The 104,811-nt window shown below is 50.5% G+C and carries 91 protein-coding genes and 3 pseudogenes (1 of these 94 running past the window's edge); 38 read left to right on the top strand and 56 right to left on the bottom strand.

Going from position 1 to position 104,811, the window contains the following annotated elements; genetic code table 11:
- A partial coding sequence (locus AACR41_RS09535; protein WP_045441861.1) for a putative bifunctional diguanylate cyclase/phosphodiesterase occupies positions 1–2,038 on the top strand: 2,038 nt, incomplete at its 5' end.
- Between the two features lie 80 nt (positions 2,039–2,118).
- Positions 2,119–3,594 carry a leucyl aminopeptidase gene (locus tag AACR41_RS09530; protein ID WP_030006934.1) on the top strand — a complete coding sequence of 492 codons (1,476 nt, stop codon included), beginning with the start codon at positions 2,119–2,121 and terminating at the stop codon, positions 3,592–3,594.
- A 72-nt stretch (positions 3,595–3,666) separates the two neighbouring features.
- On the opposite strand, the gene AACR41_RS09525 is transcribed toward AACR41_RS09530, so the two are convergent.
- The 4 genes from AACR41_RS09525 to glyS all read right to left on the bottom strand — a co-directional run bounded on the left by AACR41_RS09525 (position 3,667) and on the right by glyS (position 8,979).
- The gene (locus tag AACR41_RS09525; protein WP_012308055.1) at positions 3,667–4,131 is read right to left on the bottom strand and encodes a DUF4870 domain-containing protein; all 465 of its coding nucleotides are present in this window, start codon (positions 4,129–4,131) and stop codon (positions 3,667–3,669) included.
- A gap of 455 nt (positions 4,132–4,586) precedes the next feature.
- Positions 4,587–6,212, bottom strand: a complete 1,626-nt coding sequence (gene groL, locus AACR41_RS09520; RefSeq protein ID WP_030006933.1) for a chaperonin GroEL — start codon at positions 6,210–6,212, stop codon at positions 4,587–4,589.
- A gap of 83 nt (positions 6,213–6,295) precedes the next feature.
- Positions 6,296–6,607 (bottom strand): co-chaperone GroES, encoded by a 312-nt coding sequence (groES, locus tag AACR41_RS09515; protein WP_012308053.1) that lies wholly within the window; start codon positions 6,605–6,607, stop codon positions 6,296–6,298.
- Between the two features lie 230 nt (positions 6,608–6,837).
- Positions 6,838–8,979, bottom strand: coding sequence for a glycine--tRNA ligase subunit beta (glyS, locus tag AACR41_RS09510; RefSeq protein ID WP_030006932.1), 2,142 nt, complete (start codon positions 8,977–8,979; stop codon positions 6,838–6,840).
- Positions 8,980–9,048: 69 nt separating this feature from the next.
- On the opposite strand from glyS, the gene nth reads away from it, so the two are divergent.
- Positions 9,049–9,711: an endonuclease III gene (gene nth / locus AACR41_RS09505; protein WP_030006931.1), complete on the top strand. Its 663-nt coding sequence runs from the start codon at positions 9,049–9,051 to the stop codon at positions 9,709–9,711.
- A 14-nt stretch (positions 9,712–9,725) separates the two neighbouring features.
- Here the strand turns inward: nth and AACR41_RS09500 are convergent, their stop codons facing one another.
- Positions 9,726–9,914 (bottom strand): hypothetical protein, encoded by a 189-nt coding sequence (locus AACR41_RS09500; RefSeq protein WP_198158658.1) that lies wholly within the window; start codon positions 9,912–9,914, stop codon positions 9,726–9,728.
- A 416-nt stretch (positions 9,915–10,330) separates the two neighbouring features.
- Between AACR41_RS09500 and AACR41_RS09495 the strand changes: the two genes are divergently transcribed.
- From AACR41_RS09495 to AACR41_RS09485, 3 genes are all read left to right on the top strand, one after another.
- On the top strand, positions 10,331–10,723 hold the full coding sequence (locus AACR41_RS09495) for an STAS domain-containing protein (protein ID WP_161768737.1): 393 nt from the start codon (positions 10,331–10,333) through the stop codon (positions 10,721–10,723).
- 71 nt (positions 10,724–10,794) lie between these two features.
- The gene (locus AACR41_RS09490; RefSeq protein WP_045441857.1) at positions 10,795–13,392 is read left to right on the top strand and encodes a TIGR03960 family B12-binding radical SAM protein; all 2,598 of its coding nucleotides are present in this window, start codon (positions 10,795–10,797) and stop codon (positions 13,390–13,392) included.
- 159 nt (positions 13,393–13,551) lie between these two features.
- Positions 13,552–14,196: a hypothetical protein gene (locus tag AACR41_RS09485; RefSeq protein WP_030006928.1), complete on the top strand. Its 645-nt coding sequence runs from the start codon at positions 13,552–13,554 to the stop codon at positions 14,194–14,196.
- 616 nt (positions 14,197–14,812) lie between these two features.
- On the opposite strand, the gene AACR41_RS09480 is transcribed toward AACR41_RS09485, so the two are convergent.
- Together AACR41_RS09480 and AACR41_RS09475 are read right to left on the bottom strand one after the other, a co-directional pair.
- Complete coding sequence (locus AACR41_RS09480) at positions 14,813–15,214, bottom strand: hypothetical protein (RefSeq protein ID WP_030006926.1); 402 nt, start codon at positions 15,212–15,214, stop codon at positions 14,813–14,815.
- Positions 15,215–15,339: 125 nt separating this feature from the next.
- A complete protein-coding gene (locus AACR41_RS09475) occupies positions 15,340–15,747 on the bottom strand; it encodes a CAAD domain-containing protein (protein WP_012308044.1) in 408 nt (135 codons plus the stop codon).
- 371 nt (positions 15,748–16,118) lie between these two features.
- Here AACR41_RS09475 and AACR41_RS09470 point away from each other — a divergent pair, with 371 nt between their 5' ends.
- From AACR41_RS09470 to AACR41_RS09460, 3 genes are all read left to right on the top strand, one after another.
- Positions 16,119–18,125, top strand: a complete 2,007-nt coding sequence (locus tag AACR41_RS09470; protein WP_223209907.1) for a hypothetical protein — start codon at positions 16,119–16,121, stop codon at positions 18,123–18,125.
- Between the two features lie 21 nt (positions 18,126–18,146).
- Positions 18,147–19,814, top strand: coding sequence for a helicase HerA domain-containing protein (locus tag AACR41_RS09465; protein ID WP_030006924.1), 1,668 nt, complete (start codon positions 18,147–18,149; stop codon positions 19,812–19,814).
- 63 nt (positions 19,815–19,877) lie between these two features.
- Complete coding sequence (locus AACR41_RS09460) at positions 19,878–20,987, top strand: alkene reductase (protein WP_315862023.1); 1,110 nt, start codon at positions 19,878–19,880, stop codon at positions 20,985–20,987.
- Between the two features lie 110 nt (positions 20,988–21,097).
- Here AACR41_RS09460 and folE read toward each other — a convergent pair whose 3' ends face one another.
- The 3 genes from folE to accA form a co-directional block, all read right to left on the bottom strand.
- On the bottom strand, positions 21,098–21,817 hold the full coding sequence (folE, locus tag AACR41_RS09455; protein WP_012308040.1) for a GTP cyclohydrolase I FolE: 720 nt from the start codon (positions 21,815–21,817) through the stop codon (positions 21,098–21,100).
- A 57-nt stretch (positions 21,818–21,874) separates the two neighbouring features.
- Positions 21,875–22,249 (bottom strand): hypothetical protein, encoded by a 375-nt coding sequence (locus AACR41_RS09450; RefSeq protein WP_152550992.1) that lies wholly within the window; start codon positions 22,247–22,249, stop codon positions 21,875–21,877.
- A 285-nt stretch (positions 22,250–22,534) separates the two neighbouring features.
- Positions 22,535–23,512, bottom strand: coding sequence for an acetyl-CoA carboxylase carboxyl transferase subunit alpha (accA, locus tag AACR41_RS09445; RefSeq protein WP_030006921.1), 978 nt, complete (start codon positions 23,510–23,512; stop codon positions 22,535–22,537).
- A gap of 156 nt (positions 23,513–23,668) precedes the next feature.
- Between accA and AACR41_RS09440 the strand changes: the two genes are divergently transcribed.
- Positions 23,669–24,397: a Bax inhibitor-1/YccA family protein gene (locus AACR41_RS09440; RefSeq protein WP_030006920.1), complete on the top strand. Its 729-nt coding sequence runs from the start codon at positions 23,669–23,671 to the stop codon at positions 24,395–24,397.
- Positions 24,398–24,523: 126 nt separating this feature from the next.
- On the opposite strand, the gene AACR41_RS09435 is transcribed toward AACR41_RS09440, so the two are convergent.
- The 4 genes from AACR41_RS09435 to AACR41_RS09420 all read right to left on the bottom strand — a co-directional run bounded on the left by AACR41_RS09435 (position 24,524) and on the right by AACR41_RS09420 (position 27,464).
- Entirely contained in the window at positions 24,524–25,111 is a 588-nt protein-coding gene (locus AACR41_RS09435; RefSeq protein WP_030006919.1) for a TetR/AcrR family transcriptional regulator, read from the bottom strand.
- 78 nt (positions 25,112–25,189) lie between these two features.
- Positions 25,190–26,068 carry a hypothetical protein gene (locus AACR41_RS09430; protein ID WP_072007983.1) on the bottom strand — a complete coding sequence of 293 codons (879 nt, stop codon included), beginning with the start codon at positions 26,066–26,068 and terminating at the stop codon, positions 25,190–25,192.
- 187 nt (positions 26,069–26,255) lie between these two features.
- Entirely contained in the window at positions 26,256–27,155 is a 900-nt protein-coding gene (locus AACR41_RS09425) for an ROK family protein (protein ID WP_030006917.1), read from the bottom strand.
- Positions 27,156–27,464, bottom strand: a complete 309-nt coding sequence (locus AACR41_RS09420) for an urease subunit beta (RefSeq protein ID WP_030006916.1) — start codon at positions 27,462–27,464, stop codon at positions 27,156–27,158.
- A 118-nt stretch (positions 27,465–27,582) separates the two neighbouring features.
- Between AACR41_RS09420 and AACR41_RS09415 the strand changes: the two genes are divergently transcribed.
- On the top strand, positions 27,583–28,431 hold the full coding sequence (locus AACR41_RS09415) for a GNAT family N-acetyltransferase (RefSeq protein WP_030006915.1): 849 nt from the start codon (positions 27,583–27,585) through the stop codon (positions 28,429–28,431).
- Between the two features lie 77 nt (positions 28,432–28,508).
- Here AACR41_RS09415 and AACR41_RS09410 read toward each other — a convergent pair whose 3' ends face one another.
- Positions 28,509–28,655: a hypothetical protein gene (locus AACR41_RS09410; RefSeq protein ID WP_156785474.1), complete on the bottom strand. Its 147-nt coding sequence runs from the start codon at positions 28,653–28,655 to the stop codon at positions 28,509–28,511.
- A gap of 202 nt (positions 28,656–28,857) precedes the next feature.
- Entirely contained in the window at positions 28,858–29,643 is a 786-nt protein-coding gene (locus tag AACR41_RS09405; protein ID WP_012308031.1) for a CsgG/HfaB family protein, read from the bottom strand.
- Positions 29,644–29,903: 260 nt separating this feature from the next.
- On the opposite strand from AACR41_RS09405, the gene AACR41_RS09400 reads away from it, so the two are divergent.
- Positions 29,904–31,061, top strand: a complete 1,158-nt coding sequence (locus tag AACR41_RS09400; protein ID WP_030006914.1) for a glycosyltransferase — start codon at positions 29,904–29,906, stop codon at positions 31,059–31,061.
- A 49-nt stretch (positions 31,062–31,110) separates the two neighbouring features.
- Positions 31,111–31,845 carry a sugar transferase gene (locus AACR41_RS09395; protein WP_030006913.1) on the top strand — a complete coding sequence of 245 codons (735 nt, stop codon included), beginning with the start codon at positions 31,111–31,113 and terminating at the stop codon, positions 31,843–31,845.
- Here AACR41_RS09395 and AACR41_RS09390 read toward each other — a convergent pair.
- The 3 genes from AACR41_RS09390 to glyA form a co-directional block, all read right to left on the bottom strand.
- Complete coding sequence (locus AACR41_RS09390; protein ID WP_030006912.1) at positions 31,842–32,603, bottom strand: 5-formyltetrahydrofolate cyclo-ligase; 762 nt, start codon at positions 32,601–32,603, stop codon at positions 31,842–31,844. The two genes, AACR41_RS09395 and AACR41_RS09390, sit on opposite strands and share 4 nt — an antisense overlap.
- 5 nt (positions 32,604–32,608) lie before the next feature.
- Positions 32,609–33,670 (bottom strand): glycosyltransferase family 4 protein, encoded by a 1,062-nt coding sequence (locus tag AACR41_RS09385; RefSeq protein ID WP_012308027.1) that lies wholly within the window; start codon positions 33,668–33,670, stop codon positions 32,609–32,611.
- Between the two features lie 113 nt (positions 33,671–33,783).
- Positions 33,784–35,067, bottom strand: a complete 1,284-nt coding sequence (glyA, locus tag AACR41_RS09380; protein WP_030006911.1) for a serine hydroxymethyltransferase — start codon at positions 35,065–35,067, stop codon at positions 33,784–33,786.
- A gap of 240 nt (positions 35,068–35,307) precedes the next feature.
- Here glyA and AACR41_RS09375 point away from each other — a divergent pair, with 240 nt between their 5' ends.
- The gene (locus tag AACR41_RS09375; protein WP_012308025.1) at positions 35,308–35,508 is read left to right on the top strand and encodes a hypothetical protein; all 201 of its coding nucleotides are present in this window, start codon (positions 35,308–35,310) and stop codon (positions 35,506–35,508) included.
- 113 nt (positions 35,509–35,621) lie between these two features.
- On the opposite strand, the gene aqpZ is transcribed toward AACR41_RS09375, so the two are convergent.
- The 3 genes from aqpZ to AACR41_RS09360 all read right to left on the bottom strand — a co-directional run bounded on the left by aqpZ (position 35,622) and on the right by AACR41_RS09360 (position 38,771).
- A complete protein-coding gene (aqpZ, locus tag AACR41_RS09370; protein ID WP_045441853.1) occupies positions 35,622–36,377 on the bottom strand; it encodes an aquaporin Z in 756 nt (251 codons plus the stop codon).
- Between the two features lie 145 nt (positions 36,378–36,522).
- Entirely contained in the window at positions 36,523–37,644 is a 1,122-nt protein-coding gene (locus AACR41_RS09365; protein ID WP_030006909.1) for an LptF/LptG family permease, read from the bottom strand.
- Positions 37,641–38,771 (bottom strand): tetratricopeptide repeat protein, encoded by a 1,131-nt coding sequence (locus AACR41_RS09360; protein ID WP_030006908.1) that lies wholly within the window; start codon positions 38,769–38,771, stop codon positions 37,641–37,643. The genes AACR41_RS09365 and AACR41_RS09360 overlap by 4 nt, the downstream gene beginning before the upstream one ends.
- Before the next feature lie 70 nt (positions 38,772–38,841).
- Between AACR41_RS09360 and ppk1 the strand changes: the two genes are divergently transcribed.
- The 5 genes from ppk1 to katG all read left to right on the top strand — a co-directional run bounded on the left by ppk1 (position 38,842) and on the right by katG (position 45,832).
- A complete protein-coding gene (gene ppk1 / locus AACR41_RS09355; protein ID WP_030006907.1) occupies positions 38,842–40,998 on the top strand; it encodes a polyphosphate kinase 1 in 2,157 nt (718 codons plus the stop codon).
- Between the two features lie 77 nt (positions 40,999–41,075).
- Entirely contained in the window at positions 41,076–42,332 is a 1,257-nt protein-coding gene (locus AACR41_RS09350) for a SulP family inorganic anion transporter (RefSeq protein ID WP_315862022.1), read from the top strand.
- Positions 42,307–42,570, top strand: a complete 264-nt coding sequence (locus tag AACR41_RS09345) for an STAS domain-containing protein (RefSeq protein WP_315862021.1) — start codon at positions 42,307–42,309, stop codon at positions 42,568–42,570. Before AACR41_RS09350 ends, AACR41_RS09345 begins: the two co-directional genes overlap by 26 nt.
- Before the next feature lie 15 nt (positions 42,571–42,585).
- A complete protein-coding gene (locus AACR41_RS09340) occupies positions 42,586–43,449 on the top strand; it encodes a universal stress protein (protein WP_030006906.1) in 864 nt (287 codons plus the stop codon).
- A 160-nt stretch (positions 43,450–43,609) separates the two neighbouring features.
- Positions 43,610–45,832, top strand: coding sequence for a catalase/peroxidase HPI (gene katG, locus AACR41_RS09335; RefSeq protein WP_315862020.1), 2,223 nt, complete (start codon positions 43,610–43,612; stop codon positions 45,830–45,832).
- 66 nt (positions 45,833–45,898) lie between these two features.
- Here katG and lepA read toward each other — a convergent pair whose 3' ends face one another.
- Positions 45,899–47,707 (bottom strand): translation elongation factor 4, encoded by a 1,809-nt coding sequence (gene lepA, locus AACR41_RS09330; protein WP_012308017.1) that lies wholly within the window; start codon positions 47,705–47,707, stop codon positions 45,899–45,901.
- 133 nt (positions 47,708–47,840) lie between these two features.
- On the bottom strand, positions 47,841–48,293 hold the full coding sequence (locus AACR41_RS09325; protein WP_159457019.1) for a helix-turn-helix domain-containing protein: 453 nt from the start codon (positions 48,291–48,293) through the stop codon (positions 47,841–47,843).
- A gap of 104 nt (positions 48,294–48,397) precedes the next feature.
- Here AACR41_RS09325 and AACR41_RS09320 point away from each other — a divergent pair, with 104 nt between their 5' ends.
- Positions 48,398–49,975: a hypothetical protein gene (locus tag AACR41_RS09320; protein ID WP_030006904.1), complete on the top strand. Its 1,578-nt coding sequence runs from the start codon at positions 48,398–48,400 to the stop codon at positions 49,973–49,975.
- Positions 49,976–50,062: 87 nt separating this feature from the next.
- Here the strand turns inward: AACR41_RS09320 and dnaK are convergent, their stop codons facing one another.
- The 3 genes from dnaK to ispE all read right to left on the bottom strand — a co-directional run bounded on the left by dnaK (position 50,063) and on the right by ispE (position 54,236).
- Complete coding sequence (dnaK, locus tag AACR41_RS09315) at positions 50,063–51,991, bottom strand: molecular chaperone DnaK (protein WP_012308014.1); 1,929 nt, start codon at positions 51,989–51,991, stop codon at positions 50,063–50,065.
- A gap of 182 nt (positions 51,992–52,173) precedes the next feature.
- Entirely contained in the window at positions 52,174–53,175 is a 1,002-nt protein-coding gene (gene ahr / locus AACR41_RS09310) for an NADPH-dependent aldehyde reductase Ahr (protein ID WP_030006903.1), read from the bottom strand.
- 110 nt (positions 53,176–53,285) lie between these two features.
- Positions 53,286–54,236: a 4-(cytidine 5'-diphospho)-2-C-methyl-D-erythritol kinase gene (gene ispE, locus AACR41_RS09305; RefSeq protein ID WP_030006902.1), complete on the bottom strand. Its 951-nt coding sequence runs from the start codon at positions 54,234–54,236 to the stop codon at positions 53,286–53,288.
- A gap of 195 nt (positions 54,237–54,431) precedes the next feature.
- Between ispE and AACR41_RS09300 the strand changes: the two genes are divergently transcribed.
- Genes AACR41_RS09300 through AACR41_RS09290 form a run of 3 tightly spaced genes read left to right on the top strand, consistent with a single transcriptional unit; the run spans position 54,432 to position 57,916 of the window.
- Positions 54,432–55,841, top strand: a complete 1,410-nt coding sequence (locus AACR41_RS09300; RefSeq protein WP_030006901.1) for a slr1306 family protein — start codon at positions 54,432–54,434, stop codon at positions 55,839–55,841.
- 52 nt (positions 55,842–55,893) lie between these two features.
- Positions 55,894–56,916 (top strand): DUF2325 domain-containing protein, encoded by a 1,023-nt coding sequence (locus AACR41_RS09295; RefSeq protein ID WP_012308010.1) that lies wholly within the window; start codon positions 55,894–55,896, stop codon positions 56,914–56,916.
- A gap of 7 nt (positions 56,917–56,923) precedes the next feature.
- Positions 56,924–57,916, top strand: coding sequence for a glutathione S-transferase family protein (locus AACR41_RS09290; protein WP_030006900.1), 993 nt, complete (start codon positions 56,924–56,926; stop codon positions 57,914–57,916).
- Positions 57,917–57,919: 3 nt separating this feature from the next.
- Here AACR41_RS09290 and AACR41_RS09285 read toward each other — a convergent pair whose 3' ends face one another.
- The 6 genes from AACR41_RS09285 to trmD all read right to left on the bottom strand — a co-directional run bounded on the left by AACR41_RS09285 (position 57,920) and on the right by trmD (position 64,177).
- Positions 57,920–59,002 carry a hypothetical protein gene (locus AACR41_RS09285; RefSeq protein ID WP_152550991.1) on the bottom strand — a complete coding sequence of 361 codons (1,083 nt, stop codon included), beginning with the start codon at positions 59,000–59,002 and terminating at the stop codon, positions 57,920–57,922.
- Between the two features lie 116 nt (positions 59,003–59,118).
- Positions 59,119–59,349, bottom strand: coding sequence for a DUF3134 domain-containing protein (locus AACR41_RS09280; protein ID WP_030006898.1), 231 nt, complete (start codon positions 59,347–59,349; stop codon positions 59,119–59,121).
- A gap of 91 nt (positions 59,350–59,440) precedes the next feature.
- Positions 59,441–60,196 (bottom strand): MBL fold metallo-hydrolase, encoded by a 756-nt coding sequence (locus AACR41_RS09275; RefSeq protein WP_030006897.1) that lies wholly within the window; start codon positions 60,194–60,196, stop codon positions 59,441–59,443.
- Between the two features lie 51 nt (positions 60,197–60,247).
- Complete coding sequence (locus AACR41_RS09270; RefSeq protein ID WP_030006896.1) at positions 60,248–62,599, bottom strand: HD family phosphohydrolase; 2,352 nt, start codon at positions 62,597–62,599, stop codon at positions 60,248–60,250.
- Positions 62,600–62,672: 73 nt separating this feature from the next.
- The gene (locus AACR41_RS09265; protein ID WP_339367633.1) at positions 62,673–63,464 is read right to left on the bottom strand and encodes a hypothetical protein; all 792 of its coding nucleotides are present in this window, start codon (positions 63,462–63,464) and stop codon (positions 62,673–62,675) included.
- Between the two features lie 2 nt (positions 63,465–63,466).
- Positions 63,467–64,177 (bottom strand): tRNA (guanosine(37)-N1)-methyltransferase TrmD, encoded by a 711-nt coding sequence (gene trmD, locus AACR41_RS09260; protein WP_030006894.1) that lies wholly within the window; start codon positions 64,175–64,177, stop codon positions 63,467–63,469.
- A gap of 232 nt (positions 64,178–64,409) precedes the next feature.
- Here trmD and AACR41_RS09255 point away from each other — a divergent pair, with 232 nt between their 5' ends.
- Together AACR41_RS09255 and cphA are read left to right on the top strand one after the other, a co-directional pair.
- Positions 64,410–65,249, top strand: a complete 840-nt coding sequence (locus AACR41_RS09255) for a cyanophycinase (RefSeq protein WP_012308002.1) — start codon at positions 64,410–64,412, stop codon at positions 65,247–65,249.
- Positions 65,250–65,454: 205 nt separating this feature from the next.
- Positions 65,455–68,148, top strand: coding sequence for a cyanophycin synthetase (gene cphA, locus AACR41_RS09250; protein ID WP_030006893.1), 2,694 nt, complete (start codon positions 65,455–65,457; stop codon positions 68,146–68,148).
- A gap of 50 nt (positions 68,149–68,198) precedes the next feature.
- Here cphA and pheA read toward each other — a convergent pair whose 3' ends face one another.
- From pheA to AACR41_RS09205, 9 genes and pseudogenes are all read right to left on the bottom strand, one after another.
- Complete coding sequence (gene pheA, locus AACR41_RS09245) at positions 68,199–69,077, bottom strand: prephenate dehydratase (RefSeq protein ID WP_030006892.1); 879 nt, start codon at positions 69,075–69,077, stop codon at positions 68,199–68,201.
- A gap of 42 nt (positions 69,078–69,119) precedes the next feature.
- A complete protein-coding gene (locus AACR41_RS09240) occupies positions 69,120–69,407 on the bottom strand; it encodes a hypothetical protein (RefSeq protein WP_030006891.1) in 288 nt (95 codons plus the stop codon).
- Positions 69,408–69,437: 30 nt separating this feature from the next.
- Positions 69,438–70,658, bottom strand: coding sequence for a M20 family metallopeptidase (locus tag AACR41_RS09235; protein ID WP_030006890.1), 1,221 nt, complete (start codon positions 70,656–70,658; stop codon positions 69,438–69,440).
- Positions 70,659–70,907: 249 nt separating this feature from the next.
- Positions 70,908–71,171 carry a photosystem I reaction center subunit PsaK gene (gene psaK, locus AACR41_RS09230; RefSeq protein WP_012307997.1) on the bottom strand — a complete coding sequence of 88 codons (264 nt, stop codon included), beginning with the start codon at positions 71,169–71,171 and terminating at the stop codon, positions 70,908–70,910.
- Between the two features lie 148 nt (positions 71,172–71,319).
- The gene (locus AACR41_RS09225) at positions 71,320–71,865 is read right to left on the bottom strand and encodes a DUF2854 domain-containing protein (protein WP_030006889.1); all 546 of its coding nucleotides are present in this window, start codon (positions 71,863–71,865) and stop codon (positions 71,320–71,322) included.
- 58 nt (positions 71,866–71,923) lie between these two features.
- Positions 71,924–72,867: pseudogene (locus AACR41_RS09220) on the bottom strand (AAA family ATPase).
- Positions 72,848–73,843 (bottom strand): bifunctional riboflavin kinase/FAD synthetase, encoded by a 996-nt coding sequence (locus AACR41_RS09215; RefSeq protein ID WP_012307994.1) that lies wholly within the window; start codon positions 73,841–73,843, stop codon positions 72,848–72,850. Before AACR41_RS09215 ends, AACR41_RS09220 begins: the two are co-directional and overlap by 20 nt.
- A gap of 41 nt (positions 73,844–73,884) precedes the next feature.
- Positions 73,885–74,796: an MBL fold metallo-hydrolase gene (locus tag AACR41_RS09210; protein ID WP_030006888.1), complete on the bottom strand. Its 912-nt coding sequence runs from the start codon at positions 74,794–74,796 to the stop codon at positions 73,885–73,887.
- A gap of 227 nt (positions 74,797–75,023) precedes the next feature.
- Positions 75,024–75,676: pseudogene (locus AACR41_RS09205) on the bottom strand (lysophospholipid acyltransferase family protein).
- A gap of 465 nt (positions 75,677–76,141) precedes the next feature.
- Here AACR41_RS09205 and AACR41_RS09200 point away from each other — a divergent pair.
- Together AACR41_RS09200 and trmFO are read left to right on the top strand one after the other, a co-directional pair.
- Positions 76,142–76,480, top strand: a complete 339-nt coding sequence (locus AACR41_RS09200; protein WP_030006887.1) for a DUF1830 domain-containing protein — start codon at positions 76,142–76,144, stop codon at positions 76,478–76,480.
- 130 nt (positions 76,481–76,610) lie between these two features.
- Positions 76,611–77,981, top strand: a complete 1,371-nt coding sequence (trmFO, locus tag AACR41_RS09195) for an FADH(2)-oxidizing methylenetetrahydrofolate--tRNA-(uracil(54)-C(5))-methyltransferase TrmFO (protein ID WP_030006886.1) — start codon at positions 76,611–76,613, stop codon at positions 77,979–77,981.
- 170 nt (positions 77,982–78,151) lie between these two features.
- Here trmFO and gltB read toward each other — a convergent pair whose 3' ends face one another.
- Entirely contained in the window at positions 78,152–82,786 is a 4,635-nt protein-coding gene (gene gltB, locus AACR41_RS09190) for a glutamate synthase large subunit (RefSeq protein WP_045441848.1), read from the bottom strand.
- A 439-nt stretch (positions 82,787–83,225) separates the two neighbouring features.
- On the opposite strand from gltB, the gene AACR41_RS09185 reads away from it, so the two are divergent.
- The 3 genes from AACR41_RS09185 to AACR41_RS09175 are packed head-to-tail and all read left to right on the top strand — an operon-like array spanning position 83,226 to position 85,394.
- Complete coding sequence (locus AACR41_RS09185) at positions 83,226–83,939, top strand: hypothetical protein (RefSeq protein ID WP_052349654.1); 714 nt, start codon at positions 83,226–83,228, stop codon at positions 83,937–83,939.
- Between the two features lie 41 nt (positions 83,940–83,980).
- The gene (locus AACR41_RS09180; protein WP_152550990.1) at positions 83,981–85,012 is read left to right on the top strand and encodes a phosphodiester glycosidase family protein; all 1,032 of its coding nucleotides are present in this window, start codon (positions 83,981–83,983) and stop codon (positions 85,010–85,012) included.
- A 34-nt stretch (positions 85,013–85,046) separates the two neighbouring features.
- A complete protein-coding gene (locus AACR41_RS09175; protein ID WP_030006884.1) occupies positions 85,047–85,394 on the top strand; it encodes a c-type cytochrome in 348 nt (115 codons plus the stop codon).
- Here the strand turns inward: AACR41_RS09175 and AACR41_RS09170 are convergent.
- Together AACR41_RS09170 and AACR41_RS09165 are read right to left on the bottom strand one after the other, a co-directional pair.
- Entirely contained in the window at positions 85,391–86,893 is a 1,503-nt protein-coding gene (locus AACR41_RS09170) for an MBOAT family O-acyltransferase (protein ID WP_030006883.1), read from the bottom strand. The genes AACR41_RS09175 and AACR41_RS09170 overlap by 4 nt on opposite strands.
- Positions 86,894–86,942: 49 nt before the next feature.
- Positions 86,943–87,773 (bottom strand): BMC domain-containing protein, encoded by an 831-nt coding sequence (locus AACR41_RS09165; RefSeq protein ID WP_012307985.1) that lies wholly within the window; start codon positions 87,771–87,773, stop codon positions 86,943–86,945.
- A 110-nt stretch (positions 87,774–87,883) separates the two neighbouring features.
- Here AACR41_RS09165 and AACR41_RS09160 point away from each other — a divergent pair, with 110 nt between their 5' ends.
- On the top strand, positions 87,884–88,963 hold the full coding sequence (locus AACR41_RS09160) for a RuBisCO accumulation factor 1 (RefSeq protein WP_030006882.1): 1,080 nt from the start codon (positions 87,884–87,886) through the stop codon (positions 88,961–88,963).
- 152 nt (positions 88,964–89,115) lie between these two features.
- A complete protein-coding gene (locus AACR41_RS09155; RefSeq protein ID WP_012307983.1) occupies positions 89,116–89,316 on the top strand; it encodes a hypothetical protein in 201 nt (66 codons plus the stop codon).
- Between the two features lie 90 nt (positions 89,317–89,406).
- Here AACR41_RS09155 and AACR41_RS09150 read toward each other — a convergent pair whose 3' ends face one another.
- On the bottom strand, positions 89,407–90,078 hold the full coding sequence (locus AACR41_RS09150) for a pseudouridine synthase (RefSeq protein ID WP_030006881.1): 672 nt from the start codon (positions 90,076–90,078) through the stop codon (positions 89,407–89,409).
- Between AACR41_RS09150 and AACR41_RS09145 the strand changes: the two genes are divergently transcribed.
- The 5 genes and pseudogenes from AACR41_RS09145 to AACR41_RS09125 all read left to right on the top strand — a co-directional run bounded on the left by AACR41_RS09145 (position 90,066) and on the right by AACR41_RS09125 (position 95,206).
- A complete protein-coding gene (locus AACR41_RS09145; protein WP_030006880.1) occupies positions 90,066–90,380 on the top strand; it encodes a hypothetical protein in 315 nt (104 codons plus the stop codon). The genes AACR41_RS09150 and AACR41_RS09145 overlap by 13 nt on opposite strands.
- A gap of 350 nt (positions 90,381–90,730) precedes the next feature.
- Positions 90,731–92,070: pseudogene (locus AACR41_RS09140) on the top strand (helix-hairpin-helix domain-containing protein).
- 47 nt (positions 92,071–92,117) lie between these two features.
- Entirely contained in the window at positions 92,118–92,810 is a 693-nt protein-coding gene (locus AACR41_RS09135; protein WP_030006879.1) for an NUDIX hydrolase, read from the top strand.
- A gap of 65 nt (positions 92,811–92,875) precedes the next feature.
- Positions 92,876–93,655 (top strand): MlaE family ABC transporter permease, encoded by a 780-nt coding sequence (locus AACR41_RS09130; protein WP_012307978.1) that lies wholly within the window; start codon positions 92,876–92,878, stop codon positions 93,653–93,655.
- 81 nt (positions 93,656–93,736) lie between these two features.
- Positions 93,737–95,206 carry a TM0106 family RecB-like putative nuclease gene (locus tag AACR41_RS09125; protein WP_030006878.1) on the top strand — a complete coding sequence of 490 codons (1,470 nt, stop codon included), beginning with the start codon at positions 93,737–93,739 and terminating at the stop codon, positions 95,204–95,206.
- Positions 95,207–95,215: 9 nt separating this feature from the next.
- Here the strand turns inward: AACR41_RS09125 and AACR41_RS09120 are convergent, their stop codons facing one another.
- From AACR41_RS09120 to bicA, 10 genes are all read right to left on the bottom strand, one after another.
- Complete coding sequence (locus tag AACR41_RS09120) at positions 95,216–95,878, bottom strand: Na(+)/H(+) antiporter subunit B (protein WP_030006877.1); 663 nt, start codon at positions 95,876–95,878, stop codon at positions 95,216–95,218.
- Positions 95,875–96,471 carry a DUF4040 domain-containing protein gene (locus tag AACR41_RS09115; RefSeq protein ID WP_030006876.1) on the bottom strand — a complete coding sequence of 199 codons (597 nt, stop codon included), beginning with the start codon at positions 96,469–96,471 and terminating at the stop codon, positions 95,875–95,877. The genes AACR41_RS09120 and AACR41_RS09115 overlap by 4 nt, the downstream gene beginning before the upstream one ends.
- Complete coding sequence (locus AACR41_RS09110; protein ID WP_041443973.1) at positions 96,458–96,742, bottom strand: monovalent cation/H(+) antiporter subunit G; 285 nt, start codon at positions 96,740–96,742, stop codon at positions 96,458–96,460. The genes AACR41_RS09115 and AACR41_RS09110 overlap by 14 nt, the downstream gene beginning before the upstream one ends.
- Before the next feature lie 5 nt (positions 96,743–96,747).
- Entirely contained in the window at positions 96,748–96,999 is a 252-nt protein-coding gene (locus AACR41_RS09105) for a hypothetical protein (RefSeq protein WP_012307973.1), read from the bottom strand.
- On the bottom strand, positions 96,996–97,385 hold the full coding sequence (locus tag AACR41_RS09100; protein ID WP_030006875.1) for a cation:proton antiporter: 390 nt from the start codon (positions 97,383–97,385) through the stop codon (positions 96,996–96,998). Before AACR41_RS09100 ends, AACR41_RS09105 begins: the two co-directional genes overlap by 4 nt.
- Positions 97,382–98,818 carry a cation:proton antiporter gene (locus AACR41_RS09095; RefSeq protein WP_030006874.1) on the bottom strand — a complete coding sequence of 479 codons (1,437 nt, stop codon included), beginning with the start codon at positions 98,816–98,818 and terminating at the stop codon, positions 97,382–97,384. The genes AACR41_RS09100 and AACR41_RS09095 overlap by 4 nt, the downstream gene beginning before the upstream one ends.
- A gap of 41 nt (positions 98,819–98,859) precedes the next feature.
- On the bottom strand, positions 98,860–100,293 hold the full coding sequence (locus tag AACR41_RS09090; protein ID WP_045441879.1) for a cation:proton antiporter: 1,434 nt from the start codon (positions 100,291–100,293) through the stop codon (positions 98,860–98,862).
- Positions 100,293–100,643: a cation:proton antiporter subunit C gene (locus AACR41_RS09085; protein WP_315862019.1), complete on the bottom strand. Its 351-nt coding sequence runs from the start codon at positions 100,641–100,643 to the stop codon at positions 100,293–100,295. The genes AACR41_RS09090 and AACR41_RS09085 overlap by 1 nt, the downstream gene beginning before the upstream one ends.
- Before the next feature lie 62 nt (positions 100,644–100,705).
- Positions 100,706–102,124, bottom strand: coding sequence for a cation:proton antiporter (locus tag AACR41_RS09080; RefSeq protein ID WP_012307968.1), 1,419 nt, complete (start codon positions 102,122–102,124; stop codon positions 100,706–100,708).
- Positions 102,125–102,289: 165 nt separating this feature from the next.
- Positions 102,290–103,990, bottom strand: coding sequence for a bicarbonate transporter BicA (gene bicA / locus AACR41_RS09075; RefSeq protein WP_030006870.1), 1,701 nt, complete (start codon positions 103,988–103,990; stop codon positions 102,290–102,292).
- A gap of 330 nt (positions 103,991–104,320) precedes the next feature.
- Here bicA and mltA point away from each other — a divergent pair, with 330 nt between their 5' ends.
- On the top strand, positions 104,321–104,811 hold the beginning of the coding sequence (mltA, locus tag AACR41_RS09070; RefSeq protein ID WP_030006869.1) for a murein transglycosylase A. Its footprint extends 658 nt past the window's final position; the window shows 491 of its 1,149 coding nt (coding positions 1–491); its start codon is at positions 104,321–104,323; the stop codon falls past the right edge of the window.

The following is a 104,811-nucleotide window of genomic DNA, read 5'->3' as shown; positions in this document are numbered from 1 at the left end:
CAATAAATTTAGCCCTGACTATCAAGTCAATAAAACCAATATTCTGTTTAATCCAGCCCGGTTACATTACGTCGTTCCCGAAGGCGATCCCAAGCAGCTCCTGCCTGGCATTGATCGGCAAATGAGTCGCCTCTTACAAGATCGTGATTCTGTCTATTATCAGGCGATCGCCCAATGGTTAGAGCCGCCCGAAAAATTTAATTGGATCAGCTTACAAAATTTTTTCTTTAGCCTGATTGTCTATCTACCATTCCTCTTTTTAGGATGGTTTATTCTCCGTAACTATAGCCTGAAAAAGGAAATTAAACGACGCAATCAAATTGAGACCAATCTCCTTGAAAGTCAACAGCGATATGCCAACCTCGCTAATACTGTTCCCATTGGGATTTTTCGCACTAATTTGCGCCATGAATGTATTTATGTCAACGATTACTATTGTAAACTGCTGGCAATTCAACCCGAAGAGGCTCTCCATAAAGGCTGGTTAGAAAAAGTCTATCCCGACGACATTGACTACGTTCGAGAACAATGGCTAAAATCCATCACTAATCAAGAACTATTTACCCTAGAATATCGATTTCAGCGTTCTGACGGTTCGATACTTTGGGTATATGGCCAGGGCACCGCTGAGCTTGATAGTAAGGGTGAACCCCAAGGCTATGTTGCGACCATTACCGACATCAGTACCCGGATCAAAATGGAGCAACAACTCAAACATGACGCCCTCCATGATCGTCTTACTGGCCTCGCCAATCGTAATCTACTAATTGAACGGCTCAATCTAGCCCTAAAACGTTATAAGCGATATCCCATCCATGAATTTGCAGCCCTGTTTTTAGACCTAGATAATTTCAAAGTAGTCAATGATAGTCTGGGCCATGTTGTTGGGGACGAATTACTTATTGAAGTCGCCCATTTACTCAAATCTTTTATTCGCGATACAGATTTAGCCGCCCGCCTAGGGGGAGATGAATTTGTCATTCTCCTAGAGGAAATTCACGGGGTAGAAGATGCTGTGCATATTGCCGATCGCATCCTCAATACATTGAATATGCCTTTCCAGATTTCTAACTACGGCGTTTTTATCACGACGAGTATTGGGATTATCATCGGTGACTCTCGCCATGAATCAGCCCAGGATCTGCTCCGGGATGCCGATATTGCCATGTACCGGGCCAAACAAAATGGTAAGTCACAGTACGCAATTTTTGATCCCCAGATGCACCTACAGGCGATGAAGCGTCTCCAATTAGAAGGGGAAATCAGATCTGCCATTGAAGAAAAGCAATTTGTTTTGTACTATCAGCCGATTATTAATTTAGAACAAGGCAACATTGAAGGGTTTGAAGCGTTAATTCGGTGGCAGCATCCCCAACGGGGTTTGTTATCCCCCTATGAATTTATTGATGTTGCCGAAGAAACAGGGCTCATTATTCCCCTTGGTGAATGGATTTTAGATGCGGCCTGTCGTCAATTATTTGAGTGGCAGCAGGCGTTTAAAACGCCCCTGAAAGTCCATGTCAATTTATCGGTTAAACAACTCCAAGATTCGCTGTTATTTTCACTGGATCGATTATTAGAACGCTATCCGGTTTTTCCTAATACCTTAGGGTTAGAGATTACTGAGAGTATGCTAATTCAAAATATCGACATCACTTGTCGTTTGTTAAACCAAATTCGCCTCAAGGGAGTTTTTATTAGCGTTGATGATTTTGGCACGGGGTATTCTTGTTTAAGCTATTTACACCAGCTCCCCATTGATGCACTAAAAATTGACCGGAGCTTTGTAAATATTTCTGAGTTGAATGACCGCAACCGGGTAATTGCAGAATCAATTCTCGCCCTTTCTAAATCCATTGGGATTAAAACTGTGGCAGAAGGTATTGAAACGAAACAGCAATACCAGTGGTTAAAGAGCCAGGATTGCCAGTTTGGTCAGGGTTATTTATTTTCTCGGCCTGTTTCTTTGGATCAAGCAACAGATTTGCTACAGGGTCACTCCTTCGAGGTGCTAGAGAAGTTGCGCTCTTCCTCGTAATGTTGCTCTAGACAATTTCTTGGACAGGGTTTGCCGGAAATGTCAGACTAAAGGACAGTAACAAGTTTTGAGGTTTAGTTATGGAAATTCGCGGTAGTTCGCAAACGGCAGCGGCTTGGGCTGGTGAGGCGATCGCCTTGGGTTTTTTTGAAAGTGAAACGGTGCTCACGGTACCCGAAAGTTTGACGGCCCTGGACGAACGCTTATCGGGGGTGATCTCGGAAGTAATCGTTGAAACGGAATTTAAAGGTAAATCCGGCGAGCTATCGGTGACCCGTCTTGGGAGTGGTGCGCCGATCAAAAAGTTGATCTTGGTGGGTCTGGGCAATGCCGAAAAATGGAGTAGTGCCGCCTTACGGAGTACTGCAGCGGCGATCGCCCGGGCCGCGAAAGGGGACAAAGCCATCACAACTCTGGGTTTGCAGTTACCTGTGGCCGAGACTGAGGCGATCACAGCGCAAATGGTTACAGAAGGGATGTATCTGGGCTTTTATGAAGATAATCGCTTCAAATCAGAACAAAAAGACCCCCCAGCCCTCGAAACTGTTGAGATTCTTGGCATTGGCGACCAACCAGCGGCGATCGCCTTGGGCACAAGCCTCTGTGAAGGGGTGATCTATGCGCGGGAATTGGTTAACGCTCCAGCCAACATTATCAATCCTGTGACCTTGGCCGCTTCCGTGGAAAGCCTCGCCAGCACCTATGGCCTGGAACTGAATATCCTCGAAGAAGCAGACTGCGAAGCAGCAGGAATGGGATCTTTTCTTGGGGTGGCGGCGGCCTCGGATTTACCGCCGAAATTTATCCACCTCGTTTATAAACCCCCAGGCACACCCCGGAAGAAGGTGGCGATTGTCGGTAAAGGGTTAACCTTTGATTCTGGTGGTTATAACATTAAACCCTCCGGCCCCAGCATCGCGATGATGAAAATGGACATGGGGGGCGCAGCGGCAACTTTTGGGGCAGCAAAGGCGATCGCCGAACTAAAACCCGATGTGGAAGTGCATTTCATTAGTGCGGCTACTGAAAATATGATCAGTGGTCGGGGGATGCGTCCGGGGGATATTCTCACGGCCTCCAACGGTAAAACCATCGAAGTGAACAACACCGATGCCGAAGGTCGCCTCACCCTCGCCGATGCCCTCGTTTATGCCGAAAAGCTGGGGGTTGAGGCGATTGTGGACATTGCCACCTTGACCGGAGCCTGCGTCATTGCCCTAGGTGACGATATTTGTGGTCTGTGGAGTGACAATGATGATCTCGCCCAGGCGATTGCCACCGCATCAGAGAAAGCGGGCGAAAAATTCTGGCAGATGCCCCTCGAAGAAAAATACTTTGAAGGCTTAAAATCTCCCATCGCCGACATGAAAAACACCGGGCCACGGGAAGGCGGTTCGATTACGGCGGCGTTGTTCCTCAAGGAATTTGTCGAAAAAACCCCCTGGGCACACCTTGATATTGCCGGGCCAGCCTGGTCAGAAAAAGACGCCGACATTTACAGCAAAGGCGGTACAGGATTCCCGGTGCGTACCCTTGTGCATTGGGTACTGAGCTAATTTTTGCATCTAAAGTTTAATTAAAAACCCCCTTGGTCAATCATTCCAGGGGGGCTGTTTTATGAAAGTTATTTATTTCAGTAGTCTGAGATTAAAGGGATAACGATACATTTGCCCTTCTTGAACCTTGGTCGCCGCCAAGATCACCACCGCGATCTGAAAAATGGCGATCGCCACAATCAGCGCCAAAAAGATAAAGAAACCAATCCCCGTCACAATTGCCACCAGGGCCGCAAAGGGATTATTGCTGCCACCAATGCCCAACAGGATCATCAAAACAACTCCGGCGATGATCAAAATACTAAGAATAATTCCCGCCGCCAAACCATAAATGGTCATCGAAATCTGGAAATTAACCGATTCCTTTCCGTGGGCATCGATCAGCTCGGACTCCTCTTTTTTGAGATACCAGACCACCGCCGGCGCAATCACATTGACAAAGGGAATCGCCCCAATGCCGACAAAGGCTAAGACAATCCAAGCCAAACTCGACAGATGGCAGGCGATCGCCCAATTTCTTTCCTGTTCTGCATCCATAAATTTATAGTCCCTCCATATCTACCCCAAATATATAGCAGACCCCAGCTTAACTGACATCAAAAGCAACATTAAGCAATTTTATGGATTCAGCAGTAAAAGCAAAGACTCCACGAATTGATTCTGATGTGAGGGATGGATAATTTTCTAATATTTCAGCTTCAGATCATCCATTTGCAAAAAGACTTAAAAGGAATTCAACAGAAATTCTGGTTCCTTTAATTAATTACAGGCTTGCCGACTAAAACATTAGAATCTGAATAAATATAACTTTGCCAATTCATAGTAGCTAGAGTCCAACATTTTTCAATAAAAAACAATTGCTTTTCTTTGCTTTTTATCTATCAATTTAGTGCTCAAATCTAATTGTATCTATAAAAATCCCCCTGAAATGAATCAGAGGGATTAAGTTAACTTAAATTAGCTTTGCAGATTTTGGAGTTGAAACTTCAGCCTTAGTAGTCGAAGTCACCAGCACCAGGAGCCGCACCAGCCTTATCTTTTTCAGGCTTGTCAACAACAATGCACTCAGTGGTGAGAACCATGCCAGCGATGGAAGCCGCGTTCTGGGTTGCAGAACGGGTTACCTTAGCAGGGTCAACGATACCAGCAGCGAGCATATCAACGAATTCGTTAGTTGCTGCGTTAAAGCCAGTATTGAAGTCTTTTTCCTTCACACGCTCAGCAATTACCGCACCGTTTTGGCCCGCGTTTTCAGCAATGCGCTTCAGGGGGGCAGTCAGGGCACGGGCCACGATCAAAGCACCAGTGAGTTGCTCCGCAGTGAGGTTATCATTCGCCCAAGCTTCCAATTCGGGAGCGAGGTGCGCCAGAGTTGTACCACCACCGGGAACAATCCCTTCTTCAACGGCTGCTTTGGTCGCGTTGATCGCATCTTCGAGACGAAGTTTGCGGTCTTTCATCTCAGTTTCGGTTGCTGCACCGACTTTGATCACAGCGACACCACCGGAGAGTTTCGCCAGACGTTCTTGGAGTTTTTCTTTGTCGTAGGAAGAATCAGATTCTTCGATTTGACGGCGGATTTGCTCACAACGGGTCTTAACTGCCTGCTCGTTACCATCGGCCACAATGGTGGTGTTGTCCTTGGTGATGGTGATGCGGCGGGCTTTACCGAGCATATCAACGCTGGTGTTGTCGAGCTTGAGGCCTGCATCTTCGGTGATCAGTTGGCCACCGGTGAGTACAGCGATATCTTCGAGCATTTGCTTACGGCGATCGCCAAAACCAGGCGCTTTAACCGCAGCAACGTTGAGGACACCCCGGAGACGGTTGACTACGAGGGTAGCAAGGGCTTCTTTCTCGATATCTTCAGCGATAATTACGAGGGGCTTACCTTGGCGAGCAACCTGTTCGAGGATCGGGACGAGGTCTTGTACCAGGGTGATTTTCTTGTCAGTGATGAGGATGAAGGGATCTTCAAGAACCGCTTCCATTCGCTCGGTGTCGGTGACGAAGTAGGGGGAAGTGTAACCCTTGTCGAAACGCATCCCTTCGGTGATTTCGAGTTCGGTTTCCATGGATTTCCCTTCTTCGAGGGAGATCACACCTTCTTTACCGACTTTGTCCATGGCCTTGGCAATCATGTCACCAACTTCCTTGTCGTTCCCCGCAGAGATGGCACCGACTTGGGCGATCGCCGTCGAATCTTCTACCGGACGGGCTTGATCTTTGATGCGGCCAACGAGGAATTCAGTCGCTTTATCAATACCGCGCTTGAGGGCGATGGGGTTGGCACCAGCCGCAACGTTGCGGAGACCTTCTTTGACCATGGCATGGGCAAGAACCGTTGCTGTGGTGGTTCCGTCACCGGCCACGTCATTGGTTTTAGAAGCCGCTTGGCGAATCAAAGAAACACCGGTGTTTTCGATGTGGTCTTCGAGTTCGATTTCCTTGGCAATGGTCACACCATCATTCACGATCTGGGGTGCGCCAAATTTCTTTTCGAGCACAACGTTCCGACCTTTGGGGCCGAGGGTTACCGCAACAGCTTCAGCGAGGAGGTCGATCCCTTTTTCGAGGGCGCGGCGAGCATCTTCGTTGTAAATAATAGATTTAGCCATAATGATTGAATTTCTAGGTTGAGCGTTTTACGAGAAAAAATAGAAAAATCTGAAACGATTGCTTAGGTCAAACCTAAAAATAATTACGCAACGGTTGCGAGGATATCTTTCTCAGAAAGAAGCACGTAGTCATCACCACTGAGTTTGATATCAGTACCAGCGTACTTGGAGTAGAGAACTTTATCGCCAACTTTGACATCAACGGCGGAACGGCTACCGTCATCATTGCGCTTCCCTTCACCAACAGCCACAACTTCACCGATTTGGGGCTTTTCTTTGGCACTATCGGGGAGGAGGATCCCACCAGCAGTTTTCTCTTCAGATTCGCTGACCTTTACGAAAACGCGATCGCCGAGGGGCTTGAGGGTAGAAACATTGATGCTAATTGCTGCCATGGATAATTTCTCCAGATCAATAAACGACTAAATTTAGCTAGATTGAAGTTTAGCACTCTCAATCTCTGAGTGCTAATTTAGCGGAGAAAATTAAATCCAGACAACTCCTGATAATGTACGGGTTCCCGAACTTTAGATCGCTCCAAAAATTGAACTGTATTGCTTCTCAGGGGAAACCCTGACAGAGACAGCTTTATGTCCCTGCCATGACTCTAAAAATAAACAAGGATCTACTGTTTAACGATCGCCCCGAAATCTGCCAGAACCCGCGCGTGGTTCCGCAACAGCCCAAGGAGATTGAGGCGATTTTCCCGCACAGCAGGATCTTCTGCCATCACCAAAACACTATCCTCCCCATCAAAGAACCGCTCAACTGTGGGGGCCAGGGCCGCTAACCCATCGATCAGTTTTTGGTAATCCCGTTCGGTGCGGGCCGCTTCGGTGGTGGGCACGAGTTCCACTAAGCCGGCATAGAGATCGCGCTCGGAATTTTGCGCAAATTTCTCCGGGTTAATTACCCCTGTCGGATCGAGACTATCCGTGCTGAGGTTCCCCTTGGCGGCCAACTTTGCAGAACGGTTCACGGTGGCGTAGATTTTTGCGAGTTGACCATCGTCACGAATGCTCTGTAAAAAGGCAGCGCGATCGCCGACATCCAGTAAATCCGTTAAGGCCCGTTCAGTGTATTCTGCATCATCACCGAGCACCGCATTCACCAGGTCATAATCAATACCTTTTTCGTCCTGGAGCAGAGTCTGAATCCGCTGAATAAAGAAGCTTTGCAGGGCTTCGAGGGGAGAGGTTTTATCGGGGTGAGCCGTAACAAAATCCTTCGCACCCTGGGCTAACAGTTCTCCAAGGTCAATTTCAAGACCCGCGTCCCAAGCGACGGTAATAATTGCATTGGCCGCCCGTCGCAGTGCAAAAGGATCCGAGGAACCAGAAGGGATCATCCCCAGGCCAAAAATACTAAGCAACGTATCGAGGCGATCGCCCATGCCCACCACTTGACCCGCAAGGGTTTGGGGCAAAATATCATCGGCATTGCGGGGTAGATAATGCTCAAAAATTCCCTCGGCCACGGCGGGCGCTTCCCCACTGACCAGGGCATACTTTTGACCCATGATGCCTTGGAGTTCTGGGAATTCATAGACCATCTGGGTCACCAAATCCGCCTTACAGAGCATGGCGGTGCTGGCAATAATTTCTTTGTCCGCCTCAGACAGGCCAAGCTGTTCCGCGATCTGCTGGGAAATTTCCATAATGCGGTCTACCTTGTCCCGCATCGTCCCTAATTCTTCCTGGAAGGTGACAGCTTCTAGTTGGGGCAAATAGGTTTCTAAATGTTCATCGCAATCGGCCCGATAGAAAAATTGACCATCGGCTAACCGCGCCCGGATCACCCGACCATTCCCCGCAGCGATGATCTCTGATTTCTTGGGATCACCATTGGAAATCGTAATAAATTTCGGGAGAAGCTTCGTTTTATCTTGGCGATCGCGCACCGCAAAATACCGCTGATGGGTGACCATCACCGTCGTAATTACCTCTGTGGGTAGCTCTAAAAATTCCGCTTCAATGTCGCCGACTACCGCCGTGGGATATTCCACCAAATTCACCACTTCAGCGAGGAGATCAGCGGGCATTTCTGCTTCGCCACCAATCTCTGCTGCCGCCGCTTTGACACCAGCAACAATTTTTTCTTCCCGCACCTGGGGATCAACTTCCACGAAGGCTTGTTGCAAGGTCACCACATAATCAGCCGCACTACTCAGGGTCACATCCCCTTGATGTAAAATCCGGTGCCCACGAGAAATACGACCCGCTTCTAACTTACCGGAGCCATTCACCAATTCCAGGGGTAAAACAGCATCATTCCAAAGGGAAACCAACCAGCGAATCGGCCGTGGAAAGCGCAGATCACCATCGGCCCACCGCATAAAGCGCCGCCCTTCGAGGGCCGTAAACCAACCTAAAACCAGTTCCTGCAAAATTTCTGGGGTGGGGCGACCGAGGGTTTTCTTTTGGACAAAGACAAAGTCTCCTTTTTCCGTGGGGCGTACTTCCAGGGCGGAGAGTTCAACCCCCTGTTTGCGGGCAAAGCCTTCAGCGGCCTTGGTGGGTTGACCTTCTTTGAATGCGGCGGCAGCGGGGGGGCCTTTAATTTCTTCTTCCCGATCAGCCTGCTGGTCTGGCAACCCTTGGATTAACACAGCCAGGCGTCGGGGGGTTCCGTAGACTTCGATTCCGTCTGGGGTGAGAAAATACTCCGTGAGGCTATGGGAAACGCGGTCTTTTAATTGGGCGATCGCCGCCGCGACAAAATCAGCAGGGAGTTCTTCTGTACCAACTTCAATGAGGTAGGTTGCCATGGGAAACGAAATCAGGTCAATAATGAATCTTGATTAGTTTACCGTGAAGCCACAGGAAAAATAGTGCCCATGGCAATTCATTACCCGCGTAGTAAGAAAAAACGGGCGATCGCCGTTCTCGAAAAACTCCACGAACTCTATCCCGATGCCACCTGTAGTTTGGACTATGAAACCCCCGTGCAACTCATGGTGGCAACCATTCTTTCAGCCCAATGTACCGACGAGCGAGTAAATAAAGTTACACCGGCGCTCTTTGCCCGATTTCCTGATGCGGCGGCCTTTGCGGGAGCAGACGTGGAAGACATTGAACAGCTAGTGCGCTCAACGGGATTTTATCGAAATAAAGCGAAAAATATTCAGGGAGCTTGCCAGCGGATTATGGCGGTTTTCAATGGGGAAGTGCCGCAAACCATGGAAGAGCTTCTGACCTTGCCCGGTGTGGCGCGGAAAACGGCCAATGTTGTTCTGGCCCATGCTTTTGGGATTTGTGCGGGAGTGACGGTGGATACCCATGTGAAACGGCTGAGTAATCGTTTGCGCCTGACAAAATCTGAGAATCCGGTACAAATTGAACGGGATTTGATGAAATTAATTCCCCAGCCGGAGTGGGAAAACTGGTCGATCCGTCTGATTTACCATGGTCGCGCCGTCTGTAATGCCAGAAAACCTCAATGTGAGATTTGTGCGATCGCCAACCTTTGTCCCTCAGCCCCCAAACCCCAGCCAGCTTAAGGGTCTTGTCAAAATCAAAAGATAAAGCGACTGGGCACAAGCTGAATCCGGCCCGCATCCATTTCTGCCATCAAAAGTTCGAGGGCTTCATAATCCGCATCGGAAACATGGCCAAGGCGTGTCAACTCGGAGTTGATCGCGTTTTCAATTTCGGGGGTCATCTGTTTAATGAAAAGGGCTTTTTCCACTAAACGACGAATCATAAATGGCGTACTCACAATAGTAATGTTTCCCTAAATGAGGAACTGATTTCATTACAAAAGAAAGATTCTCTTATTGTCGCTGATTAAGGGTAAATAATGAATGGTCTAAATAGCGTAAAGTGGTGGAATTTGTTTAGGTCATGGTTCCATTTTCGAGGTGTTTACACAATTTCTCCCCGGTCTTAAATAATTTTTAAACTTCGGGCTTCTTTTTTTAGAAAAAATGTAAACAAACATACCGTTCTCGAAGCAATAAAGGATCTTTTGGTAACGAGATGTTTTTGTTCAGGATAAGTTATCATCACACCTGATTTTTGAGTCTCCCCCATACAATGGTTCTATCCCAAATCAAATGTTTAGCAGCCTTTTCAGGGTTTTCTCAACCGAAAAAGTTGTTTGATTTTTGTATAAAAGTTGTGACTAAGACGATGGGTAAACAGGGAAGTTCCCCTGGGGAGAGTCTACCGATGGATAAAAACCAACAGCCTGTTATTCTGCGCCCAAATTGTGCTTTGACAACCTCAAATCTTGACGTATTTTGGCGATCGCTCCATGGGGCCATTAACGACGAATTCAGTCGAGAAATTTTAGTCGATCTCCAGCAGGTAGAATTTATCGACAGTGCGGCGGCGGTGGTGCTCAGTCAGGGCACAAAATTGGCAGAATCCCATGGTAAACGCCTCGGCTGTTGTGGGATCAATTCCCAGGTGCGTATGGTATTGGAGCTGACCCAAATGGAGCAGTTTGTGCGCATTTTCAAAGATGAAGCAGAATTTTTTGCGCAGGCATCCCGGTTGCTCGCGGCCTAGCATCTCGAAGGCTCTCCGGTATAATGGGGGACTGAATTGTTTCCCTCGACTCCCTTGGAGGTTCATCACCTGTGGCAACGGCTCCCTGTCTTCCTCAACCGGCTGATTACGAAGCGCTGATTACGACGGATATTTTCAAACCAGCGCGCTACTTGGGTAATGAACTGGGTGCAATCCATAAGCCTTGGCAAGGGGCGGTGGTGCGTTGGGTGCTGACCTATCCGGAAGTCTATGAGGTGGGTTCCTCGAATTTGGGCCATATCCTGCTCTACAACGTGATTAATGCTCAACCTCGACAGTTGTGCGATCGCACTTATCTACCCGCCGCTGATCTGAGCGAGAAGTTAAAGGAAAAAAATCTGCCGCTGTTTGCCCTCGAATCCAGGCGATCGCTGTTGGAATTTGACATTCTCGGCTTTAGCTTGAGCTATGAACTGGGGGCGACAAATATTCTGGAAATGCTTACCCTTGCCCAGATTCCCCTCACTTGGCAGGAACGAGATCAAGGAAATTATCCGTTCATTTTTGCGGGGGGACAAACAGCCACCTCTAACCCAGAACCCTATGCCGACTTTTTTGACTTTATCGTTCTGGGCGATGGCGAAGAACTTTTGCCCGAAGTGGGTTTTATCCTCGAAGAAGCCAAGGTTAACGGTCTGGGTAAGGAAGAAACTCTGCTGGATTTAGCCCAGGTGCCAGGGGTTTATGTGCCTCGTTTCTATGCAATGGCGGCGGATGGTTCTGTGCATCCAACCCGTGACGAAGTGCCCAAGCGAATTTTGCGTCGTGTCGCCACGCCAATCCCCGCCTATTCCATCGGCCTTGTGCCCTATGTGGAAACAGTTCATGATCGCCTGACGGTGGAAATTCGCCGGGGTTGTACCCGGGGTTGTCGCTTCTGCCAACCGGGAATGTTAACGCGGCCTGCAACGGATGTCGAACCAGAGAAAGTCGTCGATGCCATTGAAAAAGGAATGCGGGCGACGGGTTACAACGAATTTTCTCTACTTTCCCTCAGTTGTTCTGACTATCTCTCGTTGCCAGCGGTAGGAGTCGAGATTAAAAATCGCCTCAAGGACGAAAACATTTCCCTATCTCTGCCTAGCCAGCGGGTTGATCGCTTTGATGAAAATATTGCCAATATTGTCGGTGGGACGCGTAAAGCGGGTTTAACCTTTGCCCCAGAAGCGGGCACCCAACGAATGCGGGATGTGATCAATAAGGGTTTGACGAACGAAGAACTGCTACGGGGTATCCAAACCGCGGTAAAAGAGGGCTGGGATAAGGTCAAGCTTTATTTCATGATCGGTCTCCCTGGAGAAACGGATCTCGATGTGTTGGGCATCGCGGAAACGGTGCAATGGCTGCGGCGGGAATGTGCGTCCCTGAGCAATCGCCGTTTAAACTTCAACATCACCATTTCTAATTTCACCCCGAAACCCCACACACCTTTCCAGTGGCATTCGGTTTCGACGACAGAATTTAAGCGTAAACAGGAACTGTTGCGGGAAGCTTTTCGACCGATTCGCGGCGTGAAGGTGAACTATACCGATGTGCGCATTTCAGCCATGGAGGATTTCGTTGGCCGGGGCGATCGCCGTTTGGGTAAAGTCGTTCGCCGAGCCTGGGAACTAGGGGCTGGCATGGATTCCTGGTGGGAGAATTTAGACAAAGCCTATGGCGCTTGGGAGCAGGCGATCGCCGAATCCGACCTCACCTGGAAATACCGCAAAGTCGAAAGTGGCGAGTGGAATGTTTTTGAAACCACCGACAACGACCCCCTCGACGCCCCCTTGCCCTGGGATCACCTCAACACAGGCATTGACAAGCAGTGGCTCAAGGACGATTTAAAGCGAGCCCTCGAAGCAGCAACCATTCCCGACTGTGCCTTTGATGGTTGTTCCCATTGTGGCGTCTGCAGCACCGATTTTGGCCATAATGTCGTCTATCAACCGCCCGAAATTCCCGAATTTGTCGGCCAATTCCAAAAGGATCAAGAACGCCTACAACGGTTCCGGGTTTGGTTTGGTAAGCAAGGGGATATGCGCCTGGTTAGTCACCTCGATTTAGTCCGTTTATTTGATCGAGCCGTGCGCCGTGCCTCAATTCCCGTGGCTTTTACCAACGGCTTTCATCCGAGCCCCCGTATTTCCATCGCCAATGCCCTATCATTAGGAGCCACCAGCTCAGGAGAAATTATTGATTTTGAGTTGCGCCAAGTCTTGGATTTAGAGGATTTTCGGCAACGACTCGCTGAACAATTGCCCCTTGATATGCCGATCTATCGGGTAGAAGAAGTGCCCGTTCGTTCTAAGGCCGCCACTGCGCTCCTCACGGAAGCAGAATATCTGATTGATCTTGAAACCGAAGAACCCGTTTCTGCGGCACAATGGGAAGCCTGGCTCGAAACCATCCGTCAGACTCCGGAAATTCTCCTCGAAAAGAAAACGAAGTCTGGCAAAACTAAGCAACTGAATCTCCGAGAAATGTTAACGGCGATCGCCCTCGAAAAAGTCATTAGCCCCACCCAAGTCCAACTCCGTTATCGAGGTAGTTGCCGCAATGATGGTACGCTTCTCCAAGCCGATCATATTCTTTACATGCTCCAGGAAACTACGATGAAGCAATTTCATTTATTATATTTACATCGTTTGAATTTATTTGTTTAGAGAAAAAATTACTTTATGTCTTTGTAAAGAGCGTTTAGGATGAGACTCTTTGATTTCTATTATTACAATCACATTCAATAATTTTGATCAACTCTATGCCACACTTGAGTCTATTAAAGATTTAGAAGAAGTTGAAAAAATCGTAATCAATGGTGGTACATGTTTAAAAACAAAAAGTATCTTGAAGAAAAATTCAACGGACTTTTTATCTCTGAACCAGATCAAGGTATTTCTGATGCTTTTAACAAAGGAATTAAACTGGCAACAGGGAAAGGAATAGTTTTCTTGAACAGTGGTGATTTGCTAATCGATAGAAACTATTTAAAAATAGCAAATCAATTGTTGGAAAAATATGAATATATTTATTCTGACATTTACTTTTTAGATTCTCTTGCTGGAAAAATCAGACTACGCCCAACTTTTAAGCCATTAGGTAGAGGAATGCCATATCCTCATCAAACTTTAATTGTCAGACGAGAGATTTTTGATCGAATTGGGACATTCAGCTTGGAGTATAAACTCGCTATGGATTTCGACTTTGCTTGCAGGCTTGAAAAAAAGTTACTTAGAGGCTTGTATTACGAGAAGGCTACTGTATTAATGGAAGGAAATGGAGTTTCTAGCCAACAAGAGGATAAACTACTACAAGAATGCCGTACAGTACTAAAAAAGCAAAATCTCTACAACCTAATTAATTACTTTGAATTTCAAAAAAGAAAAATCTTATTTCTGATTCGAAAGATACTCTTTACTCTAAAACTAACATCACTTCTGATTCTCTTAAAAAAAATCAAGAATCATTGAACTATAACTCTATAGTTGCTTTTATCAACATTAACAAGCTGCTTCCAAAACTAATCTTAAAATACTGGAGGCATAATGGCAGTATCCTCAAGAAAAAAATATTTTCGATACATTTGAAAAATGTTTTTTTTGAAAATACTGCTCATTTTTAAGCTTAGACAAAAAAACTTGTGTATCAGATAATAGATTATTGCACCCTCCTGGTTGTCTATAGTGAGTGACCACTGAGCTTGCAGTGTAGAACCCCTGATATCCTAGTGCAATAATCCTTAGATATAAATCTGATTCCTCACGCAAGGCACATCCATCGAAGCAAGTATCAAACTTCAAGTTGTTTGATTTTAGAATTGTATTTGTTGTTGCCCAATTGCAGCCTCGTGCCGAATCAATTTTGATTAATTCTTCGCAGTCTTCATCAAAATTCCAATACATGAATGAGTTGGATTGGATTCGCCCAATATATTTATTGTTTGCGATGTATTCATGGTCTTTTTTGATAGAAACTTTGAATAGAAAATTTAACAAAAGAGACTTCCAGTATGAGCGTTTTCCTGCTTGAGTTGCAATAATTTCTCTACCACCAAGAAAACCAATATGAGGATTTTTTTTAGAAGATTTACATAGTTTTTAAGACAATTTTGATGAACTTCGACATCATCATCAAAAAAACTATATATTTCCCGCAACAATGAGACAGAGCAAAATTTTTTGCTTTAGTAACAGAGGGATTTAGCCCAAATAAATGAATTAAGTAATTCTTGGATTTTTCTATATAGTTTTGATTACTTATATCTTCAGCATATATCTCATGGAAGCCAAGTTCAGAGTTGCTATATTGACTTTTTAGATTTAGTCTTGGAAAATTTTGATCAATAATTAATATTTCAAGCGAAAGTCGCTCGTTTTCAACTTCTTGAAGCTGAAGAATTGAATCAATAGTTCTTTGAACTACTTGAATATCTCGATTGTAAGTAGGAATGATAACTGAAATATCTTTGTGATTTATATTTTGAGGCATGTTTTTTTAAATATTAGTAGTAGAAGTTGAATAGCTTTGTTTTTAGTAATTATTCGACATCCTCAAAAACTAAAAATTCCCCGGCATCTGCCGAGGAAAGGCAAGTCCGAATGCAAAATTTAGGCTTATTTTTTACCCAATACTTGAGACTTAAGAGAATTGAATTCTGCCAGCAATTCATCACGGTTTGAAGCTTTAAGCAAATAGCGATAGACAAACCATGCTGTGTAAGAGATACCAATCAGCTCAAAGGTGGGTGCTAATAGGGGAATATCGTTAATGGCACCGATTAGTGCGAAGGTCAGCTTGACGGTGATCAAAGCTGCCACAATCAAACCGACGGTGATCAGGGGTTGTTTGTAGTCGGCGAAAAATTTCCCTAGCTCCTCAGGCAGTTCAGACAGAAAATCCGTGATGGGTTTGACTGCTTCTTGCCAAGGCTGCTCGGTTTGGGGGGAGGTCATGGGACCGGGTGCTTCGTTGTTAAACGGAGTTGTACCAGTTTCTACTTGGGTTTCAGGCTGTTGTTCCATCTTTCAAACCTATCCTTAACGATTTATATAGTACAGAGTGGTGATGGGGCAGTCTCACTAGGATGCAGCGGAGGTGCCTTTCAGATTTTGAGTAAGGGACGAATGATGCCCATATTATCAGACATATCTATAAATCTCTGTCTACATCCTACCGAGAGAATCAAGAATAGCTGATATAAAACGGCCTTGGCGATATCTCTTCCTTAATTTATTGAAAAAGAACTTTGGAAAGGCTGTCAATTTTTTGGTTTGTGCTGCGCCCAAACGCTTAAGATGCCTATGCTATGATGATGCCAATTTTTATGAAATCGCGTAGAACGTATCATAGATCTTAGCTATCCATGTCTGCAAAATTTTAGCCTCCGGTTTATATGAGCCAGAAACCTGATCCCTCGCAAGTGCAATCCGTTTCTTCCGTTGGCACCCAATCGCAGCCAGTGTTATCGACTGAAGCAGGTTTATCGGAAGCGTCTGGGACGCAAGATTTAAGCATGGAAACGACGGCGATCGCCAATGGGGATCCAGAGCAAGCAACGGCAGAGACAGAGACAGAAATCCTTGAGGTTCCGCGTAAACGCCAATTTCTCTTGCCCAATTGGCAATGGTTAGGGTTGCTCTTAATTTTCCTATCAGGGGGGGTCGGTTTTCTGGCGACATCGGTTCTCCTGAGCTTTAATGGCAGCAACAATTGCAGTGCCCTATTCTTGCCTTTAGCCTCCGCCACAACCCGCTTATATTGCGCCCAGATCGAAGCGGAGAAACAGACTCTTGCCAGCTACCTAAAGGCGATTCGGATGGTGAGTGGTTTTTCGGAGAATCACCCCCTCCGGGCGGATATTGACCGCAACATTGAGGTGTGGGTTTCGCAAATTATTGCCCTTGCTGAGGTGGAATTCCAGGCGGGAAAGTTAGATGAGGCGATCGCCATGGTGCGCGATATTCCCGAAAAGGCCGGTTTTCAAGCAGAAATTGAGGCCCAAATCACGGCCTGGGAAGATATTTGGCAAGAGGGAGAAGCGATTCTAGCTAGCCTGCAACGGCAACTCGAAGCAGGAGATTTAAGCCAGGCGATGCGAACAGTCGTCCAACTCAGTTATTTAGACAATCGCTACTGGGCTACGGTGAAGTACGATGAGGCCATGGCGCAAATTCAGTTGGCCCGCAAGGAAACGGAGCAGCTAGAAGGGGCCTATGCAGCCCTGCGTCGGGGCGGTTTAGAAAATTGGCTCCAGGCGATCGCCCAGGCGAGTAACATTAGCCAAGATAGCTATGCTTACCCCCAGGCCCAACGTTTAATTAGTGACGCCCGCGAAAAAATCATTGACTACACCGACAACATTATTGATGAACGCCGCTGGGATGACCTACTTGCCCTCTGCGATCGCCTACCGGATCAACTGAACCTCGACAACGTGGTGGTCGATTGGCGAATTCTGGCCCAAGCTGGCCTTAGGGCGAACCAAGGAACCGTTAAGGATCTCGAAACAGCCCTGGTGCAAATCCAAAGTATTCAGCCCGCCAGTGCTGTCTATGACCAGGCCCAAGGTCTGATTAGTCGTTGGCAACGGGAAATTGAGGACGTGGCGATCCTAGAACAGGCTGAGGAATTGGCCCAGGGGGGAAATATCGCCGACTATGAACGGGCGATCGCCCAGCTCAACCGTGTCCCCTCAGGCAACCCCCGTTACGATGAAGCCCGCCAAAAAATTCGCCAATGGCGTCGCCAAATTGAAATTGCCGAAGACTCTCCCACCCTGGCCTATGCAAAAGATTTAGCGGCGACCAATCGTCTCCAGGAGGCGATCGCCGAAGCCCGCACGATCCAATCCGGTCGCGCCCTCTACAACGAAGCCCAAGAAAATATTCGTCAGTGGCGCAACACCATTGAACGGACTGAAGATCAGCCGATCTTTGACCGAGCTGTGGCCCTTGGCCAACAAAAACGCTTCGATGAGGCGATCGCCGTTGCCAACCAAATTGCCCCGAACCGTGTTCTTTATGACGAAATGCAGTCTAGGGTCAGGAGTTGGCGTCAAGAACAAACCGCGATCAATAATCTCAATCGCGCCTACCAAGTGGCCAATGGTAACTCTGTCTCTGCCTGGGTAGAAGCCATTAACCTTACCCAAGAAATTCCCAGCAGCGCTAGCCAACTGCGGGCCGAAGGAAAACAGGCCGCTGACCAATGGAGCTATCGGATTCTCTCTGTAGCCCAGAGCCAAGCCAATATCTCAATCCCCCAGGCGATCGCCACCGCTCGTCAAATCCCCCGCAATACCGCTGCCTACGACGCCGCCCAAACCCAAATCAACACCTGGCAACGTCTCACCACCCCCAGCCCTAGTCCCCAAACCATCGACGTTCCGACCAACCTCTAAGCCCCCCTTCTTCAGTTGCCCATGACCACCGAACACCCCCTTGGCTCCGTAATTCAAGGTTCCCTAAGCCAAGGCCTCGAAGTCCGTCTCCATGGCGATGTGTCCGTCGAAGAAATGCGCGTCGGTAAATTTCTCGTCGTCAAAGGGAGCCGCTCCCAATTTTTCTGTCTTCTCACCGATGTTTCCCTGGGCACCTCTAGCCCCCGCATCCTCGCCGATCCACCCAATCCCAACGACGATTTCCTCCAAGCCGTCCTCGCCGGAACCAGCACCTATGGCACCGTCGAACTCGCACCGATGCTGATGTTTACCCCCAGCCAAGCAGAAGAGTACGAAACAGAAAACTTTGAGACCCTTGAGCTACTGCCCGTAAAAACGATCCCTAGTCACTTCAGTCAAGTTTACGAAGCCAACGAACAAGACTTTCGACGAGTATTTGGTTGGGAGGACGACCCCCACCACAAAAAATTTGCCATTGGCCGTCCCCTCGATATGGATGTGCCCATTTGCCTCGACCTTGACCGCTTTGTGGAACGAAGTAACGGCATTTTTGGTAAGTCTGGCACCGGCAAATCCTTCCTAACCCGGTTATTGCTGTCTGGCATTATCAAGCGACGGGCCGCCGTAAACCTGATGTTTGATATGCATTCTGAATACGGTTGGGAAGCGATTGAAGAGGGCAAAGGCGTCAGTACCGTTAAAGGTCTCCGGCAGCTTTTCCCCGGTCAAGTCGAAATCTATACCCTCGATTCAGAATCCACTCAGCGGCGGGGGGTACGCGATGCCCAGGAACTTTACCTCAGCTTCGATCAAATTGAAATTGAAGATATTCGGCTCGTTGGCTTTGAACTAGGGCTATCTGAAGCGAGTCTCGATAATGCCAACGTCCTCTATTCTGAGTTTGGCCGTACCTGGATTGTCAAACTTCTGGAGATGAGCAATGAAGATATTCGCCTCTTTTGCGAAGAACGCCAAGGCCATGCTGGTTCTATTATGGCTCTGCAGCGGAAATTAAAACGACTCGAAAACCTTAAATATATCCGCCAAACTTGCCCCTTTAACTACATCGATCAACTGCTCCAGAGCCTTGATGCCGGGAAACACGTAATCATTGAGTTTGGTTCTCAATCTAATATGCTGTCGTATATGTTGGCGACAAACATGATTACCCGACGCATTCACGCCGCCTATGTGAAAAAAGCAGATCTGTACCTGCAAACCAAAAACGTCCAGAATAAACCGACGCCCCTGGTGATCACCATTGAAGAAGCCCACCGATTTTTAGACTCTAAGATTGTCCACCAAACCATTTTTGGCACGATCGCCAGGGAAATGCGGAAATATTTTGTCACTCTCCTGGTCGTCGATCAACGTCCCTCCGGTATCGACAACGAAGTCATGTCCCAAATTGGCACGCGGGTAACTTGCTTGCTCAATGACGAAAAAGATATTGATGCGATTTTTACGGGGGTCTCTGGGGGCGGCAACCTACGCTCTGTCCTGGCCAAATTAGATTCCAAACAACAGGCTCTCGTGCTGGGTCATGCTCTCCCGATGCCGGTAGTGATGCGGACGCGCTCCTATGACCAGGCATTTTACCAAGAAATTGGCTGCCATGACTGGCAAACGATGGCGGATGAAACCTTGTTTGTCGAGGCAGATTTGGCTAAGACAGATCTCGGTTTTTAGGAAGATTGTTAAAAAAGTTTACAATGAACAAATATTTTATTGACCAAGTAGTCAAAAAGAACAATTAAATCTATGACAACGACTTTTGCAACGCTTTTAGAGCCCTTTCACCTCTGGGATCTCCCCTTGGCAAACCGTGTAGTAATGGCTCCCATGACCAGGGCACGGGCTGGCAAAGATCGCATTCCCAACGCGCTCATGGCGGAATACTATGGCCAACGGGCTTCGGCGGGTCTAATTATTGCAGAGGCCACAACCATTTCAGAACAGGCTAATGGTTGGAATGAATCGCCAGGTGTTTACACGGACGCCATGGTTGAAGGATGGCAACTCACCACCCAAGCCGTCCACGCCAAAGGCGGCAAGATTTTCTTGCAATTGTGGCACATGGGCCGCGCTTCCCATAGCAGTTTCCATGGGGGTCAATTGCCGATCGCCCCTTCCGCAATCAAAATTAATAACGGCGAAGAAATTCATACGCCCCTTGGCAAACAGCCCTATGAAGTCCCCAGGGCCATTGAAACAGAAGAAATCCCTGGGATTATTGAGGAGTATCGCCAGGCGGCAATCAGGGCAAAAGCAGCGGGCTTTGATGGTATTGAGATTCACTCCGCCAACGGCTATTTACTCGATACATTCCTCCAATCGAAAACGAATCATCGTACGGATGCCTATGGTGGCAGCGCCACGAATCGTTGTCGTTTACTCCTCGAAATTTTAGATGCGGTAACAACGGTCTGGGATTCCCGTCGGGTGGGTGTTCGTTTTTCCCCCAATGGTTCCTTTAATGATATGGGCTCGCCCGATTTCCGGGAGCAGTTTACCTATGCTGCCAGTCAACTCAATCGGTACAATTTGGCCTATCTTCATGTGATGGATGGTTTGGCCTTTGGCTTCCATGAACTGGGAGAGCCGCTGACCTTGGCTGATTTCCGGGCCGTTTATGATGGTGTTCTCATGGGTAATTGTGGCTATGATCGAAGCAGTGCAGAAACGGCGATCGCCACTGGGCAAGCGGACCTAATTGCCATTGGCCGTCCTTTTATTAGTAACCCTGACCTTGTTGAACGTTACACCAATAACTGGGCCTTAAACCCCGATGCAGATATGGCTACTTGGTATGCCCCCACAGGCGCGGAAGGCTATACCGATTTCCCGACCTATGCCGCCTAGGATGCTGGTCGATTTCCATTGCTGATAGGCAATTTAGCAGAAAGGACAGCCCCAGGGCTGTCCTTCTCTTACCTATGTTTTAGATTGCGACGCTACAATCCCAAATTGCCTTAAATAAAGCTGGGTTGGTGACGAATCAAGTTGAGAAACTCTTCACGGGTTTTTTGTTCTTTCTGGAAGCACCCAATCATGGCACTGGTAACAGTCCAAGAACCGGGCTTTTGGACACCCCGCATGGACATACACATGTGAATCCCTTCCATCACCACCGCAACCCCTTGGGGGTCAAGGATTTCTTGGACCGCTTCTGCAATTTGTCGGGTCAGGCGTTCTTGCACCTGGAGACGACGGGAATACATTTCAACGATCCGCGCTAATTTGCTGAGGCCCACAACTTTTTGATTCGGGATATAGGCCACGTGGGCACGACCCATAAAGGGCAACATATGGTGTTCGCAGAGGCTAAAGAAATCGATGTCCCGCACCAATACCATTTCATTGTGCCCTTCATCGAAAATTGCACCATTGACGATGTCTTCAAGGGACTGGTTATAGCCTTGGGTCAGAAACTGCATGGCTTTTGCCACCCGCAGCGGCGTCTTTAGGAGACCTTCACGGTCAGGATCTTCGCCAACGGCTTCTAGCATCGTATGCACAGCCTCTGCCATTTTCTGCTGGCTTTCTTCTGTGGCAGGGCGAATGCTTGCTGCTTTGCCATTGTGGCTATTGCGGTCTGGCCGAGTTACCAGATCATTGAGGTCACGACCTAGAGCATCAGTCGCCATGGTTTTTGTAGAACCATTGAAGCCGCTTGAAGAAGATGTTGTCATAATTCGGTATGGAATGAAGAAGTAAAAGGAACTGGGGCAGGGGAGAGTAGATCCTCGCTAACAATAAGCTGTTGAATTCCCTGCTTTGGAGATCATGGTCAATTCTTCAATACTGGGCTCAACGGATGGTCGAATCCCTTGAAGAATACTTTGGGGACGCTTTCGGAAATAAAAATCCTGGAGCGGCCAAAACTTTAGCCAGACATGACTAAGCTGCGTCATTCGATGACGGCACAGCCGGGTGGGTCTGGGGATCAGGAGTTGCGGAATGGCAATGGATGAGGCGTTAAACAAAATCCCGAACTTGCCATGCTGTTGAACATTGAGCTTGGATATCAGGGGGGCTGCCATCGCAAAGGAAGGAAGAAAGGCCAAGGGTTTGCAAGAATTTAGGGGCAGAGGCGATCGCCAAAGGTGGACAAGAGAGATCATGGGCAGGGAACTGCACTCAACATAGCGCGATGGGTGGGCAAAAAAATTTAGCTTAGTCCATAGAAAATCCCAGAAAAAATGTCCACGACCTAAACTCTGTTTACCAATAGAGACGAAAGGATATTGGTGATTTCACTGCCTTTCGAGGGAACAAAATTGGGGGAAAGTCCCATAGTTCACATTAGGGCTCAGCGGCTTCTTATCCTAGCAAAATTTCGGAAATGTTACAAAATATTGCTAAATGATTAGAATCAGTACCCATGAATGCCAAACCAGATCCTAAAGTTAGGAACTTTCTAAAAACACACCAATTTTCCGGAACCGCTGGTAGCGCAATTCACGGCGGCGTTCTGGCGTCAGCTTCAGCAGGGCTTGGAGGTTATTTTGGATCGCTGCTTTCAGGAGTTGGGCGGCCCCAATGGGATCGGCGTGGGCGCAGGAGGCTGGCTCTGGGACAATTTCATCGATAATCTCAAGGCTTTTCAGATCCTCTGCTGTAATCTTGAGGGCGGCGGCAGCCTGCTCTGATTTCCCGGCATCTTTCCAGAGAATGGCGGCACAGGCCTCTGGGGTCGCCACTGTGTAAACGGAATTTTTTAACATTAAGACGCGATCGCCAACGCCAATCCCCAAGGCTCCACCGGAACCGCCTTCGCCAATGACCGTGCAAATAATCGGCACATCGAGGCTAAACATTTCCCGGAGGTTAAAGGCGATCGCCTCCCCTTGGCCCAACTTTTCCGCTTCTAAACCCGCCCAAGCCCCAGGAGTATCAATAAACGTTAAAATCGGCATCCCAAAGCGGTTGGCATGGTCCATCAGCCGCATCGCCTTACGGTAGCCCCCAGGAGCCGGCATGCCAAAATTCCGGGCGACATTATCCTTCGTATCCCGTCCTTTTTGGTGCCCTAGCATCATCACCGGTTGACCATCAAAGCGAGCCACCCCGCCAATGAGAGCCGGATCATCAGAACCACCGCGATCGCCATGGAGTTCAAACCATTCGTCCGCCATCATTTGAACATAATCAAGGGTGCTGGGACGCCGGGGATGCCGCGCCAATTGCAGCCGTTGGGCCGGGGTAAGGGTACTAAAAATTTCTTCCCGGAGCTGGTCTGCCCGCGCCTCTAGCTGCTGAATCTGTTCTGAAACATCAACATTATTCTCCGCAGCAAGATCACGAATTTGATGGATGCGTGATTCTAATTCCGAAAGAGGTTTTTCAAAATCAAGCAGAAACGTCCGGCGCTCCGTTTTCGGCATGGTGAGTTCAATTCACTGACGACAGTTCACAAATCAAAGTTTATTATCCCCGGAAGCCTCCCCAACAGTAAAGGAATCCGTACTGCCACCCCCGAAAAGTTTTGTCAAAATAGAAAGTAAGCAGTTTTAACTTTTCAAGCATCAAATCACTTATTTATGAGCAACACCAGTAATTTTCGTGACGCCATTCGGCAGGCCAAAGGTCAAGCCCTGGTTGGCCCAGAAGTCATTAAAAATGCCCTGCCCTACTTGGGGGGTGGCCTACTCCTGACAGCCCTCGGAACCTATGGTGGTTTGGGAGTAATCCAAACCAATCCCAGCATCTTTATGCCCACCTTCTGGGTTGCCCTGATCGCTGAATTGGCCCTCTTCTTCGTTGCCCGTGGAGTCGCTGAAAAGGGAAATAATAGCGTCGCCCTCCCTCTCTTGGCCGGCTACAGTCTACTTTCTGGGTACACCCTCACAGGGATTGTTGCCCTCGCCATTGGTACTGCAGGAGTTGGGATCCAAGGGGTTGGGATCGCAGCCCTCGGCTGTGGTATTACTTTCATCATTGGGCGCAATATTGGCTCAAACCTCTCCGATGAAGATGGTTTAGCCCTGGCCCAAACAGTACGCCTCGGAATTATTGCCTTGTTTGTAGTGCTGTTGGCCCAGCTTGGTTTTGCTTTCTTTGGAGTTTACACGCCCAGTTGGTTAGAGGTCGGGATCTCTGGCTTAGGGACGTTACTATTCGCTGGTTCGGCGGTAGTTGACTTCTATGTGTTGCCTCGTGCCTACCGTAATGAGCAATATCTCTCGGCTGCTCTGTCGATGTATTTGACCTATATCAACCTATTTGTGTTTATTCTGCGCTTGTTGATTGCCATCAATAGCCGCGACTAACCCCCTTTAGCCGCGACTAACCCCCTTTGCCTTCGGCATCTCCCCCAGGGGAAGTTAGCCCCCACTGTCTGCGACATCTCCCCCAGGGGAGAATGGGCTCTCTGGTTCATCGGCCAGGGGGCTTTTTTATTGGGGTTGCAGCACCATCAGGGCGAGGTCGAGGGTTTCTCTAAGGTGTTCGGGGTTAGGCAAGCCTTTAATGCGGGTATTTAATCCTAGAAGGACGTGGTAGAGGTAACGGGCAGTTTTCGGGCTGTCAAAATTGGGGGGCAATTCTCCTTTGGCGATCGCCTGATTGAGGGTACTCGTAAAAATTTGTTCGACATTGGTGGCAATATCTTCCACAAGGACGGCCACCTGGGGATCGTGGGGCGCGAGTTCAATCATTGCATTGACGACAAAACAGCCCCGACAACCGAGGAGCTTGGCATTGTCTGCGGTTTGATAAAACAAATTTCGGAGATTTTCGAGGGGGGAAGCGGAATAATTGAGCCGCTCTTCTAGCTGGCGCACTGCGATTTTGCCGTAGTAGGCGATCGCCTCCAGGAACAAATCATGTTTATTGCCAAAGGTGTTGTACAGACTTTGCCGCTGGATCCCCATGTAGTCCAAAAGTTCCGCAAGGCTTGTGGCGCTGTAACCCTTTTCCCAAAACAATTCCATTGCCTTTTCAAGGGCAGCATTACGGTTAAAAGCAAGCTTTCGGCCCACCATGGCGCAACCTAGATACAGTGCAGAAAAACTGGTTTTATCCTAAAGGAAATTTCTCTGCACCGTCAAAAAATCTCGTGATCAGCGGCAAGTGCCAGACCAGGGTATTGGTCGGTTTAGGGAGTTGCCATAGACCCCTTCAAACTGACAAGGCGTCGTAAAGGTCATCTCAAAATCTCTCACAGGGCCACCCAAAGGGGCACCCAGGAGTCCTAGTTGAACAGTTCCTTTGATTACATAGGCATTTTGATTTGCGTCCCAACCCTCTGTGGTGATAGTCATGAAATCAGTGCTATCCGGCCCCCCAACCGTCGACAATCCCCAATCGATATAGCCCTGCAGTTCCCCATTGGTATAGCTGTAAGTAGTTTCCCAAATTCCCCTTAAAGCAGGCCGGAATTGCCCAGAACTAGAAGGATTTCCGCTGGTAAATGAACCATTCCCAGTATTTCCCGTATTTGCGGTATTAGACGAGTTGTTATTGTTATTCGTATTCTGCGTCGCTGGGTTTGTGTTTGGCGTGCCAGGATTACGGGATCGCTCATTGGCATTGGTGGTGGTAGGGGGTACCGGAGCCGCGCCTAAGCCAACGACTTGCATACAGCCTTGAGTATTATCGTTAAACACTCGGAGTGTCGTAGATTCGCTACTTTGCATGAGCTTGGGGAGATACTGGGCAGCACGGACACCAGTATCACAAATCACATTGGGTTCTCCGGAGCGAAGGGCACGATCTTGCCAACTGCATTCCCCTGGTTGCAAACCTTGGGGGGCACTGCCAGCAGCGGCCCGAAAATTGATTCTGACGTTATTGTTGCCCGTATTGACGATGCTTAAGCCACCACCACCCCGACAGACGAGGGGGTAACTTTGTTGGGCTTGGGCCGGGGCGATCGCCAGGGGAATTGTCAACAAAGAAGCGGCACTGCAAAAAGTAGATATTTGTTTGTAGAAAGCCATGGTTTAGGGATTCCAGGAGGATAACTAAGGGACGAGATTACTTTAGTTGTAGTTCCCCTAAACAGATGCAAATATCTCGTTTTCTAACTCATTGCAGTAAATTCCTATAACGTTTACGGGGTTTCCGTATTTTGGCGGAGGCTTTTTAAAAAGATCAAGCTAGCAGAGATGGCATCAATAATTCTCCCTAATTGTCCAGGGTATTTGAGATTTTTTCGAGGGCGAGTTTTGCTGCGCCCACCATACCGGCATTGTTGCCTAACTGGGCCTTGGTCAGTTTTAAATCCACCCGCGAAGAAGGCAGTACCCGCCGTTCAATTTCGGCGATCGCCGCTGGGAGGAAAAAGTCACTGCTGGCACTGATGCCGCCCCCCAGGATAATCATTTCCGGGGTGAAAATATAGATTAAGCTCGTCAGCCCGGCCCCCAACAGTTTGCCGTAGGTTTGCCAATGGGCGATCGCCTCAGCATCTCCCGCCTGGGCCAGTTCTCCTAATTCCCCAGGATCTTTACCAGAAATCCGCTTAACGCCATTGATCGAACAATATTGCTCGAAGGAACCATTATTACCGCTATTGCAGGGGGGGCCATCGGGATTGAGGGTAATCAGCCCCAACTCGCCAGCGGCACCGTAATGGCCCGTAAAAAGTTTTCCGTTGAGGATTACCGCCCCACCAACTCCCGTTCCTAGGGTAATGAGCAGGAGATTTTGGCGATCGCGCCCCGCCCCCAACCATGCTTCTCCCAGACCGGCACAGTTGGCATCGTTATTTAACGTTGTGGGTAAACCAGTTTTTGCTTCCACCCAATCGGCGAGGGGGACATCCTGCCAACCACTGAGATTGATCGCAACCTTGGCAATGCGCGCTGTACCATCCACTGGGCCAGGAATGCCGATCCCCACCGCTTTACAACTACGATCTGAGTTGAGTTCATTGACTAAATTGGCGATCGCCTCGGCGACAGCGGTTGGGGTACTGGGTTGGGGCGTAGGTACTGCTTTTTCCGCTAAACAAAGACCATCAGGGCTAAATTTCCCCCCTTTGATGGCGGTGCCCCCCAGATCAATCCCAATCACTGTGCTCATCTAGTCCAATGCTCCATCTACCAAATTATTCAGACCATACACATGGCGACGACCCGCCAAGGCCACTAATTCTACGTCCTTTTCGTCACCGGGTTCAAAGCGTACTGCTGTGCCCGCCGGGATATTTAAACGCATTCCTTTTGTAGCCGCCCGGTCAAACCGCAGGGCACGATTGACTTCAAAAAAATGGAAATGAGACCCCACCTGAATGGGGCGATCGCCGGTGTTGGCAACCGTAACTATCTTTGTTTCTCGGCCAGCATTCAGTTCAATTTCCCCGGGTTGGGGGCGTAGTTCGCCTGGAATCATCGCCATGTCGCTCCAAAAACTGTTTTTATCCTACGCAATTATCAGGAAATGCAACAGAGCAAAAAAGTCGCCAAAATATCCAAGCTAGACTGAAAAAAATTTACGGGGGCGATCGCCGATGAGCGGAACCTACACCATCAGAACCATGACCCGAACGGAACTGGATTTAGCCGTTGAGTGGGCGGCCCAGGAAGGTTGGAATCCCGGCCTACAGGATGCCGCCAGTTTCTATGCCGCCGATCCCACGGGATTTCTGGTGGGCTTGCTCGATGGGGAGGCGATCGCCAGTATTTCGGCGGTGAAATATGCCCCAAATTTTGCGTTCATTGGTTTCTATATCGTCAAACCAGAGTACCGTGGCCAGGGTTATGGTTGGCAAATTTGGCAAGCAGCGATCGCCTCCGTGGCTGGTCGCAATGTTGGTCTCGATGGGGTCGTCGCCCAGCAGGAAAACTACAAAAAATCTGGCTTTACCCTGGCCTACAACAACGTGCGTTACAGTGGTCTCGGTGGTGGCCAGATTCCGGAATCTCTGGGCTTGAAGCCCTTGACAGCGGTCAATCTTGAAGAAGTTTGTCAGTATGACCAGCGGTTTTTTCCAGGCGATCGCCGCTCCTTTTTAAAAGCTTGGCTGCAGCAACCGGACAGCACCACCTGGGTGATGGTCAATAATACTGAAATTACAGGCTATGGCATGGTGCGTCCCTGTCGTCGGGGTTATAAAATTGGCCCCCTCTTTGCTGACAATGCCGAAATCGCGGCAGTTCTCTTTCTCGCCCTCAAAGGCAGTCTTCCCGCTGGTAGTGAACTTTTCCTAGATGTGCCCATGGTTAATCCAGAGGCGATCGCCTTGGCCCAACGCTACCAACTACAGCCCGTGTTTGAAACGGCGCGGATGTATACCCAAGCGCCCCCAACGATTCCTGTCCAAAACATTTTTGGGGTGACCAGTTTTGAGTTAGGCTAGCCCATTCTGGGGTTTCAGGTCATGAAAAAAGCATATGTTTGAACACATATGCCTACCGTAAAAATTATTTAACTGACTTATTCGCCGTATTCGTTAAGAATTTCCTTTGCTTCCCGGACTGCATCCGCATTTTTGTTCTGGGCATCTTGCTGCTTGAGCATATGTCTCGCCCAAACCCGTTCCATCGCCCGGAGGGTTTCATTTTTCTCTTTACGCATCCGCATAGCCTTAAACTCCCTTTAAGAAAAACTTGATTTAGTTACTTTTGATACAGAAACTATCTTTTCTATATTATATGCAGCCGCCGTCAAAGATTCAAGGGCTTTTTTGGGGTACAAGTCTTCTAAAAATGGGCAAAAAAAATCAGCGGCGATCGCTGACTTATATATTGATTGTCCCTAAAGGAAGGGCAACGAGCTCAATGGTCTAGAAAAGATCAAGGACACTCCGGGTATTTTCCCGACGGCGCTCGTCCTTCGCTTCATATTCGGCCATGCAGCCATTTTGTTCGACCATCACACAACTGAGATAATCAGTGGCTTCAATCAAGGCCGCCCGGAGCGCTTGGCCAACGGGAGCGCGATTTGTTTCGGTGCGATCGCCACCAAGATTAATCCCAGCAAAACTCGCTGTTGCACCTCCGGAAGTCGAATCAGACTTTGCTTTTCCTTCAACAGTACGCGCATAGAGCACTTCCCCAGTGGTTGAGTCAACAACCCGTAGATCCACGGCAACGTAGGCCTCTTCACTAGAGCCACGGCCACCACCGCCGAGCCGGACGCCACCGATCCGAATGCCACTGAGCCCAAAGCCAGTCGATTCTTCCTTGACCCCTTCTTCGTAGGAGGTGATCTGACCGAGCACGATGTATTGCGCCCCTGTGACTTGGCCCCGTTGGGCTCCCGTTTCTGGGCGAACAATTCCCAATTCAGCTAATTCCTGTTCTGACAGGACGGCCCCTAGGTTTTGCCGTTCAACGACGCGGAAGTTGCCAGTGGCAGTAAGTTCATTGCTGAGGGCATCGGCCAGTTCTTGGGAGGTGCTGCTGTTCCACCACCAATAGCTGCCATTGGTTTCGTTTTTAAATTCTGGGACAGAAATAGTCGGTTGCCACTGGGCCAGTGCTTTTTCGCCCCCAAGTCCTAGGGTAAGTGCGAGAAAGGCCAGGGCAGTAGAGCGACTTACGGATGTTAAAAGCTGATTGGTTTTCATGGGTTTCTTTCAGATGCTACAGAATAAGGACAAAGTTTTGGATGGTGCCGTATGCTTGCCCTTATATTTATACGCTTGTATGTATATGCCGCATACTGACACTGATGCACTTCACTGCACTTAAACATATATTGACGCTTTTGTCCCCTGCTGGGGTTCCCGGTTTGAGGATTTTGTGGGGTGAAATATACTAAAAGATCTGGAATTCGCTAGAAGCTGGCGTTTTCGGTTTGACCACTGCTTTGGAGAAGGGAGTCCCCATGCCCCGTTACGCGCTTGTTCATGAATGGTTGACGCCCTACGCCACGGGGGGTTCAGAGCTGGTGGTGCGCGAAATGCTCCAGGACATTGAGGCGGATCTTTTTGCTCTGATTGATTTTGAGTCGTCTAACCCTGATAGCTATCTCTATGGTCGGGCGATCGCCACGAGTTTTTTACAAAGGTTTCCCCGGGCAAAATATGGTTTACAAAACTATCTGCCGCTGATGCCCCTGGCGATTGAGCAGTTTAACCTCGAAACTTACGACGTAATTCTGTCATCGTCCCATGCGGTGGCGAAGGGAATTTTGACACGACCCCACCAGCTACACATTTGCTATTGCCACACACCGATGCGTTATGCCTGGGATTTGACCTTTGATTACTTAAATAATTCTGGCCTCGGCAAGGGTGTTAAAGGAATTTTGGCGCGGTATTTTCTCCATCGACTGCGGCAATGGGACGTAATCAGTGCCAACCAGGTGGATTATTTTATTGCCAATTCCCACTGGACAGCCCAACGAATCTGGCGCTGCTATCGGCGACGGGCAGCGGTGATTTATCCCCCGGTCAATTTGGAGCGGTTTGCCTACCGAGAGAAAAAGGACGATTTTTATGTGACGGTATCGCGGTTGGTGCCCTACAAAAAAGTGGCGTTGATTGTAGAAGCGTTTAACCAGTTGGGCAAAAATTTGGTGGTCATTGGTGGCGGGCCAGAATTAGAAAAGCTGCAAAAGATGGCAAAACCCAATGTGCAAATCCTGGGGCGGCAACCGGATGAAGTGGTGGAAGATTACCTGGCGCGGGCAAAGGCCTATGTTTATGCAGGCTGTGAAGATTTTGGCATTGTTCTGGTCGAAGCCCAGGCCTGCGGGACGCCTGTGATTGCCTTCAATCGCGGGGGGGCTGCCGAAATTGTCGCCGATGGCAAAACGGGGATTTTGTTTCCTCAGCAATCGGCCCAGGCGATCGCCAATGGAGTCGAGCGTTTTGAGGCCCAGGCCCAAGATATTCAGCCGGAAGCTTGTTTTGTGAGAGCTCAGCAATTCGCCGCTAACATTTTTCGGCAAAGCTATGTAGAATTTGTAGACAACTGTCAAGAAAAATGGCGCAAATGGCGATCGCCCCGCTCCATTTTCCCAGGGTTCGACCAGTGGTGAGGCGTGACCCTAACAGCCAGGCAGTTTTTGGTGTGTGGAGAGGATCGTAATGGCAGTTTATCGGCAGTTTGATGCGCTGAAATTCGTGGCTGGGCTAGCACGACAAAGCTCAGAGTTTTTGTTTGCCCCCAGCGATCACCGCTCCCTGTCCCTGCGGCGCTGGCTCGATGGGGTAGTGGCGAAGCGGAGCTTTGATATTTGTTTTTCCCTCGGCGTTCTGGTGCTATTTTCTCCCCTCTATTTGGCGATCGCCCTAATTATTAAACTCACCTCTCCCGGCCCTGTTTTTTATGTACAACGGCGGGTTGGCAAGGATTTTCGTCCCTTTGGCTGCATCAAATTTCGGACGATGGTTATTAATGCTGACGCCGTACTCGAAGAAATGTTGCGGCGATCGCCAGAGTTGCGCGCCGAATTTGAACAGGATTTCAAGCTCAAAAAAGACCCAAGAATTACTGGCATTGGCCATATTTTGCGCCTCACCAGCCTCGATGAATTTCCCCAGTTTTGGAATGTTTTAAAAGGCGATATGAGCATTGTTGGCCCCCGGCCCCTCGTCCCCAAAGAACTTTATAAATACGGTCGCCACATCGACAAAGTTTTGACCATTCGTCCGGGTCTCACGGGGCTATGGCAGGTGTCTGGGCGCAACGATATTCCCTACGGCACGAGGGTACGGATGGATTCTTATTATGTGCACCATCGCCATTGGTTTATGGATTTGTGGATCGTCTGTAAAACTGTTTTTGTGATGCTGTTCCCGAAAAATAACGGTGCCTACTAGGGCGACTTTTCCGAATTTTTTGCATAAAGCTTTTTGAGGATGGGGATGGTTTCCCACTGCTGGGGGCGAATCTGTTGCCAATCAAGGCCTTGGGGTTGCAGCTGGTTATGGTGTGTTTGATAAATAGTTGTAGGGGTACAAAGCCAATCTAGGGGCCAGTCGTGGGCTTCTAGGGGTAACGCTGCGGGGGGCACCACCTGCAAATCGTGCACCGTGGTCACAATGGTCGTTTTTTTGTTCACCAAGCCAAAGTGCTGAAGCATCGCTAGTTCTAAATCGGCGAAACCTGCTCCTTTCCCCATACGCCCGCCGGCTACACTCACCGCCACACAGCCCACCACCGCTAAATCAATGGTTTTCATTTCCGCGAAACTAACGGGACGGCCATATTTGAGGATGTTGTTTTTTTCGGCGGCGATCGCCAACTCGAGATCCTGGGGTAACTGCTCCGGTGTAATCGCAACAAAGCAAGATTCATTCACCAACTGCGGCACCGCCATATACAAGGTTTTTCCCGCCGCCAAGGCTTGGTGACGTACAGGGGCCTGGGGCTGATCGGGATTGCACTTAATCACCGTTGCCCGTTGCCAACTTGCCAAGGTAGTTAACTTCTCAGCGGCGGCGATCGCCCCGACGAAATTCGGAATGTGGCCATGGGGAGGCGTTACCGTTACTCCAGCCGTTGCCAAGCGGTCCCAAATGGTTTGCCTAAGGTTTGCTTTTGCGGAGTTGTAATGCTGCCAAGGGGAATCTGCCATTGGTACTACTTGCGGTGGACGGGAAAATCGCGCCTGCGCCACAGTTGCCACCCCCAAACCCCGACAATTAGGGACGTAATCCCCGCATAGAGGGTGCCGCTGGGGAGACCCGAAAAGGCGATCGCCAAACTCCCTGCCCAGAGGGTAAGGCCATAGATAAATAGAACCGTAGTGCGATGGGAAAAACCTGCCGCCAAAAGTCGGTGGTGCAGGTGCCGCTTATCCGGTTTGAAAGGAGAAGAGCCGCTGCTAATCCGCGAAAAAACCACTGTCGTCATATCGATCAAGGGCACTGCCAAAATCACATAGGGCAAGAGCACCGCTGCCGCCGCCGTCGTTTTCACGAGGCCCACCACCCCCATCGCTGCCAGGGTAAAGCCCATAAAATAAGAGCCACCATCCCCCATGAAAATTTGGGCGGGGTTGAAGTTGTAGCGCAAAAAGCCGAGGGCCGATCCCGCTAAGGCCGCCGCAATAAAAGCCACCATGGGTTCGTTGAGATAGAGGGTCGTCACCAACAACACCGCCGCCGCAATCCCCGAAACCCCCGCCGCTAGACCGTCAAGGCCGTCAATCCAATTGATCGCGTTGGCCATGCCCACAAGCCAAATTAGGGTCAAAGGTAGGCTCAACCAGCCCACAGAAAACACTTCCCCGGTAAACGGAATCGTCAAAAATTCGATTTGTACCCCCATTAACCAGGCGATGCCTGCTGCGACGAATTGCATCAACAGTCGAGATAAGGCGCTTAATTCAAATAAATCGTCCCCAAAGCCAATCCCAAAAAAGGCGATCGCCCCGAAAAGCACCCCTAAGATCGGCCATTGTTCCCCAGGAAATAAAGGGGGGAACCAATCCATCTGCCAAGCCGTCCCTAGGGAGACGAGGGTGCCCATAAAAATCGCCACGCCACCCAAGCGCACCATCGGTCGGTCGTGGACTTTCCGCTCGTTGGGTCGGTCTACCCGGCCACTCCGTAAGCCAATCGCTTTCACAATGGGGGTACTAATCAGCACCACAACCAGGGCGATTAGACTCGTGACTAAATACAACAATTCCTTCGGCATATTGGCGTTGGCTAAGAACAGAGAGAGTAGAGCAAAACCGAAATAAGAAAAAACCCAGGTTACCTTTTTCATTAAACCTGAGCTTTCCATTATTTAAAAAGATATTAAAGAATTTAGGCGATCGCCGCTACCGGAATCTGCAAATGGGGGTAGAGGGGGAACTTTTCACAAAGATCCGCAACGCGACCCAGACAATCCTGTTTCACCGCTTCATCATCGGGATTTAACAGACGATCCGCAATGATGTTGGCAATTTCGGCAAAGTCTACTTCCTTGAGGCCCCGGGTGGTCATCGCTGGCGAACCGAGACGGATGCCGCTCCCAATCCAAGGCTTCTCAGGATCGAAGGGAACGGTGTTTTTGTTGGCGGTGATGTTGATCTCACTAATCAAAGCATCAGCCCGCTTCCCGTTCATGCCAATGGAGCGCATATCCACAAGCATCAGGTGGTTATCTGTCCCGTTAGAAACGAGTTTAAAGCCACGGCTGACGAGGGTATTGGCCATCGCCTGGGCATTAGCAATTACCTGGGCAGAATAGGCTTTAAATTCCGGCTTGAGGGCTTCGCCGAAGGCCACCGCTTTCCCCGCAATCACATGTTCGAGGGGGCCGCCTTGGCTACCAGGGAACACCGACTTATCAAATTTCTTGCCCAGTTCGGCGTCGCGGGTCATGATCAAACCACCCCGGGGGCCACGGAGCGTTTTATGGGTGGTAGTCGTCACCACATCGCAGTGGGGAATTGGGTTGGGGTGATGGCCTGTTGCGACTAATCCTGCAATGTGGGCAATGTCCGCCATCAAATAGGCACCTACTTCATCGGCGATCGCCCGGAATTTATCAAACTCAATAATGCGCGGATAAGCAGAATAACCACAGATGATCAGCTTCGGTTTTTCCCGCAGGGCAATTTCGCGGATTTCATCATAATCGAGGCGTTCTGTCTCTTTATTAACGCCATATTGCACCACTTCAAACCATTTCCCCGACACATTCACCGGCGAGCCGTGGGTCAAGTGGCCCCCATGGGACAAGTCCATCCCCATAATTTTGTCACCGGGTTCCAGGAGCGTTAGGAACACCGCAAAGTTGGCCTGGGCGCCGGAGTGGGGTTGAACATTGGCGTGGGCCGCTCCAAACAATTCCTTGACGCGATCAATGGCAATTTGCTCTACTTGATCGACAAATTCGCAGCCACCATAATAACGCTTATTGGGAAGACCTTCGGCGTACTTATTCGTGAGGACAGAACCCTGGGCCGCCATCACCGCTGGGGAGGTGAAATTTTCGCTGGCGATGAGTTCGAGGTGTACCCGCTGGCGGTTGAGTTCACTGGCAATCATTCCAGAAACAACGCTATCGGTTTGGGCTAAGAAATCAAGGTTAGTTTGGGTCACGGTGAGGTCTTCCTTTCGCAATCGCAAATAAAATTTAAAAATACTTCCTGCGGATGGCGCATTATACCATCGGCATCGCTAAAATTTTAACAAACATTCCTCGGCGGGCCGGACTAGGTGAATGGCGCTATGGCCCCCAAGGTTAAGCAGTGTAGCAAGTTTAACGAATTTATCAGCAGTTCCCTTTACAATAAAAATTAAGCGAGAGTGGTTGTTGGGTCCCATGGGAGGCAAGCGCAGATGTTGATGATCCTTACGGATGGACAGATCTTACCCACTGATCAAGTGTGCCAGGGCTGTTTAATGGCTGATCAAAGTGGCACCCCCCGCGTACGCCAGGGCAAATTATGTTGCGGCCATCTCATCAATGGCAATTTTCCCAAGGTGGCGACGACCTATGAGTGCCAGATGGGTTTTCGGATTGCAGATGTTGGTGATTAGGCTCCCTGCCTCCAGCGAACTTAATTCCAGAGATTGACCATAAAAAATCCCCCAGGTTTTGAAAAATCAAGCGATGGGGGAAATATCAGGTAAAGATTATGTCTGGTACAGGCCTAAGCGATCGTCGGCGCCCCAGTACCCGTTGTATCTTTTGTTTCGCTAAAGAAAGCACTGTAGGCATATCCTGCGGCGATCGCCCCAAAAATAGGTGCTACCCAAAAGAGCCATAGCTGACCGATTAATTCGGCGTTGCCACAAAAGAGAGCGACGCCCGTACTCCGAGCCGGATTGACCGAGGTATTGGTGATTGGAATACTGATCAGGTGAATCAACGTTAAACCAAGACCAATGGCAACTGGGGCAAAACCAGCGGGGGCACGGCGATCTGTGGAACCCAAAATAATCATCAAAAACATAAAGGTCATGACAATTTCGGTAATCAAAGCCGCCAGTAAGCCATAGCCACCTGGAGAATGACTCCCAAAGCCGTTGGTAGCCAGGGGATTCGAGCCGGATAAGTCTAAGGCGCCATTGCCACTGCCGACCACCAAAATAACAAGGCCAGCTAAAGCTCCTCCCAACACCTGGGCCACGATATAGGGAAGTAATTCATGCCCAGGAAAGCGTTTGGCGGCCCATAGGCCAAAGGAAACTGCCGGGTTAAAATGTCCTCCAGAAATATGCCCGAAAGCATAGGCGCCAGTCATAACCGTTAAACCAAAGGCCAGGGAAACCCCCAGAAAACCCAGACCTAAGCCGTTGGAAAGGTCAGCGTCGGATAGGGCAACGACGGCGGCAAAAACAGCACTGCCACATCCCCCCAGAACCAACCAGAATGTCCCTAGAAATTCTGCAATGTATTTCTTCATGTATGTCGCCAGTTACAAATAGACTACATACATAATTTTCTTTTCAACTCCAATGAAGAGGCGCTTTTTTGTCATAAGAGTTCACTAAAGATATTTACGTTCAGGCCTAGCCAATCAGCCCAGGATAAATTGCCAGACCATGGGCTTACTTCGCGCTTTGCAGCACAAGACCAGAGGCGATCGCCATCACGATCAAGTTGGGTAACCAGGCCGCCAAAATGGGGTGCAAATACCCAGCCACACCCACGGAACTGATCATAAAGGCGAGAAAATAATACCCAAAGATTAACCCCACACAGAGACCAAACCCCGTGGCTTTTCCGGCACTCTGGGGCCGTAAACCAATGGCAGCTCCCACCACACCCAGGGCAAGACAAATGAAGGGAAAGGAAATTTTTTCTTGGAACCGCACCCGCAACTTCCGCAACCAAGCCTCATCCCGGTCAGGGTCAGCGGCGACAGTCTGCATGTACTGCTGGAGTTGGGCCAGGCTCATATCTTCGTGTTTGGGTAATTCTTCGTCCACCCGTAGCTCGTTGCTGAGTTGAATTTGGTGGCGGTCGAAGCGCAGCACATTCCGGTAGGAGCCGTCGATATCAATGAAGTAGATAATGCCATTTTGAAAATTCCACTGATTACGGGCAAGATCCCAGCCAGCGGCATCGGCGGTGACAATTTGATTCAGGCTGCCGTTGGAGCGGTCGATGATCGTCAGATCTTTCATCTGCTGCCCATCAAATTCGGCGGCATAGAATAGGCGCTTGAGGACATCATCCTCGCCATATTCAGGATAAATAATTTTCTCATCTCGAAAAGGCGCTTGTTTTTGTAAAAAGGCTTGTTCAAGGGTTTGGGTGGCCTGGGCATTGGCGAGGGGGATCACTTGGTCTTTAAAAACGAAGGTGATTGCTGTGGCCAAGATACTGAAAATGAGGGCCGGTAAAACGAGGCGATAGACACTAATTCCCAGGCTGCGGAGGGCGATAATTTCGCTGTCTCCAGAGAGGCGACTGTAAACAATGAGGGTCGCCAGCAAAACGGCCATCGGCAGGGCAAAACCGATAAATTCCGGCATTTTCAGGGCCATGACCTTCAGAGCCACATCAAAGAGCAACCGAGATTCTCGCACCTGGGCCAAAAGATCAAAGAGACTACCGACGGCGATTCCCAGGGCAGAAAATAGCCCCAAGCCAAATGCAAAGGCTAGATTGAGTTCACCGATGATGTAGCGGTCTAAAACGGCAAGATTTTTAAGCAAAGATTTCATTGAAGCGGCAGGGTGGCAATGGCTTGGGTGAAGTCGTTGATATTGTGGTTCAATTCTTTGGCGATCGCCAATCCCCTTTGGAACGCCACGAGGGCGTCGGGGTAGCGGCCCGCCTGTTCATAGAGGGTGCCAAGGGTGCGGTAGGTTTCCATCATCCCAAAGCGGTTATAGCTCGCTTCCTGGACGGTGATCAGTTGTTCGTAGACCTGGAGACCGGAGGCGTTTTTCTCTTGGGCTAGGTACAGGGTCGCCAACTGGGTGAGGGCACTTTCGGCGGCGTCAAAATACTCCAGTTCCCAGGCGAGGGTAAAGGCATCGCGGCTAAAGCTTACGGCCTGGGGATAATCCTGGAGTTGCCTGTAATTTTCGGCGATTTGTTGGTAGGTGCGGATCAGTCGGGGCAGGTTTTGTGCTTGGAAATAAACAGCGGTGAGTTGCCGTTGCTGGGCGATCGCCTTTTCGGGCTGCTGGGTTTGTTCATAGAGGGCGGCGAGTTGTTCCCGGTCTGCGTCCGTGAGGGCGTTGAGGGTTGCGATTTCTTCTAGGGCATTGAGGGCGGCGTTGGTGTTAAACCAATCTAGGGCCAATTGGGTAATTAGGCGCAAAATTTCTGGTTTGTAGGGATCTTCGAGGGTCTCTAGGTGCTGCCGATAGAGGGCGATCGCCCGTTGGGAATCCCGAATTTGTTCATAGGCCGTGGCCAGGGGCAGCAGGAGATTATAGTCTTGGGGGAAATTTTGTTGTTCGATGGCCACCAAACGTTCGGTGATGATCTGTACTGGCTCCGTTTGATTATCTTCCCAGGCGATCGCCCCGATTCGTCCCAGGCTTTCCACTTCGGCTTGGCGATCCGGTAAAACTTGCCGTAACCGCAGTTGCCGCCACCACCGAGAAAAAGCCGCCTCTTTATTTCCCGCGGCCCATTGCTCGAACCCCTCAGCCTCTAGGGTGATAATTGTCTGGGTTAGTTGGGCCACCTGGGACTCACTCAAGGGGCGATCGCCCTGCTGGGTTGGGAGTAAAGGATCCTGAATTGGCCCTACCAGAGATGCCGCCGAAACCTGCCCGGCCCCCATCATTAAGCTGAGGCTAAGAAAAAGCAAAAGTTTGCGATAACAATTGGTCATGGGGTTTACTCTATTAACAATGGCGAGAAAGGCTTCCCGTCACAGTTTCGATCCTCTGCATAAAAAGTATATGTCCTCTGCGAAAACCGCCAGTAAACTCAAAACTGACCTCGATAATCCGCAATATTATTTTAATCGGGAACTCAGTTGGCTTGAATTTAACCGCCGCGTTCTCAGTGAGGGATTGGACGACCGCAACGTACTGCTAGAGCGCCTCAAATTTCTCGCCATTTTTAGCAATAACCTCGACGAATTTTTCATGGTGCGGGTTGCCGGACTGAAGCAACAAGTGGAGGCCGGGGTCAGCAAACTCTCCTTTGATGGGCGCAATCCAGCCGAACAACTCCAAGACATTTACGAACGCCTCAAACCCCTCGTCCAACTCCAGGATCAGCATTTTCAACACACCCTTAAGCCCCTCCTCGCCCAGGAAGGGATTCACCTCGTTGACTACCTCGACCTCAACCGGGAACAACGGAACTATTTCCATGACTTTTACCAGGAGCATATTTTCCCCGTCCTGACGCCCCTCGCCGTTGATCCGAGTCACCCATTTCCCCACATTTCTAACCTCAGCCTAAACCTTGCGGTGGTGATCAAAGAACCAGAAAACGAAGAACAAGAAAGATTTGCCCGGGTCAAGGTGCCAGGGAACTTTCCCCGGTTTGTCACATTACCCCCAGAGCTTTGCTATTACCCCGATCAAGAAAAAGTGATTTGGGTGGGGGTACCCATCGAACAGGTGATCGCCCATAATCTGGATACCCTCTTTCCCCAGATGAATATCCAAGAATGCTATGCCTTTCGGGTCACTCGCAATGCGTCTCTTTCGGTGGAAGAGGACGAAGCCGACGATTTGATGATTGCCATCGAGGAACAGTTACATAAGCGGCGGTTTAGCGGTTCTGTGGTGCGCCTCGAAATTCACCATTCCATGCCGGAAGATGTGCGGCAAATGTTGATCAAGGAAATGGATCTCCAGGACATTGATGTCTATGAAGTAGAGGGTTTAATTGGTCTAGATTCTTTATTTACGTTCCTCGGTTTGCCCCTCAAGCACCTCAAGGACAAACCCTGGTCACCCACTGCCCCGGCTTGGCTTGATGCGGGGAAGGGGAGCCGTTCTTCGGAAGATTTTGAGTCGGATTTTTTTGAGTTGATTCGCCAGGGCGATCGCCTTTTGCACCATCCATACCATTCTTTTTCTGCCACCGTTCAGGCTTTCATTACCCAAGCGGCGAAGGATCCTGACGTGCTGGCGATTAAAATGACCCTCTACCGGACTTCCGGTGATTCACCGATTATTCAATCCCTCATCGAAGCCGCCCAAAATGGCAAACAGGTGGCGGTATTGGTCGAGTTAAAAGCCCGCTTTGACGAAGAAAATAATATTAACTGGGCCAGAACCCTCGAACAAAAAGGCGTTCATGTGGTCTATGGCCTGGCTGGGCTAAAAACCCATACCAAAATTGTCCTGGTGGTGCGCCAAGAGAAAGAGAAAAAAATTCGCCGCTACTTGCACATTGGCACCGGCAACTACAACCCGAAAACCGCCCGCCTCTATACGGATCTAGGCTTACTGAGTTGTCGTGAGGATTTGGGGGCAGATCTCACGGATTTGTTTAACTTCCTCACGGGTTATTCCCGCCAAAGTTCCTACCGTAAGTTATTGGTGGCCCCCGTCACCCTCCGGTCTCGCATGGTGGCAATGATCGAGCGGGAGATTGCCCATGTCAAAAATGGCGGCAGTGGACGGATCGTCGCGAAAATGAACTCCCTAGTCGATCTGGAAATGATCCAAACCCTTTATCGGGCGTCCCAAGCGGGGGTAGAAATTGATCTGATTGTGCGGGGGATCTGTTGTCTCCGTCCCGGTGTCGAGGGCCTCAGTGAAAATATCCGCGTCATCAGTATTATTGGGCGGTTTCTGGAACACTCGCGCATTTACTATTTCCAAAACGATGGGGCTGAGGAAATGTACATCGGTAGCGCCGATTGGATGACCCGTAACCTGAGTCGTCGGGTGGAGGCGGTGACCCCCGTAGAGGATCCCAAGTTAATTGGCGATCTCAATGAGATCCTGGGGATTATGTTGTCCGATAACCGCTTATCTTGGCAGCTCCAGCAGGACGGCCATTACCACCAAAAAGAACCCCATGCCGATGGCCACAGCGACAGCACCCACGATATTTTGATGCAGATGGCTCTCCAGGACAGCTTGGATTAGTTTTCGTTGTCGCGCGTTTCAAATTCTGTGGTAGCATCCTAACGCTTTTGGCTTGAACTTTTTGTTACGGAGACACATTGAATTTAAGCGTTTTAAAACGGGAATGGTTTGCCAATGTGCGGGCGGATATTCTGGCTGGTGCAGTGGTGGGATTGGCGTTGATCCCGGAGGCGATCGCCTTTTCGATTATCGCTGGGGTTGATCCAAAGGTGGGCTTATATGCCTCGTTTATCATTGCGGTGATGACAGCCTTTTTGGGGGGCAGACCCGGTTCTATTTCGGCGGCCACGGGAGCGATGGCGCTGTTGATGATTGATCTGGTGAAAGATCATGGCCTGGAGTATTTGTTTGCGACGACCCTTTTGACGGGCGTGATTCAGGTGATCTTTGGGTTCCTCAAACTGGGCCGCCAGATGAAATATGTGCCGCGGGCGGTGGTCTTGGGCTATGTGAATGCTTTGGCGGTGTTGATTTTCTTGGCCCAACTGCCCCAACTGATCGGGAAATCGCCAATGGTTTATCTTCTCACGGCGTTATCCCTGGTGATTATCTATGGTTTGCCCCGGCTGACGACGGTGGTGCCTTCACCCTTGGTGACTTTGGCGGTGATGACGGTGGCGGCGATCGCCTTAAATCTAGACGTTCCCACGGTGGGGGATATGGGCGAACTGCCCACGGCCCTGCCCTTTTTCCGTTTACCCCAGGTGCCCCTGAACTGGGAAACGCTGCAGATTATTTCTCCCTACGCAATCACCCTGGCGATTGTCGGTCTCCTGGCCTCATTTTTAACGGCTTCCCTGGTGGATGAGTTGACCGATACCCCCAGTGATAAAAACCAAGAAGCGAAGGGGCAGGGCTTTGCCAACATTCTCACGGCCTTTTTTGGCGGCATGGCGGGCTGCGGCATGATTGGTCAATCGGTGATCAATGTCCAATCCGGTGGTCGGGGCCGTTTATCGACCCTGTGTGCGGGGATATTTCTGTTAATTGCGATTTTGGGTCTCCAGGATTGGGTGCAACAGATGCCCATGGCGGCTTTGGTGGCAATTATGATCATGGTCTCCGTTGGCACGTTCCGCTGGTCTTCTCTCAAAAATTTGTCCCGGCTGCCGCGCAGTGAATCCATGGTGATGCTGGCGACGATGACGGTAATTATTCTGACCCGCAATTTTGCCCTGGGGGTCGCGACGGGCATTGTGATGAGTACGGTCTTTTTCTCCAATAAGATTGCCCAGGTTGTTTTGGTGGACAAGCGGGTGGAAGCTGGGGGCGATCGCCATGTTTATACCGTCCGGGGGCAAATCTTTTTTGTCTCTAAGGAAGAATTTTTTTGACGCCTTTAATTTTGAAGAAGTCGTTGATCAAGTCGTCATCGATCTCAGCGCCGCCCACCTCTGGGATCAAGGGGCTGTGGAAATGCTCGACCGCATCGTGGCGAAGTTTCACCGCACCGGGGCCGAGGTGGAATTGCTGGGCCTCAACGCTGAAAGTGCGAAACTGGTAGATAAGCTGGCCACCTACAGTAAAAAACACACCGCGAAAGTGACCCCGGCCCCCGTAGACGTTTCTTGAAAAGCTTGAAAAACCATGCAACGAATTTTGTTATGCACCGACGGCTCTAACTTTGCCCAGAGCAATTATCAATATGCCGCTTGGTTTGGCGATCGCCTGGGGGCAACCATCGACGTACTCCATGTCACCGACGCCCGGAGTAGGGCTGCCGCCGATGCCCGTAATTTTAGTGGCAGCATTGGCCTGGGAACGTCTGAAAGTCTCCTTCAACGTTTAGTCGCCCTTGAACATGAAAAAGCAAAACTCGACCACGAACGGGCAAAATTAATTCTCCAAGAAGCCCAAGAAACCCTAAGTGCCGCTGGCCAGCCCCCCGCAAAACTCCTCCATGAAGTGGGCTATTTTATTGATTGTCTCCAACACCTAGAACAAAATACCGATCTAATTATCTTGGGCAAGCGAGGGGAATCAGAAAATATCGCCCCCGATCACCTCGGAGCCAATTTAGAGCGTCTGATTCGGTCGAGCCATAAACCCTGCCTGGTCACCTCCCGCGAATTTCAACCCATCGATCGCCTCCTCGTCGCCTACGATGACAGTCCCAGTTGCCGCAAACTCCTCGACTTTTTGAGTGAATGTGCCGCCCTCAAAGCCTTAGAAATCCATGTGCTGACCGTCACGAAAAAACCCGGTGACGCCACGACAAATCCCTGCCTTGCCCAGGCCAAGCAACGCTTGAGCGCCGCTGGCATTGAGGCCCATTACCACCTTGTTCCAGGCAACTCCGAAACGGCGATCGCCCAATTTTGTGACCAAGCCAAAATAAACCTGTTAATGATTGGTGCCTATGGCCATAGCCGCATTCGCCACTTCGTCATTGGCAGCACCACCGCCCAAATCCTCCGGAGCAGTCGTATTCCCGTCTTCGTTTATCGCTAACTGTTTACCGACCTCCGAGGAACACTCCAGAAAGTAAAAATAAAAGTATCATCTGGGACATTACAAAAAATCATTCCTATAATTTCTAGTTATGTAGTGCACAGGGATTGGCTGTTGGCCAGGGTGATGGCTTGGGATTACCACCATTGTGAGACCAACCATGGCAACAAGTATCTCTGTGTTGACTCGCAAGAGGAAATTATTAATGCATGACCACATCACGAACACCGGCGGCAAATGTCCAGTAATGCACGGTGCCCTGACCACGAGCAGCATGGCGACAAACATAGAGTGGTGGCCAAAAGCCCTAAATCTGGACATTCTGCACCAGCACGACCACAAAACCAACCCAATGGGCGCAGATTTCAATTATCAAGATGCAGTCAAAACCCTTGATGTTGACGCCCTGAAGCGGGATCTTCATGCACTAATGACAGACAGCCAGGACTGGTGGCCCGCAGATTGGGGACATTACGGTGGGTTGATGATTCGGATGACTTGGCACGCCGCCGGCACCTATCGGATCGCAGACGGTCGGGGCGGTGCTGGGACGGGTAATCAACGTTTTGCCCCGATCAACTCTTGGCCCGACAACACCAACCTAGACAAGGCCCGTCGCCTCCTCTGGCCGATCAAAAAGAAATATGGCAATAAATTGAGTTGGGCCGATTTAATTGCCTATGCTGGCACCATTGCCTATGAATCCATGGGACTAAAAACCTTTGGCTTTGCCTTTGGCCGTGAGGACATCTGGCATCCCGAAAAAGATATTTATTGGGGTTCAGAAAAAGAATGGCTGGCTCCCAGTGATAACCCCCACAGTCGCTATTCCGGTGAGCGGGATCTAGAAAATCCGTTAGCTGCGGTAATGATGGGCTTGATCTATGTCAATCCTGAAGGTGTAGATGGTAATCCAGACCCCCTCAAAACAGCCCATGATATTCGTATCACTTTTTCGCGGATGGCGATGAACGACGAGGAAACCGTCGCCCTCACTGCTGGCGGCCATACCGTGGGTAAGTGCCATGGTAATGGGGATGCAACCTTACTCGGCCCAGAACCCGAAGCCGCCGACCTCGATGACCAAGGTTTGGGTTGGCTGAATAAGACCCAACGTGGCATTGGTCGTAACACCGTCACTAGCGGCATTGAAGGAGCCTGGACGACCTATCCCACCCAATGGGACAACGGTTATTTTCGACTATTGCTCAACTACGACTGGGAACTGAAAAAAAGCCCAGCGGGAGCCTGGCAATGGGAACCGATCAATATCAAAGAAGAAGACAAGCCCGTTGATGTTGAAGATCCATCGATCCGCCTTAGCCCGATTATGACCGACGCCGACATGGCGATGAAAATGGATCCGGACTATCGACAGATTTCTGAGCGGTTTTACCAAGATCCAGCCTATTTTGCCGAAACTTTTGCCCGGGCCTGGTTTAAACTCACGCACCGGGATATGGGGCCGAAGTCCCGCTACATTGGCCCGGATGTACCCCAGGAAGATTTATTGTGGCAAGATCCAATTCCGGCGGGCAAGACGGACTACGATCCGCAAGCGGTTAAGGACAAAATTGCGGCCAGTGGTTTAAGCGTTAGTGAAATGGTCTGTACAGCCTGGGACAGTGCGAGAACGTTTCGGGGCTCAGACAAACGCGGTGGGGCAAATGGCGCGAGAATTCGCTTGGCTCCCCAAAAGAATTGGGCAGGGAATGAACCAGCACGTCTAGCTAAGGTGTTGCCAGTACTAGAGGCGATCGCCACCGAGACTGGAGCCAGTGTCGCAGATGTAATTGTCCTGGCAGGCAATGTTGGCATTGAGCAAGCGGCCCAAGCGGCGGGAGTGGAGATTACGGTGCCCTTTGCCCCAGGTCGTGGTGATGCGACGGCGGAAATGACCGATGTAGAGGGATTCGCAGTGTTAGAACCCCTCCACGATGGCTACCGGAACTGGCTCCAAAAAGACTATGTGGTTAGCCCCGAAGAATTAATGCTCGACCGCACACAGTTGATGGGACTGACCGCTCCTGAGATGACTGTTTTGGTCGGCGGGATGCGTGTACTGGGCACCAATTATGGCGGCACCAAGCATGGCGTGCTCACGGACCGCGAGGGCGCATTGACCAATGATTTCTTCGTCAATCTGACGGATATGAAATATACCTGGAAGCCAGCCGGTAAGAATCTTTATGAAATTGGCGATCGCCACACCGGCGAAGTCAAATGGACAGCCACGCGAGTGGATCTCGTTTTTGGCTGTAACTCCATCCTGCGGGCCTATGCCGAAGTCTATGCCCAAGACGATAGCAACGAGAAATTTATCCAGGATTTTGTTGCGGCCTGGACAAAAGTGATGAATGCAGATCGCTTTGATCTAGCTTGATTTCTGAGTTAAATCCCCACAGGATCGCGCTTCTTTGAGTGGGTGAGTGTGGGGATTTAGAAAAAATTACTGATCTAGCTTGAGAACTGCCATAAACGCCTCTTGGGGCACATCAACCGTACCAATCGACTTCATGCGCTTCTTACCTTTCGCCTGTTTCTGGAGCAGCTTTTTCTTCCGGGAAATATCACCACCGTAGCACTTCGCCAAAACGTCCTTGCGTAGGGCTGGAATATGCTCACTGGCAATGATTTTAGAACCGATCGCCGCCTGAATCGGAATCTTAAACTGGTGACGGGGGATTAATTCTTTGAGCTTCTCGGCCATTGCCCGTCCCACATTGTAGGCCTTGTCCCGATGGACAATCATCGCGAGGGAATCCACCGAATCTTTATTTACTAAAATATCCAAGCGCACCAACTGCCCGACTCGGTAGCCAATAAGTTGATACTCCATGCTGGCATAACCCCTGGTGCGAGACTTTAACTGATCAAAAAAGTCCGTCACCACCTCCGCCAAGGGCAATTCATAGATAATATTCGTGCGACTTTCGGTGAAATATTTCATGTCCTTGAAAATGCCCCGTCGCGTTTGGCACAGATCCATAATGGTGCCCACAAACTCTTCCGGGGTAATGACATCCACTTGAATGTAGGGCTCTTCGATTTTTTCTCGTTTTTGGGGATCTGGTAATTGACTGGGATTATCAATTTCCATCACTTCCCCATCCGTTGTGGTAACTCGATACACCACCGAAGGGGCCGTTGTAATCAAATCAAGGTTATATTCCCGCTCCAAACGTTCCTGGACAATTTCTAAGTGGAGGAGGCCCAGGAAGCCACACCGAAAACCAAACCCCATGGCGCTGGAAGTTTCTGGCTCAAAGGAAAGGGCCGCATCGTTCAGTTTCAATTTATCGAGAGCGTCCCGCAGATCTGAATATTGGTCGGCATCGGTGGGGAAAAGACCGCAGAAAACCATCGGTTTCGCTTCGGTGTAACCCGGTAGCGGTGCTGGTGCTGGGTGGACAGCGGAGGTGATCGTATCGCCGACCCGTGCGTCTTCAACGGATTTGATCGCCGCCGCAAAGTAGCCTACTTCTCCGGCGTGGAGAGCGTCTACTTGCACTTGGTTTGGTGCGAGGACGCCCAGTTCGTCGATTTCATATTCTTTTTTGGAGGCCATCAGGCGCACTTTGTCGCCTTTTTTAACTTCACCATCCATCACCCGGAAATAAACAATTACGCCACGGTAGGGGTCATAGTAACTGTCAAAAATGAGCGCCCGCAACGGTTGATCGATGGTATCGGCCGGGGGCGGTACCTGTTGGACAATGGACTCTAAAATATCGTTGATGCCGAGGCCCTGTTTGGCGGAAGCTCGAATAATGTCAGTGCAATCTAAACCAACGACTTCTTCAATTTCTTCGGTAACTCGATCAGGTTCAGCACCGGGCAGGTCGATTTTGTTTAAAACGGGAATAATTTCTAGGTTGTTGTCCAGGGCGAGGTAAACGTTGGCAAGGGTCTGGGCTTCAACCCCTTGGGAGGCATCTACGACCAGTAACGCCCCTTCACAGGCGGCCAAGGAGCGCGATACTTCGTAGGAAAAGTCAACGTGGCCTGGGGTATCGATGAGGTTGAGGATATATTCTTCGCCATCCTTCGCCACATAACGCATCCGTGCGGCCTGGAGCTTGATGGTGATTCCCCGTTCCCGCTCCAGTTCCATGTTGTCGAGGAACTGTTCTTTCATATCCCGTTGCGCCACTGTTTGGGTGTCCTGGAGCATTCGGTCTGCCAGGGTTGATTTCCCGTGGTCGATGTGGGCAATGATCGAAAAATTACGAATACGAGAGACAGGAACGTCAGTCATGGAAGATCCACTAATTTTTGAAAAACTTTACTTATTTTAACTAATGAAGGGAGCCTTCATCGCGGAAAGACGAGGGAAGGAATCAGGATTGCCACGAATTTGGAGAGAATTTTCTGGAAAGTTAACGAGGGATTTAGGCTCGTTTGCGGCGACTGAGGCGAATCCCCTGTTCTTTGAGAATTTTACGCACGGTTTCGCGACAAATGTGTTTGACAATTTTTTGGGCTTTGAGTTCTCGTACCAGGAGACTGAGAGACCAATAGTCATGGTCGGGAGGTGGCCCACCGTGGTAGAGGGCAAGGAGTTTGGCGATCTTAGCGTCGCTGAGTTTGGGTTTGATCGGCGGGTGCGCCCTGGGTTTACGGCCGAGGGCTTGGGTTTCGCCGTCGCTGACAAAAAGTTTACGGACACGGGCGACGGTGTTGGGATGAACGCTCAGGGCCTGGGCGATTTGTTGATCTTGCCAGTTGCCGTCGGGGTGAGCGCGGTCGGCCATGAGTAGAATACGGGCATGGAGCATTTTCTTGGCTGGTTGGTATCCATTACGGGCGATCGCCCAGAGTCTTTCCCGTTGTTCAGTGCTCAAACACACCTTGTATTTAGTCCGCCTGCCCATAGAACCCGATAAAATAAACTGAAAATTTGCTTCAATCCTGCTCAAAATTCACAAAAAATCGCCCTTAATTTACCATGACTATTGCACCACGCAGACAACCCGGCCGTGCCAAACGTAATCGTACCAGTCTGCTTTTTGAGCGGGGTATGGCTCTCTTGGCCTCTGTGAATTTGGTGTTAGTCCTCTTTGACTTGAGTTACATCCCCCTGCGTAATTTCTGGTTACAGGGCCGAGTTCAATTTTACGCACGCATCGCTAAATATGAATGGAAATTTCCCGCCGAGCCGGTGCGCATTCTCCCGGTTAATGTAACCCACGCCTATGACTGGGTAAAAGGTATCGAAGAAAATCGAGACACCGCCTACTATCTCCAACGGGTCGAAGATCTGCAAACCAAAATTCAGCAAATTAACGATCTAACTCTCCGTTCGACGGGTTCGGGTAGTGGCATTGTTGGTTCTGGCGATCGCCAAGACATCACCACCCAACTCCGCCGCTACAACCAAGAACAAGAAGCCATCCTTGCTGAACTCCGGGAATTGAGCGTTGAGATGGTGGATACCAATCCCTTTGAAATCGCCAACAAAACAGGCACCCTTGAGAAGATTAAAAACCGGATGCGTCGTCACGTTTTTGGCGATGCCTCTGCCTCCTCCAAAGACGCCTTTCAACTCTTTTGGAGCAGTGAATATCTCTCAGAAAATGGCTGGCGTGAAGAATTCAACTTTTACGAACGCGAAATCGAACCCCTCCTAGAAACCAACTATTTCCGTCCCATTGGCGAAAACGGCAAATACATTGATAACTTTGGCATTCTCGATTTTCCCTTCTTTCTCGCTTTCCTCCTCGAGTTTCTGGCCCGGAGTTGGTACATCAGTCGGCGTCGCACAGGCGTAAGTTGGTTTGATGCCATGCTCTGGCGTTGGTACGATATCTTTCTGCTGATTCCTCTTTTCCGTTGGTTACGGGTGATTCCTGTGATCGTTCGTCTCAATCAAGCCGACCTTATTGATCTCAGCGCAATCCAAAAGCAAGCCAGTCAAGGTTTTGTTGCTGGCATTGCCGAAGATATTACCGAAGTCGTCGTCATTCGGATTATCAATCAAATCCAAGGCTCCATCCACCGGGGTGAATTTGCCACTCTTTTGGCCCAAACCACCAGCCGAGAATATGTCGATTTAAATGACATTAATGAACCCGTCGAGCTCGCAAAGCTCATGGCCAACCTCTTAGTCCACCAAGTCTTACCCAAAATTCAGCCCGAGGCCGAAGCCGTCATTCGCCATACCCTGGATCGAGTCATTTCCATGTCCCCTGCCTACCAAGGCTTACAGATGCTGCCCGGCATTGGCGATTTTAAAGGCACCCTGGCCAAACAACTTTCCCATCAACTTTATCAAGTCACCGCAGACACCCTCAAAGCAGTCCTCGAAGAAGACCCTGTCTTTGAACAACTGCTCGAAGAACTCTTAACCCAACTCACCAGCAGCATCACCTCCGAGATCCAAGGCCAAGAAAGCCTCGCCCAAATGGAATCACTGATCAATGACCTCCTCGAAGAAGTCAAAATTAATTACGTTGAGAGGCTCTCTGAAGAAGATGTCGAAGACATTCTGGAACAAACCCGTGCCCTGCGGCAGATGACTCGTTAAATTCATCCATAAAAAAACGAGGGTAAATCACTTACCCCCGCTGTTTATTTACATTGCCAATACGATTGAAATCACAATGGCGATCGCTTACTTGGTTTCAGAGAACTCTGCATCAATGACATCGTCCCCACCATCGTTGCCGCCACTACCACCGGGCGCAGCGCCACCCGCTGCCGCATTCGGGTCAAACCCTGCGGCGGAAGGATCACCACCAGCTTGTTGGTAGATGTTGCTGCCAATGGTGTAGAGCAACTGTTGCAGTTCCGGCATTAATGTCGAGATTTTCTCATCATTTTCCTGGGCAACCGCTTCCTTGAGATCTTTAATCATTTGGTCAGCTTTGCTCTTGTCGTCGGCGGGCACTTTATCACCGAGCTCTTCGAGTTGCTTTTCAGCTTGGTAAACGAGGGAATCTGCCTGATTCTTGCGGTCAATTTTTTCGCGGCGTTCCTTATCTGCTGCGGCATTGGCCTCTGCCTCGCTAACCATCCGTTCTACTTCGTCATCCGGTAATGTCGATGCACCAGTAATACTGATGGATTGTTCTTTACCAGTGCCCTTGTCTTTCGCCATGACGTTCAGGATACCGTTGGCATCAATGTCAAAGGTTACTTCGATCTGGGGTACACCACGGGGAGCCGGCGGAATGCCATCGAGACGGAAGGTTCCAAGGCTCTTGTTGTCCTTAGACATTTCCCGTTCACCCTGCAGAACATGAATTTCAACGTTGGTTTGACCATCAACAGCGGTGGAGAAGACCTCTGATTTTTTGGTCGGGATGGTGGTGTTTCTGGGGATAATCTTGGTCATCACGCCACCGAGGGTTTCTACACCCAAAGATAGGGGCGTAACGTCGAGGAGGAGAATATCTTTAACTTCACCCGCAAGGACGCCACCTTGGATCGCCGCACCAATCGCCACAACTTCGTCGGGGTTCACAGTCTGGTTGGGCTTTTTACCCAGCACGCGCTCAACGACATCTTGCACGGCAGGAATCCGGGTAGAGCCCCCAACGAGAACGATTTCATCGATGGCAGACTTGTCGAGTTTGGCATCACGGATCGCGTTTTCAACGGGGATGCGGCAGCGGTCGATTAAGTCAGCACAAAGCTCTTCAAATTTCGCCCGGGTTAAGCTCATGTCGAGGTGCTTCGGGCCATCTTGGGTCGCGGTGATGAAGGGGAGGTTGATGTCCGCTTGGGTAACGTTAGACAGTTCGATTTTTGCTTTTTCAGCAGCTTCTGTCAGACGTTGAAGCGCTTGCTTGTCTTTGCGGAGATCAATGCCTTCGGTACGCTGGAATTCTTCGGCTAAGAAATCAACGATCTTTTTGTCGAAGTCATCCCCACCCAGGTGTGTATCACCGGAAGTCGCGAGAACTTCAAAGACACCGTCACCGACTTCTAGGATGGAAACGTCGAAGGTTCCACCACCAAGGTCAAAGACGAGGATCGTTTCGTTACTCTTTTTATCTAGACCATAGGCGAGGGAGGCAGCGGTGGGTTCGTTGATAATCCGCAGCACTTCTACCCCGGCAATTTTCCCGGCGTCCTTAGTGGCTTGACGTTGGGAGTCATTGAAGTATGCAGGAACAGTGATGACAGCCTGGGTAACGGGTTCGCCGAGGTACTTACTGGCGTCTTCGATCAGCTTGCGGAGTACCTGGGCAGAGATTTCTTCGGGGGCGAATTTTTTCTCTTTAGCAGGGCAATCAATTTTTACGTTGCCGGTGCTGTCACGTTCTACTTTGTAAGCAACTTCGGTGGATTCGTTGCTGACTTCACTGTGTTTGCGGCCGATGAAACGCTTCACGGAGTAAAAGGTGTTGCCAGGGTTCATCACGGCTTGACGCTTGGCGATTTGCCCTACGAGCAGGTCTCCGTTTTTGGCGTAGGCAACGACGGAGGGGGTAGTTCTAAATCCTTCTGCGTTAGCGATTACAGTCGGCTTGCCGCCTTCCATAACGGATACGCAAGAGTTGGTGGTTCCGAGGTCAATACCGACGACTTTTCCCATAGCAGTGTGACTCCAAAGATCAGCGATTTAACTTGAATAAGACTTTCAAATATTGGTGCAAGTATGACGACTAGATATTCTAGATTCGTGCATATGACTATTCCTATAGTGCTGCGTGATCTAGGGATCCTGATAGTGTAGGTTCCCGAACCTGTGGGGACGGTTTTGGGTCGCAAAATGGGTCAGCGACAAAGCACGATTCGGTAATGGGCCTCGCCACTTTTTAGGTGGGCGATCGCCTGGTTGACGTCTGCAAATTTGAAGGTTTCGATTTTGGGCTGAATCTTGTGCAGTTTGGCAAATTCAAGCATTTTGGCGATGGTGGCGGGGCTACCGACGGGGGAGCCAGAGATTGAACGCTGTTGCATGATTAGGGCAAAGACGTTGATATCGAGGGGATCGAGGGCGGCACCAACGAAATGTAAGCGTCCATGGGGTTTGAGGGTGCTGAGATAGGCATTCCAATCGAGTTTGACATTGACAGTCGAAATAATCAGATCAAATTGACCCGCAGCGGCGGCGATCGCCTCTGGATCACGAGAATTGAGGGTATGGTGGGCACCAAGCTCAAGGGCTTCGGTAATTTTTGCTTCGCTGGAGGTAAAGGCCGTCACTTCACAACCCCAGGCATTGAGGAACTGCACCGCCATGTGACCCAAGCCACCAATACCGATCACAGCGACTTTGGAAGTGGGTTGGATGCCGTATTGGACGAGGGGGTTAAAAACAGTGATGCCGCCACAAAAGAGAGGGCCAGCGGCTTCTAGGTCAATGCCTTCGGGAATTGGCACCACACTATTGGCCGCCGCTCGGACTTTTTCTGCAAAACCACCATGGTGACCAACAATAGTCCCTTGGGCCGTGGCACAAAGATTCTGATCGCCTGTGGTGCATTGGGGACATTCATTGCAATAGCCTGCATGCCAACCGAGGCCGACGATTTGCCCAACGCTGAGATTTTTGACGTTTTCCCCGACCTTGGCGATCGCCCCGACGACTTCATGGCCAGGAACCAGGGGATATTGGGTCATGCCCCACTCATTACCGATCATGCTGAGGTCACTGTGACAAATGCCGCAGTATTTCACCTCAATTTCTACCTGATCTGGCAGTAGCGCACCGGGGTCATACTCAAAGGGTTGTAAATCACCAGAAGGTTCATGGACAGCAAAGGCTTTAATCATTGGCATGGCGAGATTTTTTGGGTAATGGTCACTCTTTGCAGTGTGCCACAATTTTTTTCGCGCTGGCGTTTCGGGCGGGTGACAACCCAAGGATTTCAATGAAGCAAAACTTAACGGCAGTCGGCTTGGATGCCGGGGCTGGCAATGTGCGTCACCCAAAGATCGAGGGCTGGGTCGTTTAATTCTTGGGCAACTTGGACTTTGAGGGCTTGGGCTTGGGCGAGGGTTTCGCAGAGGGCAAACACACTGGGGCCGGAGCCCGACATCATCGTGCCGATCGCCCCGTGTTTGGTAAAGCAGTCACGCAGTTGTTGCACCTGGGGAAATTCGGGTAAAACGACTTTTTCGAGATCGTTGTGGAGTTCATGGGCGATCGCCTGGATATTTTTTTGTTGAATGGCTTTGATCAGGCCGCCGGCATGAATTTGTGTCATGCGGGTATGCCAACTCGCCGCATCTTGTAAATAATGCTCCCCAAATTGGGCGCGGTAGGTTTGGTAGGCCCAGGGGGTAGAAACAGCAATGTTGCTGTATTTTGCGAGGACAATCGGGATGCCATCGAGATCGGGCAATGGGTCTAAAATTTCTCCCCGTCCGGTGGCGATCGCCGTCCCTCCACCAATGCAAAAGGGCACATCTGAACCTAATTCTGCTGCTAAGGTTTGTAATTCCGGTTGGGTTAACCCTAAATCCCAGAGCAAATTTAACCCCACCAATACCGCTGCGCCATCCGTTGACCCCCCAGCCAGTCCCGCCGCCACGGGGATATTTTTTTCGATGGTAATGTCAACTCCACCACCCACCCTGGCATAGGTATCCGCAAAGCGCATCATCATTAACTGGGCGGCTCGGTAGGCAATATTGCTGGCGGTGAGGGGGACTTCGGGATGCTGGCAATAGAGATTAATATCGCCACTGCGGTTTTGTCGCACCTCAATCCGATCGTATAAGCCAATGGTCTGCATCACCATCACCAACTCATGGAACCCGTCGGGGCGATCGCCCAAAATTTCCAGGTAGAGATTAATTTTTGCGGGGGCAGTCAGAAGATAGGCGGACATCACACAGTACCAAGCAGTAAATCGAGACCATTATCTAGTTTCCCTTGTTTTTTTGGAAATCCCTCCCAATATGAGCCAAGCTTGACCCTTAATATTTCTTGAAAGATCCCTGGCGATCGCCCCCTACCCTTAAGGGCCAGCACCTTTCGCAGTAGCATAGATAGACGAATTGTTGTATGTGGCGGGGTAAAAACAATGCAAAAACCCATTCTTGTTGGCGGTTTAGGTTTAGCCTTATTTTTCGCAGTTTTGGGTCGCTGGCAGGGCAATATTTTTGACCTTGGGGAATGGTTATTTTGGGGGGCGATCGCCTGGGGCGGCCTCCTGCTTTGGCAGAAAAAACAACCCCAACACCCCCAGGACAATCCCCAAAATCCCCTTAAACGAAAAGACGTTGACCAAGCCATTGCAAACGCCCAACAGTGGGTGATGGCGCTCCAGCAAGAAGTGCCCGATCAAGATTTCACAACCCTCAGGCAAACCCTGGATAACCTCAATCAAGAATTTCAACGGGACCACTTCACCGTGGCGATCGCCGGTGGCCGGGGCACTGGAAAAACAACTCTTCTTCAGCAGCTCCAAGCCACCGCACCAACTTATATCCTCCAGGAAACACCGCCCCTATTTACCGACCTCGCCAGCTATGACCAAGCGGCCCAAAACCAAGTCTTTGCCGCCGACCTGGTGATTTTCCTGGTGAATGGGGATCTGATGGCCTCCCAATGGCAAACCCTCAACCATTGGCACCAGGCTCGCCAAACAATCCTCATCGCCTTTAATAAGCAAGATCAATATCAGCCGGAGCAACGGGAATTGATCCTGAACCAACTGCGGAACCATTGTCAGCCGGCGATCGCTCCCCAAAATATCCTCCCCATCACCGCCGCACCCCAGGCCATCAAAGTTAAAAAAATCCAAGCCGATGGCACCGCCACCGAGCATTTTGAACGTCCTGATCCGGTCGTTGCCCCCCTACAACATCAACTCCAAACTCTCCTCAGTCAGCCCGAAACCCAACAACAACTGCTCTGGTCAACCATCTGGCGCACCGCACGGCTCACCCAGCACAATGCCAAGCAAACCCTCAATCAATTCCGACGGGAACGGGCTTTACCGATCCTCGAAAAATATCAGTGGTTGGCGGCTGGGGCGACCTTTGCCAATCCCGTCGCTGCTTTAGATTTACTCGCCACGGCAGCCGTAACAGGACAAATGATTATGGATGTGGGAGCGGTCTATCAACAGCGTCTTTCTCTGGGTCAGGCCCAGGCGATCGCCACCACCCTCGGCAAACAAATGATCCAACTTGGCCTTGTGGAACTCTCCACCCAAGCCGTCGGCGGGATGCTCAAAACCAACGCGATCACCTATCTTGCTGGGGGTGCTGTCCAGGGGGTCAGTGCCGCCTATCTAACCCACATTGCGGGGCTGAGTTTAATCCAGTATTTCCAAGAACAAAACCCCCAAACTGCCTCTGAATCTCTTAATTTCGAGAAACTCGGCCAGATTCTTAAGCGAGTTTTTGAGCAAAATCAGCGATCACAATTTTTCGGGAATTTCGTGAAAGGCACCCTAAATCGCCTATCCCCCCAAACGATTAGCTAAGATCTATAGCTAGCCCAAAAAATCATAAAATTCATAACCCCCCTAAATTCCCATGGATATCGAACTCGAAAACCTAGAGGCCTCCGTTGAAAATTTGTTATCTGCGGCGAAGACCCACCTCGAAGAAAAAAAATTACAGCAGCAGCGGGACGAACAATACCAAGATATTGTGCGCCAACGGGAAGCAAAACTGCACCCCCTGCTCAAAAAAGTCGAAGAGATGATCAGCACCTACCGGGCGGAGGGATATCATCATGCCGACATAATTCAACAATTACAAGAAAAAGCCGATGATATTCGCCGTGAAATAGCAGAAATACCCGAAAAGGCCACAGAAATTGTCGATGCCCAGCTTGTTCTCCGGGAAGAAAGACTTTTAGAAGAAAAAGCGCGGGAAAAAGTCCAACGCTGGCAGTCGGATCTCCGGGACGATCTGCTCGATATGATCTTTGAACAACAAGACTTTTTTAGTGCCACCGATGCGGCGATCGCCATCAAAGGCTATGTGGATGACCTCAAGGAAATAGGTTCCCTCGAAGAAGTGGTTGACGCCCTAATTAACCAAATAAACGAACACAGCGAAGAAGGCCCCGTGGCGCGACTGCGGGGAACCCATGAACAAACCCTAAACTTTATCTATAACAAAGCCCTCGAAAACCGTTCCCGTACAGAACACCACCCCAATATTCAACCCAAATCCCGCCACCGCAAATCGGATAAACGCCCGGAACTGTATGCAGACTTAGTTGGAAAAGTCTTAGTTTTTGGTGGACATGATCGCCTCCAAACCGCTGTAAAGAATCGCCTGCGCAGTTCCCAGGTGGAATTGCAATGGTATAGCGAACAGGATGGTCTACAACTTTCGGCCCAGGGGGAAGCCCAGGTTACCAATGTTGACCTCATTCTCATTATCACGGGCTACGCTAGCCATTCCATGACGGAGCGGGCCATGGAAGCCTGTAAAAAAGCAGACAGAAAATATGAAATTATCAACACCACAGGCATGACCAGGGTGCTAGAAGCCATCGAAGCAGGACTCAAAACCCAACAATTGGCGCAACTCTGGAATAAGTAATCGCTCTATGGCAGTTCCCCCGAAGTTTCTGATTCAAACGGCACAATTTGTTTGGCATCGCCTGTGGCAAACCCTGATGTCTCAATTGGCCCCCAGCGACCCAACGGGCAATTTTCAGCGGGTTGAGAGTCAATTTCGCCATTGGGTCGGTTCTGAAGAGTTTCCGCCAGAGCCAAACCGTTATCGACTCTACATTGGCCTTACTTGTCCCTGGGCGCACCGGACAGCCATTACCCGCATCCTCAAGGGTCTAGAGGACGTTGTGGATCTGAGTGTGGCGATCGCCGATGTGTCAGTGGGAGGCTGGCGTCTGGAAAATGACCCCACGGGCTGCCGCAGCATGAAAGAGCTTTATCAATTGGGCCAGGCGGGTTACAGCGGCCGCTGTTCTGTACCAGTGCTGTGGGATTGCCAAACTTACCAGGTCGTCAATAACGAGAGTGCAGAGATTATTGTGATGCTCAATGATGCCTTTAATCGGTTTGCGAAATTCCCAGAGCGAGACTTATACCCAGAACCATTACGACCAGAAGGCGATCGCCTCAATGACCTCATCTATCACACTGTTAATAATGGCGTTTATAAATGTGGCTTTGCCCGCACCCAAGCCGCCTATAACCAAGCGGTCGAAGCTCTTTTTCAAACTTTGGATCAGTTAGACCAACGCCTAGGCGATCGCCGCTATCTTTTGGGCGACCAACTCACCCTCTGCGATATCCGCCTGTTTACCACCTTGATTCGCTTTGATCTCGTTTATCATGGCCTCTTTAAATGCGATCGCCGCCGCATCTGCGATTACAAAAATCTCTGGGGCTATCTACGGGATATCTATCAACTACCAGGTGTTGCTGCTACCTGCCCCCTCAAAACAATCCAGCAAGAATATTACAGTTCTTTATTTCCTCTCAATCCCAGCGGCATTATTCCCATTGGCATTGATCTTACTGAATTCCAAACTCCCCACCACCGCTCAGAAAAGTTCACGACAAAAGAAAATTAACTTCTATGCCGACTCGTTTCCTCGAAATCGTTGCGACTGTTCAGTATATTCTGTTCCTTGTCTAAAATAATTGGCTGTGGCAAAGAGCAAGAAACCCATGGAAAATAAAAATTCTGCAAATTCCTGTTCTCTTGTTGAAATTACCGCGAATGGTAAATTACCTGTTGCATATTGAATTTCTACCAGAATATAAATAATCATTGCCACGCCAAAAAAGGACAGCAAATAAGAACCAGGAATCAAGTATTTTAATTTTCTTGCCAATGCAGGACTATCTTTTTGGCGAATTAGCGCATAGAGAACACCCAAGGCGATTAGGGCACAAATCAGAATAATGCCATCGCCCCAATAATCATTTAGCCACACTAAATTGTGGAGAGTTAATTCTCCTTGAACATTATGTTCTTCAAAAAATTCTGGTAATTGCCAGCCAAACAAGCGTTGCCCCCAACTAACCTCTTCACCACCCACCACAAAAAAGCAAAAACTATAGAAGCAGTAGGCTCCCCCAAGAAAAAATTGCTTCTTCTGGAAAAAACAACGGGCAATTAAAATGCCGATGCCCGTGGCGATAAAAAAAGCAAATACGGTGCCATATTCAAATAAGCCACCTTCGCTATAAATTTGAGTGTAATCATCTGTATTGCCTAACGCTACTTTTAGAATCACAACAACGGCGACAAAAACGAAAGGCACTAATAATATTTTTGGCTTAGTCTCGTGCTTACGCATAATAATCCAATTTGACAGTCTGTTTTTAAGGTGTTTGTGCAAGCCAAACCATAAAACAGCACAACCAACAAGAATCGTTGCCCCTTGTCCCCAAGTAATATTCCACCCAGGATAAGATTCAAGCAATGGTGAAATTTGTAATAGTTGGGAAATAATTGCACCTAAGCCAAAAAGAATGCTGATGTTCTTAATGAGTACAAAAACATTTTGGAGTCGCTGTTCTAAGAAATCTTTAGGTGGAGTTGAATGTTTCATGGACAATTCAATGAAGCTTTTGATAGTTAGTGATTTCGGCGTGTTCTTTGCCAGAGGCTGCAATAAATTATTTATTTGCCGATAGGTGTACTTAACCATATCTTAAGAAGGTTAAGACGAAAACTTTAGACAAAAAAAATCCACAAGTCAGTTGTGGATCGAGATTGCCTTCTGATTTTCTTTGAAAATTGCTCAGGACAGGTCTTTTTTAAAGATTAATCGAGATCAGTATCGTCATCGTCGTCATCTTCTTCAAAGCCGTCTTCATCCATCAGCTCAGATAAGTCTTGATCGTCTGCCATCTCATCGATCAAGTCGTCTTTTTTCTCGCGGTAAATAATGCGACCGTTTTCTTCTAGCCATTCTAGTAATGATGTTTTTTGCTCGAGGGCAATCACGGAGGCAGGCGCGTATCGAGGTTCTTGGCGCAGGGAAGGATTTTTCATAGTCAAAACTAGGCGATCGCTACGGATATGTGAGCAGCTTTTTAGTATAGCTCATTCAGGATTCGGGCAGGACTTTAGATGGGGTTATTTTTTAAGCCAAAACCGTACAAGGACTCCCTGGCGTCGGCTCCAAAACCAGGGTGTCGGGTTGTTTTTCATGGAGCATCTGCTTAAAGTCAGCGACCGTACCTTGGGGTTTGAGGAATTTCATCACCAGCCCTTCAAAGTTGACATCTCCACCAGCGGCGGTGGGCAAAATGACCTGGGGTTTTAGCCATTCACAAACCAGTAGGGCACTGGCTTGACCTTTGATCACGGGGCCGAGGAGGGGCAGGGTGAGATTAATCAATGGCGTCACCACAACGTCAATCGGAGCATACTGCTTCAACTCCGGGGAATGGTAGCCGTGGGGTTCGTAATAGAGCGTTTGGCCAGTGCTGAGATCCTTGAGCAGGTAGCCATTTTCCAAAGTGGTTGGCCCCACCGGAGACCCTTTCAGAGCCAGAATTTCTAAATTATCAATGGTGTATTTCTGGTGATGCTCTAGGGTGTGGATGGTTTGATAACCTAGAGACTCCACGACCTTGGCCGCATTAGGGGAAGCGACAACGGGTAATGCGTGATCCAACTGCTCTAGGGTAGGTATGTGGGCATGGTCTGGTAGCCCTTGGGATAGGAGTATTAAATCTATATTTTTGGGAATGGGACGATCCTGGGGGCGATCGCCTTTAAATAACCAAGGCGTATTCCCAAACATCAACGAACCCACTAGCCAGGGATCGAGCAAAATACGTTTTCCGGCCATCTCAATGAGCCAGCTATTACTGTCGAGGTATGTCAATTCCATGGGTCAGCCTAGAGTACTTATTTACAGATCTTAACAATTTCTGTCCTGGGGTTAACGGCGAGACTCCAATACGGCCTGGGGATAAGCAATACGCTTATGGTTGTACTGCTCCCATACTTTTACAAAAACGTCCACAATGGACGGCAACTCATTTTTTGCAATGCCAGATTCTGCTAATTGACCATCTTGCCAACGGGCCCGAAATATACGATTGACCATAATTGCCGCCTGGTCTGGGGTCGCTTCTTTCAAGGAACGTAGGGCTGCTTCACAACTATCTGCCAGCATTACCACCCCTGTTTCCCTTGATTGGGGGATCGGGCCAGCATAACGGAATAACTGTTCATCCACACTGTCTGGGGGGTGGCCTTCTTTTTCGGCAAGGGCACGGGCCTGGTGATAAAAATACGAAATTTGCATCGTCCCTTGGTGTTCTGGGATGAAGTCACGGATTGCCTTGGGTAGCTTGTGTTTTTTGGCCATTTTTTCCCCTTCCGTTACGTGCTTGCGAATAATCTCGACGCTTTCATAGGGGCTGAGTTGGTCATGTTTATTGGGGCCACCCTGCTGATTCTCAATAAAGCCTTCGGGGTCGTGGGTCTTGCCAATGTCATGGTAGAGGGTTCCGGCGCGGATTAATTCCACATCACAGCCTAATTGGCGACCAGCAGCTTCGGCGAGGGAGGCGACAAATAGCGTGTGTTGGAAGGTTCCGGGGGTTTCTTTAGCAAGCTTGGCGAGCAGAGGACGATTCGGGTTGGAAAGTTCAGCTAAGCGAATGGGGGTTAGCAGTTCAAAGAAGCGTTCTAGATAGGGGGATAGTCCGAGGGCAATAATAATCCAGACGGTGCCAGAGAAGCCGAAAATTAATGCTTCTGGTAAGAGGACATACCAGAGGGTCTCGGCACTGGCACTGGCAATGAGATTCCAGGCGAGGCTGACGACAGCTTGCATGGCCCCAATGGTGAAGCCAAGGCTGGCTTGTTCTTCGCGCGATCGCAATTTACCACTCTGTTGGGCGGCAATGATTCCGCCGACGGTGGCCGCAATGAGGTGATCCCATTTGATGTTTTCGTTGCTAATGCCCGTAATCCCGGATAAGAGGGCCACTTGGGTGATCGCAATGTGGGGATGGTAGAGGCTACCGGTGAGTAATCCGACGGCTGGTAAGTTGTTGTTGTAGGGAAATTTTGTTAGGCCCAGGAGGGGGGTACTCAGGCTAATGAGCAGCAGCAGCACCCAATCACGCCGCCGTAGGTTTTTCTTGGTTTTGGTAACGACAAGGATGGTTATGGCAACGCCACCGCTAACCAGGAGCGCATAACCGCCGAGACCCAACCAGTTAATTTGGCGATCGCTGAGGCCAAAGCCATCGAGTAGCACAAAATCTTCTTGGCTAATTTGCTCTCCCTTGGTGACAATGACCTCGCCCGAATCAATGCTTACAACGACGGGTTCTACGGCGAGGGCCGCCTGTTCGGAACGGCGTTTGGTTTCTTCGCGGTCTTCGATCAGGTTGGGTCGCAGGGTTTGGCTTAAAGTGTCGATGGCAAAGGCGCGCCCGGATCTATCGTTTTCGAGTTGTACCTGGATAGTTTCTTGGAGGAGGCTTGGGGAAATGCCTGGGGGAATCCCTTGGGTCAGAATGCGATCGCCAGCCTGGAGAATATCATTACGGACTTGCTCCCATTCTGCGTCAGACAGGCGGAGTAAAAAGGTTTGGTGGGTTTGAAACAGGTCAGTGTTAAAGGTGGTTTGGGCTTCAGCGATCGCCTGTTGATAGCCTTCCCGGGCCACCATGATCGTCGTGATCACCCTTTGCACTGCCGCAGGGCCAGCTCCCCCAGCATAGGCGTAGAGTTCCCGGCTTGGGGTCGCCAAATTTGCATCTGTGGGCAGCAGGGTATCAAGGGGCGGCAGGGGAGAGATTTCGAGTTGATCGGCGATCGCCAACACCGTTTCCCATTGGGCAGCGCTGGCTTGGCGGAGTGTTGTTTGGCTTGGAATCGATAAAATTTGGGGATCGAGAAAGGGAAATTCGCCAGAAATGGTACGGACTCGACTAATGTCATCGAGGAGGGTTTTGAGGTCTTGCTTGATAGTGGGCGTAACTTCTGGATCTCGCTTCAAACTAGGGATTGCACCCTGGCGAATTTCCTGGCGTTTTGCCTCAGTGGTCTTGGTATCCTCAAATTCACCATCGCTGGGAGCCGTGATCGTCTTCGGGGCAATGGTATCCACCGCCAGTTGCGGCTGGTTATAGAAGCGATCGCCAATCACGCTAGTCAAGGATGTAACCGCCACCACTGCCAATACCGAAGCAGAAAGTTGACTAGGCGATTTCCGCCGGGTGGGAGATTGCCCTTGGCCCCGATGCTGTTTGGAATTAGACCAAAAATTCATATGCAAATTGAAAAAAGATGCGATTCATTCAGACGTCCACCCAGTGCAGAAAGATGCAATCGATCGCGGGATGCTAAACAAGGTGGCGTTGGGAAATAAGTTGAAGCTGGGGACGAGATTGGAGAACGGACTGACTTGCAATAAGGGGTACCTGCTCCAACTGTAACTGATTTTCTGGGGGAAGTCCCGACCAGCGGCTCCAAAACTGTAAGACTTGGGTTTCCATTGCCTCTAAATCATGATGTAGCCGTAAACATAGGGGTAAATGGCGATCGCCCCGGAGGACACCGACAAAAATGGCGACCCAAAGGCTGATAATACTCGATTCTGACCGGACTAGGGCGAAACTCTCTGACCAACGCCCGTCACCATAGGCGATCGCCCCATAGATTAGCAAAAGTTGTCGCGTTGCCTGATCAAGCTGTTTTTCGGCCCGAATCGTCCGACTGAAGCTTGTCCAGTTCTGTTGGGGAGTCCAGGGGGATGGTAGTAGTGTGCCGACTGGAGAATCTTGCGCGATGTGGGTGCGGAATGTCCCAGGGGTGAGTTTTTCTCGGAAACAAGCACTCAAGGCCGCGGCCAAATCCAACACCATAGGGTACTGCGCCGGGGGCAGGTCAAATTTTCCCAGGCGATCGCCTAAATCCTGGGGATCTTCATGGCAAAACACCAACAGTGGCAACAACAAAAACGCATTTTCTAAGGGCTCTTCGGTAAACGGGGGCCGCCAACTGCCCGGTGTTCCGGTTTCGCTGTATTGGTTCATCAGGGCCTGCATTGAAAGGAGCAGGGGCGAGGTGTCATGGCCCTCAAATTGGCTGGCGATCGCCAACATCATGCCCAATAATCGGTGATAAAGACTCACAATCATTCCTGAACCTCCCCCTCGGAAGCCTGCCACGCCTCCCAAAGATCCGGTCGTCGGGCCTGGGTGCGTTGGATTTGCTGGGCCAAACGCCATTCCGCAATTTTTTGGTGATTACCAGACCGCAAGACCGCCGGTACTTCCCACTCCCGAAACTTGGCCGGGCGCGTATATTGCGGATAGTCCAACAGCGGCACCTGAAAACTATCGGCTTTCAGGGATGCTTCTTTGCCCACCGTGCCCGGCAGTAGGCGAATCACACCGTTGAGCAACGTTAACGCCGGAATTTCGCCACAGGTCAAGACAAAATCGCCCAAGGAAATTTCCCGGGTCACCAAATGCTCCCGCACCCGCTCATCGACCCCTTCATAATGGCCGCAGATTAGAACCAACTGGTCATAGGTGGTTAATTCCGCCAAAAGTTGTTGGTCGAGCCGTTGTCCCTGGGGCGTCATCAAGATCACTTCCCGCTTAGGTTGCACGGGTAAAGACTCGACTGCGGCGAAGAGGGGTTCTGGTTTTAATAACATCCCCGCACCGCCCCCATAGGGTTCATCATCAACGCTCCGGTGTTTATCGGTGGTGAAATCCCTGGGATTAGTGAAGTTAACGGTGGCAATGCCTTTCCCTAAAGCTTTTCCCAGGAGGCCGGACTGGAGCGGCGAGGTAAAAAAATCCGGAAAAAGGGTCACAAGATCGAAATGTAAAGCCATAGAAAAAGGGGGAGTGAAAGTGATGGTTTTTTGACCTAAAAAAGAATAATCAGCTAATTTGAGAATGACAAGGACTATGCAATAATTGTGGGGATTTTTCTGGATTTCTCTGGTTCTTTTGGTAAGGGTTCAGACCGCAGGAATCTGGTCAATGGCTCGGCCCCCATGGTGGCTTCACCAAGTGCAAACGGATCTGGAATTTCGCCTCTCACCTGTCCTCAAGATTAAACTAATGCCGTCAGAAACTTCTCTTGCTCAGCAAACTTCTTTTAAGAGTTCCATCCTTGTCATTGGGGGAGCGGAAGATAAGGTTCATGGTAAGGAAATTCTCGCTTCGTTTTTCCGACGGTCTGGGGGCACTGGGGCGGCGATCGCCATTATTCCATCGGCATCCCGCGAACCGTTACTGATTGGCGATCGCTACCAACGGATCTTTGAGGATATGGGCGTCGCAAAGGTTAAGGTCTTAGACGTGCGCGATCGCATCCATGCTGAAGATCGCTATTACCAAGAATTTGTTGAAGATTGTACTGGCGTCTTTATGACGGGCGGCGACCAGCTTCGCCTTTGTGGTCTACTTGCAGATACGCCATTGATGGAACGCATCCGTCAACGAATTCACAGCGGCGAAATCACCCTCGCTGGCACGAGCGCCGGGGCCGCGGTGATGGGCCACCATATGATCGCTGGGGGCAGTAGCGGCGAATCTCCCAACCGGGGTCTGGTGGATTTGGCCATGGGCCTGGGGATGATTCCAGAAATTATCGTCGATCAGCATTTTCACAACCGCAATCGCATGGTGCGTCTCCTGAGTACGATCGCCGTGCATCCAGACCGCCTGGGGATCGGCATTGACGAAGATACGGCGGCGGTCTTTGAACAGGAAGGGTACTTAGAAGTCCTGGGCCGGGGGACAGTCACCATTGTTGATGCCCAGGATTTGACCCACACAAATCAGTCCCGTGTCGATACATCAGAACCGCTGAGTCTCCACAATTTGCATTTGCATATCCTCTGCCATGGCGATCGCTACGACCTCAAAAACCATCGGCCAATGTCCGGAAACCTTTAAATGATGGTCACTAACCGACAAATAATCCACGAACAAATTGTCCTAGAATAATTAGCAATTCTAGGGCGATCGCCAAATGTCATACTCCAGTTCACCATTTCCCCTTGACAGGCCACTGCTGCGGATAGCATTGGTCTAACGCCGCTTATCGTCCACCCAGCGGCATTTGCGCCCAGCCCCACCAGACTTTCAACCACGCCAACCTATGAGAATCCTCAAGACCCTAACCCTCAGAGGCCCCAATTATTGGAGTATTCGACGCAAAAAGTTGATCGTCATGCGTCTCGATCTCGAAGAAATTGCGGAAATCCCCTCCAACGAAATTAGCGGATTCTACGAAGCTCTCAGCGAAACCCTCCCGAGTCTCGTCGAACACCACTGCTCCCCCGGTTGCCGGGGTGGTTTTTTAAGCCGTGTCCGGGAAGGAACTCTCATGGGTCACATCGTGGAACATGTCGCCCTCGAACTCCAAGAATTAGCGGGTATGCCCGTTGGGTTTGGTCGCACCCGGGCCACTGGCGATCATGGTGTCTACAATGTCGTTTTTGAATATATTTATGAACAAGCCGGACGTTATGCCGGACGGGCCGCCGTACGCCTCTGTCAATCCATCCTTGATACTGGGCGCTATTCCCCCAAAGAACTAGAGCAGGATCTCGCCGATCTCAAAGATCTCTGTGCCAGTTCAGCCCTCGGCCCCAGTACCGAAACCATCGTCAAAGAAGCCGAATCCCGTGGGATTCCCTGGTCATTGCTCAGTGCCCGTTCCATGATTCAACTGGGCTATGGCCTACATCAGCGACGACTGCAAGCCACCCTCAGCAACCAATCTGGCATTTTAGCCGTTGAATTAGCCTGTGACAAAGAAGGCACCAAAAATATCCTGGCCGATGCGGGTGTCCCCGTGCCCCGTGGTACCGTGATTCGCTATTTAGATGACCTTGAGGATGCCATTGAAGATGTCGGTGGCTATCCCATTGTGATTAAACCCCTCGATGGTAACCATGGCCGTGGCATTACCATTGATATCAAAACCTGGGCCGACGCAGAACACGCCTACGATCTCGCCAGTGAAGCCTCAAAAACCCGCTCCGTCATCGTAGAACGTTACTACAAAGGCAGTGACCATCGGGTATTGGTTATTAACGGTAAGCTCGTTGCTGTCTCCGAACGGGTACCAGCCCATGTGGTCGGGGATGGTCACTCAACCATTGAAACCCTCATCGAAGAAACAAACCGCGATCCAAACCGGGGCGACGGCCATGATAATGTCCTCACTCGCATCGTCATCGACCAAACAGCCCTGAAGGTGCTCGATCGCCAAGGCTTATCCCTGGATACCGTACTCCAGGACGGAGAAATTGCCTATTTGCGAGCCACGGCGAACCTCAGTACCGGGGGCATTGCCGTTGATCGTACCGATGATATCCACCCCTACAATGTGTGGCTCTTTGAGCGGGTGGCCAAAATTATTGGCTTGGATATTGCCGGGATTGATGTGGTTACTGAAGACATTACTCAGCCCCTCCCCGATACCGATGGGGTGATTGTGGAGGTCAATGCGGCTCCTGGTTTTCGGATGCACGTGGCGCCAAGCCGTGGTTTACCCCGAAATGTGGCGGCCCCAGTACTGGATATGCTCTATCCTGATGGTGCCCCCAGCCGGATCCCCATCATTGCCCTGACGGGAACCAATGGCAAAACTACCACTACCCGTTTAACGGCCCATATCTATCGCCAAACGGGAAAAGTCGTGGGCTATACCAGCACAGATGGGGTTTACATCGGTGACTATCTCGCCCAAAAGGGTGATAATACTGGCCCCCAAAGTGCGGCGATGATTCTCCAAGACCCAACGGTGGAAGTGGCCGTCCTGGAATCAGCCCGGGGCGGTATTTTACGGGCTGGTTTAGCCTTTGATCGCTGTGATGTAGGAGTCGTCCTTAATGTCGCAGCAGATCACCTGGGTCTAGGGGATATCAATACCATTGAGCAAATGGCCCAGGTCAAGGGCGTGATTGCTGAAACAGTCAGTCCCGATGGCTATGCGGTTCTGAATGCGGATGATCCCCTCGTTGCCGCCATGGCCGAAAAGGTGCGGGGCAAGGTCACTTATTTTTCGATGCAGCCAGATAATCCCTTGGTTTTAGAGCACATACGACGGGGTGGACTGGCGGCGGTTTATGACAATGGTTATCTGACGTTGTTAGAAGGAGAATGGAAGCTACAGGTGGAGCATGTGAAGCACGCGCCGGTGACAATGGGGGGCATGGCTCCGTTTATGATCGCCAATGCCCTCGCTGCTTGTTTGGCCGCCTTTGCCCAGGGCGTTGATATTGAACATATTCGCCAGGGGTTACGCACCTTTAAGCCTTCGGCAGCCCAGACCCCAGGACGGATGAACCTTTTTGATTTGGGAACGCACCACGCGCTGGTGGACTATGCCCATAATCCGGCGGGTTATGAGGCCGTTGGTGCCTTTGTGAAAAACTGGCCCGGCGAACGAATCGGGGTGGTGGGTGGCCCTGGCGATCGCCGCGATGAGGATTTAATTTTGTTGGGGCGCATTGCCGCTGCGGTTTTTGACCGAATTATCGTTAAAGAAGACGATGACAAACGGGGCCGCCACGCAGGGGAAGTGGCAGATTTAATCCGCCAGGGGATTCAAGAAGAAAATCCCAATTGCCAATACGAAACCATTCTTGATGAACAACGGGCCTTGAATATTGCCCTCGATGAAGCGCCCCAAGAGGCTCTGGTGGTGATTTTCCCCGAAAGTGTGACCAGGGCGATCGCCATGATTGAGCAGCGCCTACCCAGCCAAACTAACCCTGGCCTGAATGGAACGGCGACTGTCTCGTCCGAAGCTCCGGTGAATTCTCCCTCCATCGCTAGTTAAGGGGTCGTTTGTCTGTAACTCACCTATTTTTCAAACAAAAAACGAGCATCCTACACCTGGAGATCAGGGGCGGGCGTTGCCCCTAGGGAAACTAAAGGAATCGTGCGGTAGTTGCCGAGGATTTTTAAAATTTCTGTGTGGGTCTGGAGTTCCGTCAGGGCTGCCTGAACATCGGGATTTGTAAGACAACCATCGAGATCGACAAAAAATAAATATTCCCCCAGGGAGCGTTTCGTGGGGCGCGATTCAATGCGGCTGAGGTTAATTTTGCGGCGGGCAAAGACCTCTAGGGCACTCACGAGAACCCCAGGAATTTTTGCGGGCAGGGTAAAGGCAAGGGAAATCACATCCCCAGCCGTCTGGACGTCCTTCCCTAAAACCCAAAACCGGGTGCAATTTTGCGGAAAATCACCAATGGCATCTACCACGATGGGTAAGTGGTAAAGATGTGCTGCCCGGGGCGCGGCGATCGCCCCTAGGTGAGGATTGTCCTTGAGGCTACCCAAGACCGCCGTGGTTGAATTCGCTTCAATGAGCGCCGCATGGGGCAGATGTTTTTCCAGCCACCGTTGACATTGGGCCAAGGCCTGGGGGTGGGAGCGGACTTCTTTGATCTCGCTAAAGTCTGGGGCGAAGGAAATTAGGGCATGGTGAATGGGCAGAATAATTTGATGGCAGATGGATAAAGGGTGCAATTCCCAGACCAAATCTAAGGCGATCGCCACCGACCCTTGAATCGAATTTTCCACCGGGATCACCGCTAATTGCACCTCATCGTGGGCGAGGGCATACAAACTCTGGGCAATGCTTTGGCAGGGTACCAGATCCACAGCCGGCGATTGTTCCCGCTGCAACCATCCTTGATAGGTCTGTGCCGCTGCTTCGGCGTTGGTGCCCGCTGGCCCAAGGTGAGCAATTTTTATGGTCATACCCGACGATCAATCTGCGAATGTTTCCAATCCTACCAATTTTTAAGGGCGTTGCCGCTGTCGTGGTCGCGTCGTCCACCAGATCATCGCCCCACTGGCCAGGAGCAAAAGCAAGCCCAGGGCATTGAGAAAAGGATAGATCACCTCTAAATTCACAGGGCCAAAATGTCCCCGGTGGAGCTCTAACAACCAATAAAAATCCGCCGTATTGCCCGTCAAAGAAGCCACTTGAAACAGGGATCCCGTCAACACCGTAATCAACAGAGGCGCGACCATAATCGGCACAAGGCGGCGGTGGATTTGACGGAGATCGCGTTGGGGAAAAGCCATAGCTGCTGTTACCTCGAAAAATAATCCCCTCTATTGTGGGATGTTTTCCAGAGATTGGTGGCTTGGGGCCGGGGCTGTGGCTTGGAAATATTTGTGGGCCGTGTAGGCGAGGGTAACGACCCCTGTCAGAATTGCGCTTTCATCAATGTCAAAGAGGGGATGGTGCAGGGGATAGTTCAAGCGGTTTTGGTGGCCGACCCCCAAGCGAAACATCGTCCCGGGGAGATTTTCGAGGTACATGGAAAAATCTTCGGCCCCCAGGGAAGGCTCCGGCAAAATTTCTACATGGCGATCGCCCAGAGCTTCCCGACTCGCCTGTTCAAGGATTTTCGTCAAACCGGGATCATTTTGCACTGAAGGCACCCCCCGCTGGTAGTTGACCTTATATTTCGCGCCGTAGGTATTGCAGATATTGGCGACAATATTTTCAATCCATTGGGGTAAATCCGCATGGGTTTCTGGGTGGAGCGATCGCACGGTGCCAGTCATGTGTACTTCATCGGCGATGACATTGGCGGCCCGGCCCCCGTTAATTTTGCCAATGGTGAGGACGATGGGTCGCAGGGGATTTTGGGTGCGGCTGATCGACTGTTGTAGGGCCGTGACCACCTGGGCAGCAATCCAAATCGCATCAATGGCTTGGTGGGGTCGCGCCCCATGGCCCGATTCACCGTAGATAAAAATTTCTAAATCATCGGCGGCAGCCGTGAGGGCACCATAGCGAATCCCAATGTTTTTAGCGGGAATGGTCGGGAAAACGTGTAAGCCAATCACCCCATCGATCCCCACCAAGGCACCGTCATCAACCATCCATTTCGCCCCCTGGGCAATTTCTTCGGCAGGCTGAAATAAAAAACGAATATTACCGGCGATCGCCTCCGGGAGTTGGGCCAAAACCATCGCTGCCCCCAGACCCACCGTTGTGTGTACATCATGGCCGCAGGCGTGCATCACCCCCATGCGGGTAGAAGCGTAATCTAATTTTGTACATTCTTGGATTGGCAGCGCATCCATATCGACCCGGATCCCTAGGGTGCGCGGATCGGTGCCTTGGCCCCGGAGGTTACCAACCACCCCTGTTTTTCCCACGGACTCCTGTACCGCAATGCCGCAGGAAGATAAAACCCCAGACACATAGGCCGCTGTCTGTTGCTCCTCGCCGCTGAGTTCGGGGTGGGCGTGGATATGGCGACGGATTTCAATTAAACGGGGCGCTAAGGTTTCGGCAAGGCTTTTAATTTCGGCGAGCATAGGGGCGGTCAACTTTGGACTGGCAGTTGCAATGGAGGTTTAGCCTTTTATTTTAAAACAGCTAATTTGCTGGCGTTGCTCGGAGTTGTTGCTCACTGACGGCGATCGCCCCTGGATTTTTTAAACCACCCCCACAACAAAAATCCCCAGAAAAACTCCGGGGATCCAACAACCTTCTCCAAAACAAAAGACAAAACGACGAATTTTAAATAATGACAAGCTCAAATCAAACCAGCAAACACAGGTTTCTTAGATGGCACCCATGCTACCTAGGCCGAGGATCACCCCAACACCGAGGATATGTCCGAAACTCGTGGTTGCTAAGAGCGCAGGGAGACCCATGCCACCGAACATATCAGGCATCGGCAATTCGGGGCCTTCGGAGGGGTGCTTAATGGTGGCTTTCCCAATGGCGATCGCCAAAACATTGCAGATCACCATCACAACGGCGACTTTGGGGCTCCAGGCCATGGTGGTGGGCACAGCAGCGGCAACGGTAAGGGCAAGGGACATAAATCTTGACTCCTAAATAACGATTAAATAAATTTTGGATTTTTTAGCGTAATTGTCCCTAGTTTTGCCCAAAGCTGAGCCTTTGCTTTATTTCCTTTGCAATACTTAGCAACATCGTAAAGTTTTATAAATGGATCGCCCCCATCGGCTACTCAGCACGAATCAATGCCAGTTCAATTTCATCTTCTGTGGGTTGGGCGATCGCCGCCGTCACGTTGGGGCCAAAAAACCGTTCAATTTTCTCCTGGCGGGTCTGCCAATCTTCTAGGGAAAATAACGGCGACTTAAATTCCAGTACCAACGCATAGCGTCCTTCCCGGGATTCCTCGCGGATGTGGTGTAATAGAGGCCGTTCCTCGTCCGTCGGGCTTAATCCTAAGCGTTCTAGGGCATCATCTAAATGACAATCTTGACCATAGCGATACCGGGTCACATCTTTTCTGATTTGCTGTTGAGTTGCCGTTGCTTGGCTGTCCCGCAGTGCTTCTAATTCCGGTGAAAGCGCTTTGCTGTAGGCGATCGGTTTAATTTCCGCTGCCTTGAGGGCCAACCCGCCCAAAAGAATCGGGATGCCGTAGAACATCCCCGCCAAATTTAAGGTGGCATTACCAAAGCCATAGGCCGCGAAACCCACCACCGAGAGAATACCTCCCACCACTAAACCCACACTACCCAGGGAAATTTTGCCGAACATCCAGTTGCCCCATTAATCCTAAAAAACACAAAACGTTACTAATCTTAACATGGTGATTTTAGGTCGTCGGCAAACTGTAATCACTATTGGGCGTGGAAGGGTCAGTAATTGTCGCCACCAAAGTCTTGATCACGTCCTTCGCGCCTTTGCCCCCGGTGACAATCACCCGATGGGCTAAAACAAACGGTGCAAGGTATTTGATGTCATCGGTCGTAATGAAATCTCGATCCGCCAAGAACGCATAGGCCTGGGCCGCCCGTTGGAGAGCCACCGTGCCCCGGGGACTCACCCCCAGAATAATCCCTTCGTAATTGCGAGATTTTTGGACAATTTTGACGATATATTCCTGGATCGATTTTTCGACGTGGATTTGATTCACAAGACTTTGGAGCTCACGCATCTCCTCTAGGGAAATACAGGGCTTGAGTTCCTCTGGAGCAATGCGGGATTGGTGGAGTTGGAGCATATCTACCTCCTCAGAAAAGCCGGGATAGCCGAGGGTAAGCGAAAGAATAAAACGATCCATCTGGGCTTCTGGGAGCGGAAAGGTGCCCTGGTATTCGATGGGGTTCTGGGTCGCAATCACGAAAAAAGGTTTAGGCACTTTACGGGCTTCACCATCGACGGTCACCTGTTGCTCTTCCATCACCTCAAGAAGTGCGGACTGGGTACGGGGGTGGCCCGATTAATTTCGTCGGCGAGGAGGACATTGGCAAACACAGGGCCGGATAAAAATTCAAATTCGCGACTACTGGGGTTCCAAATATTGGTGCCTGTAATGTCACTGGGCAAGAGATCGGGGGTGCATTGAATCCGCTGAAAGCGGCCATTGACGGAACGGGCGAGGGATTTTGCTAAGAGGGTCTTGCCAACGCCGGGGACGTCTTCGAGGAGCACATGGCCGCCACTTAACATCGCCACAAGGACAAGACGAATGGCATCCTCTTTACCGACGATGGTTTTCGAGAGGTTATCGGTGAGGTCACGAATGCGTTCTTTCATGCTGATTGGAGGTGGTGGTGAGCAGGGTACGGGCGCGATCGCCATCCTGGTGAATTTGATTTTGGAGGGCCTGGAGGGAGGCAAATTTTTGTTCTGGACGCAGGTAATGGAGGAGATCCACCTTCAGGTTGGCCCCATAGAGATCCTGGTGATAATCCAAGAGGTGCACTTCCACCGTCGGCAGGGCAGTGGTTGTGACCGTGGGACGACACCCAATGTTTAGTATGCCCCATTGGGCGGTGGGCAAAACATCGCTGGTGACTTGCACCGCATAGACTCCGTATTTCGGTAAAAATTTCGTCGCTTCTCCCTGGAGATTGGCGGTGGGAAAACCGATTTGACGGCCTAATTTTTGACCATGGGTTACGGTGCCTTGGAGGGAATAGGGACGACCGAGGAGTTGATTTGCGTATTGAATTTGTCCCGTCGCCAGGGCTTCGCGAATGGCAGAACTGCTAATTCTTGTTTCGGCTTCCCGGCACAGGGGCGTGATATGAACATCGATCCCAAAGCTTTTGGCGATCGCCTGGAGATCGGTGGCACTGCCACTCCGCCCCCGACCAAAGGAAAAATCACTCCCGACACTAATGGACTGGGTTTGTAACTGTTTGACGAGGATTTCGGCGACAAACTCCTGGGGAGAGAGGGCCGCGAGTTCCCGATCGAAGGGGAGTAACACCAATTGTTCGATCCCAAACTGCGCCAGAAAGGCTTGTTTCTCCGGGAGGGGCGTGAGGAGATGTTGGGGGTTCCCAGAGAAAAACTCCCGGGGGTGGGGGTCAAAGGTGACAACGGTGGCGTGGATTTTAGGAGAATTTGAAAGGCGATCGCCCACCACAACCCCTTGGGACAGCGCCCTTGCTTGGGTAACCGCCGGGGCAATGACCCGCTGGTGTCCCCGGTGAACCCCGTCAAAATTGCCCAGGGCAATGCAAGTGGGTGTTAACGCTTCAGTTGTTGATGAGATTACCCGCACGCTTTACAGTCCGAAACATTTGACCGTATTTTATACCGATATCAGACGGATAGTGCTTGGGCCGACCCAGGCAGCCCAGGATTTCTTTCTCCGGAGGCTTGCAAAATAATGGTTTTTCCTTCTTGGGCGATCGCCGTTTGGGGAAAAATAGCCTGGGCCGCTGCTTGGACGCCATCGAGGAAATCATCACCATGGCTTGGATTATGGTGAAACAAAATTAATTGCTTAACGTTGGCGGCCTGGGCCACCTTCACCGCCTCTTGCCAGGTACTATGGCCCCAGCCCACTTTGCTATGGCGCGGATCATGATATTCCTCGTCTGTGTAAGTCGCATCCATGATTAATACATCGGCTCCCTGGGCGAGCCGTAGCACTTGATCATCGAGGCGATCGCCGTAATGTTCCGTGTCTGTGATGTAGGCGACCCCCAAACCCTGCCAGTCCACTCGATAACCCACCGCGCCACCGGGATGATTCAAAGGCCCATTGGTGACTCGTACTTCTCCGAGGGACACCGTTTCCCCCAGAGCCAAGGCAACAAAATTTAACTCCGCCCGCATCACCTGGAGAGGCACCGGAAAGTTGGGATGGAGCATTTGGTCATGGAGCCGTTTTTGAATCGAGATCTCGTCGTCCGCAGTGACGCCATAGATATTAAAACGATTTTGCGGCTGAAAAGCGGGCGTAAAAAAAGGAAACCCCTGGATGTGATCCCAATGGGAGTGGGAAAAAAATAAATGGGCAGCAATCGGTACCGATTCAGCGACCAACGCTTCACCCAGCAGGCGCAGTCCCGTACCGCCATCAAAGATTAGGCGTTGATTTCCCGCACACATTTCTACACAGGAGGTGTTGCCCCCGTAGCAGACGGTTTCTCGTCCGGGACAAGGAATACTGCCACGCACCCCCCAAAACTTGATCTTAAATTCCGTCTGGGTCTGGGCCTGGGCCATGGCTCGTAAATATTACGTGAACATTAAATGAATTGACGTGGGAAGGGGGTCTTGCCTGAGATCGTTGGTTTTTGGCGATGCTAAGACTGCCCTAGGGCTTCGATGCGGCTAGCATTTCTATTGGTAAAACAAGCAAGATAGTAAGAATAGCTACCGTTAGACTAACAAATCCTGCCATCGATTTAGGGGGTTTGCATCACTTACGTGGTGTGATTTGGATCACCAGATTAACGACCTAGGTGGTGCAGTTGATTAATAACCTCGGTACAGGTTTGGGTTACTTGGTTCAGGGATTCTTTTTTCACGGCTGGGGGGGGGGCGATCGCCTCACCAATGCGCACGGTTAAAGGTACCGATTGGGGCATTTTTTTCCCTTGACTAAAATTTTCTCAGTGCCCCAAAGACTGATTGGCAGGAGAGGCACCTGGGCTTTTGCCGCAATGAGGGCTGCACCAGGTTTAGGATCGGTGATCGTACCGTCTGGAGTCCGGGTTCCCTGGAGAAAAATACCTACACCCCAACCTTGTTCGAGGGCTTTGATCGCCGCGCGGATCGCCCCCCGATCCCCGGCCCCCCGCTTCACTGGGTAAGCGCCATAGAGGGCGATCGCCTGCTTGAGAATTGGCACCTGAAATAATTCTTCCTTCGCCATAAAAGCCACCGGACGACAGAGGCAATTGGATAAAATCGGTGGGTCAAAGTTACTGGCATGGTTACTCACCGCGATAAATGGCCCCTCCCTGGGCACATGTTCAACTCCATACACCCGGCCCCGAAAATACGTCCGAAACACCGGGTTCACAAAGCCCCATTTAAAGGCACGGTAAAGAATCAGGCTACTTAAAGGTTCCCTGGCGCGGGGAGATTCTAACTCAGGCATGGTGAAACAAGCGGTGAAACAACGGATTTGATCAGTCGATATTACCGCGATCGCCGGATCGATACCTAGACTCTCGGGACGAATTCAGAGAATTCTCTCCTTCGTGACCTGTGGTGATGGAATTCCTGATGATTTGTCGAGTTTTGCCCATTGGCTTTCGTCTTGGCCCCAAGCGTTATTTTGTAGCTTAAAGAACTTAATTTTTTCTTAAGATTCTTTTGGGGATCCAGAAACACTTTTAAGAATAAGGTTTCATATCAAAAATTGTTACTTAAATTACAAAAGAAAAATTCGGAAAACATCTTGCCAAAATGCGAATAGATAAAGAAATATCAAACTTTCAAGAAGAACTATTTTGCTTAGCTTATGTCTTTGTAGTAGACGTTACAACCATTGGGGATCAATCGGTGTTAGCTTATCATCGAGAGATATAAAAGACTATTTAAATATTTACCCAGGAATCCCATGGCTCAAATTCTTGATCCCATCCCAAATGATGACAACAAAGCTCTACTTTGCTGCTATGTAAATGCAACCAGTCAAATTCAAGTTGCGCGTATTACAAATGTTGAAGATTGGTATTTTGAGCGGGTTGTTTTTCCCGGGCAACGGCTAATGTTTGAAGCCCTCCCCCAGGCGATCTTAGAAATTCATACGGGGATGATGGCGAGTGCTATTTTATCGGACACGATCCCCTGCTATCGTCTGGCAATGCAAGAAACTGGCTCGGAAACAGATGAACCAGAGCCGGCCCCGGTGAATCAAGATATTCCTGCGGCTAGACCAGTGGCGATCGCCCCCTAAGTTTTTCCTTAAATTTTTGCCACGAGCCATCCTCCGGGGTGGTTTTATTTTGTCTTCCCCCATCGTTAAACCCCAAAGCCAAAATGTAAGATAGAATACCGCTCCTAACTCTATTTGACCTTGACCGCCCATGACTAAAACCCTGCCTTCTGTAACTGTAATTGGTGGTGGCCTCGCTGGCACAGAAGCCACCTGGCAAATTGCCCAAGCCGGGGTTCCGGTCACTCTCTATGAAATGCGCCCCATCCAAAAAAGTCCAGCCCACCATACCGCCGACCTCGCTGAATTGGTTTGTAGTAATTCTTTTGGGGCGGCCTCCAGCGATCGCGCCGCCGGATTGCTTCACGAGGAACTTCGTCGCCTCCAATCCGTGATCATCAGCACCGCCGACCAACACCGGGTTCCTGCGGGGGGAGCCTTAGCCGTTGACCGGGGCGTTTTTAGTCAAGATCTCACCCAAAAGCTTGCCGAACATCCCCTCGTCACCTTTCGCCGGGAACCCCTAGACCAAATCCCCAGCGAAGGAATTACCGTTTTAGCGACTGGGCCTCTGACCACCGCTGCCCTCGCCACAGAACTGCAACAATTCACCGGCTTGGAATACATGAGCTTCTTTGATGCCGCCAGTCCGATTATTGTTGGTGAAAGCATCAACCAAGACATTGCCTTTCTCGCCTCTCGTTACGACAAGGGAGAAGCTGCCTATCTCAATTGCCCGATGGATCAAGCCCAGTACCAGGCGTTTCGGGCGGCCCTTTGTGAAGCAGAGCAAGCAGAACTGAAAGATTTTGAACTGGAGACCGCGAAGTTTTTTGAAGGCTGTCTTCCCATCGAAGAATTAGCCCGCCGTGGTGAAGATACCATGCGTTTTGGCCCCCTAAAACCTGTGGGTCTTTTTGATGCCCGCCTTGGAGATTTTCGCGCCCCCGAAAATAAAGGCAAACGTCCCTATGCAGTGGTGCAATTGCGCCAAGAAGATAAACAAGGTCAACTCTGGAATATGGTGGGTTTCCAAACCAATCTCCGTTGGGGCGAACAAAAGCGGGTGTTCCGGATGATCCCTGGGTTAGAAAATGCTGAATTTGTCCGCATGGGCGTGATGCACCGCAATACGTTTTTAAATTCCCCTGAGTTACTCGAAGCAACGCTGCAATTTAAAAAACGCCCGACCCTCCTCGCCGCTGGCCAGTTGATTGGCACCGAAGGTTATACAGCAGCCGCAGCAGGGGGATGGCTCGCCGGAACCAATGCCGCGCGGTTAGCCCAAGGATTAACACCTTTGACCTTGCCGGAAACCACCATGATGGGCGCTCTCTTCGAGTTTATCCATAGTGCTTCCCCCAAGCATTTTCAACCGATGCCCCCCAATTTTGGGATTATTCCGCCCCTAGCAGAACGCGTACGGAGCAAGAAAGAACGGTATGGCGTTTATCGCGATCGCTCCCTCACTGACCTGGAGCAATGGCGGGAAGAATCTTGTCGTCCAGCCGCCTTGGTCTAATAATGTCGTAACGTCCGTCCCCCAGGTTCACCAAGATTTTTGACTCAGCAAGCGTACTTTGATGGTGCGCTTTTTTTTGTAGATGGAAGGGTAGGCGATCGCCAAAAAAAATCCCCCGATGATTACCGGGAGATTTACGGGTTAATTAGGCGTAATTCACATAATTCGCATTAAACAGAAGTGAGTTGCTTTGCCGCCGCATTAACATTGGCTTCAGGGCTATCGGCCTCAGAAGGAGGAACCACTTGCCAGAACTGGGGTAAATAGTTAGCCCAATTTGCAAGAATTGCCTTGGCTTTCAGGCTACCGGTTTTCTCGGCGTGGGCTGTGATCAGATCCTTCAATTGTTTTTCCCCTGCTGTAGTACCGACCCGTTGAATGTTCACAATCTCTGTATTCATCTTTTCGGGGAGAGTGTTGTGTTCATCGAGAATGTAGGTGAGGCCACCGGTCATCCCTGCGCCCACATTACGACCCACATCACCGAGCACCACAATTACGCCACCGGTCATGTATTCGCAACAGTGGTCGCCAGTACCTTCAACAACGGCTTTACCCTTCGAGTTCCGCACCGCAAAACGTTCGCCCGCACGACCATTCGCATAGAGGGTGCCCCCAGTCGCCCCGTAGAGACAGGTATTGCCGATGATTACGTTATCTGCCGCTGCATATTGGGACTGGGTTGGGGGAACGATGATAATTTCACCGCCATTCATCCCTTTACCCACATAGTCGTTGGCTTCCCCTTCGAGGTGCATGGTCATTCCCAAGAGATTAAAGGCTCCAAAACTTTGACCAGCAGAGCCTTTGAAGTTGAATTTGAGTTCTCCCTCAAAACCTTCATTGCCGTACTGCTTGGCGATAAAACCGGAAACCCGGGCACCGACGGAGCGATCAGTGTTGATGATCTTGATCTCTTGACTCAGGGAGCCTTGTTCACGGATGGCCTGTTGGACCGCCGCATTTGCCAAAATCTCATCGTCTAGGACAGGGCCATTACTGTGCACATCACCGTGATTCAGCCAGTCGCGATTGTCGCGGACATCTGGCAGGTTGGTCAGGCAATCTAGGACGAGACCACTGGTCTTCGTGAGCTTGACGTTTTCACGGGGCTTGAGCAAATCGGCGCGGCCAATAATCTCATTGAGACTCCGGTAGCCGAATTTGGCCAAGATGGCACGAATTTCTTCGGCGATGAAGTAGAAGAAATTAACCACGTGCTCAGGAATGCCCTTAAAGCGATCGCGGAGGCGCTGTTGTTGGGTTGCGACCCCGACGGGACATTGGTTTGTGTGGCAAACCCGCGCCATGATACAGCCTTCGGCAATCATCGCAATGGAACCAAAACCGTACTCTTCGGCTCCCATGAGTGCAGCCATGATCACATCCCAGCCGGTTTTTAGACCACCATCGGCCCGGAGGATAACGCGATCGCGCAATTGATTATCCATGAGGGTCTTGTGCACTTCGGTCACACCCAATTCCCAAGGGCAACCTGCGTGCTTAATGGAACTGAGGGGCGAGGCACCGGTACCACCGTCATGGCCAGAAACCATAATGACATCGGCATTAGCCTTCGCAACCCCAGCGGCAATGGTTCCAATGCCAATTTCGGCAACCAGCTTCACAGAAACCTTCGCGGCAGGATTGATCTGGTGGAGATCGTAAATCAGCTGGGCGAGATCCTCGATGGAGTAAATATCATGGTGGGGCGGCGGGGAAATGAGGGTCACACCGGGCTTAGAATTCCGCAGCATCGCGATGTATTCACTGACTTTTTTGCCGGGTAGTTGTCCCCCTTCACCAGGTTTCGCCCCTTGGGCCATCTTGATCTCTAGCTGACGACCACTCATTAAATATTCAGGGGTCACCCCAAAGCGGCCGGAGGCAATTTGTTTGATGGCAGAGTTGGCGGTGTCGCCGTTGCGCAAGCCGTGGAGGTGGGGCAAGGTCGGGGAATCACCGCTCGCATTCACATCATCAAGGATCTTAAAGCGCACGGGATCTTCGCCCCCTTCGCCGGAGTTGGATTTGGCACCGAGGCGGTTCATGGCGATCGCCAAGGTTTCATGGGCTTCCCGGGAAAGGGAACCTAAAGACATCCCACCGGTGCAGAAGCGTTTAACAATACTTTCTACGGACTCGACTTCACTGAGATCAATGGCTTGGCGATCGCTCTTGAAATCAAGTAAATCCCGGAGTGCCGTCGCCGGGCGATTTTCTAGATAATCCTGATAGTTGCCGTAGTGATCAAAGGCTTCCTGCTGATCGTCGTTGTAAGCTGCCACCGCCTTATGGAGGGCCTTGGTCATTTCAGGGGAATTCATGTGATATTCACCCCCCTTGCGGTAATTCACAAAGCCATAATTGGCCAGTTTACTGCCGGAAAGTTCAGGGAAAGCACGACTATGGAACGCAATCCCTTCCTGGGATAGGTCGGCGAGGGTCATGCCACCCACCCGGGACGTGGTGCCCTTGAAGGCGACATTAATCACTTCCATGCCGAGGCCAATCGCTTCAAAGATTTGGGCACCATGGTAGGACTGGAGCAGGGAGATCCCCATCTTGGACAGAATTTTTAGTAGCCCCGCTTCAATGGCATGGCGATAGTTATCCTGGGCTTTTTCGATGGTCATGGCCGGAATTTGCTCGGCGGCCATTTGCTTCTGGACCCGGGGAATATGCCACCAGTGACGGACGGCTTCTAAGGCGAGGTAAGGACAAACGGCAGAGGCTCCATAACCCACGAGACAGGCAAAGTGATGGGTACTCCAACATTGGGCGGTATCGACCACAATGGAGGCACTCAAGCGGAGGCCAACGCTGATGAGGTGGTGATGCACTGCCCCCACTGCCAAGAGAGGTGGAATAAAACTGTGGTCTTGATCGACGGTGCCGTCGGTGCGATCGCTCAGGATAATAATTTTATTGCCAGCCCGAACGGCAGCTTCCGCCGCTGCACAGAGGCTTGTGAGGGCACCCCGGAGACCATCGGGGCCATTGGCGATCGCATAGGTCGTTGCCAAGGTCGTGGCCCCCAGTTGGCTATCCCGGACCCGTTGCAGTTCTGCTTCGTTGAGAACGGGGCTATTCAGCTTGAGCACCTTGGCATCTTCGGTGCCGCAATCCAAGAGATTACCCCGTTCGCCGAGGTACATATTCAAGGACATGACCAGGCTTTCCCGCAGGGGGTCAATGGGGGGGTTGGTGACCTGGGCAAAGCGTTGCTTAAAGTAGTCGTAGAGCAGACGGGGCTTGTCGGACAGTACCGCCAGGGGAATGTCATCGCCCATGCAGAAGGTCGGTTCTTTGCCCATCTCCGCCATGGCATTGATGATCATCTCAACGTCTTCGGCGGTGTAGCCAAAGGCCGTTTGGAGCCGGAGCAGATCGGTTTCGTTTTGCTGGCGATCGCCAACGAAATCTTGGGATTCGAGGACTTGACGATTTTCCTTGAGCCAGGTGCCATAGGGTTGGGATTCAGCAACCCGCTGTTTGATTTCCCAGTTTTTGAGGAGTTCTTGGGTTTGGAAATCAACGGCAACCATCTGGCCAGGGCCGAGGCGACCTTTTTCCACAATATCTTCGTCGAGGACATCCACAACCCCCGCTTCCGAAGACACAAGAATATAGCCGTCCTTGGTGATGCAATAGCGGGCCGGGCGTAAACCATTCCGGTCTAGGGTTGCACCGACAGTTTTACCGTCACTGAATACGAGGAGGGCCGGGCCATCCCAGGGTTCTTGCATACCCGCGTAGTAGTCATAAAAATCGGTGATTTCCGGGTGTTCTTTGAGGCTGGGTTGATTTTGATAGGCTTCTGGCACGAGGATCATCGCCGCTTCCATGGGCGATCGCCCAGCCCGAACCAACAGCTCCATCGCACTGTCTAAATTGAAAGAATCACTATTATCGGTATTGACAATCGGGTGGAGGGCTTCAATATCATCCTTGTTCCAACCGGGAATTTCGAGGATATTTTCCCGGGCCTTCATCCAGTTGATATTCCCGATGAGTGTATTGATTTCCCCGTTGTGACCCAACAAACGCATCGGGTGCGCCAGGGGCCACTTAGGCATGGTATTCGTGCTAAAGCGACGGTGGTAAACCGCAAATTCACTCTTATACAGCGGGTTGGTTAAATCCTTGTAGAACTTGCCCAAGACTTCTGACTGCACCATGCCCTTATAAACGATGGTGCGACAGGACAAAGTACACACATAGAAAACATCGGTGAGGTGCTTCCCAATTTCCGAGCGGGCAATGTAAAGGGCTTTATCCAGTTCATCGCCAGTCAATCCCTGTTCCGAGACCACAAACACCTGCTTCATCTGGGGTTGGTTTTCCCGGGCCTGAATACCTAGGGTTTCTGGGGCCACAGGTACATCCCGCCACCCTAAAATTTTGAATTGACGACGGGTTAGCACATCTTCAACTAACGCTTTTGCCGCTGCACATTCTGCTTCAGCCTGGGGGAGAAACACCATCCCAACGCCGTAGGTTTCGGGGGCTGGCTGGGTAATCCCCTCTGCTTGGAACCATTCAGCAAATAATTCGTGGGGCAACGCCGTCATCACCCCTGCACCATCACCGGATTCACGGTCGGCGGTACAACCACCCCGGTGCTCCATGCAGCCGAGGGCCGTCAGGGTTTGTTCAATTAATTTATGGGTTTTGCGACCATCTTTATAGGCCAAAAAGCCAACACCACAGGCATCCCGTTCTTCCACAAGCCAACGGGGACCAGTGTAGTAGTTTGTTGTTTCTTGATGATTGTTTTGGGAGAAGGTGCCTTGATGGTTCATTATGTCTCGGTCCATAGGTTAGGAATTTTAGGGTAGAAAAAACCTGGTGTGCTGTGGGGAGGGGACGTATTTTTGGGGACGACTGGCCTCTACACGAACCCACTGGAAATGCTTGACTAGAAATCTCCGTTGGGCTTATTTAGAATAGCGATATTTTGTCGGACGTCAAGTTTTGGGGACGATGATCTCTATCCACTGCTGATCATTCGTGGCTTTGGGCAGGATTTTAGCGACTGCATTTCCCCAGAGGATGACGTTAACGCTCTTTAATTTTTAACTTGACAAAATCTGCGCTAAAGACAGCGTAGCAATATTATAGGAAATAAATTCATTTAACAATAGGGAATACCGTTAAAGGGCAGTCGTTTGGGGGGCGTGAAACATTTCCCCTGGGATAAAGTCAGTGTTTGTTGATGTTGTAAGGAAAGAGTAGGCTTTGATGGGATTACGTCGTTGGCAATGGTTCTTGGGGACAGTGGGTTGTTTTGGGCTGAGTTTTGGGACACCTAATTTGCTGGTGGGAGACTTGGCAAGTCCGCGGGCGATCGCCAATCCCGTGAGCCTTAATACCCAAATCCAAGCCAAGGGCAGTCAAATTCGCCTCAATGGTCAAACCCTCCGGGGAGCCTGGGCCCAATGGTCAGAAAATGGCACGGTGCGTCTGGGGATTGAGTCGATGACCTTGGAAAAAACCCTGGGGATGGAATTGGGGAATGGCCTCGATTTGGGACAACAACCAGTCACCTGGTTCGACAATACTCCCTACCAATTGCCGATTCGCTTTGCCGCTCCCTACCGTTACCTCGATGTGACCGCTTTGGCCGCAGCGCAACGGTGGCAGGCTCGGCCCAACGGCAATGTCCTTGAGCTGACGACGCCCAAGGGGCAAATTTTGAGTGTCCGCCAGGGGCAACAGACCTGGGGCACGCGCTTGGTCATTGATCTAGACCGGCCTGTACTCTGGCAAAAGGTGAGCCCCACAAAACTGCGGCTCCAGAGTGATTATGGAGTGACGGCCCAACGGCTTAGGGGGCAATTAACGGCGAATGCACTGCCGTTTACCCTCAATGATAGCAATGGCTTAACGGAACTTGTGTTTAAGGCTGGTACCCCAGAGATCCAGGTCTTTAGTTTGGCGAATCCCCCCGCCTAGTGGTCGATTTGCGATCGCAACCAGAAAATCAAAATCGGTCTGTGCAATGGCTCCCCGGGGTGCAGTGGCGACAGGAAAATTTTGCGGCCAGTTCTGGGCCTGTGCGGGTGACTTGGCTCGAGATTGACCCCACCCAACGGCAACTCCAGCTTAAGCCAATCACTCCAGATAACAACACAATCGTAGGGTTAGCGCCCCTGTTGATCCAGGCAGAAACCAATCAGGCGATCGCCGCCATTAATGCGGGCTTTTTTAACCGCAATAACCAGTATCCCCTGGGAATTGTCCAAGGCAATCGAGCTTTGCGTTCGGGGCCGATTCTCAATCGGGGGGCAGTGGCCTGGGATAATGCGGGCCGCTGGGAATTTGACCGCCTCAAAGTCGAAACCGATATTGTTGCGGGCAATGGTGAACAGGTCGGGGTTGAACTGATCAACAGCGGCTATGTGAAAGCCGGGGCCGCCCTGTATGACCGTGCCTGGGGCAGTCGTTACACCACAGCCGTTGATAATGAAATTGTGCTGACGGTGATGACCTCTGGGGGCCGCGACCAGGTCATTCGCCAGGAAACGGCGGGGAAAGCGGGCCAAAATAGCTATGAAATTCCCCAGGGTGGTTATTTGTTGGTCTTCCGCTCCTTTCGCACCGGGGCGGCCAAATTTCCCGTGGGGGTGACCCTAGAACGGCGACCCAGATTTACCCCCAATAGTTTTGCCACGTTACCGAATATTGTCGGTGGTGGCCCGCTCCTCCTGAAAAATGGTCAGGTTGTTCTCAATGGCCAAGCAGAACAGTTTAGTACGGCCTTCAATATCCAGTCAGCTTCCCGCAGTGCGATCGCCAAAACCCGAGACAACAAAATATTGCTGGTGACCCTCCACGGCGCGGCAGAAGAAACGGCCGGGGCAACCCTCAACGAATGGGCGAATATTCTCCGCCGTCTGGGGGCCACGGATGCCTTGAATTTAGATGGAGGTGGATCTTCGGCCCTCGCCCTTGGTGCTAATTTAAGCGATCGCCACCCCACTACCGCCGGACGGGTTAACAACGGCATCGGCTTGTTTTTAGAATAGAACCGACGCACACTAATCCCTGCCCGAATTACCGATGAATAAACGCCTTGTCCAAGTCATTGTCTTTGTGATGATTGTTCTGTTGCTGGTGCCCCTCCTGGCAACCCCCGCTTTCGGTGCTGATCTCGACCAGGGAGCCCAGATCTTTGAAGCCCATTGTGCCGGCTGTCATCTCAACGGTGGCAATATCGTCCGGCGCGGCAAAAATCTTAAAAAACGGGCCATGGCGAAAAATGGCTATACCTCCGTAGAGGCGATCGCCAATCTCATTACCCAGGGGAAAGGCAATATGTCCGCCTACGGTGACAAACTCAGCTCCGAAGAAATCCAGGCCGTCTCCCAATACGTTCTCCAGCAATCCCAAACCGACTGGAAATCTTAAAAATCAAAGTAAATGTAAGGAATATTCCCCTCTGGCCCAAAAATCAAAATACCGTAGAAACAGAGGGGAATCAGCGCCACTTTGAGGCCCCAATTCAGTTGCAGTTGCCACTGGCGTTGCACTAGATATGCTCCTCCCATGCCCAATAGGAGCAAACCCAACAGCACCAAAAAATCAGGTCTTGCTAAGCCAAGCCCCTCCAAATAAATTTTTTGGGTAAATTGCAGATCCCCCGGGTAATGCCACAGATGCCGCAAAAGCAAGACAGCACGGGGGCCATCTGGTAAACGGAAGGGAATCCAACTCAAAAACACGAACGCCTGGGTCAAGAGCCATGCCCCCAGTATTCCCGGCAGCGACGCCCAGAAATTCTCTAACCACAGCCAACGATTCGCAAACCATTGTCCCAATCGATGAATCCCTAGGCCCAAACCATGGAGACAACCCCAGAGGACATAACCCCAGGCGGCCCCATGCCACAATCCGGCCAAAAACATCACTACAAAAAGATTGGCACAGGTGCGCCCCAGACCTCGCCGAGAGCCTCCCAGGGGGAAATACAGATAGTTGCGTAGCCAATCGCCTAGGCTGATGTGCCAACGTCGCCAAAATTCTGCCAAACTCGTTGAAAAGTAAGGGAAATCAAAATTTTCGGGGAGCTGAAAACCGAGCAACTTAGCACTGCCCAGGGCCAGATCCACATAGCCGCTAAAGTCAAAGTAAAGCTGGAGGCCATAGGCCAGGATAAAAAGCCACAGGTCACCGCTGCCTGCCCGTTCGAGGTTATTGGCACAAAGTTCCACAAAAACCCCCAGATTGTCGGCGATGAGGACTTTTTTCACGGCCCCGCTGGCGATGAGCCATAATCCTTCGACCCCTTCGTCGAGTAATAAGCCTGCGGTTCTACGGCTTTGCCCAGAAAAAATATGAAAGCGAGTAATCGGCCCCGACAGGAGTTTAGGAAAAAATAATTTATAGCTGCTAAATGTCAATAGGGACTGGGCTGCGGGCGCCCCCCGGTACACATCTACCAGATAGGCGATACATTCAAAGGTGAAAAAGGAAATCCCCAGGGGCGCGATTAGGATTTCTGGGAAGGCGATCGCCCATTGCTCTAGTCCAGGCCAGGGCCAGAGCACCGCTAGATTCTCCAGGGTAAAAGGAATATATTTAAACCCGAAGAGCACCGCCAGATTTAGAAAAATACCTAAGCCCAGCCAATACCCAGGCTGCCATTGCCACAATCGAAAAGCTTGCCGCAAAGACTGGGGGCGATCGCCCGCTGGGCCTTGGCGCACGAGGAGTTTACCCCAAAAAAAGTTTAAGACCGTCAGAGCTACCAGCAACGGTAAAAATTGCGGTTGTAGCAGGCTATAAAACAAGACACTAGCCAGTAGCAGCAGCCAGCGTTGCAAAGGTGGCCAAAACCATCCCAAACCCCAATAGCTCACCACTGTTCCCAGGAGGAAACAGCCATAGCCGAAGGATACCAGCCTCATTGGTTCGTCAAAAAAACATCAGGGTCACCATAGCAGCCCTGTCTCGGAATTAATAGCCCTGGCCCGGATCAAAAGGTTCTACAATTTCGACTTCAACGGCCTTTTCAATTTCTGGTTCCGCCTCAATGACCAAAGGAGCCGACACGGGTTCTAGTTCCGGTAAGGCGATACGCTGGGGTGCTTTTTCTTTCACAAGGTCTGGCATTGGTTCTGCCTTATCTAGCCAGTATTCCGCCACCGGTAACGTGTGCTCTAGATCCTCTAGCAGTCGCGGAATAATCATCACCGCGTGGAGCTCACCGATCCGTTCTGCTTCGTGCATCCCCGCATCAATGGCCATCGCTACGTTGGAAACAGTCCCGCGAATAATCGCCGTACAAAGCCCATCACCAATGGTTTCATAGGAGGCCAGTTGTACATCAGCGGACTTTAACATCGCGTCGGCAGCCCCCACCATCGCCGGAAAACCACGGGTTTCTAGGAGACCAATGGAACGATTACTCAAGCGACTATAACCCCGTTGCTGCTGGGCAATTTCTGCCAAATGACTGCCAATGGGAAAAATGGCTTCGAGGTTTGGCAACGGTCGGGGAATGACTAATTTAGAAACGTATTGATCAAACTGAGCGGCGGTGCGCGCCCCCTCTTCGACGGCCAGGCGGACATCTGCTGTTTTCCCCCGAACCACGGCTGTACAGTAGCCGCCCCCAGTTTTTTCGTAGCCGACAAGGGTAACTGCCGCTGACTTGAGCATCATGTCCGCAGTGCCCACAATTGCCGGAAAGCTCTTGGTGGAAACGAGTCCCAAGGCACAATCTTGAAACGGATGCGCACGGTGGGGTGCTTGGCGGAGGGGTTGCCGACGGGCAGGAAAATTCATAGGAACTGGGGGAAGGATCGGTTTAGAACAGTCTCGCTTTATGATTAAGTTTATCGGGCAAATACTGATTTACCTATCATTTTACGTTATTCCACTTTTGATTCGGCTTTATGATTGGACAACCGCAATCTCCAGAACACAAACTCTCCCCCGAGGAAACGGACGCTTTATTCCGGTCACTACTCCACAAGGAAGGGACTTGGGTCGAGTGGGGCGTCGGTTGCCAAAAACTCCAGCAGTCAGGCCATAGCGCCCAGGAAATTTTCGAGCAGACAGGTTTCCAGACGGCCCAGCAAAATATGATCATTGTGGCGGCCCAGGTGTACCAAAGCATCGCAGGTAGTGGTGTGCCCGAAGATCTGCTGGCCTATTGCCGTGGCCCCCGCTCTGATGTGCTGTATGAGCTACGGATCTTGAGTCATAGCCAAAGGGCGATCGCCGCCCAGGTGTGCCAGGCCAAAAGCCTTGAATTTGATGGAGCAAAGGAACTGGCCCGGGCGATGCAAGAGTTTGCCCGCTTACCCCAAATTCCCGACGGTTTCACGGAACACCCTGGGGATGCCGTTGCCTACCAAGCCTGGCGCTCCGCCAAGCAAAAAAAAGATTTACAAGACCGTACCCGCCTCATCGCCAAGGGGCTAAAGTTTGCCCATTCTGCCACGGCCCGGCAAAAAATCGAGCAACTCCTCAGTGACCTCACCACCAGCCCCAACAAGGCGGCTCCACTCCTCCCCCTCTACCGTTACGACGAAGACACCAATGTTCCCCTGCTAATTCCGGTGGCGGGATCTTTACCGTTAGAAAGCGATCGCCTGTTGAGCGTGCCTCCCCTCAAGCAAGCGTCTCCTTTTAATCTCGTGACAGTTGCCGCAGCGACAAGTCTGGTGCCGCTACCCAGTTGGCAAAATGTGCTGACAGCGGGAGATCCGGTAGTGATCTTCCACCAAACCGATCAACTGCCCCAGCCCATTCCCGGTAAGCCAGAACCCGTTTTGATTTTGCTCGATCGTCAACAAACTGTTTGGAATGACAACAGCTATTTTGCGGTGGATGCCGATGGCAAGGTGGAATTGGGTTGGTTTGCCGAAGCACCGATCGCCAAAATTTTAGGCCAAGTCCTCTTGGTGATGCGCCCGAAAAAAATTCTCGATGAGAATAACCTCCGGGAACCCTGGCAAATGGACGATTAAGCGCAAAAAATGCTGCTTTTGCCCGAATTTCTCTCTATTTAGCGCCAAAATTTTTATCGGGAAATTTCCCCTAACGGTGTACTAGATAGCATTACTTTTCTGGGCGATTGCGTTACAGTATGAAATACAGAGCGTTATTCCTGAGGTGAAAAATGCCGCACTCGACCACTGCCTACACTGAAGCATCTCCAGATCACGCCATTTGGGATAGCCTGAAGCAGGCGATCGCCCGCAGTTCTGGTTTCAAGCGCTGGTATGCAAACCATTGCGAAATCCTCGCCCTTGAGAACCTCAGCGTCGATCAGCAAGTCACCATTTACCTCAAGGAAACCCTAGAGACCCTCGCTTATTAAGCGCCCCTCTCAATAGGGATCTGGTGGGCAACTACCAGGAAATCCTAGAATTTCGTCATTCATTCCAAACATCTTTCAAAATCCTAGTAGTCAGCGGCGTTTTCCCTTCGGTTTGCGGCTGACTATTTTTTTGTGGGGCGATCGCTGGTTTGACTTGGCTTTTTTTACCAGGCTTTGTAAGGCTCCAATTTCCGCCGTCGTTAAATGCCGCCATTCCCCCGGCCCCAGACCAGTGAGGGTTAATTTCGCTGGCCCTGCCCCCATGGCGACGCGCATAAGGCGTAATGTGGGGTGGCCCACTGCGGCGGTCATCCGGCGCACCTGACGATTTCGCCCTTCCGTTAGGGTCAGTTCTAACCAGGCTGTCGGGACATTTTTCCGGAAGCGGATCGGGGGTTCTCGTGCGGGGACGGTTGGCTCAGGGATCAAGAGATTGGCGATCGCCGGCCGCGTTTTTTTCCCTTGCACCATTACCCCCTGGCGCAACTGTTCTAACGCCTGCCCGTCCGGGATATTTTCCACCTGTACCCAATAGGTGCGGGGGTGGGCAAATTTCGGTTCGCAAAGATAATGCTTCAAAGGAGCATCATTGGTCAATAATAAAAGCCCTTCGCTATCTAAATCCAAACGACCCACGGAATAAATATCTGGCACAGGCACAAAATCCTTCAACGTTTGCCGCTGTGACCCTTGGGGGCTATTATCAGTAAACTGACAAAGGACGTTATAAGGCTTGTGGAGCAAAACGTATGAGTGCTGCATTAGAACAAGAGATGACTACTAACATCATGCCCGAAGTCACCTCCCAGACACCAGAAAAAATCCAACTTCAGGAAACCCAACCCAGCCCCCTTGCGACTGCCCCGGCGGTGGTTCCTGAAACAAAAGCAGGGGAAAGTCCCCTCCTTGGCTTACTTTTGCTAGTGCCCTTTATTTTTCTGATTTTGATTGCAGCCGTTGTCGTTGAGCGCCTGGTTAAATGGGGTTTGCGAAAATTCTTTGCAAATCAAACCTCTCCAGCAACTTCAATGCCGTCGTCTCCCTTTGCGATCTTCCGTGGCTGACCCCCATTTTTGTTAAAAACGAAAAGTTTTCATGGAGTCACCCTCTCTCTTTTTTAAAGATTAGAAAAAGTTTGTTTATGATGTCGCCATAGCAATGCTTAAAATTTAAAGCCAAACTATCGAAAAAGGGAATTTTTTATTGCCTTGTGGCTTGCGCAAACTAAAAAATAGAACAATTGGCCCTTTGTCCTCTGTGACTCCGTGAAAATGCGGAGGCTTACTTTACAAAAAAGATGAAGTAACGGGATCAAGTGGGTCGCTGTCGGCTGAAAGTGTACCAAGACAAAACTGAAAAATATGACTTTTTTTATATAGAATAGGGTTGAGATCGACCTAAGGTTCTAACAGTTTTGGTTAAAATCCTTCGCCGCAAGTTTATCGGCCGTGCGCCGACCTATGATATTGGACTCAGTCAAGACCATAATTTCTTATTGGGTCAGGGTCTTGTGGCGGCTAACTGTTTTAATAAATCCCACTCAACGGCCTATGCCTACGTAACCTATCAGACTGCTTATCTGAAGGCGAATTATCCCGTTGAGTATATGACGGCCCTGCTCAGTGCCAGCAGTGGAAATAAAGATAAAGTCCGCAAGTATCGGGAAAATGCGGAGCGGATGGGTATTCCAGTCTTGCCGCCGGATATTAACGAGTCAGATCTGGATTTTAAGCCTGTGGGTGAAGGGATTCGTTTTGGTTTGTCAGCGGTTCAAAACCTTGGTGAAAATGCCATTAATGCTATTTTAACGGCACGGGAAGGGGAGCCTTTCTCAAGTTTGTCTGACCTTTGTTCTCGGCTAGATTTGCGTGTTGTGAACCGCCGCGCCCTAGAAACTTTAATTACCTGTGGTGGACTGGATTCACTCCATGATAATCGCCAGGCAATGTTGAAGGGTCTGGATTTAATGATGGATTGGGCGCAGTTGAAGGCCAAAGAAAAGGCCAGTGGCCAGACTAATTTATTTGAAAGTCTAGGGGATGCGGAGGCAACATTTGATGAAGCCCCTGTTTTACCGAAAGTGGCTGATTTAACCTTAGAAGAAAAGCTCCGGCAAGAAAAAGAATTGCTGGGGTTTTATGTTTCTGAACATCCTTTAGAAAAGCTACGGTCAACGATTTCGCCAATTTTATCGCCCATCAGTCTCACGGCGATCGCCAATCACATCAATAAAAAAGTCAGCGCCGTGGCGATTCTGACTGATATGCGCAAGATTTTTACAAAGGCCAATAACGAACCCATGGCCTTTATTCAGTTAGAAGATATTTCGGGTCAAGTGGAAGGGATTGTTTTTCCCCGCACCTATCAAAAAGTTGAACAACTCTTGCAGCTTGATAGCCGCGTCATTGTGTGGGGTAAGGTGCAACAAAAAGAGGACCGGACACAATTGATTGTGGACGATCTCGAACCCATTGAAGAGGTGCGAATGTTGATGATTCGCCTCTCTCCGAGTGAGCTTCATCACACCCAAAGTCAGCAACGACTGAAGCAAATTTTATCGCAGCAGGCTGGGGATAAGAAGACGCGGGGACGAGTTCCAGTGATCGTAATCGTCGGGAGGGGGGGGATCGCACCTTCATTCGCCTTGGACAGGACTATTGGGTGGAGGACGATCACCAGGCCCTCTTGGCACTCCGACAGGGGGGCTTCCATGTCTACCGTGAAAACCTGATCCCCCAGGCCCAAGCGAGCTAACAATTACTTCTACTTTTTAAAAGAAACCCATAAAACCAATAAATCCTATGTCTTACACTTACGAATATCCAAAACCGGGCGTTACCGTTGACTGTGTTGTTTTCGGCCTTGACGCCACACACACCCTGAAAATGATGCTGATTCAGCGGGGGGTTGAACCTTTCAAAGGAGAATGGGCCTTACCGGGAGGCTTTGTGCGCCTTGATGAATCCCTCGAAGAAGCGGCCATGCGCGAACTCCGGGAAGAAACGGGCGTCGAAAAAATATTTCTAGAGCAGCTTTACACCTTTGGTGCTCCGGATCGTGACCCCCGCGATCGCGTCATTACGGTGGCCTACTATGCTTTGATTAACCTAGAGGATCATCCAATTCATGCCCAAACGGATGCCGATGCTGTGGCTTGGTTCTCGCTGGATGAGTTGCCCAATGTCGCTTTTGATCACCAGCAAATCATTGATGTGGCGACCCAACGGCTCCAGGGAAAACTCCGCTATGAACCCATTGGCTTTGAGTTGCTGCCGCGCAAATTCACCTTGACCCAACTGCAAAAGCTCTATGAGCAGATTTTGGGAACCCAACTGGATAAACGGAACTTCCGGCGCAAAATCCTTAAAATGGATCTCTTGATTAAATTAGATGAGCTGCAAACTGGGGTTGCCCACCGGGCAGCGCGTCTTTATTCCTTTGATGAGGCGAAATATCAACGGCTCAAGGAGGCTGGCTTTAATTTCGAGCTTTAAAGCAGGTTTAGAGATCGTTCAGTTTGTCAGAGTCGCATCATTTTGAAGGCGATCACCAAAAGTAGATGGAACCCATCGAGGAAAAACGCGATCCGAGTCTCTGGTATCGGCTTTATTGCGCAGGCTTAATGCTGGGCCAGGTACTATGGCGTCTCCTGCGCGGGAAACTCCGGCGTGACCAGATCACAGAACAAATGCTAACGGCGGGACCGAAGGCGTTGGTGCCAGTGCTGTTGGTCGCTTTTTTTGGGGGAATGATCTTTACGATCCAAACTGCAAGGGAACTCACCACCTTTGGGGCCGAAAGTTTTGTCGGGGGGGCGTTTGCGATCGCCTTTTGTCGGGAACTGGCCCCGATTTTGACCGCGAGTATCATTGCAGGCCAGGTGGGTTCTGCTTTTGCAGCGGAATTAGGCTCGATGAAAATTACCGAACAGATCGATGCTCTGTATATGCTCCGGTCTAATCCCGTTGATTATTTGGTGATGCCCCGGGTGGTGGCCTGCTGTTTGATGTTGCCGATTTTAACGGTCTTTGCCTTGGTGGTGGGGGTGATCGGGGGTACCGGAGCCGCCTATCAGTTCTATGATCTTGCCCCCATTAATTTTTTAACGTCTGTACAAACTTTTCTCCAGCCCCGAGATCTGATTAATGTCGGCGTCAAAGGGATTCTGTTTGGTCTGTTGGTAGGGATTATCGGCTGTAGTTGGGGGTTGACCACCGTCGGCAGTACGCAGCAGGTGGGCCGCTCTGCCACCTCAGCGGTGGTGACGACTTGGATCGGTATTTTTATGTTGGATTTCTTTTTATCTCTCTTGTTGTTTCACCAATCTCCCCTGGGTTAAAGGAGTCCGCAAAGATTTACTCAGCCTGAGGTCAGGGGGATATGTTATTTTCCAAGGAGATTCTTTTATTCCGAGTGCTACATGTTACTGAGCGATGATCTGTTGTTGAATTTTAAGCGGTGTGAACGTCGGGCTTTTTTAGACCTGTATGGCGATCGCACTGAGCAGACATCGGAAAAAGATTTTCTCCAAAAATTACGCAAGGAAAACCAGCGCCAAATTCAGGAATACCTGGGTCAACGCCCCTACCACGAACCCGCCGCCGCCGATTGGGAAACCTGTGCTGCCGAAACAGAAGCCCTGATGGCCGCAGGGGTCGAATGCATTTATCGGGGGGTCTTGCTCTATCACTTCGACCAATGGCCCGACACGCCCATTGAACAGTTAACCCTGGTGGGAAAACCCACAGTTCTCTTGCGACAGCCAGGCCCTTCTCGCTGGGGCAAGTGGCATTATCGACCGATCAGCGTCAAATTAGGCCAAAAACCCAAGCCGGAATACAAGCTGGTGGCGATGTTCCACACTTTTCTATTAGAGGCCATCCAAGGGCGATCGCCCCGCTTAACCCAACTCATTTTGCGGGCTCGCCGGCCCCACCGTGTTGACGTAGACCTCTGGGCCGACAAACTCCAGGAAACGATCACCGACTGCATTAACCTCCTATTACCCGAATTAGAGCCGGAAGTTTTTATTTCCCGGCAACGCTGTCACCTCTGCTCTTGGCACAACCATTGCTATGCGATCGCCCAGGCCGATAACCATTTATCCCTCGTGCCCGGTGTCACCCCCAACCGCTACGAATCCCTCCAGGGCATCGGCGTCAACACCCTCGAATCCCTCGCCCAAACTTCCCCCAAACACCTGGGTCAACACCTAGGCGCCGATATCGCCATGCAACTCCAACAGCAGGCCCGGGCGATCGTCCACCAAGAAGTCGTCTGGCGCATCAACCGTCCCAACAAAACCCAGCCCATTCCCCAGGGAAGCGTCGAACTTTTTTTTGATATCGAAGCAGAACCCGACCGCAACGTTGATTATCTTCTGGGGGTGTATCTGGTCGATCGCCAAAACCAAAAGGAAAAGTTTTACGGTTTTGTGGCAGAAACTTTGGAAGAAGAAGGCAAAATTTGGCAAGAATTTGTGGCATTTGTCACGCAATTTCCCGAAGCACCGATTTTTCATTTTTCCCCCTACGAACGGGACACCCTCAATCGCCTGGGGAAAAAATACGGCACACCGCCCCAGCAACTCCAAAAAATTGTGGGTCGCCTGATGGATATTCACCAATGGGTGACAAAATATCTCGTGTTTCCCGTAGAAAGTTATTCTCTCAAGGCCCTGGCCAATTGCCTCGGCTACCAATGGCGCGAACAGGGGGTCAGCGGCGATCAAACCGTATGCTGGTATGACCAATGGTTAGAAACAGGCGATCGCCAATTATTAGAGGCTATTGTCCGCTACAACGAAGATGATTGTCGGGCAACCCATCACCTCAAACAATGGATCACCAGCTTCCTAGAATCCCAGCAAAAAACCATGGTTTTACGTTGATCCCGTGGGCTACAGTAAACCGCGATAGCGAATAAACATTAAAATCGCCGCCCAGGAGCCCAGGGCAACCTTGACCGCCACGACGATATTGAGGATCGTGATCCAACCACCACTAAATAACGTGCCAAATTCACCGTGGGGGAGCTGGAAGCCCATCAGGGACAACGCTGCTAACAGGAAAAAGACCAGTACCGAAATTTTTTCGAGAATCGCTGCATTCCACTTTTTATAAATGGCGTCCATCCATTGGGGCGAAGAGACGATCGCCACCAGACCAATGGCCGTCCCGCCTGCAACACCGGCGGCAAAACCACCCCCAGGGCTGAGGTGTCCCCGAATGGCCAGTTCAATCCCAATCAGGGCCGCAATGGTCGCCCCCAACCGCGCCAGGACAATGGAAGGGGAATCGGTAAATTGCTTGACTTCCTTCGAGGGGTGTTCGTCGGCCAGTAAAAAACGCACGCCCATGATCGCCAGGGTAAAAACCATCACTTCAAAGCCGGTGTCGTAGAGGCGATTGCGCAAAATAATCCCCGATACGGCATTGGGTACCCCCGCTTCGGCGGCCACCACTTCGGCGATCGCCCCAATCTCCCCTTCCATCGCAAAATTCGGGAAGACGAGCATTTTCACAAATAAAGAAATACCAAAGGCAAGGTAAACCCACTTCATGATTGATGATTCTCCATAAGGGATTGCGGCGACGACGGCCCAACGACTTCAGGGGTAGGCTGTAGCTCTAGCAGTTGCAGTTCGATCACATCCGTCAGGGCTGAGGTTTTAAAGATTTCATAGAGCCGTGGTACACGGGTTTTCAGGACATGAAGGTGCCCATCGCCATCCACCTGCAAAATACAGTGCACATTTTTCTGCGCCAGGGCTTGACCCAGGGCTTGGGTATCTTCAAATACCACGGGTTCCAGGCGTAAATGATATTTGCCCAGTACCTGCTTGAGCAGAGGATTAATTTTTTGGATGAGATTAACGGTATCTGTGCCAGTGGCCAAAACCCCTAAACGCATACTCATCGAAGAACGCACGGCCACCGCATAGAGGGTAATGGACAGCATCGTCCCCACCAATGCTTCGGTTAAAGCCACATCCGCCGCCCCGAACATCGCGTAAAGGAGTGCGGCGATCGCCCCCAGGATTCCCCGAATCACCAACGCATAGTAAGGATTTTTTTGGGCGACTAATAATCCCCCCGTCACGGGCAATAACAAGGCGATCGCCCCCACAAACCAGTCAAAATTAGATCCGTTCATCACCGCCTCCACGACTCGAACAATAGGCCAGCACATACCCCAGTACCGTATTCCAAATGGCGAGGGCAATAATCGCCAAAATCAGCAGGGGCCATTCCCTAGGAATTTTTAGCAGTAGCCCCGCCATAATCGCCATCGAACCCAAGGTGTCAGAGACCGACAGAGTATGTAATTTAAACAACACAGAACGATTACCCAGCAGGGGAGCCGTGCCCCAAAACCAAAAGATCACCCCCACAATGATGCAGCCGTAGCTGAGGATATTGATCAAAGTGCTCATGGTAAATTCACCCGCCTCAAAATGTGAGCTAGTAGCATTAACGCCGCATTGCCGACGCACAAAATTAGGACACCAACAACCCCGACCGTCCAGTCATCCCGCAGCACCGAAATCACCAAAATCATCACCGAGGTCTTACTGGCAATGCTGGCGAAGGCCAGGAGCTTTTGCCAAATATCTTGATCCTGGATCGCCTCATAAATCGGCAGCAGTAACGCGCCGATCATCGCCCCAAAAATCCAAGTCATTTGAGTTTCCTCCTTTGCACACGGTGAACTTCGTACCAACCGTCTTTGTGATAATGCAGCACAATTGTTTTCGGGGTAAAGGTAATCAGAAAAATATCGAGAAAAATTAAGCCTGGAGTCCGATTTGGCTTTACCCGCTCCATGGTGACGGTTTCATAGAGATGGGGGCGAAAAATCATTTCAAAGGCTTCAAAATAGGCCTGGGGAATCGCAATGATAATTTCCCAAAACACATGGAGCCAATCTTTGATCTGAGCCGCATCAAAGCGTTTACCGGGCATCAAGATCGCAATAATCACGCCGATGAGAATATTGGCGGCACTCAGGTCTGCCGTGAGCAGAAACCAGATCATTAAAATCAGAAAAATATCGAGAATGCCGATCATAGGGTCACCATCCAAAATAATCCAGTTAAGACAACGCTCATGCCGCCGATCAGCTGCTCAAATTCTTCAAAGATCCGGGGCAGCTTAAATTCGAGACGTTTCATAATCAGCCAGTACAACACCCAGCCAACAGCAATTTTGATCAAGGCCTTGGGGATATTAGAAAATTCATAGGCTTCGAGATAAAAACCATTGCCGAGGATGACACCGCTTAATAAAAAGGCGATCGCCCCCCAAAAGGTCACACTTTTTGCAGTAAATTTCGTCGCGGCATCATGGGGAATAAACAAGAATTTGGCGAAGGCCAGGGCTGTCCCCACGGCGGCAATATTCAGACCCATTTCCTGCCAGGGCGCAATATTTTTAAGCAGGAGGGCCTTTGAGCTAAAGCCAAGCAGCAACGGCATCCCGACCATCGACAGGCAGGCGATCGCCAAGGGCAGCCACAGACTACTCGCGATTTTAGTTTGGCGCAGTTCCTGAAAATTGCGGGTGGGCAATTGCCCCGCCATCAAAAATAAAGAAGATTTCACTAAACCATGGGAGAGGGCCGCCAAACCCGCCACTGCTGGTGCTGAGAGCAACAACCCTAATTTTGAGATGGTGCTAAAAGCCAGTAAACGTTTGGCGTCGGTTTCGAGAATGGCAAAGGTAATCCCCAACAGGGCGGTGGCCAGCCCGAACAGCCTCAGCCACAGATCCAGGTCTGGCACCAAAATGCCGCAGCGCAGGAGGGGGAAAATTCCCGCTTTAACCACGACACCGGACAACATCGCCGATACGGGGGTTTCTGCTTCGGAGTGGGTTAGGGGCAACCAAAATCCCGAAATAAAGACACCGCCCTTGGTGAGTAGGCCCAGGAAAATCAGGGCGATCGCATCGCTGGGGGCTTCGGCCAGACCCGCAAAAGCGAAGGATTTTGTTGCTTGGTAAACTAGCACCGCCCCAATGAGATAGAACAGCATCGCCGTATTGCTGAGGAATAAATACCGGAGACCAATCCAAATGGAACGGTCGGTACGCTGGTAGGTCATCAACAAAAAAGCCGCAATGCTAATGGCCTCCAGGGCAACGTAGAGGCTAATCAGATCGGCGCAGACAAAAACGGCATTGAGGGCCCCGTGCAAAACCACCAACTGGGTAAAGAAAAAAGCACTTTTGTTACTTTTCCAGCAGTACACCGTCACGGCGATCGCCACCGCCGCATTGGTCAAAATAAAATAGCCGCTCTGGTCATCCACCAGTAGATCCACCCCATACATCCCCAGGAGCTTAAGGCTGTAGGGTTCCGGCTGAAAAATTTGGACAAGGCCAAAGATTAACGAACCAATAGAAACGAAAATCGCCAGATAACGATCAATCTTGGGCAGTAAATAAATACTAAAGCCCACCACAAAGGGAAAAATTACCCAGCCAATGGTCAATTCATTCATGGTTATCGTCCTCCCTAAACTAACGACCACTGAGAGTTGTCCTAAGCCAACACCAGCCAAAACAAACCCGTCAACACAAGACTCATCACCCCCACCAGATGTTCAAATTGCTCCACGACCCGGGGCAGCTTGACCGTAATCCGCTGGAAAATCAGCCCATAGGCCAGCCAACCGATGCCGATGGTGACTAACGCCTTGAGGATATTACTGGGTTGATAGGCTTCCAGGTAAAAGCTGTTGGTCACAAACAACCCACCCAGGAGCAGCACAATTGCACCATAAAAATTCGGCAAAATTTTGAGGCTGGGGTCTGTTTTTTTCGGGAGGAAAATGAATTTCGCAAAGGAAATTGCTGTCCCCACCGCCGCCACATTGAGGGCGAAGCTTTGCCAAGGCAGAATATTTTTCATCGTCAGAATTTTAGAACTGTAGCCCGCCAAAAAGGGCAAGCCAGAGATCGAAGCACAGGCCAGCACCAAGACCCACCAGTAAGCCCGGGGAATCGACTGTTCGCGCAAAACTTTAAAATTGCGACTGGATAACTGTCCCGCCGTGAGAAAAAGCGCGCCTTTAACGAGGCCATGGGTAAGGGCATAAAACCCACCCACCGCTGGCGCGGCCAACACAAAACCCAATTGGGAAACGGTGTGAAAAGCCAACATTCGTTTTGTATCTTTCTCAAAAACCGCATAGCCAACCCCCAACAGAGCCGTACCCACACCGAATAATCGCACCACAGGATCAAGCTCTGGCACTAATAGGGCGCAGCGGGCCAGGGGAAAAACGCCAGCTTTAACCACAACCCCTGATAAAAGGGCAGATACGGGGGTTTCTGATTCTCCATGGGTGAGGGGGAGCCACAGACCAGAGACAAAAATGCCCCCCTTGGTCAGTAAGCCTAAAAAGATTAAGGCGATCGCCTCCTTGGGGGCCACTGCCAAACCCGAAAAAGCAAAGGAATTACTCGCTTGGTAGACCAATACCGCACCAATGAGATAAAACAACATCGCGGTATTGCTAATGAAGAGATAGCGCAGGCCAACCCAGAGGGAGCGATCGCTGCGGGAATAGGTGATCAATAAAAATGCGGCAATCCCAATGCACTCTAGGGCGACATACAGACTGATCAAATCCGCACAGCAAAATGTTGCATTCACGGCCCCATGGAGGATCACCAGCTGGGTATAGAAAAAGGGTGATTTCTGCTTGTCAAAACAATAAAGGAGTACAGCCCCCGTCACCAGCCCATTCATCAAAATGAAATAGCCGCTCAGTTCATCGAACATCAGGGTGACGCCGAAGCTATCCAAGAGCTCTAGGGTAAAAGGCTCTAGACTCCAAAGCAGACCGATACTATAGATCACCGATAGAGCGGCGATCGCCAAAGCAAAGTAACGGTTCCAGCGGGGCAAGAGATAAATACTAAACCCCACAACAAACGGCAACAAAATCCAAATAATTGTGATGTTGTCGATCATGGCGTGTGGCTTTTCTCGATTTCGCTGGTTTCTAAGGTCGGATTATCCCGTGACAACTTCATCACGCCCACGAGCATCAAGGCCTGAATCGAAAAGCCGATCACAATCGCCGTCAAAATCACGGCCTGGGGCACCGGATCGGCATAGGCGATCGCCCCCTGTTCCGCATCCACAATGGGGGCAAAAATTCCCCCACGGGCTGCCACAAGAATGTAATACGCAATCACCCCTGTACTCATCACATCCATGGCCAGGATTTTCATAATCAGATTTTTTTTGAAAATGATGCCGAAAAACCCAATGAAGATTACTGCAAACACACAGGCTTCGAGCATAGACATCGACATGGCTGAATTCCCTCCGTCCGAGTGGGGGATGTCCCTGATGACAATCCCCCATTAATGATTTCCTACACCGACAAACTTTTCTCAAGGGCTTCCCGGTCGGCAGGCACATCCGGATCCTGGGGCTTATTTAAAACAGCCTGGAGGAGCGGCGGTGCTAAGAAAGTGGTCAAGATCACCATCACAATGATGGCTGCTTCTAGGGGCTTATCTAACACACCACTAGCAGAACCAATGCCCGCAAAAACGAGGCCCACTTCTCCCCGGGGAATCATCCCAAAACCAATGGCCAAGCGATTCACCCCCGGTTGACCAAAGACGGCCCAGCCCGTGATTACCTTCCCGACAATCGCCACAACGATGAGGAACGCAGCAATCACTAATCCAGCGCGGTTGGCAGACTCGAAGGGATTCAGAACACCAAGGTCTGCTTTTGCTCCCACGGTTACAAAAAAGATCGGCACTAAAAAGTCGGCAATAGGCATTACCTGGCGGTCTAACTCCTTACGGAGATCCGTTTCATCCAACACGAGACCCGCTGCGAAGGCCCCTAAAATGGCTTCTAAATGAATGAGGTTCGCAATGATCGCCATCACCAACGCAAAGGCAAAGGCCGGAATCAACAGCGCACCCCGGGTTTTTAGTTTGGCGGCGATCGCCTCAAAACCTTGGTTAAAGAATTTACCGAGCAGAATCGAACCCAACAGAAAAGCACTGGCCCCAATAATCAGATAGACCACATTCAGGAGATCCACTTCCCCGGTCTTGGCCAAACTCGCGACGACCGCTAGAACAATAATCCCCAGTACATCGTCAATCACCGCCGCACCGACAATGATTTTGCCTTCGGTGGACTTTAGCTGACCCAAGTCCGACAGCACCTTCGAGGTAATGCCAATACTCGTGGCCGTGAGGGCGGCCCCCGCAAAAATAGCAGGGATAATCGGCGTATGGAACAACGTCACTAGGCCCACCGTCCCCAAGAGGAAAGGTGCCACCACCCCGACAATCGCGACCACTGCAGCCTGGGAGCCCACCTTACTCAGCTCCCGGAGATCTGACTCAAGGCCAATCTCAAATAACAGCACAATGACCCCAAGCTCTGCCAATACCGAGATCACTTCGCTTTGGCTGGCAAAAATATGCTCAAGGGCAGTGCCATCTAAACCACCAAGCTGCTGCAAAAACAGCATTAAACTTGAGTCGGCCGCCGTGGCCCCTGTTTCCGGAAAGACAATAAGGTGGAGCGCCGAGACCCCAACCAGAACACCTCCGACCAGTTCCCCTAATACAGGGGGTAAGCCGACCCGTTTGGAGAGTTCTCCCCCCAACTTACTCATGGCGTAGATCACCACCAGGGTCATTAAAACGCCGGTTAAAACAAATGAACCATAGTCAGCTTCCGGGGTTGTCGCCAGGGACAGGGAAGGAACGAAATCCGTCAATCCTGGCAGACTACCAGAAAAGATTGTGGGACTTAGCATAGAATTTTTGCCTCAAACGTTGTGGTAAAAAGCGATCGCAAATATTGCAGGGATGGGACAAAAGTGAAAATCGAACCCGGAGAGGGCTATCTGCCGACCATACCGCCCTAAGATAAGCCGGAAGGTTAGACCAAGATAGCCAGGAACCCACCGCAGATCAGGGCCTTAACCCATCTCTGAACTGGGAGCCGTCACACCATCCGCCAAATGGGGATAGATTCCGAGCACGGCATTCTTGAGGGCTTCTTCCCGCGACATTAAACATTTATCGGGGGGAACCCGCTTAAAGAGCTTGAGTTTTTCCAGACGGCGACGGGTTTGGCCCGCAGCACCGACAATATAAACCTGACGTTCTTTGTCGAGGGCCTCTTCAATGGCATTTTCTAGGGCTAGGGAAGCGGTCACCCCCATGTGGGGCACTTCACCGATATCAAAGACGAGGGCGTCACAGTCACCCATGGCATTGTGTTCCCTGGCGATCGCCTTTGCGACCCCAAAGATCATCGGCCCACTGAGTTGGAACAAAAGAACGCGGCCTTGACCTTCATCCAACCAGCGTTTTTCAGTATTCGTCAGGCGGATATTATCGTCAGCATCACTGACCGTTTGGACTTTTTCGGACTGGAGATTACTCATCCGTTCGATGGTGAGCACGTTAGCCACAAAGACACCCACACCCACGGCAACAATCAAGTCAACCAAGACCGTTAACAAAATGACGCCGTACATAATAAAGGCTCCCTTGGGGGAGATTTCGTGAGCCCGTTTCAGGAAACTCCAGTCAATAATGTCAACCCCGACCTTGAAGGCAATCCCTGCTAACACAGCCAGGGGAATGGTTGCCGTCAAACTCGCAGCCCCCAGGATCACAACCAACAGGACAAAGGCCCGCACCAATCCAGACAGTGCAGATCGACCACCAGACTGGATATTTACCACAGTCCCCATGGTGGCCCCAGCCCCGGCAATCCCGCCAAACAAGCCGGAAAAGAGGTTCCCTAGACCCTGACCAATTAATTCTTTATTGGAATTATGTTCTGTCCGGGTCAAGCTATCGGCAACGACCGAAGTCAAGAGGGCATCGATACAACCGAGCATCCCTAGCACTGCCGCATCGAGAATCATCCTCTGGAATTCCCCTGCACTGAAGCTCGGTCTTACCAGCTCTGGGAACCCGGCTCGAATTTCACCGATGCGACGGAGATCGCTTACTTCTGGCGGGAAAACGAAAAAGGCGATTACCGTCCCCAGGACAAGGGCGACCAATTGGGGCGGGATTACCTTTTTAAACTTCTCTGGCATAAACCAGATGATCGCCACGGTGCCTAAAGCTAAGGCTGTTTCGCCCGGTTGAATATTACTCAGTAGTGTGGGTAAATTTTGGAGCGTGCCGATGACGCCGCCCCCCGGACTCGCCTGTCCCAGGAAGGGTGCTAATTGCAAAATGACCAGGATAATTCCAATCCCTGACATGAAGCCAGAAATCACGGTGTAGGGCATCATGGTGACGTATTTGCCGAGTTTGAGGGCGCCAAAAATAATTTGGAACACCCCGGCCATCATCACGACGGTAAAGGCGATCGCCAAACCTTCTTCTGGAGTAGCGGCGCTGGCCGTGAAATGGGCAATCACAGCGGTCATAACCACCGTCATCGGCCCTGTGGGTTCAGAAATGAGGGTGGGGGTTCCCCCAAAAAGGGCGGCAAAGAAGCCCACAAGCACAGCACCCCAGAGACCGGCCTCGGCCCCGGCACCGGATGCCACCCCGAAGGCGAGGGCCATGGGCAACGCAATGACCGCCGCCGTTAGCCCGCCAAAAATATCGCCGCGGATATTCCTAAAGTGAATTTTGTTGGTTATCTGCATGGTTACGCATTTTTCAGATCAGTAGTGAGCAAAGCACTTAAACAAACCATAAAGGATTCGTTGCTTAGCCTGTTGGGTGTGAGTTAAGTTGTCAGTGCAACAGGAGCATAGTTTAATATCTATGAAAATTTTATTTTGTATTGATTAACATCTAACCATAGCCCCCTACCAATTGTCTCCATTGGGAAAACTATCTTTTTGATGAATTGAATAAGTTTTTTTATCTAAAACATAGGTGGCGATCGCCCATGGCCGGACGCAATCGGGAGATTTTTAGGCTTCAAGTTACAATGGCAAGATTCTGTGGGGCGTCTAAGGAAAGAAGATGTTATGAAAATTTTTTGGTCAAGTCTAACCATTGCCACCCTGGGAGCCAGCGCAAGTTTAGTCAGTCAGCCGGGCCTCGCCCAGGTACTCCAACCGACCACAACCCCAGCGGCGATCGCCTTACCGGATTACGGCCTGTGGCAAAACCAAGAACGCCAAAAGTTACTCAACGCCATTGACCATAGCCTGCGCTACATCGATACCAATACTGCCCAAGCGGATTACGCAGCGGTACAAGTCCCCGGCTTCAGTCGAGAAAAGGTGCGGCGATCGCTAGTGCGCTTTCGGCAGTTGGTGCAACAATATCCCGACCCCCGCCAATTACACCAAGCGATCCAGCTGGAATTTGTCTTCTATCGCTCTGTGGGTAAAGATGGCATGGGCCAGGTGGACTTTACCGCTTATTTTGAACCAGCCTACGTCGCCAGCCCCGTTAAAACTAACGAATTTCAATATCCCCTCTATCGTCAGCCCCCCGGTTTTAAAACTTGGTC

This window comes from Picosynechococcus sp. NKBG042902, assembly GCF_963864045.1.
Taxonomy (GTDB): domain Bacteria; phylum Cyanobacteriota; class Cyanobacteriia; order Cyanobacteriales; family MRBY01; genus MRBY01.
This window is presented reverse-complemented; position numbering and strand designations above follow the sequence as displayed.

Bases quoted from the DNA above. Each gene is read 5' to 3' on its own strand.
- AACR41_RS09530 (WP_030006934.1), top strand. From the start codon at position 2,119: ATGGAAATTCGCGGTAGTTCGCAAACGGCAGCGGCTTGGGCTGGTGAG.
- AACR41_RS09525 (WP_012308055.1), bottom strand. From the start codon at position 4,131: ATGGATGCAGAACAGGAAAGAAATTGGGCGATCGCCTGCCATCTGTCG.
- groL (WP_030006933.1), bottom strand. From the start codon at position 6,212: ATGGCTAAATCTATTATTTACAACGAAGATGCTCGCCGCGCCCTCGAA.
- groES (WP_012308053.1), bottom strand. From the start codon at position 6,607: ATGGCAGCAATTAGCATCAATGTTTCTACCCTCAAGCCCCTCGGCGAT.
- glyS (WP_030006932.1), bottom strand. From the start codon at position 8,979: ATGGCAACCTACCTCATTGAAGTTGGTACAGAAGAACTCCCTGCTGAT.
- nth (WP_030006931.1), top strand. From the start codon at position 9,049: ATGGCAATTCATTACCCGCGTAGTAAGAAAAAACGGGCGATCGCCGTT.
- AACR41_RS09500 (WP_198158658.1), bottom strand. From the start codon at position 9,914: ATGATTCGTCGTTTAGTGGAAAAAGCCCTTTTCATTAAACAGATGACC.
- AACR41_RS09485 (WP_030006928.1), top strand. From the start codon at position 13,552: ATGTTTAAAAACAAAAAGTATCTTGAAGAAAAATTCAACGGACTTTTT.
- AACR41_RS09480 (WP_030006926.1), bottom strand. From the start codon at position 15,214: ATGCCTCAAAATATAAATCACAAAGATATTTCAGTTATCATTCCTACT.
- AACR41_RS09475 (WP_012308044.1), bottom strand. From the start codon at position 15,747: ATGGAACAACAGCCTGAAACCCAAGTAGAAACTGGTACAACTCCGTTT.
- AACR41_RS09470 (WP_223209907.1), top strand. From the start codon at position 16,119: ATGAGCCAGAAACCTGATCCCTCGCAAGTGCAATCCGTTTCTTCCGTT.
- AACR41_RS09465 (WP_030006924.1), top strand. From the start codon at position 18,147: ATGACCACCGAACACCCCCTTGGCTCCGTAATTCAAGGTTCCCTAAGC.
- folE (WP_012308040.1), bottom strand. From the start codon at position 21,817: ATGACAACATCTTCTTCAAGCGGCTTCAATGGTTCTACAAAAACCATG.
- AACR41_RS09450 (WP_152550992.1), bottom strand. From the start codon at position 22,249: ATGATCTCTCTTGTCCACCTTTGGCGATCGCCTCTGCCCCTAAATTCT.
- accA (WP_030006921.1), bottom strand. From the start codon at position 23,512: ATGCCGAAAACGGAGCGCCGGACGTTTCTGCTTGATTTTGAAAAACCT.
- AACR41_RS09440 (WP_030006920.1), top strand. From the start codon at position 23,669: ATGAGCAACACCAGTAATTTTCGTGACGCCATTCGGCAGGCCAAAGGT.
- AACR41_RS09435 (WP_030006919.1), bottom strand. From the start codon at position 25,111: ATGGTGGGCCGAAAGCTTGCTTTTAACCGTAATGCTGCCCTTGAAAAG.
- AACR41_RS09430 (WP_072007983.1), bottom strand. From the start codon at position 26,068: ATGGCTTTCTACAAACAAATATCTACTTTTTGCAGTGCCGCTTCTTTG.
- AACR41_RS09425 (WP_030006917.1), bottom strand. From the start codon at position 27,155: ATGAGCACAGTGATTGGGATTGATCTGGGGGGCACCGCCATCAAAGGG.
- AACR41_RS09420 (WP_030006916.1), bottom strand. From the start codon at position 27,464: ATGATTCCAGGCGAACTACGCCCCCAACCCGGGGAAATTGAACTGAAT.
- AACR41_RS09415 (WP_030006915.1), top strand. From the start codon at position 27,583: ATGAGCGGAACCTACACCATCAGAACCATGACCCGAACGGAACTGGAT.
- AACR41_RS09410 (WP_156785474.1), bottom strand. From the start codon at position 28,655: ATGCGGATGCGTAAAGAGAAAAATGAAACCCTCCGGGCGATGGAACGG.
- AACR41_RS09405 (WP_012308031.1), bottom strand. From the start codon at position 29,643: ATGAAAACCAATCAGCTTTTAACATCCGTAAGTCGCTCTACTGCCCTG.
- AACR41_RS09400 (WP_030006914.1), top strand. From the start codon at position 29,904: ATGCCCCGTTACGCGCTTGTTCATGAATGGTTGACGCCCTACGCCACG.
- AACR41_RS09395 (WP_030006913.1), top strand. From the start codon at position 31,111: ATGGCAGTTTATCGGCAGTTTGATGCGCTGAAATTCGTGGCTGGGCTA.
- AACR41_RS09390 (WP_030006912.1), bottom strand. From the start codon at position 32,603: ATGGCAGATTCCCCTTGGCAGCATTACAACTCCGCAAAAGCAAACCTT.
- AACR41_RS09385 (WP_012308027.1), bottom strand. From the start codon at position 33,670: ATGCCGAAGGAATTGTTGTATTTAGTCACGAGTCTAATCGCCCTGGTT.
- AACR41_RS09375 (WP_012308025.1), top strand. From the start codon at position 35,308: ATGTTGATGATCCTTACGGATGGACAGATCTTACCCACTGATCAAGTG.
- aqpZ (WP_045441853.1), bottom strand. From the start codon at position 36,377: ATGAAGAAATACATTGCAGAATTTCTAGGGACATTCTGGTTGGTTCTG.
- AACR41_RS09365 (WP_030006909.1), bottom strand. From the start codon at position 37,644: ATGAAATCTTTGCTTAAAAATCTTGCCGTTTTAGACCGCTACATCATC.
- AACR41_RS09360 (WP_030006908.1), bottom strand. From the start codon at position 38,771: ATGACCAATTGTTATCGCAAACTTTTGCTTTTTCTTAGCCTCAGCTTA.
- ppk1 (WP_030006907.1), top strand. From the start codon at position 38,842: ATGTCCTCTGCGAAAACCGCCAGTAAACTCAAAACTGACCTCGATAAT.
- AACR41_RS09340 (WP_030006906.1), top strand. From the start codon at position 42,586: ATGCAACGAATTTTGTTATGCACCGACGGCTCTAACTTTGCCCAGAGC.
- katG (WP_315862020.1), top strand. From the start codon at position 43,610: ATGGCAACAAGTATCTCTGTGTTGACTCGCAAGAGGAAATTATTAATG.
- lepA (WP_012308017.1), bottom strand. From the start codon at position 47,707: ATGACTGACGTTCCTGTCTCTCGTATTCGTAATTTTTCGATCATTGCC.
- AACR41_RS09320 (WP_030006904.1), top strand. From the start codon at position 48,398: ATGACTATTGCACCACGCAGACAACCCGGCCGTGCCAAACGTAATCGT.
- dnaK (WP_012308014.1), bottom strand. From the start codon at position 51,991: ATGGGAAAAGTCGTCGGTATTGACCTCGGAACCACCAACTCTTGCGTA.
- ahr (WP_030006903.1), bottom strand. From the start codon at position 53,175: ATGATTAAAGCCTTTGCTGTCCATGAACCTTCTGGTGATTTACAACCC.
- ispE (WP_030006902.1), bottom strand. From the start codon at position 54,236: ATGTCCGCCTATCTTCTGACTGCCCCCGCAAAAATTAATCTCTACCTG.
- AACR41_RS09300 (WP_030006901.1), top strand. From the start codon at position 54,432: ATGCAAAAACCCATTCTTGTTGGCGGTTTAGGTTTAGCCTTATTTTTC.
- AACR41_RS09295 (WP_012308010.1), top strand. From the start codon at position 55,894: ATGGATATCGAACTCGAAAACCTAGAGGCCTCCGTTGAAAATTTGTTA.
- AACR41_RS09290 (WP_030006900.1), top strand. From the start codon at position 56,924: ATGGCAGTTCCCCCGAAGTTTCTGATTCAAACGGCACAATTTGTTTGG.
- AACR41_RS09285 (WP_152550991.1), bottom strand. From the start codon at position 59,002: ATGGTTAAGTACACCTATCGGCAAATAAATAATTTATTGCAGCCTCTG.
- AACR41_RS09280 (WP_030006898.1), bottom strand. From the start codon at position 59,349: ATGAAAAATCCTTCCCTGCGCCAAGAACCTCGATACGCGCCTGCCTCC.
- AACR41_RS09275 (WP_030006897.1), bottom strand. From the start codon at position 60,196: ATGGAATTGACATACCTCGACAGTAATAGCTGGCTCATTGAGATGGCC.
- AACR41_RS09270 (WP_030006896.1), bottom strand. From the start codon at position 62,599: ATGAATTTTTGGTCTAATTCCAAACAGCATCGGGGCCAAGGGCAATCT.
- trmD (WP_030006894.1), bottom strand. From the start codon at position 64,177: ATGGCTTTACATTTCGATCTTGTGACCCTTTTTCCGGATTTTTTTACC.
- AACR41_RS09255 (WP_012308002.1), top strand. From the start codon at position 64,410: ATGCCGTCAGAAACTTCTCTTGCTCAGCAAACTTCTTTTAAGAGTTCC.
- cphA (WP_030006893.1), top strand. From the start codon at position 65,455: ATGAGAATCCTCAAGACCCTAACCCTCAGAGGCCCCAATTATTGGAGT.
- pheA (WP_030006892.1), bottom strand. From the start codon at position 69,077: ATGACCATAAAAATTGCTCACCTTGGGCCAGCGGGCACCAACGCCGAA.
- AACR41_RS09240 (WP_030006891.1), bottom strand. From the start codon at position 69,407: ATGGCTTTTCCCCAACGCGATCTCCGTCAAATCCACCGCCGCCTTGTG.
- AACR41_RS09235 (WP_030006890.1), bottom strand. From the start codon at position 70,658: ATGCTCGCCGAAATTAAAAGCCTTGCCGAAACCTTAGCGCCCCGTTTA.
- psaK (WP_012307997.1), bottom strand. From the start codon at position 71,171: ATGTCCCTTGCCCTTACCGTTGCCGCTGCTGTGCCCACCACCATGGCC.
- AACR41_RS09225 (WP_030006889.1), bottom strand. From the start codon at position 71,865: ATGTTCGGCAAAATTTCCCTGGGTAGTGTGGGTTTAGTGGTGGGAGGT.
- AACR41_RS09210 (WP_030006888.1), bottom strand. From the start codon at position 74,796: ATGGCCCAGGCCCAGACCCAGACGGAATTTAAGATCAAGTTTTGGGGG.
- AACR41_RS09200 (WP_030006887.1), top strand. From the start codon at position 76,142: ATGGCTCAAATTCTTGATCCCATCCCAAATGATGACAACAAAGCTCTA.
- trmFO (WP_030006886.1), top strand. From the start codon at position 76,611: ATGACTAAAACCCTGCCTTCTGTAACTGTAATTGGTGGTGGCCTCGCT.
- gltB (WP_045441848.1), bottom strand. From the start codon at position 82,786: ATGAACCATCAAGGCACCTTCTCCCAAAACAATCATCAAGAAACAACA.
- AACR41_RS09185 (WP_052349654.1), top strand. From the start codon at position 83,226: ATGGGATTACGTCGTTGGCAATGGTTCTTGGGGACAGTGGGTTGTTTT.
- AACR41_RS09175 (WP_030006884.1), top strand. From the start codon at position 85,047: ATGAATAAACGCCTTGTCCAAGTCATTGTCTTTGTGATGATTGTTCTG.
- AACR41_RS09170 (WP_030006883.1), bottom strand. From the start codon at position 86,893: ATGAGGCTGGTATCCTTCGGCTATGGCTGTTTCCTCCTGGGAACAGTG.
- AACR41_RS09165 (WP_012307985.1), bottom strand. From the start codon at position 87,773: ATGAATTTTCCTGCCCGTCGGCAACCCCTCCGCCAAGCACCCCACCGT.
- AACR41_RS09160 (WP_030006882.1), top strand. From the start codon at position 87,884: ATGATTGGACAACCGCAATCTCCAGAACACAAACTCTCCCCCGAGGAA.
- AACR41_RS09155 (WP_012307983.1), top strand. From the start codon at position 89,116: ATGCCGCACTCGACCACTGCCTACACTGAAGCATCTCCAGATCACGCC.
- AACR41_RS09145 (WP_030006880.1), top strand. From the start codon at position 90,066: ATGAGTGCTGCATTAGAACAAGAGATGACTACTAACATCATGCCCGAA.
- AACR41_RS09150 (WP_030006881.1), bottom strand. From the start codon at position 90,078: ATGCAGCACTCATACGTTTTGCTCCACAAGCCTTATAACGTCCTTTGT.
- AACR41_RS09135 (WP_030006879.1), top strand. From the start codon at position 92,118: ATGTCTTACACTTACGAATATCCAAAACCGGGCGTTACCGTTGACTGT.
- AACR41_RS09130 (WP_012307978.1), top strand. From the start codon at position 92,876: ATGGAACCCATCGAGGAAAAACGCGATCCGAGTCTCTGGTATCGGCTT.
- AACR41_RS09125 (WP_030006878.1), top strand. From the start codon at position 93,737: ATGTTACTGAGCGATGATCTGTTGTTGAATTTTAAGCGGTGTGAACGT.
- AACR41_RS09120 (WP_030006877.1), bottom strand. From the start codon at position 95,878: ATGAAGTGGGTTTACCTTGCCTTTGGTATTTCTTTATTTGTGAAAATG.
- AACR41_RS09115 (WP_030006876.1), bottom strand. From the start codon at position 96,471: ATGAACGGATCTAATTTTGACTGGTTTGTGGGGGCGATCGCCTTGTTA.
- AACR41_RS09105 (WP_012307973.1), bottom strand. From the start codon at position 96,999: ATGACTTGGATTTTTGGGGCGATGATCGGCGCGTTACTGCTGCCGATT.
- AACR41_RS09100 (WP_030006875.1), bottom strand. From the start codon at position 97,385: ATGATCGGCATTCTCGATATTTTTCTGATTTTAATGATCTGGTTTCTG.
- AACR41_RS09095 (WP_030006874.1), bottom strand. From the start codon at position 98,818: ATGAATGAATTGACCATTGGCTGGGTAATTTTTCCCTTTGTGGTGGGC.
- AACR41_RS09085 (WP_315862019.1), bottom strand. From the start codon at position 100,643: ATGTCGATGTCTATGCTCGAAGCCTGTGTGTTTGCAGTAATCTTCATT.
- AACR41_RS09080 (WP_012307968.1), bottom strand. From the start codon at position 102,124: ATGCTAAGTCCCACAATCTTTTCTGGTAGTCTGCCAGGATTGACGGAT.
- bicA (WP_030006870.1), bottom strand. From the start codon at position 103,990: ATGCAGATAACCAACAAAATTCACTTTAGGAATATCCGCGGCGATATT.